The organism is Achromobacter sp. EB05, from assembly GCF_044232075.1.
GTDB lineage: Bacteria > Pseudomonadota > Gammaproteobacteria > Burkholderiales > Burkholderiaceae_B > Achromobacter > Achromobacter dolens.
In genome coordinates this window covers 4,253,301-4,368,340 of record NZ_CP155917.1, presented here as the reverse complement: position 1 = coordinate 4,368,340, position 115,040 = coordinate 4,253,301, and the positions used below count along the sequence as shown (strand labels likewise).

General features: G+C 68.5%; 96 protein-coding genes and 1 pseudogene (2 of these 97 cut by a window edge). 58 read left to right on the top strand and 39 right to left on the bottom strand.

The window, feature by feature from the left end; genetic code table 11:
- From AAID08_RS19765 to AAID08_RS19720, 10 genes and pseudogenes are all read right to left on the bottom strand, one after another.
- Positions 1-303: the 5' portion of a glycosyltransferase gene (locus AAID08_RS19765; protein ID WP_395756814.1), read on the bottom strand. 828 nt of this gene lie to the left of the window's left edge; only the first 303 of its 1,131 coding nucleotides appear in the window; it begins with the start codon at positions 301-303; its stop codon lies off the left edge, out of view.
- Complete coding sequence (locus tag AAID08_RS19760) at positions 296-1,588, bottom strand: O-antigen ligase family protein (protein ID WP_054503059.1); 1,293 nt, start codon at positions 1,586-1,588, stop codon at positions 296-298. The genes AAID08_RS19765 and AAID08_RS19760 overlap by 8 nt, the downstream gene beginning before the upstream one ends.
- Before the next feature lie 23 nt (positions 1,589-1,611).
- Complete coding sequence (locus AAID08_RS19755; RefSeq protein WP_054503058.1) at positions 1,612-2,514, bottom strand: glycosyltransferase family 2 protein; 903 nt, start codon at positions 2,512-2,514, stop codon at positions 1,612-1,614.
- A 20-nt stretch (positions 2,515-2,534) separates the two neighbouring features.
- Complete coding sequence (locus AAID08_RS19750; RefSeq protein ID WP_054503057.1) at positions 2,535-3,851, bottom strand: lipopolysaccharide biosynthesis protein; 1,317 nt, start codon at positions 3,849-3,851, stop codon at positions 2,535-2,537.
- Between the two features lie 30 nt (positions 3,852-3,881).
- Complete coding sequence (locus tag AAID08_RS19745; protein WP_054503056.1) at positions 3,882-4,835, bottom strand: GDP-L-fucose synthase; 954 nt, start codon at positions 4,833-4,835, stop codon at positions 3,882-3,884.
- A gap of 6 nt (positions 4,836-4,841) precedes the next feature.
- Complete coding sequence (gene gmd, locus AAID08_RS19740) at positions 4,842-5,951, bottom strand: GDP-mannose 4,6-dehydratase (protein ID WP_054503055.1); 1,110 nt, start codon at positions 5,949-5,951, stop codon at positions 4,842-4,844.
- Between the two features lie 10 nt (positions 5,952-5,961).
- A complete protein-coding gene (locus tag AAID08_RS19735; protein WP_395756813.1) occupies positions 5,962-6,369 on the bottom strand; it encodes a VanZ family protein in 408 nt (135 codons plus the stop codon).
- Positions 6,362-7,792 (bottom strand): mannose-1-phosphate guanylyltransferase/mannose-6-phosphate isomerase, encoded by a 1,431-nt coding sequence (locus tag AAID08_RS19730; RefSeq protein WP_395756812.1) that lies wholly within the window; start codon positions 7,790-7,792, stop codon positions 6,362-6,364. The genes AAID08_RS19735 and AAID08_RS19730 overlap by 8 nt, the downstream gene beginning before the upstream one ends.
- Before the next feature lie 11 nt (positions 7,793-7,803).
- Positions 7,804-8,250: pseudogene (locus AAID08_RS19725) on the bottom strand (GDP-mannose mannosyl hydrolase); the annotation flags it as partial.
- A 73-nt stretch (positions 8,251-8,323) separates the two neighbouring features.
- The gene (locus tag AAID08_RS19720) at positions 8,324-9,733 is read right to left on the bottom strand and encodes an undecaprenyl-phosphate glucose phosphotransferase (protein WP_395756811.1); all 1,410 of its coding nucleotides are present in this window, start codon (positions 9,731-9,733) and stop codon (positions 8,324-8,326) included.
- 250 nt (positions 9,734-9,983) lie between these two features.
- Between AAID08_RS19720 and AAID08_RS19715 the strand changes: the two genes are divergently transcribed.
- The 7 genes from AAID08_RS19715 (at position 9,984) to AAID08_RS19685 (ending at position 19,619) form a co-directional block, all read left to right on the top strand.
- Positions 9,984-11,120 (top strand): polysaccharide biosynthesis/export family protein, encoded by a 1,137-nt coding sequence (locus AAID08_RS19715; protein ID WP_054503051.1) that lies wholly within the window; start codon positions 9,984-9,986, stop codon positions 11,118-11,120.
- Between the two features lie 14 nt (positions 11,121-11,134).
- Positions 11,135-13,396: a GNVR domain-containing protein gene (locus tag AAID08_RS19710; protein ID WP_054503050.1), complete on the top strand. Its 2,262-nt coding sequence runs from the start codon at positions 11,135-11,137 to the stop codon at positions 13,394-13,396.
- 18 nt (positions 13,397-13,414) lie between these two features.
- Positions 13,415-14,818 (top strand): phosphomannomutase/phosphoglucomutase, encoded by a 1,404-nt coding sequence (locus AAID08_RS19705; protein WP_054503049.1) that lies wholly within the window; start codon positions 13,415-13,417, stop codon positions 14,816-14,818.
- Positions 14,819-14,831: 13 nt separating this feature from the next.
- On the top strand, positions 14,832-16,505 hold the full coding sequence (gene pgi / locus AAID08_RS19700) for a glucose-6-phosphate isomerase (protein WP_395756810.1): 1,674 nt from the start codon (positions 14,832-14,834) through the stop codon (positions 16,503-16,505).
- A 13-nt stretch (positions 16,506-16,518) separates the two neighbouring features.
- Positions 16,519-17,571 carry a UDP-glucose 4-epimerase GalE gene (gene galE / locus AAID08_RS19695; RefSeq protein WP_054503294.1) on the top strand — a complete coding sequence of 351 codons (1,053 nt, stop codon included), beginning with the start codon at positions 16,519-16,521 and terminating at the stop codon, positions 17,569-17,571.
- A gap of 181 nt (positions 17,572-17,752) precedes the next feature.
- Complete coding sequence (gene epsC, locus AAID08_RS19690; protein ID WP_054445629.1) at positions 17,753-18,700, top strand: serine O-acetyltransferase EpsC; 948 nt, start codon at positions 17,753-17,755, stop codon at positions 18,698-18,700.
- A gap of 91 nt (positions 18,701-18,791) precedes the next feature.
- On the top strand, positions 18,792-19,619 hold the full coding sequence (locus AAID08_RS19685; RefSeq protein WP_116791885.1) for an NAD-dependent protein deacetylase: 828 nt from the start codon (positions 18,792-18,794) through the stop codon (positions 19,617-19,619).
- Positions 19,620-19,811: 192 nt separating this feature from the next.
- On the opposite strand, the gene AAID08_RS19680 is transcribed toward AAID08_RS19685, so the two are convergent.
- From AAID08_RS19680 to gabT, 3 genes are all read right to left on the bottom strand, one after another.
- The gene (locus tag AAID08_RS19680; RefSeq protein ID WP_064524273.1) at positions 19,812-20,666 is read right to left on the bottom strand and encodes an inositol monophosphatase family protein; all 855 of its coding nucleotides are present in this window, start codon (positions 20,664-20,666) and stop codon (positions 19,812-19,814) included.
- Between the two features lie 194 nt (positions 20,667-20,860).
- On the bottom strand, positions 20,861-22,333 hold the full coding sequence (locus AAID08_RS19675) for an NAD-dependent succinate-semialdehyde dehydrogenase (RefSeq protein ID WP_054503045.1): 1,473 nt from the start codon (positions 22,331-22,333) through the stop codon (positions 20,861-20,863).
- Positions 22,334-22,480: 147 nt separating this feature from the next.
- Positions 22,481-23,743 carry a 4-aminobutyrate--2-oxoglutarate transaminase gene (gene gabT, locus AAID08_RS19670; protein ID WP_054503044.1) on the bottom strand — a complete coding sequence of 421 codons (1,263 nt, stop codon included), beginning with the start codon at positions 23,741-23,743 and terminating at the stop codon, positions 22,481-22,483.
- Positions 23,744-23,838: 95 nt separating this feature from the next.
- On the opposite strand from gabT, the gene AAID08_RS19665 reads away from it, so the two are divergent.
- The gene (locus AAID08_RS19665) at positions 23,839-25,368 is read left to right on the top strand and encodes a PLP-dependent aminotransferase family protein (RefSeq protein ID WP_395756809.1); all 1,530 of its coding nucleotides are present in this window, start codon (positions 23,839-23,841) and stop codon (positions 25,366-25,368) included.
- A gap of 123 nt (positions 25,369-25,491) precedes the next feature.
- Here the strand turns inward: AAID08_RS19665 and AAID08_RS19660 are convergent, their stop codons facing one another.
- A complete protein-coding gene (locus AAID08_RS19660; RefSeq protein WP_395756808.1) occupies positions 25,492-26,403 on the bottom strand; it encodes a DUF72 domain-containing protein in 912 nt (303 codons plus the stop codon).
- A gap of 110 nt (positions 26,404-26,513) precedes the next feature.
- On the opposite strand from AAID08_RS19660, the gene AAID08_RS19655 reads away from it, so the two are divergent.
- From AAID08_RS19655 to AAID08_RS19625, 7 genes are all read left to right on the top strand, one after another.
- On the top strand, positions 26,514-28,604 hold the full coding sequence (locus tag AAID08_RS19655; protein ID WP_116791883.1) for an ATP-dependent helicase: 2,091 nt from the start codon (positions 26,514-26,516) through the stop codon (positions 28,602-28,604).
- 124 nt (positions 28,605-28,728) lie between these two features.
- Positions 28,729-29,739 (top strand): magnesium and cobalt transport protein CorA, encoded by a 1,011-nt coding sequence (locus tag AAID08_RS19650; RefSeq protein WP_054503041.1) that lies wholly within the window; start codon positions 28,729-28,731, stop codon positions 29,737-29,739.
- A 103-nt stretch (positions 29,740-29,842) separates the two neighbouring features.
- Positions 29,843-30,511 (top strand): thermonuclease family protein, encoded by a 669-nt coding sequence (locus AAID08_RS19645; protein WP_336235278.1) that lies wholly within the window; start codon positions 29,843-29,845, stop codon positions 30,509-30,511.
- A gap of 151 nt (positions 30,512-30,662) precedes the next feature.
- A complete protein-coding gene (locus tag AAID08_RS19640; RefSeq protein ID WP_144654727.1) occupies positions 30,663-32,900 on the top strand; it encodes an ABC transporter substrate-binding protein in 2,238 nt (745 codons plus the stop codon).
- On the top strand, positions 32,897-33,874 hold the full coding sequence (locus tag AAID08_RS19635) for an ABC transporter permease (protein WP_054503038.1): 978 nt from the start codon (positions 32,897-32,899) through the stop codon (positions 33,872-33,874). The genes AAID08_RS19640 and AAID08_RS19635 overlap by 4 nt, the downstream gene beginning before the upstream one ends.
- 5 nt (positions 33,875-33,879) lie before the next feature.
- Entirely contained in the window at positions 33,880-35,388 is a 1,509-nt protein-coding gene (locus tag AAID08_RS19630; protein ID WP_175189906.1) for an ABC transporter permease, read from the top strand.
- Positions 35,385-37,079 (top strand): ABC transporter ATP-binding protein, encoded by a 1,695-nt coding sequence (locus AAID08_RS19625; protein ID WP_175143237.1) that lies wholly within the window; start codon positions 35,385-35,387, stop codon positions 37,077-37,079. Before AAID08_RS19630 ends, AAID08_RS19625 begins: the two co-directional genes overlap by 4 nt.
- A gap of 57 nt (positions 37,080-37,136) precedes the next feature.
- On the opposite strand, the gene AAID08_RS19620 is transcribed toward AAID08_RS19625, so the two are convergent.
- From AAID08_RS19620 to AAID08_RS19610, 3 genes are all read right to left on the bottom strand, one after another.
- Positions 37,137-37,676, bottom strand: coding sequence for a MarR family winged helix-turn-helix transcriptional regulator (locus AAID08_RS19620; protein WP_054503036.1), 540 nt, complete (start codon positions 37,674-37,676; stop codon positions 37,137-37,139).
- Positions 37,677-37,704: 28 nt separating this feature from the next.
- Positions 37,705-39,318: a collagen-like triple helix repeat-containing protein gene (locus AAID08_RS19615; protein ID WP_064524285.1), complete on the bottom strand. Its 1,614-nt coding sequence runs from the start codon at positions 39,316-39,318 to the stop codon at positions 37,705-37,707.
- A 359-nt stretch (positions 39,319-39,677) separates the two neighbouring features.
- On the bottom strand, positions 39,678-41,387 hold the full coding sequence (locus tag AAID08_RS19610) for a ShlB/FhaC/HecB family hemolysin secretion/activation protein (protein WP_064524287.1): 1,710 nt from the start codon (positions 41,385-41,387) through the stop codon (positions 39,678-39,680).
- Positions 41,388-41,880: 493 nt separating this feature from the next.
- Here AAID08_RS19610 and AAID08_RS19605 point away from each other — a divergent pair, with 493 nt between their 5' ends.
- The 17 genes from AAID08_RS19605 to AAID08_RS19525 all read left to right on the top strand — a co-directional run bounded on the left by AAID08_RS19605 (position 41,881) and on the right by AAID08_RS19525 (position 58,170).
- Positions 41,881-42,711: an MHYT domain-containing protein gene (locus tag AAID08_RS19605; protein WP_175143236.1), complete on the top strand. Its 831-nt coding sequence runs from the start codon at positions 41,881-41,883 to the stop codon at positions 42,709-42,711.
- A 145-nt stretch (positions 42,712-42,856) separates the two neighbouring features.
- Positions 42,857-43,033, top strand: a complete 177-nt coding sequence (locus AAID08_RS19600; protein ID WP_006390266.1) for a Flp family type IVb pilin — start codon at positions 42,857-42,859, stop codon at positions 43,031-43,033.
- A gap of 233 nt (positions 43,034-43,266) precedes the next feature.
- Positions 43,267-43,773 carry a prepilin peptidase gene (locus AAID08_RS19595; protein WP_054503292.1) on the top strand — a complete coding sequence of 169 codons (507 nt, stop codon included), beginning with the start codon at positions 43,267-43,269 and terminating at the stop codon, positions 43,771-43,773.
- Complete coding sequence (locus AAID08_RS19590) at positions 43,740-44,180, top strand: TadE/TadG family type IV pilus assembly protein (protein ID WP_054503032.1); 441 nt, start codon at positions 43,740-43,742, stop codon at positions 44,178-44,180. Before AAID08_RS19595 ends, AAID08_RS19590 begins: the two co-directional genes overlap by 34 nt.
- A 1-nt stretch (position 44,181) precedes the next feature.
- Positions 44,182-44,673: a TadE/TadG family type IV pilus assembly protein gene (locus AAID08_RS19585; protein ID WP_064524292.1), complete on the top strand. Its 492-nt coding sequence runs from the start codon at positions 44,182-44,184 to the stop codon at positions 44,671-44,673.
- Positions 44,670-45,629 carry a Flp pilus assembly protein CpaB gene (gene cpaB, locus AAID08_RS19580; RefSeq protein ID WP_054503030.1) on the top strand — a complete coding sequence of 320 codons (960 nt, stop codon included), beginning with the start codon at positions 44,670-44,672 and terminating at the stop codon, positions 45,627-45,629. The genes AAID08_RS19585 and cpaB overlap by 4 nt, the downstream gene beginning before the upstream one ends.
- 67 nt (positions 45,630-45,696) lie before the next feature.
- Positions 45,697-47,079, top strand: coding sequence for a pilus assembly protein N-terminal domain-containing protein (locus AAID08_RS19575; protein WP_144654730.1), 1,383 nt, complete (start codon positions 45,697-45,699; stop codon positions 47,077-47,079).
- Complete coding sequence (locus tag AAID08_RS19570) at positions 47,076-48,416, top strand: MinD/ParA family protein (RefSeq protein ID WP_054503028.1); 1,341 nt, start codon at positions 47,076-47,078, stop codon at positions 48,414-48,416. The genes AAID08_RS19575 and AAID08_RS19570 overlap by 4 nt, the downstream gene beginning before the upstream one ends.
- Positions 48,417-48,437: 21 nt before the next feature.
- On the top strand, positions 48,438-49,793 hold the full coding sequence (locus tag AAID08_RS19565; RefSeq protein WP_175143233.1) for a CpaF family protein: 1,356 nt from the start codon (positions 48,438-48,440) through the stop codon (positions 49,791-49,793).
- Positions 49,793-50,722: a type II secretion system F family protein gene (locus AAID08_RS19560; RefSeq protein WP_144654731.1), complete on the top strand. Its 930-nt coding sequence runs from the start codon at positions 49,793-49,795 to the stop codon at positions 50,720-50,722. Before AAID08_RS19565 ends, AAID08_RS19560 begins: the two co-directional genes overlap by 1 nt.
- Positions 50,723-50,733: 11 nt before the next feature.
- Positions 50,734-51,729 carry a type II secretion system F family protein gene (locus AAID08_RS19555; protein WP_054503025.1) on the top strand — a complete coding sequence of 332 codons (996 nt, stop codon included), beginning with the start codon at positions 50,734-50,736 and terminating at the stop codon, positions 51,727-51,729.
- Between the two features lie 11 nt (positions 51,730-51,740).
- Entirely contained in the window at positions 51,741-52,613 is an 873-nt protein-coding gene (locus tag AAID08_RS19550) for a tetratricopeptide repeat protein (protein WP_082401947.1), read from the top strand.
- Between the two features lie 14 nt (positions 52,614-52,627).
- The gene (locus AAID08_RS19545; protein ID WP_054503023.1) at positions 52,628-53,074 is read left to right on the top strand and encodes a DUF3613 domain-containing protein; all 447 of its coding nucleotides are present in this window, start codon (positions 52,628-52,630) and stop codon (positions 53,072-53,074) included.
- Between the two features lie 59 nt (positions 53,075-53,133).
- Positions 53,134-55,245, top strand: a complete 2,112-nt coding sequence (locus AAID08_RS19540; protein ID WP_240317297.1) for a pilus assembly protein TadG-related protein — start codon at positions 53,134-53,136, stop codon at positions 55,243-55,245.
- Between the two features lie 49 nt (positions 55,246-55,294).
- The gene (locus AAID08_RS19535; RefSeq protein ID WP_054503291.1) at positions 55,295-56,701 is read left to right on the top strand and encodes a sigma 54-interacting transcriptional regulator; all 1,407 of its coding nucleotides are present in this window, start codon (positions 55,295-55,297) and stop codon (positions 56,699-56,701) included.
- Between the two features lie 114 nt (positions 56,702-56,815).
- Positions 56,816-57,523 carry a DUF2968 domain-containing protein gene (locus tag AAID08_RS19530; protein ID WP_054503021.1) on the top strand — a complete coding sequence of 236 codons (708 nt, stop codon included), beginning with the start codon at positions 56,816-56,818 and terminating at the stop codon, positions 57,521-57,523.
- A gap of 188 nt (positions 57,524-57,711) precedes the next feature.
- Positions 57,712-58,170 carry a DUF1178 family protein gene (locus tag AAID08_RS19525; protein WP_144654734.1) on the top strand — a complete coding sequence of 153 codons (459 nt, stop codon included), beginning with the start codon at positions 57,712-57,714 and terminating at the stop codon, positions 58,168-58,170.
- Between the two features lie 95 nt (positions 58,171-58,265).
- On the opposite strand, the gene efp is transcribed toward AAID08_RS19525, so the two are convergent.
- The 3 genes from efp to AAID08_RS19510 form a co-directional block, all read right to left on the bottom strand.
- Positions 58,266-58,826: an elongation factor P gene (gene efp / locus AAID08_RS19520; RefSeq protein ID WP_006220534.1), complete on the bottom strand. Its 561-nt coding sequence runs from the start codon at positions 58,824-58,826 to the stop codon at positions 58,266-58,268.
- Between the two features lie 218 nt (positions 58,827-59,044).
- Entirely contained in the window at positions 59,045-60,157 is a 1,113-nt protein-coding gene (earP, locus tag AAID08_RS19515; protein ID WP_054503019.1) for an elongation factor P maturation arginine rhamnosyltransferase EarP, read from the bottom strand.
- 8 nt (positions 60,158-60,165) lie between these two features.
- A complete protein-coding gene (locus tag AAID08_RS19510; RefSeq protein ID WP_054503018.1) occupies positions 60,166-61,368 on the bottom strand; it encodes a DUF2863 family protein in 1,203 nt (400 codons plus the stop codon).
- A gap of 248 nt (positions 61,369-61,616) precedes the next feature.
- Between AAID08_RS19510 and AAID08_RS19505 the strand changes: the two genes are divergently transcribed.
- Together AAID08_RS19505 and AAID08_RS19500 are read left to right on the top strand one after the other, a co-directional pair.
- Positions 61,617-62,390 carry a class III extradiol ring-cleavage dioxygenase gene (locus tag AAID08_RS19505; RefSeq protein WP_081330473.1) on the top strand — a complete coding sequence of 258 codons (774 nt, stop codon included), beginning with the start codon at positions 61,617-61,619 and terminating at the stop codon, positions 62,388-62,390.
- Between the two features lie 168 nt (positions 62,391-62,558).
- Positions 62,559-63,509 carry an OmpA family protein gene (locus AAID08_RS19500; protein ID WP_231132912.1) on the top strand — a complete coding sequence of 317 codons (951 nt, stop codon included), beginning with the start codon at positions 62,559-62,561 and terminating at the stop codon, positions 63,507-63,509.
- A gap of 103 nt (positions 63,510-63,612) precedes the next feature.
- Here the strand turns inward: AAID08_RS19500 and acnA are convergent, their stop codons facing one another.
- Positions 63,613-66,318 (bottom strand): aconitate hydratase AcnA, encoded by a 2,706-nt coding sequence (gene acnA, locus AAID08_RS19495; protein WP_064524307.1) that lies wholly within the window; start codon positions 66,316-66,318, stop codon positions 63,613-63,615.
- 392 nt (positions 66,319-66,710) lie between these two features.
- Positions 66,711-67,619: a LysR substrate-binding domain-containing protein gene (locus tag AAID08_RS19490; protein ID WP_116791868.1), complete on the bottom strand. Its 909-nt coding sequence runs from the start codon at positions 67,617-67,619 to the stop codon at positions 66,711-66,713.
- A gap of 118 nt (positions 67,620-67,737) precedes the next feature.
- Here AAID08_RS19490 and AAID08_RS19485 point away from each other — a divergent pair, with 118 nt between their 5' ends.
- Positions 67,738-68,709: a pirin family protein gene (locus AAID08_RS19485; RefSeq protein WP_175189392.1), complete on the top strand. Its 972-nt coding sequence runs from the start codon at positions 67,738-67,740 to the stop codon at positions 68,707-68,709.
- 289 nt (positions 68,710-68,998) lie between these two features.
- Entirely contained in the window at positions 68,999-71,200 is a 2,202-nt protein-coding gene (locus AAID08_RS19480; protein ID WP_054503012.1) for a TonB-dependent siderophore receptor, read from the top strand.
- A 61-nt stretch (positions 71,201-71,261) separates the two neighbouring features.
- Here AAID08_RS19480 and AAID08_RS19475 read toward each other — a convergent pair whose 3' ends face one another.
- The 6 genes from AAID08_RS19475 to AAID08_RS19450 all read right to left on the bottom strand — a co-directional run bounded on the left by AAID08_RS19475 (position 71,262) and on the right by AAID08_RS19450 (position 77,709).
- Positions 71,262-72,029, bottom strand: coding sequence for an SDR family NAD(P)-dependent oxidoreductase (locus AAID08_RS19475; RefSeq protein WP_049073021.1), 768 nt, complete (start codon positions 72,027-72,029; stop codon positions 71,262-71,264).
- Entirely contained in the window at positions 72,026-73,021 is a 996-nt protein-coding gene (locus AAID08_RS19470) for an NAD(P)H-quinone oxidoreductase (RefSeq protein WP_395756807.1), read from the bottom strand. Before AAID08_RS19470 ends, AAID08_RS19475 begins: the two co-directional genes overlap by 4 nt.
- A 19-nt stretch (positions 73,022-73,040) precedes the next feature.
- Positions 73,041-73,745 carry an ABC transporter ATP-binding protein gene (locus tag AAID08_RS19465; RefSeq protein ID WP_049073023.1) on the bottom strand — a complete coding sequence of 235 codons (705 nt, stop codon included), beginning with the start codon at positions 73,743-73,745 and terminating at the stop codon, positions 73,041-73,043.
- Positions 73,738-75,519, bottom strand: coding sequence for an ATP-binding cassette domain-containing protein (locus AAID08_RS19460; protein WP_144654738.1), 1,782 nt, complete (start codon positions 75,517-75,519; stop codon positions 73,738-73,740). The genes AAID08_RS19465 and AAID08_RS19460 overlap by 8 nt, the downstream gene beginning before the upstream one ends.
- A 22-nt stretch (positions 75,520-75,541) precedes the next feature.
- Positions 75,542-76,408 (bottom strand): branched-chain amino acid ABC transporter permease, encoded by an 867-nt coding sequence (locus AAID08_RS19455; protein ID WP_006387153.1) that lies wholly within the window; start codon positions 76,406-76,408, stop codon positions 75,542-75,544.
- Positions 76,409-76,557: 149 nt separating this feature from the next.
- Entirely contained in the window at positions 76,558-77,709 is a 1,152-nt protein-coding gene (locus AAID08_RS19450; protein ID WP_374700852.1) for an ABC transporter substrate-binding protein, read from the bottom strand.
- Positions 77,710-78,089: 380 nt separating this feature from the next.
- Between AAID08_RS19450 and AAID08_RS19445 the strand changes: the two genes are divergently transcribed.
- From AAID08_RS19445 to AAID08_RS19435, 3 genes are read left to right on the top strand one after another with little or no spacing between them, the layout of a single operon-like run.
- A complete protein-coding gene (locus AAID08_RS19445) occupies positions 78,090-78,872 on the top strand; it encodes an SDR family oxidoreductase (RefSeq protein WP_026383327.1) in 783 nt (260 codons plus the stop codon).
- Entirely contained in the window at positions 78,872-79,834 is a 963-nt protein-coding gene (locus AAID08_RS19440; RefSeq protein ID WP_047991388.1) for a 3-hydroxyacyl-CoA dehydrogenase, read from the top strand. The genes AAID08_RS19445 and AAID08_RS19440 overlap by 1 nt, the downstream gene beginning before the upstream one ends.
- Positions 79,827-80,762, top strand: coding sequence for a 3-keto-5-aminohexanoate cleavage protein (locus AAID08_RS19435; RefSeq protein ID WP_054417316.1), 936 nt, complete (start codon positions 79,827-79,829; stop codon positions 80,760-80,762). The genes AAID08_RS19440 and AAID08_RS19435 overlap by 8 nt, the downstream gene beginning before the upstream one ends.
- 138 nt (positions 80,763-80,900) lie before the next feature.
- Here the strand turns inward: AAID08_RS19435 and AAID08_RS19430 are convergent, their stop codons facing one another.
- Positions 80,901-81,968, bottom strand: coding sequence for a glycerol dehydrogenase (locus AAID08_RS19430; RefSeq protein ID WP_175166644.1), 1,068 nt, complete (start codon positions 81,966-81,968; stop codon positions 80,901-80,903).
- 9 nt (positions 81,969-81,977) lie between these two features.
- Positions 81,978-82,682 carry a GntR family transcriptional regulator gene (locus AAID08_RS19425; protein WP_006387160.1) on the bottom strand — a complete coding sequence of 235 codons (705 nt, stop codon included), beginning with the start codon at positions 82,680-82,682 and terminating at the stop codon, positions 81,978-81,980.
- 177 nt (positions 82,683-82,859) lie between these two features.
- Between AAID08_RS19425 and AAID08_RS19420 the strand changes: the two genes are divergently transcribed.
- The 7 genes from AAID08_RS19420 to AAID08_RS19390 all read left to right on the top strand — a co-directional run bounded on the left by AAID08_RS19420 (position 82,860) and on the right by AAID08_RS19390 (position 89,942).
- A complete protein-coding gene (locus AAID08_RS19420) occupies positions 82,860-83,675 on the top strand; it encodes a transketolase (RefSeq protein WP_372413858.1) in 816 nt (271 codons plus the stop codon).
- A complete protein-coding gene (locus AAID08_RS19415) occupies positions 83,676-84,662 on the top strand; it encodes a transketolase family protein (protein WP_049073030.1) in 987 nt (328 codons plus the stop codon).
- A 56-nt stretch (positions 84,663-84,718) separates the two neighbouring features.
- Positions 84,719-85,528, top strand: coding sequence for a shikimate dehydrogenase (locus AAID08_RS19410; protein WP_116791863.1), 810 nt, complete (start codon positions 84,719-84,721; stop codon positions 85,526-85,528).
- Between the two features lie 18 nt (positions 85,529-85,546).
- Positions 85,547-87,145, top strand: a complete 1,599-nt coding sequence (locus tag AAID08_RS19405; RefSeq protein ID WP_395756806.1) for a GMC family oxidoreductase — start codon at positions 85,547-85,549, stop codon at positions 87,143-87,145.
- Between the two features lie 257 nt (positions 87,146-87,402).
- Complete coding sequence (locus AAID08_RS19400) at positions 87,403-88,173, top strand: SDR family oxidoreductase (protein ID WP_064524321.1); 771 nt, start codon at positions 87,403-87,405, stop codon at positions 88,171-88,173.
- Positions 88,174-88,210: 37 nt separating this feature from the next.
- The gene (locus AAID08_RS19395) at positions 88,211-89,065 is read left to right on the top strand and encodes a fumarylacetoacetate hydrolase family protein (protein WP_395756805.1); all 855 of its coding nucleotides are present in this window, start codon (positions 88,211-88,213) and stop codon (positions 89,063-89,065) included.
- Between the two features lie 28 nt (positions 89,066-89,093).
- Positions 89,094-89,942, top strand: a complete 849-nt coding sequence (locus tag AAID08_RS19390) for an IclR family transcriptional regulator (RefSeq protein WP_175143223.1) — start codon at positions 89,094-89,096, stop codon at positions 89,940-89,942.
- A 12-nt stretch (positions 89,943-89,954) separates the two neighbouring features.
- On the opposite strand, the gene AAID08_RS19385 is transcribed toward AAID08_RS19390, so the two are convergent.
- The 3 genes from AAID08_RS19385 to AAID08_RS19375 are packed head-to-tail and all read right to left on the bottom strand — an operon-like array spanning position 89,955 to position 93,855.
- Positions 89,955-91,457, bottom strand: coding sequence for a fumarate hydratase (locus tag AAID08_RS19385; protein WP_395756804.1), 1,503 nt, complete (start codon positions 91,455-91,457; stop codon positions 89,955-89,957).
- Positions 91,458-91,469: 12 nt separating this feature from the next.
- Positions 91,470-92,450, bottom strand: a complete 981-nt coding sequence (locus AAID08_RS19380) for a Bug family tripartite tricarboxylate transporter substrate binding protein (RefSeq protein WP_395756803.1) — start codon at positions 92,448-92,450, stop codon at positions 91,470-91,472.
- 49 nt (positions 92,451-92,499) lie between these two features.
- Complete coding sequence (locus tag AAID08_RS19375; RefSeq protein ID WP_336235290.1) at positions 92,500-93,855, bottom strand: adenylosuccinate lyase family protein; 1,356 nt, start codon at positions 93,853-93,855, stop codon at positions 92,500-92,502.
- 94 nt (positions 93,856-93,949) lie between these two features.
- Between AAID08_RS19375 and AAID08_RS19370 the strand changes: the two genes are divergently transcribed.
- Positions 93,950-94,702, top strand: coding sequence for a GntR family transcriptional regulator (locus tag AAID08_RS19370; protein WP_240317294.1), 753 nt, complete (start codon positions 93,950-93,952; stop codon positions 94,700-94,702).
- A gap of 26 nt (positions 94,703-94,728) precedes the next feature.
- On the opposite strand, the gene AAID08_RS19365 is transcribed toward AAID08_RS19370, so the two are convergent.
- The 3 genes from AAID08_RS19365 to AAID08_RS19355 form a co-directional block, all read right to left on the bottom strand.
- Positions 94,729-95,865 (bottom strand): AAA family ATPase, encoded by a 1,137-nt coding sequence (locus AAID08_RS19365; protein WP_395756802.1) that lies wholly within the window; start codon positions 95,863-95,865, stop codon positions 94,729-94,731.
- Positions 95,862-96,731: an RNA ligase family protein gene (locus AAID08_RS19360; protein ID WP_372413721.1), complete on the bottom strand. Its 870-nt coding sequence runs from the start codon at positions 96,729-96,731 to the stop codon at positions 95,862-95,864. Before AAID08_RS19360 ends, AAID08_RS19365 begins: the two co-directional genes overlap by 4 nt.
- A 401-nt stretch (positions 96,732-97,132) precedes the next feature.
- Positions 97,133-98,176, bottom strand: a complete 1,044-nt coding sequence (locus AAID08_RS19355; protein ID WP_064524326.1) for an alpha/beta hydrolase — start codon at positions 98,174-98,176, stop codon at positions 97,133-97,135.
- Positions 98,177-98,367: 191 nt separating this feature from the next.
- Here AAID08_RS19355 and AAID08_RS19350 point away from each other — a divergent pair, with 191 nt between their 5' ends.
- Entirely contained in the window at positions 98,368-99,567 is a 1,200-nt protein-coding gene (locus AAID08_RS19350) for a serine hydrolase (RefSeq protein WP_081273434.1), read from the top strand.
- A gap of 18 nt (positions 99,568-99,585) precedes the next feature.
- Here the strand turns inward: AAID08_RS19350 and AAID08_RS19345 are convergent, their stop codons facing one another.
- Complete coding sequence (locus AAID08_RS19345) at positions 99,586-101,031, bottom strand: HD domain-containing phosphohydrolase (protein WP_395756801.1); 1,446 nt, start codon at positions 101,029-101,031, stop codon at positions 99,586-99,588.
- A 157-nt stretch (positions 101,032-101,188) separates the two neighbouring features.
- Here AAID08_RS19345 and AAID08_RS19340 point away from each other — a divergent pair, with 157 nt between their 5' ends.
- On the top strand, positions 101,189-101,962 hold the full coding sequence (locus tag AAID08_RS19340) for an alpha/beta fold hydrolase (RefSeq protein WP_054417340.1): 774 nt from the start codon (positions 101,189-101,191) through the stop codon (positions 101,960-101,962).
- 76 nt (positions 101,963-102,038) lie between these two features.
- Here AAID08_RS19340 and AAID08_RS19335 read toward each other — a convergent pair whose 3' ends face one another.
- Complete coding sequence (locus AAID08_RS19335; protein WP_006385262.1) at positions 102,039-102,737, bottom strand: Crp/Fnr family transcriptional regulator; 699 nt, start codon at positions 102,735-102,737, stop codon at positions 102,039-102,041.
- A gap of 186 nt (positions 102,738-102,923) precedes the next feature.
- On the opposite strand from AAID08_RS19335, the gene AAID08_RS19330 reads away from it, so the two are divergent.
- The 8 genes from AAID08_RS19330 (at position 102,924) to AAID08_RS19295 (ending at position 112,443) form a co-directional block, all read left to right on the top strand.
- Positions 102,924-103,925: an ABC transporter substrate-binding protein gene (locus AAID08_RS19330; protein ID WP_054503290.1), complete on the top strand. Its 1,002-nt coding sequence runs from the start codon at positions 102,924-102,926 to the stop codon at positions 103,923-103,925.
- Complete coding sequence (locus AAID08_RS19325) at positions 103,909-104,979, top strand: iron ABC transporter permease (RefSeq protein WP_230846638.1); 1,071 nt, start codon at positions 103,909-103,911, stop codon at positions 104,977-104,979. Before AAID08_RS19330 ends, AAID08_RS19325 begins: the two co-directional genes overlap by 17 nt.
- Positions 104,972-105,706 (top strand): ABC transporter ATP-binding protein, encoded by a 735-nt coding sequence (locus AAID08_RS19320; protein WP_054516175.1) that lies wholly within the window; start codon positions 104,972-104,974, stop codon positions 105,704-105,706. Before AAID08_RS19325 ends, AAID08_RS19320 begins: the two co-directional genes overlap by 8 nt.
- A gap of 5 nt (positions 105,707-105,711) precedes the next feature.
- The gene (locus AAID08_RS19315; RefSeq protein ID WP_395756800.1) at positions 105,712-106,314 is read left to right on the top strand and encodes a hypothetical protein; all 603 of its coding nucleotides are present in this window, start codon (positions 105,712-105,714) and stop codon (positions 106,312-106,314) included.
- Entirely contained in the window at positions 106,311-106,961 is a 651-nt protein-coding gene (locus AAID08_RS19310; RefSeq protein ID WP_054443879.1) for a hypothetical protein, read from the top strand. Before AAID08_RS19315 ends, AAID08_RS19310 begins: the two co-directional genes overlap by 4 nt.
- 42 nt (positions 106,962-107,003) lie before the next feature.
- Positions 107,004-109,172, top strand: a complete 2,169-nt coding sequence (locus AAID08_RS19305; protein ID WP_395756799.1) for a TonB-dependent receptor — start codon at positions 107,004-107,006, stop codon at positions 109,170-109,172.
- Positions 109,173-109,272: 100 nt separating this feature from the next.
- Complete coding sequence (locus tag AAID08_RS19300) at positions 109,273-111,435, top strand: TonB-dependent receptor (protein ID WP_395756798.1); 2,163 nt, start codon at positions 109,273-109,275, stop codon at positions 111,433-111,435.
- Between the two features lie 189 nt (positions 111,436-111,624).
- Complete coding sequence (locus AAID08_RS19295) at positions 111,625-112,443, top strand: hypothetical protein (protein WP_155755502.1); 819 nt, start codon at positions 111,625-111,627, stop codon at positions 112,441-112,443.
- Between the two features lie 51 nt (positions 112,444-112,494).
- Here AAID08_RS19295 and AAID08_RS19290 read toward each other — a convergent pair whose 3' ends face one another.
- Positions 112,495-113,826 (bottom strand): MFS transporter, encoded by a 1,332-nt coding sequence (locus AAID08_RS19290; RefSeq protein ID WP_064524340.1) that lies wholly within the window; start codon positions 113,824-113,826, stop codon positions 112,495-112,497.
- A 120-nt stretch (positions 113,827-113,946) separates the two neighbouring features.
- Here AAID08_RS19290 and AAID08_RS19285 point away from each other — a divergent pair, with 120 nt between their 5' ends.
- Positions 113,947-115,040: the 5' portion of a PLP-dependent aminotransferase family protein gene (locus AAID08_RS19285; protein WP_395756797.1), read on the top strand. It continues 409 nt past the right edge of the window; the window shows 1,094 of its 1,503 coding nt (coding positions 1-1,094); it begins with the start codon at positions 113,947-113,949; its stop codon lies off the right edge, out of view.

The window sequence follows — 115,040 nt, the reverse complement described above, 5'->3', positions numbered from 1 at the left end:
CAGCACCACCAGCATATTGCACAGCAGGCCGTGCGAGCAGACGATGGCGGGCCGGTCACGGCGGATCTGCTTCAGCAGGCGCCAGAACGCCACCGGCAGCATCAGCCGCAGCGAGGTGGGCGATTCGATGACCGGCAGCGCCCGTGTCACGCGTGGATTGGCGACCGGGTACTCGCGGTTGCGCGAGCGCAGCAGGAACAGCGCGGCGTCCTGGCCCCGCTCGGGCAGGGCATCGGCGATGAAGGCAACGCATCTTCCGACGCCGCCGTGCAGGTCGGGCGCGACGAACAGGACATCAGGCATGGGGCAGTACTCGCGGTGACGCCCGGCGCATGGCGTCCGGACGGGGGCTGGGAGCCGCGGGTGCGGGCGTGGGCACGGGCATGGCCCGCGCATTGCGTATCAGCGACAGGCAGTAGCACAGCAGGAAGCCGGTGAAGGCGGTCTTGGGGGCGTACGCCAGGCCGCCCGAGAGCGAGTCGATGAAGATGTAGATCGGCGCCGTGGCGAGCAGATAGCGTCGATGCAGTTCGAGTCCGGGGTGGGCGTAGCGCCGGAACAGCGACAGCAGCAGGATCAGCAGTGGCGGCAGCATGATCATCGCCGTGCCGACGATGCCGAACTTCATCAGGTAGAAGGCCCAGGAATTGTGCGCGAACGTGCTCAGTTCGAAGCCGTTCTCGCCCATCACCCAACTGCGAAAGCCGGCGCCCTTGCCGAACACCGGGCTCTCGGCGAACGAGTCCATCTGGCCCTGCATCTCCTGGATGCGGGCGCCGTAGCTGGAGTCCTCGTCCAGGCGTTCGACGCTGAAGACGCGGTTGGTCAGCACCTCCAGGTAGCCGATGCTGGCGAACACCAGGATGCCGGCCACCGCCGCCGGCGCGAAGATCATCACCACCCGGCGGCGCACGTCGGAACCGGCCGCCAGCATCACCGCCAGCAGCACGGACACCATCAGTTGCAGGTACTGGCTGCGGTTCAGCGAGAACACCAGCGCCAGCAGCATGTACACCGTCAATGCGTAGGCCTTGGGGCCGGACACGTTGAGCGTTTTGCGAAAGTACAGCAGCGACACCACGCCGAACGGAATCGCCCAGACGCCGAGCCGCACGTTGCGCAGCGGGTTGGCGACGCTGAAGCCCTGCAACTGCTCCAGCAGCATCAGCGTGGCCACGGCCAGGCACGCCGCCACGATGTACTTTTGCAGCAGGGCGTAGGCCGCCGGGCTGTCGATGTCCTTGTAGCAAAGGAACGGCACGCTCAGGAAGTAGAAGACGATGCGCAGGTCGCGGGCGACGTCGCCGGTCTCGATGCCCGGATGATGCAGCGACACCAGCAGCAGGTAGATCACCGTCAGCACCTGCAGGCCCAGCAGCATGCCGAGCGCGCCGCGCGGCAGGGCATAGGCGGCCGGGTCCGCCAGCCGCAACGCCTTGACCACCAGGATGGCGACGAACAGCACGTCGAACGGCGACAGCTTGAAGCTGCCCACCCCGAGGATGAAGTGGTCGTCGTTCAGCGCCAGCGCGGTGAAGGCGAACAGGCCCAGCAGGTGCAACGTGGAAAGACGGCGGTGCGGATGCATGGCGGCTCCATGGCTGGGTGGGGTCAGTGCGCGGCCCAGTCGTCGCGTCCGAACAGTTTGATGGCGAGCTTTTCGACGAGGTAGGACAGATCGCCCTGGCGCGCGTGCGCCGCCACCTGCGACGCCCGGCACGACAGGCCGAACAGCTTGCCCATGCCCGGTTCGGTGCGGCGGATACGCTCGACGATCTGCTGGCGTTCCTCCAGCAGCACGTCCTGCATCAGCGCGGTCTTGGTCTCGTCATGGGCGGTGTACACGCCCATCGCGTCCGGCACGATCTGGTTGCGGCCTTCGCGCAGCAGCCGGCTCCACAGTTCCAGGTCCATGCAGTAGCGCATGCTTTCCTGCAACAGGCCGTGCTTGAGCAGGAGGTCGCGGCGGAAGATGGCCGACTGGTTCGGGATCGAGGCCTTGACCACGGTCAGCGTGCCGCGGTTGACGGGGGTGTAGTGGATCTTGCGGAAGATGTGGTTGTCGGCGTCGGCCACGAACAGGTTGCCGCTGACGATCGGCGCCCGGCCCCGCGCCGCCGCCGCGCCCAGCTTGCGCAGGGCGCCCGGGTAGTACAGGTCGTCGGAGTTCTGCCAGCCGACATAGTCGCCGGTGGCGCGCTCGAAGCCCTTGTTGATGGCGTGCGACTGGCCGCGGTCGGGCGCGCTTTCCCAGTGGGTCAGGTAGCGCTCGTACTTGCGGATGATGTCGACGCTGCCGTCGGTCGAGCCGCCGTCGATGATGATGTACTCCAGCCGCGGATAGCCCTGGTTGAGCACCGACACGATGGTGCGTTCCAGGAAGCGGGCCTGGTTGAACGAGGGGGTCACGATGGTCAGCTTGGGCAACAGGCCGCCGGCGATCGGCGCGGGCGGGCGCAGCTCGCTCACGAAATCGATCAGTTCACGCGAGTACTCGTTGTGACGCTTGCGCATATAAGACCTCAGCATGTTCACTACCGGGTGGCCGCAGGCATTGCGCCCGGGTAGTCGGGCCGGGATTGACGGATGGCGAGCGCCACGCCGGCCAGCGTGATCGCCGCGTAGGCCATGCGGCCCCAGGCGGCGGCGTGTTCGCCCGCCGCGTGCACCAGGACGGCCATGACGCACAGCATGGCCAGGCCGCCCAGGCCGTTCAGAATGGCGACTGCGCGCGAGTTGCCCAGCCCGAGCAGGGAAAAATGCGCGGCCGCGTTCAGCGACAGCAGCCCGGAGGCGGCGATCAGCAGGCGGAAGGTGCCCAGGTGGCCCTCGGCCACCGCCTGGCCCAGCAGCAGGTCCAGCAGCGGCGCGCTGACCGCCAGCACCGCCACGGTGGCGCCGGCCGACAGCAGCAGGTTCCACCGCATCAGGCGGCGGATTTCCTCTTCGGCGGCGCCGGGATGGGGCGGCGCCGCGGCCAGCCGGCTGACGCGCGGCATGGCCTTCTGGAAAATCGCCACCGAAGCGGTGTGGATCATCTGGCCGACCTGCACGCCGACCGTGTAGATGGCCAGCGCGGCCGGGCCCATCAGGCTGCCCACCAGCACCCGGTCGACCGAGCCGAACGCCAGGGCGCTGAGGCTGTTGAGCCAGGACCAGCGCGAGAACTTGAACGCCGCCAGCATCGCGCCGCGGTCTCGCACCGGGCGCACCAGCGCATGGCCGTAGCGGCGCGCGAACACGCGCATCTTGACCGAGCCGGCCAGCAGCAGGCCGACCGCCTGGGCCAGGCCGGTCCAGGTGGGCGAAGCGGTCAGCCAGGCGGCGGCGCAGGCCAGCGCCATGGTGCCGCTGCGGCTGAAGACTTCGCACAGGGCGGTGGCGCGGAAATCCTCGCGGCCCTTGAGGCAGCCGGACATCAACTGGTCGTATTGCTGCGTCAGGTAGACCGCCAGCGCCGGCATGGCCAGCAGCGTCACCGCGACCCCGCCGAAGGTGGCGGCGGGCCAGCCCAGCCAGACCACGCCCCACAGCAACGCCGCGGCCGCCGTCACCACGCCGAGCGCGCAGCCGATCAGCGACATGGCGACGCCTGCCGCGCGGTAGGCGCCGCCCGGCTCGTGCAGGCGTTCGGACACCAGCTTGGTGGCGGTCACGGCGGCGCCCAGGTTGGCGGCGTTGCCGAAGCCGGCCAGCGCGATGATCATCGAGTACTGGCCAAATCCCACCGTGCCCAACTGGCGGAACAGGATGGGCAGCGCCACCAGCGCCGCGACCGGGCCGATGCCGTATTCCACCAGCCCCCAGAACGAGGCATTGCCGGCGACGTGCTGCCTGATGAGTCGGATCATCGGTGGGCCTGTGCTCGGTTGGCGTGGCGCTCAGGCCACGGGCAGCGGCGGACGCGCCTGCTCGCGCAGGAAATGGCCATAGGCCAGCGTCACGCCATGGGTAAGCGATATCTCCGGTTTCCAGCCCAGGGCGCGCACCCTGGACGAGTCCATCAGCTTGCGCGGGGTGCCGTCGGGCTTGCTGGCGTCGTAGACGATGTTGCCCTGGTAGCCGACCACCTGCGCCACCACCCGCGCCAGCTCGGCGATGGACAGGTCCTGGCCGGCGCCGATGTTGTACATGCCCTCGGCCGACGGCGTTTCCATCAGCATCACGCAGGCCCGCGCCAGGTCGTCCACGTACAGGAATTCGCGCAGCGGCCTGCCGCTGCCCCACAGCGTCACGCTGTCGTCGCCGGCCTCGCGGCCCTCGTGGAACTTGCGGATCAGCGCCGGCAGCACGTGGCTGCTGTGCAGGTCGTAGTTGTCGTGCGGGCCATACAGGTTGGTCGGCATGGCGCAGACGAAGTGCGCGCCATGCTCGCGCTGGTAGGCCTCGCACAGCTTCAGCCCGGCGATCTTGGCGATGGCGTAGGGCTCGTTGGTGGCTTCCAGCGGACCGGTCAGCAACGCGTCCTCGCGCAGCGGCTGCGGCGCGTCGCGCGGATAGATGCAGGACGAACCCAGGAACAGCAGCTTGCGCACGCCGGCCGCGTAGGCGGCGCGGATCACGTTGCACTGGATCATCAGGTTGCGGTAGAGGAAGTCCACCGGATGGTTCTGGTTGGCCAGGATGCCGCCGACCTTGGCGGCCGCCAGGTACACCACGTCGACCGGCGTGGTCGAAAAGAAGCGGTGCACCTGGTTCTGGTTCTCCAGGTCCAGTTCGCTGTGGCTGCGCGTGATGACCTGGCGGTAGCCGCGGCCCTGGAGCTCGCGCACCAGCGCCGCGCCCACCATGCCGCGATGGCCGGCCACGAACACGCGTTGATCCTGATGGCTCATGGCGGGCTACTCCTTGTAGGCGTAGATTTCGTAGCCGTTCTGCTCCACCAGGGCATCGCGGCGCGCGTCCTTCAGGTCGCTCTCGACCATCTCCTTGACCAGTTGGGCGAAGGTGGTGCGGGGCGACCAGCCCAGCTTCTCGCGCGCCTTGGTCGGATCGCCCAGCAGGGTCTCGACCTCGGTCGGACGGAAGTAGCGCGGGTCGACCCGCACGATGACCTGGCCGGCCTTGATGTCGTGCACCGGGCTGAACAGCACCGTGGCGGTTTCGTTCAGGCCCTCGCCTTCCCACGCCAGCAGGATGCCCAGCTCGCGCGCGGCGGTATTGATGAACTCGCGCACGCTGTACTGCATGCCGGTGGCGATGACGTAGTCCTCCGGCGTGTCCTGCTGCAGCATGAGCCACTGCATTTCGACGTAGTCGCGCGCGTGGCCCCAGTCGCGCAGCGCCGACAGGTTGCCCAGGTACAGGCATTCCTGCAGGCCCAGCACGATGCGGGCCAGGCCGCGGGTGATCTTGCGCGTCACGAAGGTCTCGCCGCGCTTGGGCGATTCGTGGTTGAACAGGATCCCGTTGCAGGCATACATGCCGTAGGCCTCGCGGTAGTTCACGCTGATCCAGTAGGCGTACAGCTTGGCGGCGGCGTAGGGGCTGCGCGGATAGAACGGCGTGGTTTCCTTCTGCGGGGTCTCCTGCACCAGGCCGTACAGCTCCGAGGTCGAGGCCTGGTAGAAGCGGGCCTTGTCCTCCAGTTTGAGGATGCGGATGGCCTCCAGCAGGCGCAGGGTGCCCAGGCCGTCGGCGTTGGCGGTGTACTCCGGTTCTTCGAACGACACGCCGACGTGGCTCTGCGCCGCCAGGTTGTAGATCTCGTCGGGCTGCACCGATTGCACGATGCGGATCAGGCTGCAGGAGTCGGTCATGTCGCCGTGGTGCAGCACGAAGTTGCGCGGCTGGTCATGCGGATCCTGGTACAGGTGGTCGATGCGCGCGGTATTGAAGAGCGACGCGCGCCGCTTGATGCCGTGGACTTCATAGCCCTTGGCCAGCAGGAACTCGGCCAGGTATGCGCCGTCCTGTCCGGTGACGCCGGTAATCAGTGCCCGTTTTGGCATGGTTTTATCCTTAAGACTTAGTCACTGCACGAAAGGAGCCGAAGGCTGCGGAACCGATGTTCAACGAGATTACTGTCGCACCCGCCGCGGAGATATCGGCCAGAAGGTCTAAGAGATCAGCCTGTCGATAGGCAAAAAAGGACTGGATGATTTCGTCCAGCGCGCCCAGCGCCGTCACGATCGCCAGCGCCGTCAGCGCGGGGCGCCGACGCACCGAGGCGTAGATCAGCGCCGTCAGAAAGGCGTAGGCCGCAAGGTGCAGGCGCTTGTCGCCGAAGGTGGCCGACATTTCCGCCGCCAGGCCTGGCAGGTTGCCCACCGTGACCAGCGCCAGGAAGAACAGCGCCGCCGCGGGCAGGCAGATCCGCGCCGCCCCCGGGCGCAAGAAGGACGAGGCCGCGCGCCGCGGATCAGACACGGCCGTACATGTCCTGGAAACGGACGATGTCGTCCTCGCCCAGATACGCCCCGGACTGCACCTCGATGATTTCCAGCGGGATCTTGCCGGGGTTCTCCAGGCTGTGGACCTCGCCCAGCGGGATGTAGGTCGATTGGTTTTCGGTCAGCAGGTATTGCTTGTCGCCGTTGTAGATGCGCGCCGTGCCTGACACCACCACCCAGTGTTCGGCGCGGTGATGGTGCATCTGCGACGAAAGTCGCGCGCCCGGCTTCACGGTGATGCGCTTGACCTGGTAGCGCGGCCCCTGGCCCACCGAGTCATACGAGCCCCAGGGCCGCTGCACCTCGCGGTGGTGGTTCATTTCACTGCGGCGCTGGCCCTTGAAAGCCTCCACCAGCCGCTTGACGTCCTGCGAGCGGGTCTTGTGCGCCACCAGCACCGCGTCGGCGGTCTCGATCACCACGATGTCGTCCAGTCCCACCGAGGCCACCAGCCGGCTGGTCGAATGGATGAGGCAGTTGCGCGAGTCCTCGACCATCACGTCGCCGCTGGTGGAGTTGCCCTCGGCCGTCTTGCGGGCGATGCCCCAGACCGCGTCCCAGGCGCCGACGTCGCTCCAGGGCGCTGCCAGCGGGATGACCACGGCGCTGTCGGTGCGTTCCATGATGGCGTAGTCCATCGAGTCGCTGGGGCAGGCCTCGAAGGCGGGGCCGTCCAACTGGAACAGGCTGTCTTCGCCATGGCCGGCGGCCACGGCCGCGCGCACCTGCTGCAGGATGCGCGGCGCCAGGCGTTCCATCTCGGCCAGGAACACCGAGGCCTGGAAGGCGAACATGCCGCTGTTCCAGTAGTAGCTGCCGGTCTCGATGAAGCGCTGCGCCACTTCGGGCGAGGGCTTCTCGACGAAGCGGCGCACGCGTCGCGCCGGCGCCAGGTCGTCCGGCTCGGCCGCCTGGATGTAGCCGTAGCCGCTCAGCGGCGCCGTGGGCGTGATGCCGAACGTCACCAGCGCGCCCTGGCGGGCGGCCTGGTAGGCCTCGGCGAAGGCGGCGGCCAGCACCGGTCCGTCCTCCAGCACGTGGTCGGACGGCATGATCAGCATGACCGGATCCTCGCCGTCGCGCATCGCCCGCAGCGTGGCGGCGGCGATGGCGGGCGCGGTGTTGCGGGCGTGCGGTTCGAGCACGATCTCGGCGTCCTGTATGCCCAGTTCCTGCGCCTGTTCGGCCGCGATGTAGCGGTGGGCGGCGTTGCAGACCAGCATCGGTTTGGGCTGGGCGCCGGCCGAGCCGAGCCGCAGCAGTGTGTTCTGCAGCAGGCTGCGGTCATCGGTCAAACGGATGAACTGCTTCGGCAGCAGCTCGCGCGACAGGGGCCACAGGCGCGAACCCGAACCGCCGCAAAGGATGACGGCCCGGTAGGGGGGATGGGGGTGGGGCATGGCGCTGACTCCTTGAAGTAGGCCTGGGTGTTCGGATGCGCGCCGGGATCGGCGGCGATGGCCGCCGGGGATTGCCAGCGGTAGCGGCGGTGCTGGCCCAGCGGCAGGTTGCCGGCATCCAGCGTCAGATCGGCCTCGTAGGCGAGGACGACGTAATGGGTGGAACGGCCGGGCTCGCCGGCGAAATTGGTGTCGTAGAAGTGTTCGTACACGCCGCGCGGCCGCCAGGCGGGGGGCGGCAGCGTCACGCCCAGTTCCTCGCGGGCGATGCGCTGCAGCGCCCGCGCCAGCGTCTCGTTCTTGCGGATGCGGCCGCCCGGCACGAACCAGGCGCCCTGGGCCGGCGGGTTGCTGCGCAGCCCGGTCAGGTAGCGGCCCTCGGCGTCGCGCAGCAGCAGGTCGATGGACACCAGCGGCAGCATCTCCACCGCGCGGCGGAAGTCGTCCTCGGCCAGCAGGCCGGGGGCCGGCGCGGCCGGGCCGGGCGAGAAACGCACGCGCGCCGGGACGATCAGGGGCCAGCCGAGCGGTTCAGTAGACATTTCGGCCCGTCCATCCAGAGACCGCCGTGCGGGCGATGATCATCAGGTCCATCCGGAACGTCCAGTGCTGGATGTAATAGATGTCGTGCTCGATGCGGTCGCTCATCTTGCGCAGCGTGTCGGTCTGGCCGCGCAGGCCGTTGACCTGGGCCCAGCCGGTGATGCCCGGCTTGACGCGGTGGCGCATCATGTAGCGCTGTACCAGGTCCTTGTAGAGTTCGTTGTGCTCCAGCGCGTGCGGACGCGGGCCGACCACGGACATGTCGCCGCGCAGCACGTTCAGGAACTGCGGCAGTTCATCCAGGCTGGTGCGGCGCAGGAAGCCGCCGATGCGGGTGATGCGGGCGTCATTGCGGGTGGCCTGGGTGACCACGCCGTGCTCCTGGTGCACGGTCATGGTGCGGAACTTGTAGACGTGGAACACCTTGCCGTCCACGCCCAGGCGCGGCTGGGTGAACAGCACCGGCCCACGCGAGGTCAGCTTCACCAGGCACGCCACCGTCAGCATCACCGGCGACAACCCCACCAGCGCGCACAGCGCGAAGGCGCGGTCGAAGGCTTCCTTGGCCAGGTCGCGCACGCCGGCGGCCGGCAGGCTGTTGAGCTGGATGGCGGGCAGGCCGAGGAACTCGCCGATGCGGTGTCCCAGCAACTGGATCGACATCACGTCGGGGATCCAGCGGATGTCCACCAGGTCGTTGCGCAGGTGGTAGAGCACCTCGCGCAATTCCTGGCCTGCCTCCATCGGCAGCACGATCCAGACTTCCCGCACATTGTGCTCGCGCACGAAGCCATGCAGCGCGTCCAGCTCGTGCAGGCGGCGCACCTGCGGCGGCAGGTTTTCGTGGGCTTCGGCATAAATGCCGGCGATCTCGTAGCCGGCCTCGCGGTAGCGTTCGACACGGCGCCACAGGTCGTGGCCGAGCGCGCCGAAGCCGACCAGCAGCACGCGCTTGCGGTCCAGGCCGCGGTCGCGCGCCGCGCCCAGGATGGTGTAGGCCGCCAGGCGCACGCCGGCCAGCGCCAGGGCGACGGAGCCGAACCAGGTCGCCGCCCACAAGCGCGATACCGCCGCGCTCTGATGCATGAGAAAACTGACCAGAATGCCCAGGGCGAACACCGTGGCCCAGGCCGCCAGGCTGCGCACCACCAGGTCGGTCAGGCGGCGGCCGCGCCAGGAGACATAGAGGCGGAAGGCCGGGAACAGCGCGATGACGCCCAGGCCGCACAGGTAGATCAGGAACAGGTGGATCTGCGGAGGATCCGCCATCGCCTCGTCCGAGAACTTCAGCTCGGTGACGGCGAGGCCGCAGATGATGACGATCGCGGCATCCAACAGCCGGTAGAGATAGCTGGATCGGTTCGACCTCGCCGACGTGTCCGTAAGGGACGGGTCCATCGCGTACTCCTTTGTTCGGGGAGTCGCCCTGCGGCCGCGCGGAAAAAAAAAACGGTGCGCCGCCGCAAAGCATGTGGCTACCGTGGAAATCTTATTGAGTGCCCGGCGCACCCGAAACCTCCAAACGATGTAGGAGAAGGCTTAGGGCATCCGTCGAATGTGCGGGGCCTGGAAAAGGGAGTGGAATGTCGCAACCCGTTACGCATCGGGCTCCTTTCCAAGCAACGAAGTCATTCACAGTGGATTCGCCATGACGACATTTTTCGGAACGTTGAGCCGAGCCATCGCAGCCATTGCGCTCGTGTCCTCGCTGGGCGCCTGCGCCCTTTCTCCCGGCATGACCTTCAATGCCAAGCACCTGGTCGATCCGCTGGATCCGAACTCGGTGGCGCAGATCAAGGAGATCACGCCCTCGCTGGTGCTGGACGACAACCGCGCGCGGCAGGCGCTGCTGGACAACGACGGCATTTCGCGGCTGGTCGACAAGGCCGAGCCCTATCGCATCGGTCCCGGGGACATCCTCTCGATCGTGGTCTGGGATCACCCCGAGCTCGTCCTTCCGACGCAAACCTACGCCATCGGCACTGGGGTGACCGAACTAGCCTTCGGGGACACCGCATCGGGCATTCCGGGGTATACGGTCTCGTCCTCTGGATACATCCAATTTCCCTATACGGGATTGCTGAAAGTGGCGGGGTTGACTGAACTGCAGGCGCGCAATCTCATAGTCAACAGTTCCGGCAAATACATTCAGGACCCGCAAATCACGGTGCGCGTGCTGGGCTACCGCAGCAAGCGGGTCTACGTCGAAGGCGAGGTGAAGACGCCAGGCACGGTGGCGATCAACGACATTCCCATGACCTTGCTGGAGGCGATCAACCGCGCGGGCGGCGTATTGCCCACGGGCGACCGCAGCAGCGTGTACGTCATCCGCGAAGGCAAGAAGACCCGCGTGAATCTGCCCGCGCTGATCGACCGTGGCCAGGACCTGAACCAGGTCATGCTGAAGTCGGGCGACATCGTCCGGGTGACTCCGAGGGATGAGAGCAAGGTGTTCGTGACGGGCGAAGTGACTACGCCGGCCACGATCGTGATGCGCGACGGCAGATTGACGTTGAACGAGGCGCTGGGCGTGGCGGGAGGGCCCAACCAGTTGACCGCGGATTCGTCGCAGGTGTTCGTGGTGCGCAGCACCGAGCAGGCAACGCCGCTGGTGTTCCACCTGAATGCCGCCTCGCCGCAGGCCTATGCGGTGGCGGAGAAGTTCGAGTTGCAACCCAAGGACGTCGTCTTCGTCGATACGGCGGCGCTGGTGCGGTGGAACCGCTTCATCAGCAATCTGTTCCCGAGTGCACAGACGGTACAGACCGTGCATTCCATCAAGTAACCCTGGAGAGCTGCATGCCGTTGCCCATCGAATCGTTCGAGCCCTCCGTCCCGGCTCGCCAGCAGGAAACCCCGCTGTCCTCGCACGTGGACGCCATCTTCTCCAACCGTTGGCTGATCATCGCCATCACCCTGATCGCACTGCTGGGGGCCGTTGCCTACGTCATGGTGACCCCCTCGGTCTATTCGGCCGACATCATCGTCCAGGTGGAGGAGGAGCTGCCGCAAGGCCAGAGTCGCAGCCTCCTGGGCGACGTCTCGGCCATCTTCGACACCAAGGCCGAAACCTCCGGCGAAATGGAAGTGCTGCGTTCGCGCATGGTGGTGGGGCCGGCCGTCGACAAGTTCATGCTCTACATCCACGCCAAGCCGCGCTACTTCCCCGTGGTGGGCGAATGGCTGGCGCAGCGCCACGAAAGCCTGCCGTATCCATCCGGGCTACCCCGCGGCGGCTACGCCTGGGGCGGCGAGTCGATCTCGATCTCGCAATTGGACGTGCCGAACGAATGGCTGGGCAAGCCTTTTCGCATCACCAACCTGGGCGAGGGCGCCTACACCCTGAACGACAAGCTCACCGGCGCCACCTTCAACGGCACGGTCGGCAAGCCCGAGCACTTCCTGCTGCCTGGCGGCGGCGCGCTGGACGTGCACGTCGACGCGCTCAACGGCCGTCCCGGGACGGAGTACACGGTGTCGCGCACCTCGCGCCTGGCGGCGATCGAGGACGTGCAGTCGCGCCTGGGCATCTTCGAGCGCGGCCGCACCTCGGGCGTGATCGGGGTGACGCTGGAAGGCAACGATCCGGTGCTGACCACGGCGGTGCTGAACCAGATCGGCCAGGAATACGTGCAGCAGAACGTCAACCGCAAGTCGGCGCAGGCCGAGAAGTCGCTGGCCTTCCTCGACCAGCAGTTGCCGCAGCTCAAGCGCGAACTGGACGCGGCCGAGACCAAGTACAACTCGCTGCGCAACAAGCGCGGCACCATCGACCTGAGCGAAGAGGCCAAGCTGATCCTGGCGCAGTCGGTGGACGCCCAGACCAAGGTGATGGAACTGCGCGCCAAGCGCCAGGAGCTGATCACCCGGTTCGCGCCGACCCATCCGAGCATCGTCGCGATCGACCGCCAGATCGCCTCGCTGACGGGCGACGTCAACCGCATCGGCGACAACATCAAGCAGTTGCCGGACCTGGAGCAGGACGTAGTGCGGCTGGTGCGCGATGTGCGCGTCAACACCGAGCTGTACACGGGTCTGCTCAACAACGCCCAGCAATTGCGCCTGATCCGCGCCGGCAAGGTCGGCAACGTGCGCATCCTGGACGCCGCCGTGCAGCCGGACAAGCCGGTGCGGCCCAAGGCCGCCATCATCATCGCCGTCGTCACGGCCATCGGCCTGATCATCGGCGTGCTGTGCGCCTTCGTGCGCAACGCGCTGTTCGGCGGCCTGTCCGAGCCGGACGATGTCGAGCGCTACACCGGCCTGCCGGTGCTGGCGGCGATTCCGCACAGCGACCTGCAGGACAAGCTGTGGCGCCGCAGCCGCCGCAAGAACGCCACGGTGCCCGCGCTGCTGGCGCAGAGCCAGGGCAACGCGCCGCCGATCGAGAGCCTGCGATCCTTCCGCAACGTGTTGCAGGCCTCGCTGCGCCAGTCGGCCAACAATATGGTCATGTTCACGGGCCCGGTGGCGGGCGTCGGCAAATCGTTCCTGTCGGCCAATTTCGCTTTCATCCAGGGCGGGGTCGGCAAGCGCGTGCTGCTGATCGACGCCGACTTCCGCAAGGGCCAGCTCAATCGCTATTTCGGCGTGCCCAAGGAAGACGGCCTGTTCGAGGTGCTGTCGGGCACGCTGCCGCTCGAACGCGTGCGCAAGCATAGCGTCTCGGAGGGGGTGGATTTCATTTCCACGGGCGCGGTCAGCTTCGATCCCTCGGAACTGCTGGCCTCGCCGATCTTCGGCCAGACGCTGCGCGAACTGGCCAGCCAGTACGACATGGTCATCCTGGACACGGCGCCGGTGCTGTCCTCGCCCGACGCCGCCGTGGTCGGCACGCATGCCGCGGCGGTCATGGTGGTGGTGCGGTCGGGCATGAACACCGTGGGCGAGATCCGCGAAACCGCCAAGCGCCTGATCCAGGCCGGCGCGCCGGTCGACGGGGTGCTGTTCAACGGACTCAAACTGATGCCCGAGCGCTTCGGGTTCCGCTCCAAGTATGGCGGATACCGCTATTCGCGAGCCGCTTATTACGGTGATTTCAAGCAGAACGGCCCCAAGTAACCTCCGCGGAGAACTGGCATGCATGGAACGTTTGGCTGGGAAACCCCGCAGATCCTGGATGCGGTCTTCAAGGCGTATGACATACGCGGCACGGTGCCCGATGAAATCGACGCGCGCTTCGCCCACAGCCTGGGCATGGCGGCCGGCGTGCGGGCGCTGGAGCTGGGCGCGCGCGCCATGGTGGTGGGGCGCGACGGGCGCCTGAGCAGCGTGGAACTGGCGGCGGCGCTGCAGGCCGGGCTGCGTTCGGCCGGCCTGCATGTGATCGACATCGGCATGGCGACCACGCCGATGGTCTATTTCGCGGCCCGCCTGATGGACACCGGCGCCGGCATCGCCGTCACCGGCAGCCACAATCCGCCGTCCCACAACGGCTTCAAGATCGTGCTGGACGGCGCTTCGCTGTATGGCGACGGCATCATCGCGCTGCGCGACGCCATGCGCCTGCCGATCGAGTCGGCCAGCGTGGCCGGCGGCCGCACGCAGATGCAGATCCAGCCCTGCTACGCGGCGCGGCTGGTGGGCGATATCCGCCTGGCGCGCCCGATGAAAATCGCCATCGACTGCGGCAACGGGGTGGCCGGCGCGGTGGCGCCGGCGCTGTTCCGCGCCCTGGGCTGCGAGGTCACCGAGCTGTTCTGCGAGGTGGACGGGGCTTTCCCCGGCCATCACCCGGACCCGGCCGATCCGCAGAACCTGCAGGACCTGATCTATTGCCTGCGCTACTCCGACTGCGAAGTCGGGCTGGCGTTCGACGGCGATGGCGACCGGCTCGGCGTGGTCACCAAGTCGGGCCAGATCATCTGGCCCGACCGCCAACTGATCCTGTTCGCCCGCGATGTGCTGGCGCGCAACCCGGGCGCCGAGATCCTTTACGACGTCAAGTGCAGCCGCCACGTGGCGCGCGCCATCACCGAGGCCGGCGGCAAGGCCACCATGTGGAAGACGGGCCATTCGCTGATCAAGGCCAAGATGCGCGAGACCGGGGCGCTGCTGGCCGGCGAGATGAGCGGCCACATTTTTTTCAAGGAGCGTTGGTACGGCTTCGACGACGGCATCTACGCCGCCGCCCGACTGCTGGAGATCCTGTCCGGCGCGCCCAATCCGTCGGCGCTGCTCGAGAGCCTGCCGCAGTCCTGCGCCACCCCCGAAATCAAGCTGGAAACCACCCAGGGCGAGCAGTTCGAGCTGGTCGAGGCGCTGCGCGCCGGCGGCCAGTTTCCGGGCGCGCTTTCCATCAATGACCTGGATGGCGTGCGGGTCGACTACGCCGACGGCTTCGGCCTGGCGCGGCCGTCCAACACCACGCCCACGGTGGTGTTGCGCTTCGAAGGAGACTCCGTGGCCGCCCTGGCCCGCATCGAGGAGGACTTCCGCAACGCGTTCCGGCGCGTTGCCCCCCATATCCGTTTACCGTTCTAAGGAGCATCACGCGATGGGTAATGCGAATTTTGCGAGAGAGGCCGAGGCCGCGGTTGAGGCCGACAGCCTCGCCGCCAGCCTGGAATGGCGCGCTTTCGCGCAGGCGGCGCACGGCGCCGCGCTGGACGCGGGCGCATTGAAGGTGATCGAGGCGGCTGGCCTGTGCGTGGACCTGACCATGCAGCGGCAATCGCCCGCGCTGGACGCCGCCGCGCAGGCGCTGTTGCGCGCCCGCGGCCTGGACGAGGCGCGGCAGGCGCTGTTCTCCGGCGGCCCGGTCAACTGGACCGAGGGCAAGCCGGCCTGGCACACCGCGCTGCGCGCCGGCCGCACCCGCGAACAGCCTGAAGGCCAGGACCGGGACTCGGTCTGCGAGTATTCGCGCATGGCCGATTTCGTGCGGCACGTCGACCAGAACGCCGACTTCGCCACCGTGCTGCACATCGGCATCGGTGGCAGTGACTGGGGGCCGCGCCTGGCGATCCAGGCCTTTGGCGGCCCGGGCCAGCGGCGCCAGATCCGTTTCGTCTCCAACATCGACGGCCACGCCTTCCATGACGCGGTGGCCGGGCTGGACCCGCGTCGCTGCCTGGTGGTGGTGTCGTCCAAATCCTTCACCACCGTCGAGACCCTGCACAACGCCCGCGCCGCCATTGCCTGGCTGCGGCAGGGCGGGGTGGCCGATCCCTCCGCGCACCTGGCGGCGGTCACCGCCAACGCGCCGGCCGCGCGCGCCCTGGGGGTGCCGGCAGGCCAGGTGTTTCGCATGTGCGACTGGGTCGGCGGACGCTATTCGGTCTGGTCGGTGGCCGGGCTGTCGATCGCGCTCACCGTCGGCGCCGACGTGCTGATCGGCATGCGCGCCGGCGCCGAGGCCATGGACCAGCATTTCCAGCAGGCGCCGCTGGGAGCCAACGCGCCGGTGCAACTGGCGCTGGCCGGCCTGGTCAACTGCAGCGTGCTGGGCCACGGCTCGCTCAACATCGCCGCCTACAGCGCGCGGCTGCTGCACCTGGTGACCTACCTGCAGCAACTCGAAATGGAGTCGCTGGGCAAGCGCGTCGGCGGCGACGGCGCCGCGGTGGACGTGCCGACCGCCCCGATCATCTGGGGCATGCCGGGCACCGACGGCCAGCACACCTTCTTCCAATGGCTGCACCAGAGCGCGCATGGCGCGCCGGTCGATTTCATCGCCAGCCTGCAGGGCCACCCGGACAGCCCCGACGCCCACCGCATGCTGCTGGCCAATTGCCTGGCGCAGCGCCAGGCGCTGTTGCGCGGCAAGGATCTGGAGCAGGCGCTGCTGGACGTGGCCCATGTCGAGGACCCCGGGCAGGCGCTGACGCTGGCGCATCACATGGTGCACCCGGGCGGCCGGCCGTCCACGCTGATCGTGCTGCGCCAGTTGGAGCCGCGCGCGCTGGGCGCATTGCTGGCGCTGTATGAACACAAAGTGTTCGTGCAGAGCGTGGTGTGGGGCGTCAATCCCTTCGACCAGTGGGGCGTGGAACTGGGCAAGCGGCTGGCCACCGGCATCGAGCGCGAGCTGGCGGTGCCGGTGTCGGCCGGCGTGGTCGACTGGGGCCACGACGCGTCCACCTCGTACTGGATCGACCGCTATCGCGGCCACGCCCAGGCGCCGCAGCCGCGCCATGCCCGCCTGCCCGGCGTGGCGGCGCATCTTTGACCGGGAGCCGGGCATGAGCGAGATGCGCGTGCTGGTCACGGGCGGCGCCGGCTACATCGGCGCCCACACCCTGGTGGCGATGCTGGCCGCCGGCCAGCGGCCGCTGGTACTGGACAACTTCAGCAACGGCAGCCCGGAGGCGGTGCGGCGGGTCGAGCGCCTGTGCGGCGCGTCGATCCCGCTGGTCGAGGGCGACATCCGCCAGACCGGGCTGGTGCAGGCGCTGCTGGCGCGCGAGGCGCGGCGCGGCGACCCGGTGCAGGCGGTGCTGCACCTGGCCGGCTGCAAGGCGGTCGGCGAATCGGTGGCCGACCCGCTCAAGTACTATGACAACAACGTGTCGGGCTCGGTGGCATTGCTGCGCGCCATGCGCGACGAGGGCGTGACGCGCCTGGTGTTCAGCTCGTCGGCCACCGTCTATGGCGAGCCGCGCTCGCTGCCGTTCACCGAGGCGCATCCGCTGGCGCCGGCCAATCCGTACGGCCGCAGCAAGCTGATGGTCGAGCAGATGCTGCGCGACCTGTGCGCGGCCGAGCCGGCGTTCGGCGCGGTGACGCTGCGCTACTTCAATCCGATCGGCGCGCATCCCAGCGGCCAGATCGGCGAGAGTCCGCGCGACGTGCCCAACAACCTGTTCCCGTACATCACGCAGGTGGCGGTGGGGCGGCAGCCGTTCCTGAACGTGTTCGGCGACGACTACGCCACCGCGGACGGCACGGGCGTGCGCGACTACCTGCATGTCATGGACCTGGCGCAGGGCCATGTGCAGGCGCTGGCCTACGCCACCGGCCACCCCGGTTTCGTGGCGGTCAACCTGGGCACCGGGCGCGGCACCAGCGTGCTGGAACTGGTGCATGCGTTCGAGCGCGTCAGTCAGCGCCGCATCCCGCTGCGCACCGGGCCGCGCCGTCCCGGCGATATCGAGCGGATGTGGGCCGACCCGGCATTGGCCGCCTCGCTGCTGGGCTGGCACAGCACGCGCGGGGTCGATGCCATGTGCGCCGACGGCTGGCGCTGGCAGCAGGGCAACCCGCGCGGTTACGAGACGGATCCGCCGGCGGCATAACCCCAACGGCGTGTCGGATGGGTTCCGCGAAGCGGGCCGAGCGGTTACAGTTGACGGAAATATTGCGAAGCAGCATCCGCGCGGCCCCGCCGTCGCGCGCGATGCACCGTCACCGAGGCACTGTCATGCTCGATTCCCTTCCGTCCGCCGGCCCGGCCGGCACCCAGCCGGGGCTGTTCCAATGAGCGGCCCGGCCTACCTTCCCACCGCCCACTGGAACCTGGACAGCATCGTCTCCGGCCTGCGCCAGGCGCGGGTGGCCTGGCGCGGCCCGCGCGGCCGCCTGCGCGAAGACGCCGGCCTGCGCGAGTTTCCGTCGCAGGAAGCCCTGCGCCAGATCATCAAGGACCTCTGTGGCGCCCTGTTCCCGATGCGGCTGGGGCCCATCGACCTGCGCGAGGAGGTCGAGGACTTCTACGTCGGCCACACCATCGGCGCGGCGCTGGACGCGCTGCTGCACCAGGTCAACCTGGAACTGCAATACGTCGGTCGCGACGATCCGGCGCTGCTGGCCGCTTCGCAGCAGCGCGCCATCGACATCGTGCGCCAGTTCGGCGCCGAGCTGCCGCGCGTGCGCGCCGCGCTCGACCTGGACGTGACCGCCGCCTACCAGGGCGACCCGGCCGCGCACAGCGTCGACGAAGTGCTGCTGTGCTATCCCGGCGTGGCCGCCATGATCCACCATCGCCTGGCCAACGTGCTGTACCGCCTGGGCGTGCCGATGCTGGCCCGCATCGTGGCCGAGATCGCCCACGCCGACACCGGCATCGACATCCATCCCGGCGCCACCATCGGCCGCAGCTTCTTCATCGACCACGGCACCGGCGTGGTGATCGGCGAGACCGCCATCATCGGCGACCGCGTGCGCCTCTATCAGATGGTCACGCTGGGCGCCAAGCGCTTCCCGCCGGGCGAGAACGGCGAACTCAAGAAAGGCCTGGCGCGCCACCCGCTGATCGAAGATGATGTGGTGATCTACGCGGGCGCCACCATCCTGGGGCGCGTCACCATCGGCAAGGGCTCGACCATCGGCGGCAACGTCTGGCTCACGCGCAGCGTGCCGCCGGGCAGCAACGTCACCCAGGCCAGCCTGGTCAGCGACATGCCGGATTGCGGCCTGGGCGGCTGAGACGGCGTCCGCGTTTCGGCTGGGCGGCCCTGGCGCCGCCCGCCTCTCGCCCGGGCGGCGCTGACGCCCGGGATTCGATACGGGAGCCTGGATGGACACACGTGTTTCGGATCTGGCCGCGCTGCGCGGCTTCGTCGACCGCCACCCGCGGCTGTTCGTGCTGACCGGGGCGGGCGTCAGCACCGATTCCGGCATCCCCGACTACCGCGACACCGACGGCGAATGGAAACGTTCCCCGCCCATGACGCTGCAGACTTTCATGGGCGGCGAATACGCGCGCGCCCGCTACTGGGCCCGCAGCATGGTGGGCTGGCGCCGCTTCGGCCAGGTGCAACCCAACGCCTCGCATCGCGCGCTGGCGCAATTGCAGCAGCGCGGCCGGGTGTCGGTCCTGGTGACGCAGAACGTCGACGGCCTGCACGAAGCCGCTGGCAGCCGCGACGTGGTCGACCTGCATGGCCGGCTCGACCAGGTGCGCTGCATGAACTGCGACTGGCGCGGCCGCCGCGATGCCTGGCAGGACACGCTGCACCAATACAACCCCGGCTGGATCGCCTTCGAGGCCGATGACGCGCCCGACGGCGACGCCGACCTGGAGGGCGTGGACTTCGCTTCGTTCAAGGTGCCGCCCTGTCCGGTCTGCGGCGGCATCGTCAAGCCCGATGTGGTGTTCTTCGGCGAGACCGTGCCGCGCGAGCGGGTCGACCGCGCCAATGCCGGCCTGATGGCGGCCGACGCGGTGCTGGTGGTGGGCTCGTCGCTGATGGTCTATTCGGGCTACCGCTTCGTCACGGCGGCCTCCCGCAACGGCATGCCGATAGCGGCCATCAACCTGGGCCGCACGCGGGCCGACAACCTGTTGACGCTCAAGATCGAGCTGCCCAGCGCGGTGGCGCTTGAGGCGCTGACGGCGGCATAAAAGCGGGACGGACAGCGGCCGGTTTTTGACCGGTTTAACCAAGTGCCCGCCCTGTAAGGATTTTTTTGCGCCGTTACAGACCTTTCCAAAGGGTTGTCCACAGATACTGTGGATAATTCCTAGGGATTACCCCGATTTTGCGAGCATGTTAGGGGCATTTCCGACCGATCCATGGTGGTCTGGCCCCGGTATTCAGCCTTCGACGTCGGCAATGGCGTCGCCCAGCAGGGCCTTGCGCGCCGCGTGCCAGCTCCCTGCGTCCGGGGCGTAAAGCAGCCCGCCGCTGCGGTGGGTGGGCTTGTAGGGCGAGCCGTCGAAGCGCGCCGCGTAGCCGCCCGCCTCGCGGTGCAGCAGCCAGCCGGCCGCGTGGTCCCAGGCGGTCAACTGGTTGTACAGCGCGACGTGGCTGTGGCCGGCCGCCAGCATGCGGTATTCGTGGGCGGCGCAGCGCAGGCTGGCCGTGCTGCCCAGGCGCGACAGGTTGCCGTTGACGGTGGTGCGCAGCGGCTCGGGCAGGGCGCCGGTCGAGATCAGGCCGTCCATGTCCTCGGGCGGCGCGGGGCTGGCCACGGCCAGCGGCGCCTGCTTGCCGTTCTCGTACTCCATCCAGGCGCCTTCGCCACGCACGGCCAGCGCGCTGTCGCGGTTGACCGGGTCGTAGATCACGCCGGCGATCACGTCGCCGCGATGGCAGGCCGCGATCATCATGCCGAACAGCGGCAGGCCGGCGACGTAGTTGCGGGTGCCGTCGATCGGGTCGATCAGGAACGCCAGTTCGGCGTCCACCAGCATGTTCAGCAGGGCCGGGTTGCGGGTCGAGGCTTCCTCGCCGATCAGCACCGCGCCCGGATGCAGCCTGGCCAGGCGCGCGGCGATCAGGCGTTCGGCGGCTTCGTCGGCATCGGTGACCAGGTCGCGCGGCGAGCTCTTGTCGCGCACGCTGCCCTCGGGCAGGTTGCGAAAACGCGGCATGACCTCCGCCTGCGCGGCTTCGGCCAGGATGCCGGCCAGCTTGCGGGTGTCGTCACGGGTAAAGGTTCTGCTCATGGTCGCTCGTCCAGGGAACGCGCAAATCTATCACGCCTGGGCGGCATTTGATCGCGATTTATAACCGCATGAACTAAAAGGGAATTTTCCACCTGTGCAGGAGTTATCTGCCAGGTTGTCCACAATTCCTGGGGATAAACGGGACCGGAGCCCCGTTTACCCCCCGGGCGGGCGCCCGGGGGAGGGTGGTGCGCTCAGGCGCCCAGGTCGACGCAGAGGTACTTGATCTCGAGGTATTCCTCGATGCCGTACTTCGAGCCTTCGCGGCCCAGGCCGGACTGCTTGACGCCGCCGAAGGGGCCGACTTCGTTGGAGATCAGGCCGGTATTGATGCCGACGATGCCGTATTCCAGCGCCTCCGACACGCGCCAGATGCGGGCGTAGTCGCGGGTGAAGAAGTAGGCGGCCAGGCCGAAGATGGTGTCGTTGGCCATGCCGATGACTTCTTCCTCGGACTCGAAGCGGAACAGCGGCGCCACCGGGCCGAAGGTTTCCTCGGTCGCGAAGCGCATCGACTGGGTCACGTCGCGCACCACGGTCGGCTCGAAGAACGTGCCGCCCAGCGCGTGCGGCTTGCCGCCGGCGATGACCTTGGCGCCGTGCGCGGTGGCGTCGGCGATGTGTTCCTGCACCTTCTCGATGGCGTTGGTATCGATCAGCGGACCTTGCGTCACGCCGTCCTCGAAGCCGTCGCCGACCTTCATGGCGTTGACCTTGGCCACCAGGCGCTTGGCGATTTCCTCGTACACGCCGGCCTGCACGTAGATGCGGTTGGCGCAGACGCAGGTCTGGCCGGCGTTGCGGTACTTCGAGGCCAGGATGCCGTCGACCGCGCGGTCCAGGTCGGCGTCGTCGAACACGATGAAGGGCGCGTTGCCGCCCAGTTCCAGCGACAGCTTCTTGATGGTGGGGGCGCATTGCTCCATCAGCGTGCGGCCGACTTCGGTCGAGCCGGTGAAGCTCAGCTTGCGCACCACCTCGCTTTCGCACAGCGCCGCGCCGATGTCGCGCGAGCTGCCGGTGATGACGTGGAACACGCCGGCCGGCACGCCGGCTTCCTCGGCCAGCACCGCCAGCGCCAGCGCGGTCAGCGGCGTCTGCTGGGCCGGCTTGACCACCATGGTGCAGCCGGCGGCCAGGGCCGGGCCGACCTTGCGGGTGATCATGGCGGCGGGGAAGTTCCACGGCGTGATGGCGGCGGTAACGCCGATCGGCTGCTTGAGCGCCAGCAGGCGCTGGCCGGCCTTGGGGCTTTGCAGCACGTCGCCGTCGATGCGCTTGGCTTCCTCGGCGAACCACTCCAGGAACGAGGCGGCGTAGGCGATTTCACCGGCGGCCTCGGTCACGGGCTTGCCCTGTTCCGAGGTCATGATGGCGGCCAGGTCCTGCTGGTTCTGCATCATCAACTGGGCCCACTTCAGCAGGATCGCGGCGCGTTCCTTGCCGGTCTTGGCGCTCCAGGCGGGCAGGGCGGCCTGGGCGCTGGCGATGGCCTGCTCGGTCTCCTTGCGGCCCAGCTTGGGCACCGACACGATGGTCTTGCCGGTGGAGGGGTTGTCCACGGGGATCGACGGGCCGTTGCCGGCGGATACCCACTTGCCGTCGATGTAGCAGGCGTCGCGCAGCAGTTCGGGGCGCGACAGGGGATGGGTCAAAGAAGAAGTCATTGCATTAGTCTCCTCAAAGGGAACGCGGCCGCCAAAGCGGACGCGGGCGCGGCGTGCATCCCCGGGCGGAATCCGCCCGGAATGCTCGCCACGCCCGCAATCGTCATGCCTGCCAGCCGAAAAACCGGATGATCGGGTTGCGCGGCCTCAGGCGGCCAGGGCTTCGGCCAGGATGGCCAGCGCGCGGTCGAACTGGGCGTCGGGAATGGTCAAGGGGTACAGGAAGCGCAGGACGTTGCCGTATACACCGCAGCTTAGCAAGATCAGGCCTTGCTCGATGGCGCGGGCCTGCACCTTCTTGACCGCCTCGGCGTCGGGCTTGCCGTTGGCGTCGTTCAGTTCCAGCGCCACCATCGAACCCAGGCCGCGCACGTCGGCGATGCCCGGCACCTTGGCGCGCAGGCCCTCGAGGTGGGCGCGCAGCTTGTCGCCCAGTTGCACCGCGCGTTCGCACAGCTTTTCCTCGGCGATCACGTCCAGCACGGCGTGGGCCGCGGCCACCGCCAGCGGGTTGCCGGCATAAGTGCCGCCCAGGCCGCCCGCCGCCGGGCCGTCCATGACGTCGGCGCGGCCGACCACGCCCGAGATCGGGAAGCCGCCGCCCAGGCTCTTGGCCATGGTGATCAGGTCGGCCTGCACCGAGTGGTGCTCCATGGCGAACAGCTTGCCGGTGCGGCCGAAGCCGGTCTGCACTTCGTCGGCGATCAGCAGGATGCCGTGCTCGTCGCAGAGCTTGCGCAGGGCCACCATCAGTTCGGGCGGGGTGATGTTGAAGCCGCCTTCGCCCTGCACCGGCTCGATGATGATCGCGGCGACGCGCTTGGGATCGATGTCGACCTTGAACAGCAGGTCCAGCGCCTTGAGCGAGTCGGCGACAGTGATCGACTGGGTGCCGTTGGGGAACGGCACGTGGTAGATGTCGCCCGGCATCGGGCCGAACGACAGCTTGTAGGGGGCGACCTTGCCGGTCAGCGCCATGCCCAGCATGGTGCGGCCGTGGAACGAGCCCGAGAAGGCGATGACGCCCGAGCGGCCGGTGGCCGAGCGCGCGATCTTGATGGCGTTTTCAACGGCTTCGACGCCGGTGGTGAAGAAGGCGGACTTCTTCAGGCCGTCGATCGGGGCCAGGCGGTTGATGCGCTCGGCCAGCGAGACGTAGCCTTCGTACGGCACGATCTGGTAGGCCGTGTGGGTGAAGTTGTCGAGCTGGGCGCTGACGGCGGCCTTGACCTTGGGATGCAGGTGGCCGGTGTTCAGCACCGCGATGCCGCCCGCGAAATCGATGTATTCCTTGCCGTTGGCGTCCCACAGCGTGGCGTTCTCGGCGCGCACGGCATAGAAGTCGCACATGACGCCGACGCCGCGCGGCGTGGCCAGGGAACGGCGGGTATTCAAATCCTGATTCTTCATCTCAGCCTCGGATGGCAAGTGGACGGTAAACCCTTACTTTAATGCTACTATGGCCCCATTGGTGGGAACCACTTTTATAAATCAGGTAGAACCAATTGCGGTCCATCGTTGGAGACTTGCTGTTGCTGCGCCTGGCCGATGCCGCGGGCGGGCCGATGAACAAGCGGCTGTACCACGGTATCCGCGAGGCCATCCTGGATGGTTCCATTGCCGCCGACTCGCGCCTGCCGGCCTCGCGCGACCTGGCGGCCGAACTCGGCATCGCGCGCAACACCGTGGTGCACGTCTACGGCCAGTTGCTGGCCGAAGGCTATACCCGCAGCCTGCAGGGCAACGGCACCTTCGTCAATGCCTCGCAGCCCGACTCCTACCTGGCCAGTGGCCGCCAGTCGCGCCGCGCGCCGGCGCCGCAGCCGCGACCGGCACTGTCGGCGCGGGGCGCGGCCATCGTCGACGGCGTGTCGGCCTCGCCCTACCAATGGGGCGCCTTCATGCCGGGGGTGCCCGACCTGACCGAATTCCCGCACAAGAAGTTCGGGCGCATCTTTTCCGCGCTCTGGCGCAATCCCACCCCTGATCTGCTCACTTATGCCTACGGCGGCGGCCTGCCGGCGCTGCGCGAGGCGCTGGCCCAGCACCTGGCGCTGACGCGCTCGATCGACTGCGACCCCGACCAGATCCTCATCACCGAAGGCTCGCACCAGGCCATCGACCTGGCCACCCGCATCCTGGGCGAAGCGGGCGAGACCGCCTGGGTCGAGGACCCGGGCTACTGGGGCGCGCGCACGGTGCTGCAGGCCAATGGATTGCGCACGGTGCACCTGCCGGTCGACGAGGAAGGCATGCGGCTGCCGGATCCGGATGCCGCGCCCGCCGTGGCGCCGCCGCGCTTCATCTTCGTGACGCCGTCGCACCAGTATCCGCTGGGGCCGGTGATGTCGCTGGCGCGGCGCCGCCAGCTGCTGGCGGTGGCGCGCCAGCATGGCAGCTGGATCATCGAGGACGACTACGACAGCGAATTCCGTTTCTCGGGCCGGCCCATTGCCTCGCTGCTGGGCCTGGAGCCGGACGCGCCCGTGATCTACATGGGCACCTTCAGCAAGACGCTGTATCCGGGCCTGCGGGTCGGCTACCTGGTGCTGCCCAAGCCGCTGACCGCGGCGTTCCAGGCGGCCCATGCCGAGCTCTACCGCGAAGGCCACCTGATGACGCACGCGGCGCTGGCCACCTTTATCGCCGAGGGCCACTACGCCGCCCACATCCGCCGCATGCGCATGCTGTATGGCCGGCGCCGCGCCATGCTGGTCAACCTGATCGAACGCCGCCTGGGGCCCGAGTGGCTGCATCGCGACGCCAGCCTGGCCGGCCTGCACCTGGTGCTGACTTTGCCGCCGCATATGGACGACCTGCGGGTGGTCGAAGTGGCCCGCCGCAAGGGCGTACTGACGCGCCCGCTGTCGCGCTACTACGTCGGCGCCGAAGGCCGCCGGCCCGGCCTGCTGCTGGGTTATGCCTGCGTGCCTGAGCACGACATCGCGCGCAAGTTCGAGGTGCTGCTGGAAAGCCTGGCCGAGGTGGCGCGCACGACGCCGGCCGCGCCGGCGGTGGCCGCGCAGCCGGCCTGACGCGGGCGGTCAAGGCTGGCCGCGCGGCACGGGCTTTGACGGCCGTTGGCGGGATGCCGGCGCCTGCCGCCTGAGCGCCGCGATCCACCGGTCCGAGCGCCACGATCACCCGGCCCGAACGCCTCAACCCGGGCGGTCCTGTCCACCGCCCAGCGCCGCCGCGAAGGCCGCGGCGTTGCGCATGCCCTGGTCCTCGAAGTTGGTGTTGAATACCGCGTGCGCCTGCCCGCTCTGGCGGGCCAGCTCCTGGAAGCGGCGCGCCAGTTCGGCCAGCTCGGCCTCGGAATATTCGTACTGGAAGCGCCCGGACGAGGCGGCGCCGTTGGCGTTCCAGGTGGCCGCGTTGCGCCCGTGCAGGCGCAGCAGTGTCAGGTCGGGGTGGGTGCAGGCCCACACCGCCGGCACACTGTTGTCGAAGCCCTGGGGCGCGTCCACCACCGTGTGGACCACGCCCAGTTCCCGTTCGAACGCCAGCGTGGCGTCCGTGGCGGCGGCTGATTCGAACCAGCCGCGGTGGCGGAATTCGACCGACAGCAGGTGTTCCGGCAGGCGTCGGACGCATTCAGCCACCAACGCCCGGCCGCGCGCGTCGCGCCGTATCCAGGGCGGGAACTGGAAGTGCACCGCGCCCAGCTTGCCGGCCATGCGCAGGGGTTCCAGCGCCAGCGTGTAGCGGCGCCAGAGCTCGTCGCGCAGGTCGTCGGGCATGGCGTGGTGGTAGATGAAGGGGTCGGGCCAGTCGGCCAGTTCGCGGCGGATGTCGGCGGGCAGCGAGGCCAGCGGCGTCTGGTGGCCGGTGAAGAGGCGGTAGGCCTTGATGTTGAAGACGAAATCGTCGGGCGTGCGCTGCGCCCATAGATAGGCGTTGTCGGGGCTGGGCAGCGCGTAGTAGCTGGAATCGACCTCGGCCAGCCCGAAGCGCGAGGCGTAGAAGCGCAGCCGCGCCTGGGCGTCGTGCGCCTCGCGCGGGTAGAAGCGGCCGCACGCCAGCAGCGTGGGATCGGTCCAGGAAGCGGTGCCGGCAAGCAGGCGCATGGGGAAAACGGCGGTAGCGGGAGCGGGGGGCGATGCGGTTATGATACCTGGATATATCCCCAGGTATCGGGCCGCGCCGACCGCGCCCGCCGCCGACAATTCCAAGCCCCATGTCCGACCAGAATTCCGCCCACCCGTCCAGCCGTCCCGATCCCCTGGCCGACCTCAACCCCGCCCAGCGCGAGGCCGCCGAATTCGGCGTCGGCGGCGCGGGCGACGACGGCCCGCTGCTGGTGATCGCCGGCGCCGGCTCGGGCAAGACCAACACCCTGGCGCACCGCGTCGCCCACCTGATCCTGAACGGCGCCGATCCGCAGCGCATGCTGCTGCTGACCTTCTCGCGCCGCGCCGCCCAGGAAATGGAGCGCCGCGTCGGCAGCGTGCTGCAGCGGGTCATGAACCTGCGCGGCACCCAGCAGGCGCCGTCGCTGCCGTGGGCCGGCACTTTCCACGCCATCGGCGCGCGCCTGCTGCGCGACTGCGCCCAGCGCATCGGCCTGTCCGAAGCCTTCACCATCCATGACCGCGGCGACGCCGAGGACCTGATGGGCATGGTGCGGCACGAGCTCGGCCTGTCCGCCACCAAGTCGCGCTTTCCGCTCAAGGGCACCTGCCTGGCGATCTACTCGCGCGTGGTCAACAGCCAGACGCCGGTGGCCGACGTGCTGCACGCCACCTTCCCGTGGTGCGCGCAATGGGAGGACGAACTCAAGAACCTGTTCCGCGCCTACGTCGCGGCCAAGCAGGACCAGCAGGTGCTCGACTACGACGACCTGCTGCTGTACTGGGCCGAGATGATGGGCGACGCGGCCATCGCCGCCGACGTCGGCGCGCGCTTCGACCACGTGCTGGTGGACGAATACCAGGACACCAACCGGCTGCAGGCCGCCATCCTGCTGGCCATGAAGCCCGACGGCCGCGGCCTGACCGTGGTGGGCGACGACGCCCAGTCGATCTATTCGTTCCGCGCCGCCACGGTGCGCAACATCCTCGACTTTCCGGCGCAGTTCCCGCGGCCGGCGCGGGTCATCACGCTGGACCGCAACTACCGCTCGACCCAGCCCATCCTGAACGCCTCCAACGCCGTCATCGGCCTGGCGGCCGAGCGCTATGCCAAGGATCTCTGGAGCGACCGGCCATCGTCGCAGTTGCCCGAGCTGGTCACCGTCAGCGACGAGGCCGGCCAGGCCCGCTGGGTGGCCGACCAGGTGCTGGCGCAGCGCGAGGGCGGCGCCACGCTCAAGTCGCAGGCGGCGCTGTTCCGCACCTCCAGCCACAGCGCGGCGCTGGAACTGGAACTGACCCGGCGCAACATTCCTTTCGTCAAGTTCGGCGGCCTGCGCTTCCTGGAGGCGGCGCACGTCAAGGACCTGCTGTCGCTGCTGCGCTGGGCCGAGAACCCGCGCGGGCGCATGGCGGGGTTCCGCGTGGCGCAACTGCTGCCCGGCATCGGCCCGGCCACCGCCGGCAAGCTGATGGACGCCATGGCGCAATCGGCCGAGCCGCTGCGCGCGCTGCGCGAGTTCAAGCCGGGCGCGGCGGCGCAGGCGGAGTGGGGCGCGTTCGCCGACACCTACGCGGCCCTGGCCGACCCCAACCTGCGCTGGCCGGCCGACGTCGACCTGGCGCTGCGCTGGTACGCCGGCCAGCTCGAACGGCTGTACGACGATGCGCGGGTGCGCAAGACCGACCTGGACCAACTGGTGCGCATCGCCGCCGGCTACCCATCGCGCGAGCGCTTCCTGACCGAGCTGACGCTGGACCCGCCCGACGCCACCAGCGACGAATCCGGCGCGCCCTCGCGCGACGAGGACTACATGATCCTGTCCACCATTCACTCGGCCAAGGGCCAGGAATGGAAGGCGGTCTACGTGCTGAACGTGGTCGACGGCTGTATCCCGTCCGACATGAGCACCGGCACCGCCGAAGAGATCGAGGAAGAAAGGCGTCTGCTGTACGTGGCCATGACGCGCGCCAAGGAACGCCTGCAACTGATCGTGCCGCAGCGCTTCTACGTGCACCAGCAGACCGGCATGGGCGACCGCCACGTCTACGGCTCGCGCACCCGCTACATCACCAACGCCATGCTGCCGCTGTTCGACCACCTGCCCAAGCTGCCCGACCTGCCGGCGCGCGAGGCCAGGGCGCCGCAGGCGCCGAGCGTGGACGTGGCCAAGCGCGTGCGCAACCTGTTCGCGTAGGGCGCGTTCGCCGGGGCTCGGACCCCGCGCGGGCGCCGCCGCGCGGCGGCGCCGGTGGGCTATCATCGGCCGATACGCTGGATATACGCTGCACCCGCAGGGCTCGCATCGCCAAAGGATGTCTATGTCTACCGAAGCAACCGCCGCCGTCGCCGCGCCGCCCCAGGGCGAAGTCGTGGCCTCCATCGCCTATGTGAATGGCCGGCGCGACCACGAGGTGCCCATCGAGGAGGTGGGCAAGCACGTCGATCCCAGGCACGGCATGGTGTGGATCGGCCTGCGCAATCCCAGCCCCGAACGGCTGGCCGACGTCGTCAACCAACTGGGCGCCTGCGACAAGAACCAGGAAGAGATGCTGGAGTCGCACCGCCGGCCCAAGATCATCGACTACGGCAACATGGTGCTGATCGTCGTCATCACCGTCGAGGTCGAGGCCGAGCGGCCCATCTTCGGCGAAACCCAGTTCCTGATCGGCGAGGGCTTTCTGGTCACGGTGCGGCGCGGCGCCACCGCCGGCCACAGCCCCTTGCGCGAACGGCTGGAGTCCTCGCCCGACCTGCTCAAGCGCGGCAGCGACTATGTCGCCTCCGAACTGCTGGACTGGCTGGTGGACCGCTACGTGGTGGCGGCCGGCAAGATCGAGTCGGTGGTCGAGGGCGCCGAGCAGAAGCTGCTGATCCGCGGCGCCAAGGACTCCGACATCCGCAGGCTGTACCGCCAGCGCCGCGACCTCCTGCGCATCCACACCGTGGTGTCGCCGCTGGCTGAGATCTGCCGCCGTCTGGCGCGGGTCGAGATGTCGGCGGTCGATGAACACGCGCGCCCGTATTTCGGCGAGGTGGCCGACCGCGTGCTGCGGGTCGATGAACTGTTCAACTCACTGCGCGAGTCGCTGGCTTTCGCGTTCGAAGCCAGCCTGATGATCGGCCAGGCGGCGCAGAACGACACCACCCGCAAGCTGGCCTCCTGGGCCGCCATCCTGGCGGTGCCCACGGCCATTGCCGGCATCTATGGCATGAACTTCAAGTTCATGCCCGAGCTGGAATCGCCGTTCGGCTATCCGGTCACGCTGGGCGTGATCGCGTCGGTCTGTTCGTTCCTGTACTGGCGTTTCCGCAAGTCGGGCTGGCTGTAGCGCGACACGCGCCGGGAGCGTGACGGCGGCGACGCACTTTGCCGCGCGGCGCGGGCGCGGCTGTGGCAAACTGCCTGCGTTTTCACCCCTGGAGCCCGGCCCCGTGCGCGGCAATTTTCCCTTTCGCGGCGGCAGCAAGCTGACCGCCCTCGTGGTCGCCTTGATCCTGGCGGCGGCGGGCGCCATCGTCAACTGGCTGCAACCATCCCGCCACGGCGGCGAGCGTCCGGCCGAACGGCCCGGCGCCAGCGCGCCGGCGGCATCCGGCAAGTCTGGCGCGGCGTCGGCCGGCGGCGTCCCCGCCGGCAGCTACACCCTGACCGGCATGATCGTCAACGTGGCCGACGGCGATACCGTGACGTTGCGCGCGCCCGACGGCCAGCGCCGCATCCGCATGGACAGCATCGACGCGCCCGAGGAGGGCCACGGCGCCGACCAGCCCGGCCAGCCCTACGCCGAGGCCGCGCGCCAGCACCTGGCCAGCCTGGTGGCCGGCAAGACCCTGACCGCCCAGTGCTACCTGAAGGACCAATATGGCCGCGACGTCTGCGCGCTGATCCTGGAAGACGGCCGCTCGGCCAACCGGCTGCAGGTCGAGGCCGGCTACGCCTGGGCCTACACCGCGCGCCAGGGCGAGTACCTGAACGACAAGGCCATGCCCGACCTGCAGCGCCAGGCCAAGGCCGCCGGCCGCGGCCTGTGGGCCGGCAAGGAGCCGATGCAGCCCTGGAAGTGGCGCTACGACTGCTGGCGCCAGCGCCAGTGCGGGTGATTGCCGCGGGCCGGCGCTGCCCGCCGGCGGGGTAATCCGTCCTGGTGTGTGCGTGAAGGCATGTCCGCAAGTTCCCTAGGGGGATGCCAGGGTACTGGGGCGGATGCACCTTTGCTATCCTCTGTCGCACTGAATAGAAGGAAAGGTTTCCATGCGTGCTTTGATGCGGCTCTGGGCGGCGGCCATGATGCTGTTGCTGGCGTTGGCGGGCTGCTCCCGGGAAGGCAGTCCCATCAACAGCCCCTATCCGGCCGGTGCCGAGGGCCAGAACACGCTGTATTCCGCCTTCGTCAAGCGCTCGCCCAAGTACCTCGACCCGGCCAGCTCTTATTCCACCGACGAAACCCCATATACCTACAACATCTATGAGACGCTGTACGGCTATCACTACCTCAAGCGGCCGTATGAACTGATCCCGCGCGCCGCGGCCTCGATCGATCCGCCGGTCTATCTCGACGCGCAAGGCCGCGAACTGCCGGCCGACGCGCCGGGCGAGCAGATCGCCCAGAGCATCTACGACATCAAGATCAAGCCCGGCATGCGTTTCGCGCCGCATCCGGCCTTCGCCCGCAAGACCGACGGCAGCTACGATTACTTCCCGATCGCGCCCGAGGAACTGGCCGACAAATACGCCATTCCCGATTTCCCGCGCACCGGCACCCGCGAACTCACCGCCGACGATTACGTATACGCCTTCCGCCGCCTGGCCAGCCCGCGCGTGGTGTCGCCGATCTATTCGCTGATGGCCGAATACGTCAGCGGCCTCAAGGAGTATGGCGACCGCCTGCGCGAGCGCGACAAGGCGCTGCGCCGCGACCTGCCGGGCGGCGCCGGCGCCTCGTGGCTGGACCTGCGCGAGGCCGACGGCTTCACCGGCGTGCAGGCGCTCGACCCGCACACGCTGCGCATCCGCGTCAACGGCAAGTACCCGCAGTTCAAGTACTGGCTGGCCATGACCTTCACCGCGCCCGTGCCCTGGGAGGCCGACCGCTTCTACAACCAGCCCGGCATGGCCGAGCACGACCTGTCGCTCAACACCTGGCCGGTCGGCACCGGTCCCTACATGCTGGCCGAGTCGCAGCAGAACCGCCGCCACGTGCTGGCGCGCAATCCCAACTTCCACGGCGAGCCCTATCCCTGCGAGGGCGAGCCGGGCGATCGCGCCGCCGGCCTGCTGGCCGATTGCGGCAAGCCCACGCCGTTCATCGACCGCGCCGTCTTCAGCGTCGAGAAGGAAGCCATTCCGCTGACCGGCAAGTTCATGCAGGGCTACTACGACCTGCCGCAGATCGAGCGCGGCGAATACGGCGTGGCCATGCTGGTGGCCGCCGGCGACAGCCAGGACAAGGCGCGCAAGTACGCCGAACACGGCATCCGCCTGCCCACCACGGTCGAGACCGCCAACTGGTACATGGGCTTCAACTGGCTCGATCCGGTGGTGGGCAAGGGCGACACGCCCGAGCAGGCCGAGAAGAACCGCAAGCTGCGCCAGGCCATCAGCATCGCCTTCGACTGGGAAGAATACGTGGCGGTGTTCGAGAACAGCCAGGCCTCGGTGGCCTACGGCCCGGTGCCGCCCGGCGTGCTGGGCTACCGCGAACCGCCCGAGGGCGTGAACCCGGTGGTCTACGACCTGGTCGATGGCAAGCCGGTGCGCAAGCCGATCGAGGTGGCGCGCAAGCTGTTGGCCGAGGCCGGCTACCCCGACGGCCGCAATGCCGTCACCGGCGCGCCGCTGGTGCTGTACTACGACTCCATGACGGGCGGCGGTTCCAACCCGCAGTTCGACTGGATGCGGCGGCAGATGGCCAAGCTCGGCGTGCAGATGGACGTGCGCTCGACCGACTACAACCGCTTCCAGGACAAGATGCGGCGCGGGTCGGCGCAGATCTTCCTGTGGGGCTGGAACGCCGACTATCCCGACGCCGAGAACTTCCTGTTCCTGCTGTACGGCCCCAACGCCAAGGCCAAGGGCGGCGGCGAAAACGCCGCCAACTACGACAGCCCCGAATACGACAAGCTGTTCGAGCAGATGAAATTCCTGGACGACGGCCCCGAAAAGGAAGCCCTGATCCAGCGCATGGTCGCCATCGTGCAGCGCGACGCGCCGTGGATGTTCGGCTACTTCCCGATGTCGGGCGGCGCCTACCAGCAGTGGGTCGGCAACGCCAAGCCCACCCAGATGGTGCGCAACACGCTGCAGTACATGAAGATCGACCCGGTCCTGCGCGAACGCAAGATCGACGAGTGGAATTCCCCCATCTGGTGGCCGGTGGGCCTGTTCGCGCTGCTGATCGCGCTGGCGATCTGGCCGTCGTACGTGGCGCTCAAGCGGCGCGAGCGGCAGACCGCCTTCGCCCAGGCTTCCCGCAAGGAGCATCAATCATGATCGGCTACGTCATCCGCCGGCTGCTGTACGGCGTGCTGATTCTGATCGGCGTGAACCTCTTCACCTTCATCCTGTTCTTCGCCGTCAACACGCCCGACGACATGGCGCGCCTGGCCATCGGCGGGCAGCGCATCAGCCAGGACGCCGTCGAGAAATGGAAGGTCGAGCACGGCTACGACAAGCCGCTGTTCTACAACGCCGGGGCCAAGGGCGCGGCGCAACTGACCGACACGGTGTTCTACCAGCGCTCGGTGCCGCTCCTGGCGATGGACTTCGGCGCGTCCGACGGCGGCCGCGACATCGGCCGCGAGATCCAGACCCGCATGGGCCCGAGCCTGGCGCTGGCGGTGCCGACCTTCTTCCTGGGGCTGTTCGCCAGCATCGTGTTTTCATTGACGCTGGTGTATTTCCGCGCCACCCGGCTGGATTTCTGGGGCGTGGTGCTGTGCGTGATATTGCTGTCGATCTCCAGCCTGTTCTACATCATCGCCGGCCAGTGGATGTTCGCCAAGCTGCTGCGGCTGGTGCCGTTCTCCGGCTTCGAGGGCGGGCTGGACATGGTCAAGTTCCTGGCCCTGCCGGTGCTGGTGGCGATCGTCTCGCGGCTGGGCCCCGAGGCGCGCTTCTACCGCACCCTGTTCCTGGAGGAAATCGGCAAGGACTACGTGCGCACCGCCCGCGCCAAGGGGCTGGCCGAGCGCGTGGTGCTGCTGCGCCACGTGCTGCGCAATGCCATGCTGCCGATCCTGACCAGCACCGTCGCCGCCTTGCCGCTGCTGTTCATGGGCAGCCTGATCGCCGAGTCGTTCTTCGGCATCCCGGGCCTGGGCAGCTACACCATCGACGCCATCAACGCGCAGGATTTCTCCATCGTGCGCGCCATGGTGTTCCTGGGGGCGTCGCTGTACATCGTGGGGCTGATCCTGGCCGACATTTCCTACACGCTGGCTGACCCCCGCGTCCGATTCGAGTAGCCGCCATGCCCAAGTTCGTATTCCTCTGGACCGACATCGCGCTGTGGCTGATGGTGCTGGGCGCGCTGGCCTATGCCTGGCACGTGCGGCGCAGCCCGAACCTGCGCGCGACCTGGGCGCGGGTGGCGCGCGACACGCCGGCGATGTGCTCGGCCGTGGTGCTGGCGGCGTTCGCCCTGGTCGGCCTGCTCGATTCCGTCCACTACCGGCCGCAGTTGCCGCCCGCGCCGGGCGCGGCGGCCGACGCCGCCCCGGTCTACGCGCCGGCGGTCAAGTCGGCGCTGGACGGCCTGCTGGGCGGCAGCGTGCTGACCCAGCCCGAGAAGACCTATTCCAGCCCGCTGGCGGTGCGCCAGTTCACCAAGGAGACCCTGCTGGTCGACGACAAGCCAGTGCGCGACTTCCCGCGGCTGCGGGCGGCCGGCACGCACCTGGCTGACCCCGACCGCGACCACCTGGGCGACGTCTATTACCGGCTGGGCCTGGGTCTGGCGGCGGGGCTGGCCGTGGCGCTGATCGGCGCCGGTCTGCTGTTCGCCTGCCTGGCGCGGCGTGGCGGCGCGTCCGCGGCGGCCGAGGCCCTATTGGGCGGGCGCGCCGAGGTGCCGTGGCGCGCCATGGCCATCACCTTCACCCTGCTGTGCCTGGTGGCGGGGGCGCTGGCCGGGCTGTCCAGCGGCTACCACGCCCTGGGCACCGACCGCATCGGCAACGACGTGCTGTGGCAGGCGCTCAAGAGCATCCGCACCGCGCTCGTCATCGGCAGCCTGACCACGCTCGCCATGCTGCCTCCGGCCATCATCTTCGGCATCGCGGCCGGCTATTTCAAGGGCAGGGTGGACGACGCCATCCAGTATCTCTACACCACCATCACCTCGATCCCGGGCGTGCTGCTGGTGGCCGCCTGCGCCCTGATGATGCAGGTCTATATCGACAACCACGCCGACCTGTTCGACACCTCGGCGGCGCGCGCCGACCTGCGCCTGTTCCTGTTGTGCATGATCCTCGGCTTCACCGGCTGGGCCGGCCTGTGCCGCCTGCTGCGCGCCGAGACCCTCAAGCTGCGCGAGCTGGAATACGTGCAGGCCGCGCGCGCCTTCGGCGTATCGCACTGGCGCATCATGACGCGCCACCTGCTGCCCAACGTCGCACACCTGGTGCTGATCACCGTGGTGCTGGAATTCTCCGGGCTGGTGCTGTACGAGGCGGTGCTGTCGTACCTGGGCATCGGCGTCGATCCCAGCATGAATTCGTTCGGCTCGATGATCGATGGCGCTCGCCTCGAAATGTCGCGCGACCCCATGATCTGGTGGAACCTGATGACCGCGTTTCTCTTCATGCTGGCGCTGGTGCTGGCCGCCAACCTGTTCGCCGATGCCGTGCGCGACGCCTTCGATCCGCGCACCCGCCGCTACAAGCCGGGCCGCGTGCCCGGCATGGGCTGGTTCGGCCGCCGTCCGGGCGCCGCGCTGGCGGCCGATGCCCGCGCGGCCAAGCCGGGAGACACGCCATGAGCCAGGATCTCCGCCAGGACTCGCCCTTGCTGGCCGTGCAGGGCCTGGACGTGGACATTGCCGGCGACAGCGGCATTACACACGCGGTCAAGCGCCTGCAACTGGCGATTTCGCAGCGCGAGACCTTCGCCCTGGTGGGCGAGTCCGGCTGCGGCAAGAGCATGACCGCGCTGGCGCTGCTGCGCCTGCTGCCGGATGCCGGGCGCATCGTCGGCGGCCAGATCGACCTGGATGGCGAAGACCTCAACCGCCTGCCCGAAAGCGCCATGCGCGGCGTGCGCGGCGGCCGCATCGGCATCATCTTCCAGGAACCGTCCACCAGCCTGAACCCGGTCATGCGGGTCGGCGACCAGATCATCGAGACGCTGGTGGCGCACACGCCGCTGCGCGGCGCCGCGGCGCGCGCCCGCGCCATCGACTGGCTGCGGCGGGTCGGCATTCCCGAGCCCGAGCGGCGTGTGGACGATTACCCGTTCCAGTTCTCCGGCGGCCAGAAGCAGCGCGTCATGATCGCCATCGCGCTGGCGGCGGAACCCTTGCTGCTGATCGCCGACGAACCCACCACCGCGCTCGACGTCACGGTGCAGGCGCAGGTGCTGGACCTGCTGGCCGACATCCAGCGCGAGATCGGCATGGCGGTGCTGCTCATCACCCATGACCTGGCGGTGGTGCGCAACGTCGCCCACCACGTGGCCCTGATGCGCGGCGGCGAGATCGTCGAAAGCGCCAGCGCCGAGGAATTCTTCCGCGCGCCCAAGCACCCGTACGCGCGTCAGTTGTTCGACGCCATTCCCACTTTCGAGAAGCGCGGCGCGCCGCTGAGCGAGGCCGGCCGCGCCGCCCGGGGCGCGGAAGGCGCTAGGCGCCGGCCGCGCGAGCCCGGCGTGGTGCTGGACGTGCAGGACCTGAAGGTGCACTACCCGGTGCGCAAGGGCCCCCTGCGGCGGGTGGCGGCGTGGGTCAAGGCCGTCGACGGCGTGACCTTCAGCCTGCGCGCGGGCGAAACCCTGGCGCTGTTGGGCGAATCCGGTTGCGGCAAGACCACCACCGGCAAGGCGCTGCTGCGCCTGATCGACGGCGCCCGCATTTCGGGGCGCGCCATGCTGCAGGGGCAGGATCTGCTGACCGCCGACCGGGCCCGGCTGCAGCGCCTGCGGCAGGACATCCAGATCGTGTTCCAGGATCCGTACGCCTCGCTCGACCCGCGCATGCGGGTCGGCGACATTCTCGACGAGGGCCTGGAATCGCTGCGCCGCGGCATGGGCGCGCAGGAGCGCCGCGACCGCGCCGTCCGGCTGGTCGAGCGCGTCGGCCTGCCGGCCAACACGCTGGCGCGCTATCCGCACGAGTTCTCGGGCGGCCAGCGCCAGCGCATCGCCATTGCGCGCGCGTTGGCGGTCGAGCCCAAGGTGCTGATCTGCGACGAGCCGACCTCGGCGCTGGACGTATCGGTGCAGGCGCAGATCCTGGACCTGCTGCGCGAGTTGCAGGACGAGCTCGGCATCGCCTACCTGTTCATCACGCACAACTTCGGCGTGGTCGAGTACCTGGCGGATCGCATCGCGGTGATGGACGGCGGCCGCATCGTCGAACTGGGCGAGGCCGACGCGGTGCTGCACGCGCCGCGCCAGGACATGACGCGCCGGCTGCTCGACGCGGTGCCGCGGCTGCAATTCGGCGCGCCCCAATGAAAACCGCGCCCCGATCCTGTGGCGGATCGGGGCGCGGCATGCGCGGGTCAAAGCGCCTCAGTCGTGGGCGTTGCGGGTCTCGAGCCAGACCAGGGTGTCGTGCCTCAGGGCGCGCACGCATTGCGCCAGGAAAGCATGCACCACTTCCAGTTCGCCGGCGTTGTAGCGCCGGGCCATCAACACCACCGCCTCGGCCACCCACTGGCGTTCCTGGGCCAGTTGCTGGCACTGCTCCTCCACCGGCCGGATCACGATCATGCGGCGATCCAGCGGATGGCGGCCCCGCTGGACATAGCCTGCCGCTTCCAGGCGGTTGATCAGGGCGGTGGCGCCGCCGGAGCTGATGCCCATCAACTGGGCCAGTTGGCCGGTGGGCAGGGCATCGAACTCCATCACCAGCTCCAGCGCTTTCAGATCCGCCAGGGGGATACCCATTTTCTCCGCCAGGGCCGATTGGCAGGCCGCGTTGTACACGGCGAACTGTCGGCCCAGCATCAGGGCGATGTCGTCAAGCATTCCGGGACGCAGATCGTTGTTGCGGGATTCAGGCATCACGGTCACATGCTCGTGGTGAACGAAGGTTTCTTGTTGCAGCATGGCGTCGCTCCCTCACGGATCCGGTTGATCACTTCTTGGCCGTCAGGCCGCCGAGCAGCCCGCCCAGCAGACCGCCGTTGTTGCCGCCGGTGCTCGCGCTGCCGCTGACGCCGGCCGTCACCCCGCCCAGCAAGCCGCCCAGCAGACCGCCGTTGTTGGCCGAACCCGAGGCGCCCGCGCCCGCTCCGGCACTGGCGCCGGCCGAGGCGCTGCCGCCAGTCAGGCCGCCGAGCAAGCCGCCCAGCAGGCCGCCGTTGGCGCCAGCGGCGCCGCCAGCCGTGCCGCCCGCGCCAGCGGTCACCCCGCCGGTCACGCCGCCGAGCAGCCCGCCCAGCAAGCCGCCGTTGGCCGCGCCGCCCGTGGCGCCGCCCAGGTTGCCCGTCACGCCGCCCAGCAGGCCGGTCACCGGGGCCAGCAGGCCGCCGTTGCCGCCAGCCGCGCCGCCGGTCACGCCGCCCAGGATCCCGGTGATCGGGCTGAGCAGGCCGCCGTTGTTGCCGCCGACCGCGCCGCCCAGGCCCAGGCCGCCGGTCAGGGAGGCGACCGCGCCGGTGGCATTGGCCAGCGTGTTGCCGAGCGGGTTGGTGTTGCCCGGCGTGGCGTTCAACAGTCCGCCCGCGCTGCTGACGGCGCCGCCCAGGCCTTGCAGCACGCCGTTCAGGCCGGCCACGTTGCCGCCAGGCAGTTGCGTGCCCAGATTGCTGACCGTGCCGCCCAGCGTGTTGAGCAGGCCGGCGACCGGCGCGCCCAGGTTGGTGGTGGCGCCGACTTGCTGCGTCAGGCCGACCACCGTGCCCGCCAGGGGGCTGGCCGTCGGGTCGAGCGCCTTGCCGATGCCGCCGAGGGCCGGCTGCAGGCCGAGCGGCAGCACGTTGTCGACGGTCTTGCCGACATTACCCAGCGCGGGTTCGAGCAGCGGTTTGGAGGGACCGCCCAGCACGCCGCCGGTAACGCCGCCGACCAATTGGTTGACGGGGTTCAGCAGGCCGCCGGAGCCGGACAGGCCCGCGGTCAGCGCGCCCACCGCGTTGGTGGCATTGCCCAGCACCGTGGTCAACGGCTGCGGATTCTTGGGATCGGCATTGAGCAGGCCGCCCGTGCTGGCGACCGTCTTGCCCAGGCCTTCCACCAGGCCGCCGACGCCGGCGCTCAGGCCTCCCGGCAGGCCGGTGCCCTTGACCGTGGTGCCCAGGCCTTCGACCAGGCCGCCCACTTGTTTGACGGTGCCGTCGACAGGCTTTCCCAGGCCGGTGGCGGCGCCAACCTCTTGGGTCAGGCCGACGACCGTGTCGGCGACCGGCTTGATGGTGGGGTCGAGCGCCTGGCCGACACCGCCCAGGGTGGTGCCCAGATTCAAGGGCAGGGTATTGTCAACCGCATTGCCGGTATTACCCAGCGTGGTTTGCAGCAAACCGGTGGTGACCGGGTTGTTGGGATTATTGGGTTCGTTCGGACCGCCGGGATTGCCGGGATTGCCCGGACCGCCAGGGTTGCTGGGATTATCCGTGCCAGGCAGGCTGGCAGAACTCTTGTGGCTACCACCACCGCCGCCGCAAGCGGCCAGCGCGCTCATCAGAGCGGCCGCCATAACGGTGGAGGTCAGAATACGATGTACGCGCTGCGTGTCAATCTTGGCATTCATGGCGAGCTCCTGTGGGGGAAGTGTCAGGCGTCGAAACTGCCCGATACATCCCTACATGCATAAACCATGCCAATATTTTTCAAACACGCTTTCGGTATGCGTTCAGGTCGTTTTTAGCTTGTTAAAAATCCTTTTAAATCAATAGCTTATATTTAAAATAGAGGGTTTGTACCAATATTGGGAATCCCCCATATTTACGATCACGCGCCACCTGCGAATGTTACGTCCGGGGCCTGTCTGGGCCGTTACGTTACGGGCTGCGTTACGTAACGTGGTGTATGGAACAGGCAAAAAAAAGCGCCTGTCGAAACAGGCGCGGCGCCTTGGCGGACTCGCGGCGCGGCCGCCGGCAGGCCGTGCTAGAACGCGTCGTAATACAACGAGTAGTTGGCGTTGAAGCGCACGTCGCGGCCATTGTTTATGGTGGCCGAGCCGATTGGCTTGGCCACGTTGAAATCAAACAGGTAGTACTTGTCATCGGTAAAGCGCAGCCCCAGCGCCACCGACGACAGGTGCCGCTGGTTGAGCTGTTGCAGGCTCGAATTGTTGTACCAGGTGCGGGCATAGTCGATCAGCGCATAAGGCTGCACGTTGGACAGGTACTGCCAGCCAATGCCGAATTGGCGATTAACTTCGGCGGAAACACCCACGCCCTTGTCGCCGCTTTGCTCGCCTTGCGGATAACCCATCGCATACCGCCAACTGCCGTAAGACACCTGTTCCGACGAGGGCAGGATATTGCTCGAGTACTGGGCGGCGCCCGACAGGGTCAGGCCGAATCGCGCCGGCAGCGCGAAGGTCTGCTTGGCATTGAGGTTGTAGCGGGTGAAGTCCAGGTCCAGGATCGGCACCGCCGAATAGCCGTAGTTGGTGTTGATCTCTTTCTTCGCCCCGGCGCCGGTGAAGCCCCTGGCCACGGCCAGCGTCACGTCGGTGGTCTTGGATTCGGACACCTGGATATAGCGCATCTCGAGGTTGGCGGCCCGCACCTGGGCGTCCTGCTGCAGCCAGCGGTCGGAGTTCTTGGCCTCGTAGCGGTCCTTCGAGTTGGCCGCGTAGACGCCGAGCGTGCCGGTCAGCGAGCGCGTATTGTTCAGCAGGAACGGATAGCTGACGCCGATGCCGATGCGGTCGTTCTTGACCCGGCGGTTGAAGCCCAGGTATTCGATCGCCTCGTCCTTGGGACGCGCGTCGTAGTGGTAGCCGTCGATCTTGACCGCCAGCCCGTCGTTGCCCAACGGCACGCGGACCTCGCCGGAAATGTATTTGACGTCGTCGGTGTTGAACGGCACCGACGCCGTCAGCTTGACCTGTTCGCCCAGCGGCGTGAGGCTGTTGGTGGCCATGTTCACCAGGGGCTGCATGCCGGTGCCCAGGTCCGCCACCCCGCCTGTCAGGCTGACCGGCTGGCGCGAGGCCGCCAGCACCAGTTCGGTGGCGCCGTCGGCGCGTCGTGGCAGGTCGAGCGACGGCGTGAACTTCACCCCCGGCACCGTGCGCATCAGGTTCAGCACGCGTTCCAGCGTGGCCTGCCTGAGCGGCTTCTCCTCCTTCAGCGGCTCGGCCAGCGATTCCAGGCGGTCCTGGGCATTGCCGATATCGCCCTCGATGCGCACCGTGCCGATATAGCCTTCGACCACGGTCACCACCACCAGCCCGTTGGCGAAGGTCTGGTTCTGCACCAGCGCGAACGACAGCGGATAGCCGCGGTCGCGGTACAACTGGGTGATCTTGTCGACCTGCTGCACCAGTTCGCCCAGGCTGATCTCCTTGCCGGACAGCGGCGCCAGCAGGGCGGAGACTTCCTCGAACGGCATGGCGTGCACGCCGGTGACGTCGAAATGCCGGGGCACGATGCGCTGCGCGAGCCTGGCCTGCAGGGCCAGTTGTTCGGGAGTGGGGGCCTGGACCACCGGCGGCGGCTGGGTGGCGCTGGGCGGGCGTTCGATCTGCGGCAGCGCGTCCACGGGGTTGCCGCGTAGCGGGCCGTCGGCGCGTGCCGTGCCGACGGTGGCGAGGGTGCAGATAAGGGCGAGGGAAAGCGGACCTGCGGGAAGCGTGCGTCTCATGCCTGGTTGTCTCTCTTTGCCGCTGGCACCGTTTAAACAGAACATCCGTATTAAGGGTCCGGATAAAGGCTTGAATATATGGGGCCGCTATATAAGTAAAACCGGTGGCGCGCCGCTCAGGCGGTATGTTGCCAGCGCGCCGGGGCAATGACAAATTATTTCATTGTGACTGGCCGGAAACGTGGATATAACAACAGGACGACATACAAGGCAATCTTTCCATGGCCCGATTCCGGGTTTTCCGGGATATTTGAAAATGACCGTGGCTAATTTCCGGGTATTCGTTACAAGTAAGCTGCCATGCCGCGACGAATACTGGTATAAACCCTGATGTGTATTAATTGTTAATAGATAAGACTATATAAACGTATCAAAACACATCGGGTTTACCGGCTCTCGGGAGTCCACAGATGGACCAGGATGACCCCAACAAAATCGTCGCAAGTCGGCCCGCCACGAGCGTCTGCCGACCGTCGGCTCACAGGGGCGGCGCATGAACCCGGGCGATATCGTTCCCCTCTCATTCAATAGCGGCCTGGTGGCGCTGTCGTTCCTGATCGCGGCGCTCGGCTCCTATGTGGCGCTGCTGGCGGCGGTGGGCATCCGCGCCGAAATGCAGGACGGCGAGATCCGCATCGGTTACATCATCATCGGCGCCCTGGCGATGGGCGGAGTGGGCATCTGGAGCATGCATTTCATCGGCATGCAGGCACAGGACCTGCCATTCGCGGTGGGCTACCAGATCGGTTTGACCGTGCTCAGTTTCCTGGTGGCGGCGGGTTTTTCCGGCTGGGCCTTCTGGTATGTGGGCCGCGACCGCTTCACATTTATGCGCTGCGTGGTGGGCGGCCTGGCCGCCGGCCTCGGCGTCGCGGCCATGCATTATGTGGGCATCAGCGCCATGCGCATGCCCGCGGTGTTTATCTGGAATCTGCCGATGGTTGTTTTATCGGTGCTCATAGCGGTATTTGCCGCGTCAGCCGCGTTGTGGCTCGCTTTCAATACGCAGAATGAGTTCCAACGCGTCGGAGCGGCCATTTTGATGGCGATTGCGGTGTGCGGCATGCATTACACGGGAGCGGCGGCCGGCACGGTGGTCTGCACCGCCCCGCGCGATTTTTCCAGCATGCAGATTGGCGGGGTGATGCTGCCGTACGTCGCGTTCGCGCTGTCGTTCGTCATGTTGCTGGTGATGCGTTGGCATTTGCAACGCGCTTCGCGCCGTTTCCGCGCGCGACTGGCGCAACGCATCGACTCGATCATTGAATCGGCCCCCGTGGTCGATCCGGGCAGGACTCCCGGCTCGACATTGGGACCGGGTTGAGGGCCCGTCGGTAGCGACGGACCTGGCGGTACCCCGGAGACGCGAAGGTGTGGAACACGCCAGCGCGCCGACAGCACCGGGCTTAGGGGGCCACGCCGTCCCTGCGGCATGGCTCGATTATCAAGCGAGACCTGAGGAGCTCGACATGAAAGCGAAACTTGCGCAGTTCTGGAACGATGAAGAAGGTATTACCGCCCTGGAATACGGGCTGATCGCGGGCACCATCGCGGTGGCGCTGGTAGCCGCCTTGGCGACATTCACGGGCGCGCTCAGCGGCCTGTTCACGTCGCTGCAGGCCAAGCTCGCCAACGCGTCCAAGTGAGGCCGAAGACCCCGGTCGTCCCAGTGAGCCTGGCCAGGGCCAGGCGGCGCCGGACGGCCGGGTCTGACGCCCCGCCGGGCATGGAGCTGATGTTGACGACACTTCCCGCGCAGCGAATTCGGGCGGTTGCGGATTGACGGCGTTGCGCGCATCGGCTCCCACGTACTGCGCGCCCATGCATTGCCAGATTGAACCCGAAACCGTCAGAAGGTCCTGCCTTGTATCCAGGGGAAGTGCTGTGGTGGCTGTTGTTCGCATGCTGGAATCTGGTGTTGATATACACCGATCTGCGCTATCGCCGCGTACCCAACACGCTTATCGTCGCGGGCTTCGCGGGGCAGGCGCTGTGGCTGCTCGCGGCTTGGCTCGCGCCAGCCTGGGGCTATCCACCGCGTTGGGCCGGCTGGCCCATGGCATTGGCCGGATTCGCGCTGGCCTTGCCATTCTTCCCGCTCTGGCTCAAGCGTCTGATGGGCGCGGGCGACGTCAAGGCGATCGCCGTGCTGGGGCTGCTGACGGGCTTCGCGCCGCTCGTCATGACGCTGGTGGTCGCGAGCCTGCTGGCCGGGCTGCACGCCTTGCTCTACCTGTTTCTTTCCCGAAGCTGGGCCTTGCCGCTTCGGGCTCGCCAGATCCCCTACGGGACGTACCTGGGCGCGGCCGCGCTCAGCGTGGTGTTTATTCCCTTGAATTCGGACTGGTATTCGTGGTGTTTTTCCTGGTGTTCTACGCGATCCTGACGTACGCCCTGGTGTTCACCGCGCAGCACTCGGTCACCCTGGCGGCGCAGGACGGCGCCCGCAAGGTCCTGCAATGGCAGCCGGGCGCCACCTCGCTGACCGTGCGCGCCAATGCCGGCCGCGACACGGCGCTGGACCGTTCGAGCTGGATCACCACCATGTCCTCGGCCGCGGTGGCGGTGGCGGTGTGCGGCGCCAGCGGCACGCTCAGCAGCACCGCCGGGGGCGCCTGCAGCGGCCAGCCGCTCAGCGCCGACCAGATCGAGGTGACGGTCAGCTATCCGTACGGCGCCAATCCGCTGATTCCGAATTTCCCGTTCCTGGCGCAGGCGTTGATGCCGCCGTCGAGCGTGCTGTCGGCCCGCGCCACGGTCCACCTGGGCAACGGCCTGGATGGGAGCAACTGACATGGACGCGCGCCGTGCCCCGGGCCATTGTCGCGGTCGCAAGCGCGGCCAGCGGGGCATCGCCGCGCTCGAGTTTTCGCTGATGGTGACGATGCTGCTGATGTTCGTCTGCGCCGTCGTCGGCTATGGCGTGCTGTTCTGGATGCAGCAGCAGTTGGCCTCGGCCGCCTCGGAAGGCGCGCGCGCGGCCGTCCACGCGCGCTTTGCCGGCCAGGCGGACGTGCCCGGCGCCGCCTGCGCCGCGGCGATGAGCGTGTTCGGCACGGGTTCGGCGGTGGCCTGCGCGACGACCAGCGCGCCATGCGCGTGGAGCGGTTCAGGCGGCCAGACGGCCCAGTGCAGCACGGTCGCCATGACCTTCAACGTGCAGGCCTGGCCGGTGTTGTCGACCTTCCAGGCATTCATCGCCATGTTGCCCGGGACGGACAAGAACTGGATACCGACCCGGCTGTCGTCGAAGGCCATCGTGCAAATCTCCCAAGGGACACCATGAGCAGTCTGAGCAAAATCATCGCGGGTGTGTTGCTGGCGGCGGGCCTGGTGCTGGCGTTCGTGGCGTGGCGCCTGGCCTCGGCGCCGTCGGCCCCGGCGCCGGCGCCGGCCGGTCCCGTGGCGACGGCGCCGGCCGCGCCGGCCGAACCGCCGGTCAAGCGCTATCCGGTGGTGGTGGCGGCAACGCCGATACCGGCCGGCACGCGCATCGACGGCGACAAGATGCTCAAGGTGGACCAATGGCAGGTGGCGCTGTCCGGCAGCTACAGCTCGCCCGCGCCGTTGCAGGGCGCCTATGTGCGAGTGGACGTCGCGGCCGGCGATCCGTTGTTGCCCAGCATGCTGGCGCAGGGCCTGGCGCGCCAGCTCAAGCCAGGCGAGCGGGCGTTGGCGATCGCGGTCGATGAGGTGGTGGGCGGCGGCAACCGCATTGCGCCGGGAGACCTGGTGGACGTGTTCTTCGTGCTGGAGAAGGGCGTCGAGATCCAGGGCGGACAGGCCCGGTTGCTGCAATCGCAGGTACGCGTGCTGGCGTATGGCGCGGCTTCGCTGGACGGTCCCGAGGAAAAGTCCGCGCTGCCCGGCCCGCCCGGACAGCCGGCGCGGACCGCCGTGCTGGCCGTGCCGGTCGACCAGGTCAACGAGCTGGTGCTGGCCAGCCGCTCCGGCCGCCTGCAGTTGGCGCTGCGTCCGGTCGGCGACGATGGCAAGCCCGATACCCAGTTGTTCGCCCAGCGCAGCGCCGTGCTGCCGGCGCGCGCCGACCTGACCCCCGAACAACGCGAGCAATTGCTCAGCGGCCCGAACCGCGCCTATGCCGGCGACAGCCTGGCGCAGTTGGATGCCCCGACACCGGCGGCCAGGCCGGCCCCGGCCCGCGCCGCTGGCGCTGGCGGCGGGGGCGGGCGCACCGTCGAAATCCTGCGAGGAGACAAATCCGAGCGCGTGCGCTATTGAAACGTGGCTGCGCGTGGCCTGGTGCCGCCCGCGGCTGGACCTTACCTGCCAAACCAGATCCAGCACAATGAAGAGATTCCAGCGCACCACCCTGATTTGCCTTCTGTCGGCCGCAGCGGTAATGACCTACGGCGTGGCCGGCATGGCGCAGACGGCCATCCAGTCCGACCCGGGCGCCGGCGCGCCCGCCCGCGACATCGCGGTCGCCGTGAGGGGCCAGCAGACGCTCATGCTGGAGGGCGCGCCCGCCCGCATCGCCATCGGCGATCCCGAGGTGGCCGACGTCAAGGTGCTGGCGGCCTCCGGCAAGCGGCAGGCCTCGCTGCTGCTGTACGGCAAGAAACCGGGCACCACGCAATTGCAGGTCTGGACCGGCAACAACGCGGCCCCGCAACTGTGGACGGTGCGGGTGGCGGGCAACGTGCAGCAGGTCATGGCCGGACGCGGCATGGCGGGCGGCGCCAACGTCGACGTGGCCGGCGACCGCGCGGTGGTGTCGGGCCAGGCCGACTCGCCCCTGTCGCACCAGGCCTCGGTGGCCGCGGCCGGCGCGGTGGTGGGTGACAAGAACGTGGTGGACGTGTCGACCGCCGGCACTGGCGGCGTGGTGCAGGTCGAGGTCAAGGTGGTCGAGGTGTCGCGCTCGGTCATGAAGCAGGCCGGCATCAGCTTCGCCGGCCGCAGCGGCCCGTGGGGCGGCACCAACTCGATCACGCCCGACGGCTTCCCGGCGCCGCTGGGCTTCAGCAAGAGCGCGGCCCTGGCTTCGGGCTTCTCGCTGTTCTACGACTCCAACGATTTCAGCGCGCGCCTGCGCCTGCTGCAGAACAACGGCATGGCGCGCGTGCTGGCCGAGCCGACGCTGGTGGCCCTGACCGGGCAGAGCGCCAGCTTCCTGGCCGGCGGCGAACTGCCGATCCCCGAGGCCGGCGGCCTGGGGACGACCACGGTGACGTTCAAGCCATTCGGCATCGGCCTGACGGTGACGCCGACCGTGCTGTCGCGCGAGCGCATCGCGCTGAAGGTGGCGCCCGAGGCCAGCGAGCTGGACTACAGCAATGCCATCGCGGTTTCCAGCGGCACGAATACCACCACGCTGATCCCGGCCCTGCGCACGCGCCGGGCCGACACCACGGTCGAGCTGGGCGACGGCGAGAGTTTTGTCGTCAGCGGACTGGTGTCGCGCCAGACCAAGGCGCTGGTCAACAAGGTGCCGATGCTGGGCGATCTGCCCATCATCGGGTCGTTTTTCCGTAGTGTCGATTACACCCAGGAGGATACCGAGCTGGTGATCGTGGTGACGCCGCGCCTGGTGCGGCCCATAGCACGCGGCGTGACCTTGCCGCTGCCGGGGGCCAGGCAGGAGGCGACCGACACCGCGTTCAACGCTTGGGGCTATTACCTGATGGGTCCTGCGGGTGGGCAGCAAATGCCGGGTTTTTCACGGTGAGCGATATGAAGACACATGCCAGGGAGTGGGTTGGCTTGCAGAATAGCAACCGGTTTTTATTTTGTTCCAAGGGTGACGGCGTGGCCGCGCAGCTCGGGCAGGCGCTGGGCGACATGGGCCTGCTGACCCAGGAAGTCCCGGGCGTCGAGGAACTGGGGCGGCGCCTGGCCGAAATCGAGCCGCAGGTGGTGTTCCTGGATTTCACGCTGAGCGAGGACGAACCCGGCAAGCTGTTCAAGTCCGCCGAGCTGGCGCGCCTGCTGGCGCGCATCGCGCCGGCGATTCCGCGCGTCGCGGTGGGACTGCTGAGCCAGCCGGAAGGCGCCATCGCCGCGTTGCGAGCGGGCGTCAGCGATTTCGTTGATCCGACCGTGGCGCCGCAGGAAGTCAAGGACGTGGTGCAGCGGCTACTGGACCTGCCGGCCGGCGGCGGCCGCATGGACGGCTCGCGCCGCAGTGTGCTGCTGCTGGGCGCGCGTCCGGGCGTGGGCACCAGCACGCTGGCCGTGCACCTGGCCGGCATGGTGCAGGACCGCCTCAAGCAGCAGCATGGCTCGCGCGCCGCGGCCGCGGGCGCCAAGGGCGCCAAGCCGGCGGCCGACAACGGCAGCCAGTTGCCCCTGGGCAGCCGGGTGGCGCTGATGGACCTGGGTTGGCCGGTGGGCGATTGCCAGCTTTACCTGAACATCGGCGGCGATTTCGATTTCGCCGAAGCGGCGCGCAACCTGCGGCGGCTGGACTCGACCCTGCTCAGTTCGGCCATGTCGCATACCGCCAATGGCTTGAGCGTGCTGGCGCTGCCGCGCGACCTGGGCCAGATGCGCGATGTCTCGCAATCCGATTCGCTGCTGGTGTTCGAGCGCATGCGCCAGCACTTTGGCGTGGTGGTGGCCGACTCTGGCGGCTTCTCCAACCCCGAGTTCGTGGCCGGCCTGGCGCGCGCCTCGGAGCAGAACTGGATCGTCACCGACCAGAGCGTGGGCGCGCTGGTGTCGCTGGCCGGGCTGCTGCAGGAGCTGGAGCAATTGCACGTGGACCGCCGCAGCCTGGGCCTGATCGTCAACCGCTACGACGAGCGCTACGGCATGACGGCCCAGCAGATCGCCGAGCGCTTCCAACTGGAGCTGGTCGGCACGCTGCCTGACCGCACGCTGGCGCTGATGGTGTGCACCAACCAGGGCCACCTGCTGCACGAGGAGGCCGAGCGCGACGTCTACGTGCGCGCGGTGCAGGCGCTGGCCGAGAAGCTGAGCGCCGAGGAAAACACCCCGGGCGGCCGGGCGAGCTGGCTGGCCACCTGGCTGCCCGGCGTGCACCGCCGCATGGTGGTCGAGTAACGGACGGCGGCGGAATCCCACATGATCATGACAGCGACCATAGAATTCGGCGGCGATGGCGACAAGGGGTTCGCCTCGTCCAACCGCTTCCAGGAAGTGAAGACGGCGGCCTACGAGCATCTGCTTTCCCGCATCGAGGAGCTGGGCGCGGAGTTCGGCAGGTGGGCGCGATCGGCGATCCAGGAGTTCGTCGACATCGAGGTGGCCAGCTTCGTGCGCCTGCGGCGGGTGCCGATCAACGAAGGCGAGATGCGCCAGATCGCCGAGGCCCTGACCAAGGAGCTGGCCGGCCTGGGGCCGTTGGAGGATCTGCTGGCCGACCCGGCGGTCGAGGACATCCTGATCAACGGCTACGACAACGTGTTCGTGTCGCGCCGCGGCGTGCTGGCGCGCGAGACGCTGCGCTTCACCGACAACCAGCACGTCCTGCGCATCGTGCGCCGCATCCTGGCGCCGATCGGCCGCCGGCTGGACGAGTCCAGCCCCATGGTCGACGCGCGCCTGCCCGATGGCGGCCGCCTGAACGTGGTGATCGAGCCGCTGGCGGTCGATGGCCCGATGGTGTCGATCCGCAAGTTCCGCCAGGATCCGCTCAAGCCGGCCGACCTGCTGACACTGGGCACCTTCGACGAGGAGATCTACCGGCTGCTGCATGAAGCGGTGAAGAACCGCTGCAACATCCTGGTGTCCGGCGGCACCAGCTCGGGCAAGACTTCGCTCTTGAACGCGCTGGCCTTCTTCATCCCCGAGACCGAGCGCGTGGTGACCGTGGAGGACACGGCCGAGCTGTCGCTCAACCACCCGCATGTGGTGCGGCTGGAATCGCGCCAGGGTGGCTTCGACGGCAGCGGCGCGGTCAGCATCCGCGAGTTGATCCGCAACAGCCTGCGCATGCGTCCCGACCGCGTGGTGGTGGGCGAAGTGCGGGGCGCCGAGGTCATGGACATGCTGCAGGCCATGAACACCGGCCACGAAGGCTCGATGGCCACGATCCACGCCAACTCGCCGCGCGAATGCCTGTACCGGATCGAGATGCTGGCGGGCTTCGCCGGCTTCCAGGGCAGCGAGGACAGCCTGCGGCGCCAGATCGCCAGCGCGCTCGACTTCATCGTGCAGATCGGCCGCCTGTCCAACGGCAAGCGGCGGGTGCTGTCGGTGACCGAGGTCACCGGCATGGGCGACAACGTCATCTCGACCCAGGAACTCTACCGGCACGAGACCTTCGCCACGCCGGAGGGCGAGGAAAAGGATCGCTGGAACTGGCTCGGCATCCATCCGCACACCCCCAAGCTGGCCAAGATGCGCAGCGAGCAGCGGCCGACCGACAACGCGCCGCCCGAGTCCGACGGCGGCGGCTTCTGGAGCAGGAGGCGCTGATGCTGCAGGCCGGAGTGATCGCGGGTCTGGCGCTGGTGCTGGCGCTGGCGGCGGTGCTGCTGTGGCGCCACGCCAACAGCGGCCAGCGGCGCGCCGCCAGTTCCGCCTTTCTCGAAGACCAGTTGCGGCGCGGCCGCGGCGCGCCGGTCAGCGGCAAGATGCCGTTCGCGCACGGCGCCCGCGCGCTGCGCAGCGGTTTCTCGCGTTGGGACATGCTGCTGCTGCAGGGCGGTGTGCGCCAGAGTCCCGGCTTCTACGCCAAGCTGACGCTGCCGATCGTGCTGGCGGCGCTGCTGGCCTGGGCCTTCCTGGGCTGGCTGTCGGGCCTGGTGACGCTGGTGCTGCTGACCGTGTTCGCCTATTTCCTGCTGTGGCTGCGCGCCGACCGGCGCCAGCGCCGCAGGGTGGCGCAACTGCCGGCGTTTCTGGACAACATCGTGCGCCTGGTCACTATCGGCAACAGCATGGCGTCGGCCTTCCAGACCGCCGCGGCCACCACCGACGAGCCGCTGCGCGAAGTGGTCGAGACCGCCGCCGCCCTGAGCCGCTCGGCCAAGGAACTGGACGCGGCGCTGGTGCAGGTTTCGCGCCAGTACGACATGAAGGAGCTCTACATGGTGGCGGCCGTGGTGTCGGTGGCCTTGCGCTTCGGCGGCCGCAGCGACCAGGTGCTCGAGCGCATGGCCGCGTTCATGCGCGACATCGGCCAGGCGCGCGCCGAGCTATCGGCCAGTTCGGCGGAAATCCGCCTGTCGGCCTGGATCCTGGCGCTGCTGCCGCTGGGCATCGCCGGCTTCATCATGGTGGCCAACAACGACCTGTTCATGGGTCTGTGGGTGGACCCGCTGGGCTTCAAGATGCTGATGACGGCGGTCTGCCTGCAACTGGGCGGCTCCTACATCCTGTATCGCATGGCCAAGGCCATCTGAGGACGACGCGGATGCAAGCGATCGAATCCTGGAATGTCTCAACGGTGCTGGCGGTGGCGCTGATGCTGGTGGCGGCCGCCATGCTGATCCTGGGCCTGAGCATGACGCGGCGCCTGCGCGGCCAGGATCGCAGCCGGCAGGTGGTGGAGCAGGCCCTGGCGACGCGCGAGGGCCGCGTCAAGGCGGCCGCCGCGCCGGCGGCCGAGGGCGCGCAGGGCCGGCTGGCCGCCGCCACGCGCGCGGCCGACTCGTTCGGCAAGCGCCTGAGCGAAGGACGCTTCGCCGAAGCGCTGCTGGCCGGCGAGGACCGCAAGCTGGTGGATATGGCGGGCTACGAGAACCCGGCCACGGCGCGGCTGCGCTTCATCGTCGCGCGCTTCACCCTGGCGCTGCTGCTGCCGGCGGCGGCCGTGGCGCTGGATCTGGGGCGCAGCATCGGCTCGTCGCTGGGCCTGTTCGTGGCGGCGTTCTTCGGTTTCGCCATCGGCTACATGCTGCCCAAGTGGTTCGTGCGCCGGCGCCTGTCGCGCCGTCGCAAGCAGGCCGCCAACGAACTGCCGCTGCTGATCGACCTGCTGCGGCTGCTGCAGGGCGTGGGCCTGTCGATCGACCAGAGCCTGCAGGTGCTGACCAAGGAATTCGACCAGGTGCTGCCGGTGCTGGCGTACGAGTTGCGGCTGGCGTCCGAACTGTATGTGCGCGGCCGCACCCGCGAACAATCGCTGGCGCGGCTGGCGGCGGGTTTCGACAACGACGACCTGTCAGCCATCTGCCGCCTCATCGCCCAGGTCGACCAGCACGGCGGCGCGGTGCAGGAGCCGCTGAACCGGTTTGGCGAGCGCCTGCGCGAGAAGCGGCGCCTGGAGCTGAAGGAAAAAGTGGGCAAGACCACCGTCAAGATGACGGCGGTGATGATCGTGACCCTGTTGCCGGCGCTGCTGATCGTGACCGGCGGGGCGGGGTTTGTGGCGGTATTGCGCGGTTTGTCGCGCATGGGGGGGATGTAATGGCGGGCGGTATGGAAAGCGCGCGGCGCGCATGGCGTTGGACCCTGGCGGCGGCGGCGGTTGCCGGCGCCGGGACGTTGGCGGGTTGCCAGAGCAACAATGCCGAGACCGCCTGGCAGTTGATCCAGCAACAGCAGCAGGAACAGGCGCTGGCGCGCCAGCGCGAGGACGAGGCGGAGAACCGCCGCAAGCCGGCCGAGCCGGAGATGATGCTGTCGATGATCGCCGAGTCGCAACGCCAGGAGCGCTATTTCGCCTCGCTGGCCTACATCGAGGCGTTCCAGCAGAAGTTCGGCAACGATCAACGCATCGCGGTGCTGCGCGCCGAGGCGCTGCGCCAGACCGGCCAGACGGCCTCCAGCGAACAGGCCTACCGCGCCCTGATCGGCACCGCGCAGGCGGCAGACGGCTGGCACGGGCTGGGCCTGATCGCCGGTTCGCGCGGCCAGTTCGAGCAGGCCGCCGACGACTTCGCGCGCGCCGCCAAGCTGGCGCCCATGGACCCGCGCATCCTGGGCGACCTGGGTTACGCGCGGCTGCGGGCCGGCGATCCGGCCGGCGCCCGCGTGCCGCTGGGCCAGGCGGCCGAGCTGGCGCCCGAGAGCGGCAAGGTGCTGGCCAACCTGGCCTTGCTGCTGCTGGTCGAGGGCGAGCCGGTGCGCGCCCAGAACGTGATGGACCGCGCCAAGCTCGGCGACGAGGCGCGCAGCCAGGTCCTGCGCCTGGCCGCCGAGATCCGCAGTCAGACCGCCGCGCCGAGCGGTGTGGCGCCGGCCGCCGGGGCCGACACGGCGGCGACGCGGGTGTCCCGTGGCGAAGGCATCGTCATGCCGGTCATGAGCCCCTTGATGGACCGACTGGGCAACGGCCCGATCGTGCGCTAACCAGGAATCCCGATATGTCCCGAACCGTACGCTTCGTTCCTTTTTCCCTGGCGCTGCTTGCCGCCGCGGCCACGCCCTGGGCGAGCCAGGCGCAGTCGAACGCGCCGCTGACGGGCGGCGCCATGAGCGGCGTGGCGCAGGCTTCTCCCGTGCCGCCGGCCGCGCCCGCCGCCGCGCCCGCGGCGCAGATGCCGGCGCGGCCGGTGGTGCAGCAGGTGCAGACGCCGATGCCGCAGGCGGCCGCGCAGCCGGCGCCGCAACCCGCGGCCGAGGCGCCGGAAGCGTTCGGCGACATCACCCGCGGCCTGCTGGCCGCGCAGGCCGACGGCCGCCGCGCCGGCGCCGCGCTGCCGGTGCTGGGCGCCGCGTCCACCGCCGCCTGGAACCGCTACGTCGACAGCTTCACCCGGCCGATTCCCGAGTGGTTCACCAAGCGGGTGCAGACCAACAACACGAACTAGCGCCTGTTCACACGACAAGGAGCCTCGGGCCTGTCTCGCCGAGCCACGGAGCCACGATCATGCCAGCCACTCATTCTCGTTCTGCGTTCTGCCCGCGGCAGCGCGGCAGCATGACGGTGGCCATCGTTTTCGTGGTCATCGTCGGTCTGGTGCTGCTGGGCGTGGCCCAACTGGGCTATGCCTATTACATGAAGCGCGAAATGCAGAAGGCCTCGGACCTGGCGGCGCTGTCGGCGGTGCAGGTGCTGGGCATGGGCGCGCCCGCGGACTGCGCCCGGGCGCAGGCGGCGGGGCGGGCCGCGGTGCTGGCCAACGTGCCCAACATCTTCGACAGCTTCTCGGCGGCCGACGTCACCGTCGAATGCAAGGTGTGGGACACCAGCCGCGCCGACGCCAGCGGCATGTACGTGTTCGATCCCGCCAGCGGCCAGGCGCCGAACGCGCTGCGCATCACCGTCAACAAGACCCTCACCAGCCTGATCCCCAGCTTCTCCGGCAGCACGGCGGGCGGCGCGCAGGTCCAGGTGATCTCGGTGGCCACCAGCACCCAGCCGGTGGCCGTGTTCACCGTCGGCTCGCGCCTGCTGCGCCTGCAGAAGGGCGGCCTGCTGTCGCAGTTGCTGGCCACCGTGGGCGCCACGCCGGCGCAGCTCGACATCCTGGACGCGGCCGGCCTGGCCACCGTCAACATCACGCCGTCGGGCCTGCTGGAGGCGCTGGGCCTGCCGGTGTCGGTGGCCACCGGCGTGGGCACGCCGGCGCAACTGGCCGCGCTCAACAACCTGACGCTGGGCCAGTTGCTGCAGGCCACGCTGACCGTGATGAACAAGGCCGGCGATACCGCCGGCGCCAGCCTCGGGCTGCTGTCCAACGCCATCAACGTGGTGCTGAACGTGATGCCGGTGAACCTGCCGGTCAAGCTGTTCGGCGACGGCGGCGTCCTGGACCTGAACGTGGTGGGCGGCGACATCAACTCGGCGCTGCAGGCCAACATCAACGCGCTCAATGTGCTGGAGACCGCGCTGGTCATCGCCAACGGCCAGAACCTGGTCAACCTGGGCCTGAACGTGCCGCTGCTCGGCGTGCAATCGCAGGTGCGCATCGTCGAGCCGCCCACCATCGGCGTGGGCGGGGTGGGCACGCAGGCCACCAGCGCCGGCATCCGCGTCTACCTGCGCGCCAACACCAGCAACATCCCGCTGGTGGGCCCGCTGCTGGCCAACACGCTCGGCACCAAGATCGACCTGCCTGTCATCATCGACGTGGCGCAATCGACCGGCACGGTCTCCAAGCTGTGCCAGGCGCCGCTCACCGAGTCGCAGGCCACGATCGACGTGACCTCGTCGGTCGCCAATATCTGCCTGGGGCGCTTTCCGGGCATGTCGTCGGCCGTCGACAACGTGCAGGCCAATTTCCTGTCCATCACCAATAGCTGCCAGCCCAGCTCGTTCGCATCGATCCAGCGCTACCAGGTCCTGAACGTGCTGGGCATCCTGCCGCTGACCAGCAAGGTCACGCTGCCGATCTTCAACTCGACCGCGCCCGTGTCGGTCACGCTGACCGAGCCGCCGTCGCCCAATTCCACCGCCACCGTCAATGCCACCTCGGTCAATCTTGGCGCGCTGGCCTCGAACCTGGCCGACGCCGTGGTCGGCGGCATCCTGGGCGACCTGGTCGGCACCGGCACGCCGCTGACGCCGGAACAGCGTTTGTCGCTGGCCACCACGCTGGTGGGCGGCGGCGGCAGCAATCCGGGCAAATCGATTTCGCAGGTGGTCAACGACATGCAGTGGTCCTCCACCGCGCTCAACCAGCTCGGCCAGCGCATGACCAACGGCGGCCTGACCGGGGTGCTGGGCGGCACGCTGCAGTTGGTGGGCAACCTCCTCAATTCCTTGCTGCTGGCGCCGCTGAGCGACGTGACCTGCCTGCTGGCGATCACGCCGGACGGGATCCGCCAGTGCCGCGTCAACGCGGTCTCCTCGCTGGCGCTGAGCGGCGGCAACCAGGTGGGCGGCGTGCTGTCCATCGTGGTGACGCTGCTGCAGCCGCTGCTCGGCATGCTGTCGACCCTGCTGCAGCAATTGCTGGACATGCTTGGCCTGAGTGTCGGCCAGACCGATGTATCGCTGCTGTCGGTGGACTGCGGCAAGCCCCGCCTGGTGTATTGATGATGAAGCCCATGATTTCCGCCCCTTCGTGGCCGGCCCGGTGGTCGCCATGACCCAGAAATTCTCGCGCGAAGAGTTCGACGTCTACGTCTGGGAGGGCACGTCCGACATCGCCAGCCGGGCCGAGCGCTGCCTGGCCGGCATGGATGTGTCGCTGGTGCGCGCCGACGCCGGCACCGCGTTTCCGCCGCCGCGCGACCCGTCGCGGCCCGCGGTGGCGCTGGTGTCGGTCTCGGTCATGGGCGACAACCGCTTCAGCGGCTATGACTGGTTGTCGGTGCAGGCCATGCCGGTCATCTGGGTGGCGTCCGAGGCCCGTGGCCGCGATCCGCGTTATTACCCGCCGGAATACTCCTATACGCTGCCGCTGGCCTTCACCACCGCGGATCTGCGCAAGTTGCTGTTCGAACTGCTGGGCACCCTCGACCAGTTCAATCGCGCCGCGCCGCGGCGCGAGCAGCCGCTGATCGCCGTGTCGGAGCCGATGCGGGCGCTGCTGGCCGAGGCCGACATGTTCGCCGACTGCCGCAGCAATGTGCTGATCCACGGCGAGACCGGCGTCGGCAAGGAGCGCATTGCGCGCCTGCTGCACGACCACGCCGCCTGGTCGGACGGGCCGTTCGTCGCGGTCAACTGCGGCGCCATTCCCGAAGGGCTGTTCGAGGCGCACTTCTTTGGCCACGCCAAGGGCGCCTTCACCGGCGCGGTAGGCGCGCACAAGGGCTATTTCGAGCAGGCCAGCGGCGGCACGTTGTTCCTGGATGAGATCGGCGACCTGCCGCTGTACCAGCAGGTCAAGCTGCTGCGCGTGCTGGAGCAGAGCGCCGTGACGCGGCTGGGCTCCACCGTGGAGGTGCCGGTCGATTTCCGGCTGGTGGCCGCGACCAACAAGGACCTGCGTGTGCTGGTGGGCCAGGACGAGTTCCGCGCCGACCTGTATTACCGGCTGGCGGTGATCGAGCTGCGCATTCCCAACCTGGAGCAGCGCGGCCCCGAGGAAAAGGTGGCGATCTTCCGCGCCTTGCTCGAACGGCTGGGCGCCGAGGGCGAGCCGCCCGCCTGGCTGCTGGAACGCGTGGCGCGCGCGCGATACGCCGGCAACGTGCGCGAGCTTTCCAACGTGGCCGAGCGCGTGGCGATCGTGCGGCGTCAGTTCCAGGCCTGGGACCAGGCCCGCATCGAGCGCATTTTCGATCAGTTGGCCGAGCCGCTGGGCGGGCCGGCGGCCTTGGCGACGGCGGGCGCCAATACCCAGTGCGAGCCGCCGGTATTCACCGACGCCGAACGCGCCGAGCGCGCCCGCATCCTGGCCGCGCTCGACGTCAACGGCTGGCGCCGCCAGGACACCGCCAATACCTTGGGTATCAGCCGCAAGGTGCTGTGGGAGAAGATGCGCAAGCTGCATCTGGGCGGCGGCCAGGGCGAAACCGCCGATGGCATTGTCGAGGCGTCGTGAGCGCAATAGGGAATGTCCCTGGGCGCGCGACACTATCGCCGCGTGTTATTCACGCGCGTCAGCTTCAACCGGAATAAATTGCTATAGTTCCGCAACGATTTTTTTGGGGAAGGCATGAACGTCCACTTTATCCGTGCCGCCGCTCGCATGGCGCTGTTGGGTACGGCCCTGTCCGGTCTGGCCGCGTGCGCCAGCGCGCAATCCGAGCCCCCGCGCCCGACGGTGCAGCAGGTCGAGGACAAGCAAGCCGCCTCCACCCCGGTCACCCCGCCCGCGCCAGCGCCCGCCGCGCGCCCGTCCTCGACGGTGGCCGAGCTGCAGGCATTGATCCAGAACCGCCAGGTTTCCGAACTGCGTACGACCTACAACGGCACGTACGGCGCCAGCCTGCTCTTCAAGCCGGACGATCTGACGTACTACGTGGCCCTGTTCCAGCAGAAGGACTTCTGGCGCGTGCTCAAGACCAAGTCGGACAAGCAGGCCGAGGCCACTTACCGCGCCTTCGCGGCCCAGTCGGCCGACCTGGCCGAAGTGGATATCAAGCGCATCAAGCTGCAGGCCGAATACACCCACGCCGAAAAGCTGCTGGCCAGCCGCAGCGCCGAGCTGAGCACGCTGCAGGCCGACCGCACCCTGCGCATGCAGCAGGAAGAGCAGGTCGCCGCGCGCCAGGAACAGTCGCGCCAGGAAGCCACCGCGCTCGCCGACCAGCAGAAGGACGTGCGCCAGCAACTGCGCGACCTGCAACGCCAGATCGACGCCTTGCAGGCGCAGCAGGCGCAGATCGGCCAGGCGCCCGCCACGCCCAGGCGCGGCAAGTAAGCGCCTCGCACGCCAGCAAGCGGGCCCCCGGGCCCGCTTTTCATTGGGCGGGGCCCGGCCGCTGCCGGTGTGTGGCGCAAATGCCGCCAAACCGCCCGGAATCGGCCGAAAACCCCGTTCGCGGTCCGGTATCCAGGAGTGCGCGCGCGCTTTCTTGTATTCTGGATGCCAGCCCCCATATTTCCATCATGGCTCTCAAAGTTTTCGACCTCCAGTGCGAGCACGGCCACATCTTCGAAGGCTGGTTCGGTTCGCACGAAGACTACGACGCGCAGCAGGCGCGTGGACTGGTGTCGTGCCCGGTCTGCGGCTCGGCCAGCATCACCAAGCGCCTGTCGGCGCCGCGCCTGAACGTGGCGCACCTGCACGCGCCCGCGGCGCAGCCGGCGGCGCCGGCCGGCGCCACCGACGCCGAGAAGATGTCGGCGCTGCAGGCGGTGGTGATGCGCCAGGTGCGCGCGCTGCTGCGCAATACCGAAAACGTCGGCGCGCGCTTCGCCGAGGAAGCGCGCCGTATCCACGAGGGCGACGCGGACGAGCGCCCCATCCGCGGCACCGCCACGCGCGAAGAGCGCGAGGCCCTGGCCGAGGATGGCATCGACGTCATGGCCGTGCCCGACTTCCTCGACGACGAACGCCTGCAATAGCCGCGTTCGCCGCCGCGGCGGCTTTCACGGCCGCGCAAGGCAAAAAAAAGCGCCAGACCCCGAAGGGCTGGCGCTTTTTCTTGCCTGTCGCCGGATCAGTTGTTGACGCGGCTGCGGTATTCGTTGGTGCGCGTGTCGATTTCGATCTTGTCGCCGATGGCGCAGAACAGCGGCACGTTCAGTTCGTAGCCGGTGTTGATCTTGGCGGGCTTGGTCACCTTGCCCGACGTGTCGCCACGGACGGCCGGTTCGGTGTAGGTGATTTCGCGCACGATGGTCGTGGGCAGTTCCACCGAGATGGCGCGGCCGTCGTAGAAGACCACTTCCACGGGCATCGCTTCTTCCAGGTAGTTCAGGGCGTCGCCCATGCTTTCGGCTTCGATTTCGTACTGGTTGTACTCTTCGTCCATGAAGACGTACATCGGGTCGCCGAAGTAGGAGTACGTGCACTCCTTGCGATCCAGTTGGACGACTTCGAACTTTTCGTCGGCCTTGTAGACCGATTCGCTGGCCGAGGCGGTCAAGAGGTTCTTGAACTTCAACTTGACGACGGCGGCGTTACGGCCGGACTTGTTGTATTCGGCCTTCTGGACCACGAGGGGATCCTTGCCGACCATGACCACGTTGCCGACTCGCAATTCCTGAGCGGTTTTCATCGATAAAACTCCGGGGGGAAAGGGTGCACTCGCCGTGCTTGCAGAAAGCCGCGGCGGGTGAGGGCGCCAGGCAACGGGCCAGGCCCGCCATCTTGATCTCAACGCCATCTCAAGCCCGCGGGCCCGAAAAGGCCCGCTCGCTCGACTTTCATGCACACCCCGGGAGGCGTCATAGTTGAGGCGCCGAAAAACCCGGGCGACTCAGAAAACTCTCTATTCTAGCGTTTCTTGGCCAACTCTGCGCAAAAATCGGCCAGATTTTCCGCCAGGTCGGGGCGGGCGGCCTGCGCCGCGTCCCAGTCGCGCGCCGCCTGCGTCCAGGCCCGCCAGGCGGCCGGCGCGAGGGCGGCGCCGATCGCATCCGCCGCCGCGCCGGCCTCGGGCAGGTTCCAGGCGCGGATGGCGGCGGCCGCGGTTTCCGGGGCCGGATAGCGCGCGAGCCAGGCATCCAGCTTTTCCAGGTGCACGTTCTCTTCCTGGGGGTAGATCTGCCAGACCAGCGGACGCGCCGCCCAGGCCGCGCGCACGAACGAATCCTCGCCGCGCACCAGATTCAGGTCGGCGCACCATAGCACGCGGTCGAAGTCGGGTTGCGCCACGAACGGCAGGCGCGCCACCGCCGGGCCGCCGGGCCGCGCGCAGGCCGCTTCCAGCCCGGGAGCGACGCCTTCCGGCGCCAGCAGCAGGGCGGGGCGGGCATCGGCCGCCAGCGCCTGCGCCAGGCCGTCGATTGGCGCGCTGGGGTAGCAAAACAGGGACACGGTGCGGGCGCCGTCGCGCCGTTGCGACACGAGAGGCTCGGCCACGCCCAGTCCCCGCAGGAACGCCGCCTGGGCTTCGGCATCGGCCTGGAAGGCGTCGCGCTCGGCCGTCAGGCCCGGTTCGCGCAGCAGGCCGCCGGTGGCCGGCGTGAATCCCGGGAAGAAGAAATGCTTGACCAGCCCGTCGGGGCGCTGCGACGGCAGGCCGTGGCAGCTTTCCACCCAGGCCTCGGCGCTCAGGTATTCCAGGTTGATCCAGGCGGGATGACGCTGGCGCATGCTGGCCAGGAAGGCCTCGGGAGGATCGCAGGCGAAGGCCTCGATCACCACGTCGCGGGCGGCCAGCGTCGGATCCGGCGTGTCGGTCCAGCGCACGATATCGATGTCCTGGAACGCCTGGCGCGCGGCAGTGGCATCGATGCCGGGCTGGATGCGCGCGAAGCTGGCCAGGTCGTCCACCCACAGGCGCACCTCCCAGCCGCGGCCATGCGCCAGTCGCCGCGCCAGGCGCCAGCAGACGCCGATGTCGCCGTAGTTGTCGACCACGCGGCAGAAGATGTCCGCTTGCATCGACGCGCTCAGTGGAACTTGGCGGGCGCCGCCTCGGCGTCTTCGGGCAATTCGGCGTGCACCAGTTCGCCCAGGGGATTGGGGAAGTAGGGCGCGCCGCAGTCCTCGCAATATTCCGGCGGCAGCACGCCGGGAATGCGGCGCACGTCGCTCACGCCGTATTCCTTGAGCAGCGCCGCGATCTCGTCGACCACGTCGGGCTGGCCCTCGTCGGCCGGCAGGTCTTCCTCGCGGCCGTACAGCGGCCAGACGCAGCCGTAGTAGACGTCGTTGCTGTTGCGCGCGGTGAAGCTGACGCGGTATTCGTCGACCCGGTTTTCGCCGCAGCCGGCCACCACGGCGCGCAGTTGCGAGGCCTCGAGATTGACCGCGCCCTCGAGCCAACTGATGGCGGCGCGCAGCGACAGCGGGCGCACGCGGCGGTCGGCCTCGCGGTTGCTGACGTAGTAGGCGTCGGGCAGCAGGGCTTCGAAACCGCAGCCCGGCAGCAGGCCGGCCAGCGTCGGCTGGGCCTGCGCGGCCCATTGCGCCAGGCAGGCGTCGCGGCTGGCCTCGGCCTCGCCGATCTGCTCCTGCCAGCGGAACACGGGCGCGAACTCGGGCACCGCCACGGCCGCCACGATGTAGCGCGTGTCGGCCAGCATGTTGGCGGTTTCGGCCTCGGCATTGAGCGCGGGCTTGGTGGTCTCGGCGCCGAGCGCCTGCGAGCCCAGCCGTTGCAGCCATTGCCAGGTCTCGGAGAAGGTGCGTGGCATCTGGTCCACGCTTACCAGCACCGGCATCAGCGCGCTGCGGGCCTGGCTCGACAGCACGTGGCCATGCAGTTGCGCCAGCAGGGCCTGCTGGGCGCTGGCCGGCACGGGGCCCGTGGGGATGGCGTAGCGGGTCCAGGCCACGATGGGCGCGACGATCAGCAGGATGTCGTAGCGCACGCCGTTCTTCTCGATCTTCATCGACTCGGACAGCGTTTCGGCCTGCTCGATCAGGACCTCATAGGCGCCCACGTCGCCCTGGGCGAGGTGGTCCAGCGCGGCTTCCAGCGGGGCATCCTGGCCTGCCTTGAGCAGCTTTGGAATCGCTTCGCCAAGCTGATTCTCCCAGTACACGTCTTCGACGCGGCTGCCCGAGCGGTTGAGCGACTGGGCAAGCGTGATGAGGCGGGTGGCGTCACGGGTCAAGCGGGGAGCGGATTGGCTGCGGGATCGGGCCATAACTTCGGAGGACGTCCAGTAAGTGTGTAACGACGTAGTTTAACGCCCGCCACGGCGGTGGTCGCGGCGACGCCCGGGCGCCCGCGAATCGGGCAGCACAAGGGCGCCGACGGTCACCGGACTGGACCCGGCCTTCCGCCTGGGATTGGTGCGGGTCTGGCAACAGATCGTGCCTGTTTAGGGGATTTATTGCTGATTGGAATCGACCGACAATGGACCCATCATCAAGCTTTCCTGGAGTCATCGCCATGCGCTGGCCTACGCTTTTCGTTTCCCACGGTTCCCCCATGCTGGCCGTCGAACCCGGTTCGACCGGCCCCGCGCTGGCCGCCTGGAGCCAGTCCCTGGGCCGCAAGCCGCGCGCCATTTTGGTGGTGTCGCCGCACTGGATGGGCCACGGCCTGGCCCTGTCCACCCGCGACCAGCAGGTGGCCTGGCACGATTTCGGCGGCTTTCCGCCCGAACTCTACACGCTGCAATACGCCGCGCCCGGCTCGCCCGAGCTGGCGGCGCGCACGCAGGCCCTGCTGGCCGAGGCCGGCATCGCCGCCGACCGCGATCCGCGCCGGCCGCTGGACCATGGCGCCTGGGTGCCGCTGCGCTACCTCTATCCCGAGGTCGACGTGCCGGTGGTGCAACTGTCGCTGGACATGGGCCGCGACGCCGCCGGCCAGTTGGAACTGGGCCGCGCCCTGGCGCCGCTGCGCGACGAGGACGTGCTGATCATCGGCTCGGGGTCGCTGACGCACAACCTGCGCGACGTGCGCATGCCGCAGGACGCGCCGCCGGCGCCTTACGTGCCGGCGTTCCAGGCGTGGTATGCCGAACACCTGGCCGCCAACGACGTGCCGGCGCTGCTCGACTGGCAGGCGCGCGCGCCCGGCGCGGCGCAGGCCCATCCGCACGACGACCACCTGATGCCGCTCTACGTGGCGCTGGGCGCGGGCGGCGGCCAGGCCACACGCCTGACCGACGAGATCTCGTACGGCGCGCTGGCGATGGACGCCTATGCATTCAACTGAGGCCTGTTGACGCCCCTCACCGCCGCCAACGTTTGGTTACCCCATGCGGTACCAAACCCCGCTGCGTCTATGCATAATGGCAGCCGCCCGCAATGCGGGCGTTTTCCTGTTCTGGACGCATGCCGGAGCCATCCGGCCGGGAGTGTAGAGATCGTGAATGCGCATATCGTGAAAGCCGCGAGTCTGGCCATCGTCGCCGCCACGCTGACGGCGGCTTCGTCCGCCTGGGCCGAGGACGTTGAGGGCTCCCGCGACCATCCCGCCCTGACGCGTTTCGAGGGCGCCGAGATCCGTGCCTACGAATTCAAGGACTACGACGAAGCCGTGATGCCCAACCAGCCCATCACCCGCGAAAGCGAGGCCAGGGGCCTGACGCTGGAAGGCAAGCTGACGCGCATCGCCTATCGCATCGATGGCAAGAAGTCGGCGCTGGAGGTCTATCGCAACTATCAAGGCGCGCTGCAGGCCGGCGGCTTCAAGACGCTGTTCGAATGCAAGGGCGACGAGCAGTGCGGCGGCGACTTCCAGTCGTTCGTCCTGAACAGCGGCAAGGTCAGCCAGCCGGGGCAGGGCGACGCGGCGTTCGGCGGCAAGTACTACGCGGTGCTGGCCAAGAAAGAGGCGCCCACCGGCGACATCTACGTGTTCCTGGATGTGATGGACGACACCTCCAACAACATCACGCCGGTGTTCCAGCAGGTGATCGAGACCAAGCCCATGCAGACCGGCCAGGTCAAGGTGCTGGACATGGCCGCCATGCAGAAGTCGCTGGCCGAATCGGGCCGCGTCGCGGTCTACGGCGTCTACTTCGATACCGACAAGGCCGAGGTCAAGCCCGAGTCCAAGGCCGCGCTCGACGAGATGGGCAAGCTGCTCAACGCCAACCCGAAGCTGAAGGTCTACGTGGTCGGCCACACCGACAACCAGGGCACGCTGGCCGGCAACCTGGACCTGTCGCAAAAGCGCGCCGACGCCGTGGTCAAGGCGCTGGAAGCGGGCTACAAGATCCCGGCCGCGCGCCTGTCGGCGCGGGGCGTGGCGTCGCTGGCGCCGGTGGCGGCCAACGACGCCGAGGCCGGCCGCGCCAAGAACCGCCGGGTCGAACTGGTCGCGCAATGATGGGGTGAGCCTGCCACGCGCCGCGATGGCAGGCGGCGCGCGGCCCTGAAAAAAAAGCCCCTGGAACCTCGGTTCCAGGGGCTTTGCCTTTGCGGCCCGCGCGTTACGCGGCCAGCAACTGGCGCAGCACGAAGGGCAGGATGCCGCCGTGCTGGTAGTAGTCGACCTCGATCGGGGTGTCGATGCGCAGCAGCAGCGTCACGTCCTGCTTCGAACCATCCTTGCGGGTGATCGTCAGCGTTACGTCCTGCATCGGCTTGATGCCGTTCTCCAGGCCCGAGATGTCGTAGGTTTCCTCGCCGGTGATGCCCAGCGACTGCACGCTGTCGTTGCCCTTGAACTGCAGCGGCAGCACGCCCATGCCCACCAGGTTGCTGCGGTGGATGCGCTCGAAGCTGCGCGTGATGACGGCCTTGACGCCCAGCAACTGGGTGCCCTTGGCGGCCCAGTCGCGCGACGAGCCGGTGCCGTACTCTTCGCCGCCGAACACCACGGTGGGCGTGCCGGCCGCCACGTACTTCATGGCCGCGTCGTAGATCGACATCTGTTCGCCGGTGGGCTGGAACAGGGTTTCGCCGCCTTCGAAGCGGCTGCCGTCCGGGCGCGCCGGGATCATCAGGTTCTTGATGCGCACGTTGGCGAAGGTGCCGCGCATCATGATTTCATGGTTGCCGCGGCGCGAGCCGTAGCTGTTGAAATCGGCCTTCATCACGCCGTGTTCCTTGAGCCACTTGCCCGCGGGCGAGCTTTCCTTGATGGAGCCGGCCGGCGAGATGTGGTCGGTGGTGACCGAGTCGCCGAACACGCCCAGCGCGCGGGCGTTCTTGACGGTCGGCATCGCGCCCGGCGTCATGCCGAAGCCTTCGAAGAACGGCGGCTCGGCGATGTAGGTGGAGTCGGGCCAGTTGTAGGTCTCGCCCGTGACGCCCTTGATGTTCTCCCACAGCTTGCCGGGGTTGCTCTTGACCTGGCCATAGTTGGCCTCGAAGGCCTTGGGGTCCAGCGCGTACTTGAGCAGCGCCTCGACTTCCTCGGTGGTCGGCCAGATGTCGCCCAGCCAGATATCGCCGTTCTTGCCGCGGCCGACCGGTTCGGTCATCAGGTCGCGCGTCACGGTGCCGGCCAGGGCGTAGGCCACCACCAGCGGCGGCGAGGCCAGGAAGTTGGCCTTGATGTTCGGGTGGATGCGCGCCTCGAAGTTGCGGTTGCCGGACAGCACCGCCGAGCACACCAGGTCATTGCTGGTGATGACTTCGTTCAGGTCGGGCGTCAGGTCGCCGGCGTTGCCGATGCAGGTGGTGCAGCCGTAGGCGGCCACGTCGAAGCCCAGCTTCTCCAGGTAGGGCAGCAGGCCGGTCTTGGTCAGGTATTCGGTGACCACGCGCGATCCGGGGGCCAGCGAGGTCTTGATGTGCTTGGGCACCTTCAGGCCGGCTTCGACGGCCTTCTTGGCCAGCAGGCCCGCCGCCAGCAGCACGCTGGGGTTGGAGGTGTTGGTGCAGGAGGTGATGGCGGCGATCAGGATGTCGCCGTTCTTGACCTTGGTGCCGGTGCTGGTGGTGAAGATCTGCTGCAGCTTCTCGGCCGGCTGGTTGAAGCCGTTCTCGGCGACCGGCTTGGAGAACAGGTCGATGAAGGTGCTCTTGACGTTGCCGATCTCGATGCGGTCCTGGGGGCGCTTGGGGCCGGCCAGCGACGGCGCCACGGTGGACAGGTCCAGCGTCAACAGCTTGGTGTAGTTGATGTCCTGGGCGGCGGGCACGCCGAACATGTCCTGGGCCTTGAAGTAGGCCTCGAACGCGGCGATTTCGTCTTCGGTGCGGCCGGTGCCGCGGAAGTAATCGATGGTGCGGCCGTCGACCGGGAAGAAGCCCATGGTGGCGCCATACTCGGGCGCCATGTTGCCGATGGTGGCGCGTTCGGCCACGGACAGGCTGGCCGTGCCCTCGCCACAGAACTCGACGAACTTGCCGACCACTTTTTCACGGCGCAGCATTTCGGTGATGGTCAGCACCAGGTCGGTGGCGGTGACGCCGCCGCGCAGCTTGCCCTTGAGTTCCACGCCGACCACGTCGGGCGTCAGGAAGTACACCGGCTGACCCAGCATGCCGGCCTCGGCCTCGATGCCGCCCACGCCCCAGCCGACCACGCCGATGCCGTTGATCATGGTGGTGTGGCTGTCGGTGCCCACCAGCGAATCGGGGTAGTAGATATTGTTCTTCTTGTCCTGGTGCACGCCGCGCGCCAGGTATTCCAGGTTGACCTGGTGGACGATGCCGAAGCCCGGGGGCACCACGCCGAAGGTGTCGAAGGCCTGCATGCCCCACTTCATGAACTGGTAGCGCTCCTGGTTGCGCTTGAATTCCAGCTTCATGTTCAGGTCCAGCGCATTCTTGGTGCCGAAGTAGTCGATCATGACCGAGTGGTCCACCACCAGGTCCACCGGCACCAGCGGTTCGATGCTCTTGGGGCTCTTGCCCATCTTGTCGGCCACCGAGCGCATGGCGGCGATGTCCGCCAGCAGCGGCACGCCGGTGAAGTCCTGCAGCACCACGCGCGCCACCACGAACGGGATTTCATCCTCGCGCTTGGCGTTGGCCTGCCAGTTGGCGAGCTGGCGCACGTGTTCCTCGGTCACCTTCTTGCCATCGCAATTGCGCAGCACGGATTCCAGCACGATGCGGATGGAGACCGGCAGCCGCTGCACATCCACGCCCAGCGCCTTGCCCAGCGCCGGCAGCGAATAGTACTGACAGGACTTGTTGCCGATCTTGAAATTCTTGAGTGTGTCGAGGGTGTTGTGCGGCATGATGGACTCCGTGGTTTTGCCCGCGTAAAGCCGGCATTTTCAGGCGTTTCGACGCGTTTGTCATTCCGGGCGACAGCGGCGCGGGTTCGGTCTGTGTCTTATATCTTATATAAGACTTGAAGGGCGCGTCAAAGTTCCCGCCCGCGCCGGCCTGCGGGTTGCGCGGCGGTCGCGCAAACCCCTACTGTGCGGCAGCCGCGTCGTCCCTGCAAGTCCCCTTTTTTTAACAAAGAAGTCCTACAAGCGCATGGCGGCGGGAGGCGGGGTCGTGCCGCGCGGCACGCCGCCGGTCGAGGCGGACAAGCTGCGCGAGGCAGTGGCCGCGGTGATGCGCCAGGCGGATTTCCGCGACCGCTTCCAGGCGCAAGGCCTGGTGATCCAGGCGCCGCGCCTCAGGCCAGCAAGGCCGGCATTTCCGCCGCGGCGAAATCCAGGAAACGCCGCAGGGCCAGCGGCGCGCCGCGGCGGGCGGGCATGACCGCGTAGATGCGCGCCGGGTCAGCGCGCCAGGCGGGCAGCAGTTGCGCCAGGTCGCCCCTGGCCAGGGAGCCGGCGCAGAGATAGTGGGGCAGCAGCGCCACGCCCAGGCCGGCGCGCGCCATCTCGCGCAGCGCCGCGAGGTTGCTGCTGAGGCAGCGGGGGCGGAATTCGATCGACTCGGCTTCGCCCGCGGGGCCGGTGAAATGCCAGCTTTGCGGGCTGTCCTGGGTGGCGTGGGCCAGCAGCGGCAACGCGCTCAGTTCGCGCGGATGGCGCGGCGCGGCCCGGGCCATCTCCGGAGCCGCCACCAGGATCAGCGGCACCGGCGCCAGTTCGCGCGCCACCAGCCTCGAATCCGTGAGCGAGGCGCCCTGGGCGCGGAAGGCCAGGTCATAGCCTTCGCCCACCAGGTCGATGATCTGGTCGCGGGTGTCCAGCAATACCCGCACGCCGGGGTGCTTCAGGCAGAAGCGCGACACCAATTCGCCCAGCAGGGACACGGCCAGGGCGGAGGGGGCGGTCATGCGCAGCAGGCCGCTGGGCGTGTCGCCCATCGCCGCCGCCAGGTCGAAGGCGCTGCGGGCCTCGCGCGCCATCGCCAGCGCATGCACGTAGATCTGCTCGCCCATGGGCGTGAGCGAGACGCGGCGGGTGTTGCGTTGCAGCAACCGCAGGCCCAGCCGCGTCTCCAGCTCGGCCACGCGCCGGCTGAGTTTGGAACGCTGCATATTGAGCACGCGGGCGGCGGCGGAGAAACCGCCTTTTTCCACTACCTCGGTGAAAAGCAGCAGGTCGTCGAGATGATGGATATAGGAATGCATGGGCCAGGTTGGGGAATTGTCCTGTAACGCAGGACAATTATTCCTGAAATTAGCGTCTACTGTGCCGGACGCGGAACCCATAAGCTCTGCGCCACCCAAAAATCCAGGCAGCAGCTCCTTGACCATCCGCCTCAGTCCGCCCGTGGCCAAGCCGTTCGAGCCCGCGGGCGACGCCTGTTCGTTCCGGCAATTCCGCCAACCCGATTTTCCGCGCGGCATGTCGCCGCTGGTGCTGGCGGAGCATTTCGTCATGACCGGCCCCAGCTTCGCGCCGCACCCCCACGCCGGCATGTCGGCCGTGACGCTATTGCTGGAAGACAGCCGCGGCGCCCTGCGCAGCCGCGACAGCATGGACAACGACCATGAGATCCGGGCCGGCGACCTGCATTGGACCGTGGCCGGACGCGGCGTGATCCACGATCAGCAGCCCGTGGGAGAGTCGCGCCTGAACGGGGTGCGGTTGTACGTCAACCTGCCGCAGCGGCTCAAGTCGCTGCCGCCCGAGGCCTCGTTGCTGCGCGCCTGGGAGATGCCGGTCCTGCAGGGCGACGCCGGCCGCGTGCGGGTGGTGTCGGGCCGCTACGATGGCTGGGAAGCGCCGCTGGCCACCCCCGAGCCGTTGTTGATCCTGGATGGCTGGCTGCGCCCGGGGGCGTCGCGGCTGGTGACGCTGCCGGCCGGCTGGAACGCCTGGCTATACGCGGTCCACGGCGAACTGGGAGTGCGGGCCCGCCACCAGATCACGGCGCCGGCGCGCCCGCCGGCGGATCTCGGGACGCGCCCGATGGCGCCGTTCCGGCCGCGCGGCCGGGGGGCGGTGGCGGACAGGCGCGTCCCCGATCCCGATTTCGCCATCCTGCCGCCGGGGGCGGCGCTGACGGCCACGGCGGATCGCGATGGGCTGCTGCAACTGCTGGCGGCCGGAGCGCCGGTTCATTTCCTCCTGGTGGCGGGGCGGGCCATCGACGAGCCCGTGATCCAGCGCGGGCCGTTCGTCATGGCGGACGCGCGGGCCCTGGGGCGGACCATGGCGGCCTACGAAGCCGGGGAATTCGGCCGACTGCGCGACCCGGCGGACCTGCCGGGTTGACGAGCCCCGCGGGCTGGGCGCAAGCCGGCGTCGCGGACAACCATCGGAAACTAATCGTTGTAAGCGAGCAACAAAGCTGTCGTCCATATTAAGGGACGCAATGAGAATGATTTCGTTTTATATAGAATCGACCCCGCACGATCTCAATCTCCCTTGGTGAACGGGCTCCACAAGACCGGCATGGCCGGCTTTGCGGCAGTTCGAATGGCAAGCCGTTACCCCGCGTGACCCTCATCGGGATTGTTGCGATCCCTGCTTCCTGCGAAGCGCCCGCCTACCGATTCCCGATATGAAAATACGAACTCTTGCGTGCGTGGTTGCGGCCCTGCCGTACACCGCCCTCCATGCCCAATCCGCCGCGCCCGCCGCCGACGGCTCCGTCGTCTCGATGGAGGCAATCAAGGTCGAGGCCAGCGCCGACGCTTCGGCCGGCGGCCTGGCCCAGCCCTACGCGGGCGGCCAGGTGGCCCGCGGCGGCCGCGTCGGCGTGCTGGGCACGCAGGACATCATGAGCACGCCGTTCAGCATCACCAGCTACACCAACGAGCTGATCCAGGACAAGCAGGCGCGCAGCGTCGGCGACGTGCTGCAGAACGATCCGGGCGTGCGCGTGGCGCGCGGCTTCGGCAATTTCCAGGAGTCGTACTTCATCCGCGGCTTCATCCTCAGTTCGGATGACGTGGCCTACAACGGCCTGTACAGCCTGCTGCCGCGCCAGTACATCGCCACCGAACTGTTCGAGCGCGTCGAAGTGCTGCGCGGCGCGTCGGCCTTCCTGACGGGGGCGGCGCCCAGCGGCGGCGGCATCGGCGGCGTCATCAACCTGGTGCCCAAGCGCGCGCCCAACGAGCCGCTCACCCGCTTCACCACCGGCGTGTCCAGCGGCGGCCAGTTCTCCGTGTCGACCGACATCGCGCGCCGTTTCGGGCCGGACGACAGCACCGGTATCCGCCTGAACGTCGCCAACCGCAGCGGCGACACCGGCATCGATGACGAACATTCCCGCACCAGCCTGGTGTCGTTGGGCCTGGACTGGCGCTCGGCCGACACGCGGTTGTCGGCGGATATCGGCTGGCAGGAGAACAAGCTCAAGCGCGCGCGGCCGAACATTAGTGTTGTGGGCCTGAAGGACCATGTGCCCGATGCGCCTGATGCCAGTTCCAATTACGCGCAGCCGTGGTCGTACTCCAATGAACGCGATGTCTTCGGGACGATTCGCGCAGAGCACGATTTCAGCGACAAGCTTACCGGCTGGGCCGCCTTTGGTATGCGCCGTAGCGATGAGGCGAATTCGCTGGGCAACATCAATCTGACCAATGCCTATTCGGGCGCCAGCAATTTCTATCGCTTTGACAACACCCGCAAGGACAACGTCAATACGGGTGAGTTGGGGCTGCGTGCCAAGGTTCGGACGGGACCCGTGGGGCATGAATTCGTGGTGTCGGCGTCCTTCTTCGACTTGAAAACGAAGAATGCCTACATCATGGATGCAGGGAACAAGTTTCCGACCAATATCTACGATCCACAGTCATATGACAAACCGGCTTTCAGCGCGGGAGCGTCGCGGGGCAATGATATTGACGATCCTGCTCTTCAGGCGCGTACGCGGCTCAGCAGCTATGCACTCGGCGACACGTTGTCATTCCTGGACGACAAGGTGCTGCTGACGCTGGGCATTCGCCACCAGCGCCTGTCCTCGCGCAGCTATGCCTACAACACCGGCAAGGAGCAGGGCTCCTACGACGCCAGCCACAACTCGCCGGCCGCCGGCATTGTCTTCAAGGTGGCGCCGAGCGTGTCGTTGTATGCCAACTACATCGAAGCCCTGGTGGCCGGCGGTACCGCTCCGCTTAGGGCAAATGACAAGCCCGTGCCCAACGGCGGCGAGAGCCTGCAGCCTTACGTTTCCAAGCAAAAGGAAATCGGCGTCAAGTACGACGGCGGCGGCCTGGGCGCGGGCCTGGCGCTGTTCTCCACCGACAAGCCGCGCGCGGCCTATGACGCGTCCAATCGGTTCACCGCCTCCGGCAAGGACCGCCACCAGGGCATCGAGCTGACCGTGTTCGGCGAGCCGATCGACCGCGTGCGCGTGCTGGGCGGCCTGACCTTCCTGGACGCCAAGCAGCGTTCCACCGGCAACAGCGCCATCGACGGCAACCGCGTCATCGGCGTGCCGCGCTTCCAGGCCAACCTGGGCGCGGAATGGGACATCCCCGGCGTGCAGGGCCTGGCCGTGGACGGCCGCGTGGTCTACACCGGCGCCTCCTATGCGGACGACGCCAACACCCTCAAGGTGCCCGGCTGGACCCGCTTCGACGCCGGCCTGCGCTACATGATGGACGTGGACGGCCACGTGGTGACGCTGCGCGCCCGCGTCGAGAATATCGCCAACCGCAACTACTGGTCGTCGGTGGGCGGCTACCCGGGCAACGGTTACCTGGTGCTGGGCGGCCCGCGCACCTTCTCGCTGAGCGCCAGCATGGACTTCTGAGCGCGGATGCCCGCCGCCAGGCGGGCGCCGCGCAGGCCAGGAAAGGCAACGTCCCGGCGGTCTAGGTCATCAACCAGCCGCCCGCCACGTCCAGCACCTGCCCGGTCACGAACCGCGCCTGGTCCGAGGCGAAGAACAGGCAGGCGTCGGCCACTTCCTCGGGCGTGCCGAGCCGGCGCAGCGCGGTGACCTCGGCCACGGCGTCGTTGATCTCCTTGGGCACGCTTTTCAGCAGCGGCGTGCTGATGCGCCCCGGAGCCAGGCCGTTGACGGTGACGTCGTGCTCGCCCAGTTCCGCGGCCCAGTGGCGCGTCAGGCCCAGCAGCGCCGCCTTGGTGGCGGCGTAGTGCGCGGCGACGATGTCGCAATAGGCCTTGCCCGCCACCGACGACATGTTGATCACGCGTCCCTGGCGCTGGCGCACCATGTGCGGCGTGGCCAGGTGGGTCATGTAGAACACGCTGTTCAGGTTGACCGCCACCACCTTGTCCCATTCACCCGGCGTCATCTCCCACACCTTCAGCGCGCGGCCGTCGGTCTTGGGCGAGATGCCGACGTTGTTGACCAGGATGGTGGCGGGGCCGAGGTCGCGGGTGATGCGGTCATACGCAGCCTGGCACTGGTCGAAGTGCGAGACGTCGGCGTGCACGAAGGTCACGGCATGGCCGCGCTTTTTCAGTTCCTTCTCATAGGCCTGGCCGCCCTGCGAATTGAAGTCGATCAGCCCGACCTTGCCGCCTTCGGCCAGGAAGCCCTCGACGATGGCCGAACCGATGCCGCCGACGGCGCCGGTGACGATGATGACCTGATCCTGGAAGCGCGCGCTCATGCCCGCACCTTCAACATGATCTTGCCGATGTGCCGGCTGCTTTCCATCAGCGCGTGGGCCTGGGCCGCTTCCTCCAGCGGGAACACCTGGTCGATCAGCGGCAGGCAACGCCCCTGTTCCATCAGCGGCAGCACCTTGTCGGCCAGCGCCTGGGCGATGGCGCCCTTGTCGTCGTCCGAACGCGGCCGCAGGGTGGAGCCGGTGAACGACAGCCGGCGGGTCATGATGGGCAGGGCGTCGATCTCGGCCTTGCTGCCTTCCAGGAAGGCGATCTGCACCAGCCGGCCATTCACCGCCAGCAGGCGGATGTTCTTGTTGATGTAGGCGCCGCCGACCATGTCGAGGATCACGTCCACGCCCTGGCCGCCGGTGGCCTGGCGGACCTCCGCCTCGAAGTCGGTGTCGCGGTAGATCAGCGCGTGCTGCGCGCCGGCCTTCAGGCAGGCCTCGGCCTTTTCCTGGTTGCCCACCGTGGTCCAGACCTCGGCGCCGAAGGCGCGCGCCAGCTGGATCGCGGTCAGGCCGATGCCGCTGGAGCCGCCGTGCACCAGGAACTTCTCGCCGGCCGCGAGGCGGGCGCGCTCGAACACGTTGGTCCAGACGGTGAAATAGTTTTCCGGGATGGCGGCGGCGGACAGCAGGTCCAGGCCGCGCGGCACCGGTAGGCAGTGACGCTCATCGGCCAGGCAGTACTGCGCGTAGCCGCCGCCGGGCGTCAGCGCGCAGACCCGGTCGCCAACCTGCCAGCGCGTGGCGTCGGGACCGACGGCGACGATGGTGCCCGCGACCTCCAGTCCCAGGTAGGGCGAGGCGCCGGGCGGCGGCGGATACGAGCCCGAGCGTTGCAGCACGTCGGGGCGGTTGACGCCGGCGTAGGCCACCTCGATCAGCACCTGGCGGCCGGCGGGCGCGGCCATCTCGCGTTCGGCCAGGCGCAGGCAATCGGGCGCGCCGCCGGTGCCGTGGTCGATGAATGTGCAGCGTAGAGACATGAATGCGGTCCTTCGGATTTCAGTGGCCCAGATAGGCCTTCTTGACATGGGGATCGGCCAGCAGCTCGGCGCCGGTGCCCGTGCGCACGATGGCGCCGTTCTCCAGCACGTAGCCGCGGTCGGCCAGGCGCAGCGTGCGGAACACGTTCTGCTCCACCAGCAGCACCGTGACGCCGTGGGACGTGACGTCGCGGATGATGTCGAACATCTGCTGCACCAGCAGCGGCGACAGGCCCAGCGAGGGCTCGTCGAACACTAGCAGCTTGGGATCGGCCATCATGCCGCGCGCGATCGCCACCATCTGCTGCTCGCCGCCGGACAGCGAGCCGGCGTACTGCCCCAGGCGCTCGCGCACCCGCGGGAAGATCCGCAGCACTTCCTCCAGCTTGCGCTGCACGATGGGGCGGGCGGCGCGCTTGTACGAGCCCATCAGCAGGTTGTCGCGCACCGTGAAGTGCGGGAACAACTGGCGGCCTTCGGGAATCATGGTGATCCCGGCGTCGACGATGTCGTAGGGCGTGCGGTTGGTCAGGTCGCGGCCCTCGAACTCGACCCGGCCGGCGGTGGCGGGAACCACGCCGCACAGCGTCTTCAGGGTGGTGGTCTTGCCGGCGCCGTTGGCGCCGATCAGCGTCACGATCTCGCCGGCATTGACCTCGAAGTTCAGGCCGTTGAGCACCTGGCTCTTGCCGTAGCCCGACGACAGATCCGAAACCTTAAGCATCCTGGTACTCCTTGCCCAAATAGGCCTCGATGACGGCGGGGTTCTCGACCACGTCCTTGGGGGCGCCGCTCACCAGCACCGCGCCTTCGTTCAGCACGATGATGCGGTCAGACAGCGCCATGGTGGCCTGCATCATGTGCTCGATCAGCAGCACCGACACGCCCGAATCGCGGATGCGGCGGATCATCTTGATCGACTTCTCGATGTCGGTGGGGTTCAGCCCCGCCATTACCTCGTCCAGCAGCAGGATGCGCGGCCGGATCGCCAGCGCGCGGGCGATCTCCAGCCGCTTCATGCCGCCTACCGTCAGGCTGCGGGCCTCGGTGTTCAGGTACTTGAGCAGGTCGGTTTCCTCGGCCACCTTGAGCGCGATCTGCTCGGCCTCCTCGCGGTCGGCGGTGCGGATGAAGGCGCCCAGCATGATGTTCTCCAATACCGTCAGGCCGGTGAACGGCTTGGCGATCTGGAAGGTGCGGCCCAGGCCCTGGTGCGCGAACTCGTCCGGCGTGCTGCACGAGACCCAGTTGCCCTTGGCGTCGACCATGGACACCGCGCCCTTGTCGGGCGACAGGAAGCCGGACAGCAGGTTGAACACCGTGGTCTTGCCGGCGCCGTTGGGGCCGATCATGCCCAGGATCTCGTACTGGTTCAGCGTCAGCGAGACATCGTTGGTGGCGCGCAGGCCGCCGAAGCTCTTGAACAGGTTCTCGGCCTTGAGCACCGGCTGCTCGCGCCGCGCCGCGTCGGTCGGACGGGCCGGTTCGACCAGTTGGCGCCGGGCGCGCGGCGTGCCCAGGTAGGGTAGGCGCGCCAGGGCGCGCTCGATGGCCGGACCGAAGGCGCCGGCCAGGCCGCGCGGGATGGTCAGCACCACCGCCACCAGGATCAGGCCGTAGATCAGCCCGTGCATGCCGTTGCCCACGCTGGACAGCCAGCCGCGCGCCAGCTCGGCGATTGGCAGCACCAGGAAGGTGCCGGCGATGGGGCCGGCCACCGTGCCCAGGCCGCCGATCAGCGCGAACATCGCCACCTGCACCGACAATTCCAGCGAGAAGGCCGAGCTGGGATCGACGAAGGTCAGGTAAGTGATGTGGAAGGTGCCGATCACGCTGGTCAGCATGGCCGACACCACCGCGGCGATGATCTTGACGCGCACCGTGTGGATGCCCACCGCCAGCGCCGCGTCCTCGCGCTCGCGGATGGCGATCAGGTAATGGCCGATGCGCGACTTGCGGATGTACCACGAGACCCAGGTCACCAGCAGGAACAGGCCGAAGGCGATGATCACGTAGTTGATCTTCTCGCGGAACACGATCCAGGCCCAGCCGATGTTCAGCGGCAGGCTGATGCCGCTGGAGCCGCCGGTCCAGCTTTCCTCGTGGATCACCAGCAGCCGCACCACTTCCAGGATGGCGATGGTGGCCAGCGCGAAGAACGGCCCGCGCAGCCGCAGCGTGGGATAGCTGATGATGATGGCCACGGCCGCCGAGATGGCCGCGCCCGCCAGCATGCCGAACCACGGCGAGATGCCGAAGTTCTGCGTCAGCAGGGTGGCGGTGTAGCCGCCGATGCCGTAGAACACCGCGTGGCCCAGCGACAACTGGCCGGCGTAGCCGCCGACGATGTTCCAGGCCACCGACAGCGCGGAAAAGACGAACAGCAGGACGAACAGGTTGGTCCAGAACGGCGTGCCCGTGACGACGGGCACGATGAACATGACGATCAGCAGAATCAGGCTGACGTAGGCTTTGGGGCTTCGAAAGTCGGGAAACACGTCTCGCTCCTTGTGGCTCTGATCACTCTGTGCCGACGCCGAACAGGCCGGTCGGACGCAGGACAAGGATCAAGAGGAAGATCCCGAAATAGACGACCTCTTTGAGGTCGGGGGCGATGTAGTAGCCGGCCAGCGTATCGACGATGCCGATGATCATGGACCCGGCCACCGCGCCGTACAGGCTGCCCAGGCCGCCCAGCACCACGATCACGAAGGCGGTCAGCACGAAGTACGTGCCTACTGTCGGGAACACCGGATACTGAGGCGCCAGGAGGCCCGCGGCGATGCCGACGAAGGCGGTGCCCAGGCCGAAGGCGATGGCGTAGACGTTGTTGACGTTCACCCCCATCAGCGTGGCGGCGTAGCGGTGCTGCGCCACCGCCCGCAGCGCGCGGCCCAGGTAGGTGCGGTGCATGAACAGGTGCAGCAGCACGGCCAGGCTCAGGCCGACCACGAAGGTCACCAACTGGCCGGTGACCATGGAGTAGTTGCCGACGTCCAGGGTGCTGGTGCCCAGTTGCACCGGGGCGCGGAACACGTTGGCGCCGAAGATCACCAGCGCCAGGTTCAGCAGGATGGTGGACACGCCCACCGTGGCGAAGATCTGGATGTGCTGGTCGGCGTTGAGCAGCGGCTGGATGATGCCCTTCTGCGTCAGCGCGCCCAGCGCGAACAGGATGACCGCCACCGGCACCAGGCCGATGTACGGGTGCACGCCGAACTGCGCCGCGATCAGGTAGACCGCGTACATGCCGATCATCAGGAATTCGCCATGCGCGAAGTTGACGACGCGGACCACGCCGAAGATCAGCGTCAGCCCCAGGCTGATGATGGTGTAGGCGCCGCCCAGCAACAGGCCGTTGATGACCAGTTGAATGAAGATATCCATGGTGCAACCTCTTGGAACGGGGCGCGTCCCGGCCGCGCGCCGTCGCCGGCGGGGCCGGGGCCGCGGGCCCCAGTGAAACGCCGGACGCCCCCGAGCGTCCGGTTTGCTGGCTTGCCGTGCCGGGCCTGCCCGATGGCGGCCCCGGCGTCCTATTTCTTGAAGACGGGCTTGCCCAGCGCGAGGTTGTCAGGCGCGATGGTGACCAGCTTGCCATCCTGCCACTGCATCACGTAGAAGGTCGAGGCGTTGTTCTGGCCGTCCTCGCCGAAGTCGAAGGCCCAGCCGTTGGCGGTCTGGCCGGCCGGCTTCTTGTACGCCAGCACGGCCGCGCGGATCTTGTCCTTGTCGGTGGACTTGGCGTTGGTGATGGCTTCGAAGAAGGCCTTGGCGCCGACATAGTTGGTCAGGCTGTGGCCGGACTGCGGGTCGCTCTTGTAGGTGGTCTTGTAGGCTTCCAGGAACTTGTCCAGGCCGGGCGCGCCGGCCGGATTGATGGACGCCTGCGGGAAGTCCAGGTCGAACACGCCGTTCATGTCGGCGCCCACGGCCTTGGCGGTGTCGGCCAGCGAATAGCCGCCGCCGGCGCCGATCACCACCTTGGGCTTGAAGCCGGCGGCGCGCGCCTGGCTGAAGTACAGGATGGCGTCGTTCTGGTAGGCGGTCTGCAGCACCACGTCGACCTTGGCGCCCTTCAGGCGCAGGATCAGCGAGGACAGGTCGACCGTCTTGGCCGAATAGGGCAGCACCTCGGCCACGGTGTAGCCCAGTTCCTGGGCGCGCTTTTTCTCGGTGGCGGCCACGTCGGTGCCGTAGGGGCCGTCCTCGTGGATGATGCCGATGCGCACTTCCTTCGGGTTCAGGCCCATGCCCGGCCCGATGATGTCGTGCAGCGCGTTGACCACCGACACGCCGTACAGCGCGGTGTTGGGGTTGCTGCGGAACAGGTACTTGTAGCCGCGCGTGGTGATCTTGTGGGCGGTGGCGCCCAGCTCGAAGTAGGGCACGCCGGCCAGCTCGGTCACGGGCGAGGCCGCGTACGAGATGCCCGAGGCGTAGCTGCCGAACACGCCGACCACGTTCGATGAGATCAATCGCTTGGTCTCGGACACCGCCTGGGTCGGGTCGACCGCGTCGGCCTTGATGATCTGGATCTTCTCGCCGTTGATCCCGCCGGCGGCATTGATTTCGTTGACGGCCAGCTCCAGGCCGCGATAGCTCTCCTGCCCCAGCAACGCCAGCGCGCCGCTGAACGGGAAGAGGGCGCCCACCTTGATGTCGGCCGCCGCGGTGCCGCTGGCCATGACGCCGCACAGGCCCAGCGCGATGGCGAATTGTTTGATCTTGAACACTGTCTACGCTCCTTTGTGGGTTTGGATGCGGACTGTTGTCTGAGTCGTCCGTCTGTTTTTGAATATATGATATATGCGCCGGCGGGGTGTGAGAACCTCGTCCTGGATTCTAGTGCCGGACTTGGCCGGCTGAATCGGGGATTTCCCTCAAGCCGCATGAATAAAGCGTTTGCGGGCAGTTTTCGCCTGCGTGACAGGTCAAATTCCGCTGTCCGGGCGCTGTTTCGCGGACCTTTTCATGGCTGCTTTGCTGGCAAGAAAGTTCCCCTTTGAATCATATATCCTATATGATCAAAAGGCGTTTGAGCATAAGAATCCAGGAGACAAAGAGCATGTTCGAGGAAGTGGATTTCGCCGGAAAAAAGGTACTCATCACCGCCGGCGCCGATGGACTGGGCCTGGAAATGGCGCAGGTGTTCCACCGCGCGGGGGCGTCGGTGCTGGTGTGCGACGTCAACCGCGAGCGGCTGGCCGCGCTGCCGGCCGAATTGCCCGGCGTGCGCGCGGTGCATGCCGACGTGTCGGATGAAGACAGCGTGGCCGCCCTGTTCGATGCCGTGCGCCAGCAGTTGGGCGGCCTGGACATCCTGGTCAACAACGCCGGCGTGGCCGGCCCCACGGGTTTCGTCGAGACCTTGTCCAAGGCCGACTGGGACCGCACCCTGGCGGTCAACATCACCGGCCAGTTCCTGTGCGCGCGCCAGGCCATCCCGCTGCTCAAGCAGTCGCGCGCCGGCGTCATGATCAACCTGTCGTCGGCCGCGGGCCACCTGGGCTTTGCCGGACGCTCGGTCTATTCGGCCTCGAAGTGGGCGGTGATCGGCTTCACCAAGTCGCTGGCGATCGAGCTGGGCGGCCACGGTATCCGCGTCAACGCCATCCTGCCGGGCGCGGTCGAAGGCCCGCGCATCCGCGCCGTGATCGAGGCCAAGGCCAGGACGCTGGACAAGCCGGTCGAGGAAATCGCCGCGCTCTACGAGAACCAGGCCGCGCTGGGCCGCATGGTCACGGCGCGCGACATCGCCAACATGGTGCTGTTCAACGCCAGCGAGGCCGCCCGCAGCGTCACGGGGCAGGCCATCGTGGTGGACGGCTTCACGCAGAAGCTCTACTGATGGCGGCCGATCCGCGGCGGCGCCGCGCCGCCATCATCGGCACCGGCCTGATCGGCCAGGCCTGGGCCATCGTGTTCGCGCGCCAGGGCTGGCAGGTGCGGCTGTACGACGTCGACGCCGCCATGCTGGCCGAGGCCGGCGCGCTGATCCGGCGCCAGCTCGATGCATTGCAGGCGCACGGCCTGCTGCGCGACGCGGCGGCGGCCGCCGCCCGCATCGAAGTGGCGGCCAGCCTGCCCGAGGCGCTGGCCGGCGCCCGCTACATCCAGGAGAACTCGCCCGAGCGGCGGGATCTGAAGCGCGAGCTGTTCGCGCGACTGGACGCGGCGGCCGATCCCGACGCCATCATCGGCAGTTCCACGTCCAGCATTCCCGCCAGCGAATTCACCGAAGGCCTGCCCGGCCGGGCGCGCTGCCTGGTGGCGCATCCGGTCAATCCGCCGTACCTGATCCCGGTGGTGGAGCTGTGCCCGGCGCCCTGGACCAGCGAGGCCGCCATGCAGGCGGCGCGCGACATCATGCTGGACATCGGCCAGAAGCCGGTGACGATGCGGCGCGAGATCGAGGGCTTCATCCTCAACCGCCTGCAGGGCGCGCTGCTGCACGAGGCCTTCCGCCTGGCCGCCGCCGGCATCGCCAGCGCCGAGGACATCGACACCACGGTCAAGGACGGCCTGGGCCTGCGCTGGTCGTTCATGGGGCCGTTCGAGACCATCGACCTGAACGCGCCCGGCGGCCTTGCCGACTACTGCGCGCGCTACGGCGGGCTGTACCAATCCATCGGCGCCAGCCAGCGCGAACCCGTGCCCTGGGACGGCGCGCTGGTCGAGGCCCTGGCGGCCGAGCGGCGCGGCCTGCTGCCCGCCGAAGACCTGACGGCGCGCCGCTACTGGCGCGACGAACAACTGATGCGCCTGATGCGCCACAAGCAACAGCAAGACAACGGAGACGAAAATGGCTAAGCCGAAACAGAAGGTCGTGATCACCTGCGCCGTGACGGGCGCCATCCATACCCCCAGCATGTCGCCGCACCTGCCGGTGACGGCCGACGAGATCGCCGAGGCCGCCATCGGCGCGGCCCGCGCCGGCGCCGCCGTGCTGCACCTGCACGCGCGCGACCCGGAAACCGGCAAGCCGTCGCAGGACCCGGCGCTGTTCGAGCCGTTCCTCAAGCGCATCAAGGCCGAGACCGACGCCATCATCAACATCACCACCGGCGGCAGTCCGCACATGACGGTGCAGGAACGCATGCGGCCGGCCACCACCTTCAAGCCGGAGCTGGCGTCGCTGAACATGGGCTCGATGAACTTCGGCCTGTTCCCGATGCTGGGCCGCTTCCAGGACTTCAAGCATGAGTGGGAGCGCGAGCACCTGGAGAACAGCCGTTCGCTGATCTTCCGCAACACCTACCAGGACATCGAATCGATCCTGGAGCTGGGCAACGCCAACGGCACCCGCTTCGAGTTCGAGTGCTACGACATCAGCCACCTGTACAACCTGGCGCATTTCGTCGACCGCGGCCTGGTGAAGTCGCCGCCGTTCATCCAGTCTGTGTTCGGCATCCTGGGCGGCATTGGCCCGCACCCCGAAGACCTGATGCACATGAAGCGCACCGCCGACCGCCTGTTCGGCAATGAATACGAATGGTCGATCCTGGGCGCCGGCCGCAACCAGATGCCGCTGGCCACCATCGGCGCGGCCATGGGTTCGAACGTGCGGGTGGGGCTGGAGGATTCGCTGTGGATCGGGCCGGGCCAACTGGCCGAGTCGAACCGCTCGCAGGTCGAGCGCATCCGCACCATCCTGGAGGCGCTCAACCTGGAAGTGGCCACGCCCGCCGATACCCGCGCCAAGCTGGGCCTGAAGGGCGGCGACAACGTGGCTTTCTGACGCCAGGCCGGGCAAGGGCGTGCGCGCGGCCGCCGGATTGATGCCCCCGCCGATGGCGCGGCGCGCGGCCCGCCGGATGCGGGTCGCGGCGCTCCCGGGCGCCGCCCGCGGGACGCCGCCAGCGCGAGCGGCGGGGCGTCAGGCGTGGCGGCGCAAGGCGGCGACGAGGGTCTTGATGTCCAGCGGACGATCGAAATTGGCGGCATGGCGCGCGGCCAGCGTCAGCTCGGCCGCGCGCGCCAGTTCGGCGTCGGACGGCGCGGCCGCGCCCAGCGCCGCCAGCGTGGTGGGCAGTCCCACCTGTTCGTACCACTGTGTCAGCGTGGCCAGCATGCCGTCCTGGCGCGCCTCCAGGTCGAGCTGCACCAGCAGGCCGACGGCCACCTGCAGGCCGTGCGGCGCGCTGGCCAGGCCGGCGATCTTCGGCAGCCCGCGCGTCAGGGCGTGGGCGATCGACAGGCCGCCGCTCTCGAAGCCCAGGCCGCTCATCAGGATCATGGCTTCCACCACCCGTTCGAAGGCGGGCGTGGGCTGGCCGCTGCCGGCCGCCGCCAGCGCGTCGGCGCCGTCGGCCAGCAGCGTGCGCAGGCAACCGTCGGCGATCAACTGGGCGGTCAGCGGCGGGACGCCGTCGTACATGTTGCGTCCGCCGTTGCGGGCGCATTGTTCGGCTTCGAATTTCTTGGAGATGGCGTCACCCAGGCCGGCGCGGAAGAACGCCGCGGGCGCGGTGGCGATGACGGCGGTGTCGACCAGCACGATGGTGGGGTTGAACAGCATGTGCTCGACCGCCAGGAGGTTGTGATGGGCGTCGTACAGCACGTAGTTCTTGCTGGTGGGGGCGTCGTTGGAGGCCACCGTGGGCACCGTGACCAGGTGGCAGTGCTCGGCCTTGGCCACCGCCTTGCCGGCGTCCAGCGCCTTGCCGCCGCCCACCGCGATCACCATGTCGACGCCGGCGCCCGCGGCCTGCGCGCGCAGCGCCGCGATCGATTCGGGCGTGATGTCGCCCTCGACCGGCAGGGCCGTCAGCGCCACGCCGTGGGCGCCGCACAATGCCTCGATTCTCGGGCCCAGCACGCCCTGCACGTAGCGGTCGATGACCAGGGCGGCGCGGCGGCCGAACAGGGCGGCGTATCCGCCCAGCGCGTCGAGCGCGCCGGCTCCCTGGATGTAGCGGCCGGGAGCGCCGAAAATCTTCAGCATCGAGTCTTCCTATTTGCGAGGCCCGGGCGGGCGGTAGTCGAGTTCTTTTTCGCGTTCGACCAGCCAGTCGATCATGATCTTGCCGCCCCATACCAGGTCGGCCTGGATCGCCTTGGTGGCGGCTTCGGGGTCGCGCGCTTCCAGCGCGGCCAGCACGGCCTCGTGGCGGTGTTCGTCCTGGGAGTAGTCCAGCCCGGCCGTCTTGATGTGGAACACCTTGAGGATCGGGCCGGTGATGACCCAGAACGATTCCACGGTGTTGCGCAGGATGGGCTTGTTGCTGGCTTCCAGGATGCCGAAGTGGAACTTGCGGTTCAGGTAGCTGGCGCGCTTGGGATCGGTCGAGGTGCAGGAGATGAAGTCCTTCTGCAGCGCGATCAGGTTGTCCAGTTGCTTGCGCGTGATGTTCCTGGCGGCCTCGGCCGCGCCCATGCCTTCCAGGTGGAAGCGGATCTGCTGGATCTCGCGCAGCTTTTCCGAGTTGACATAGGGCACGTAGACCGCGGTGGCGGCCTGCATTTCCAGGCCCTGTTCGCTGATGAGGCGGAAGATCGCCTCGCGCACGGGCGTGATCGAGACGCCCATTTCCTGGGCCAGCTCGCCAATGATGAGGCGCTCTCCGGGTTCGTACTGCCCGTTGATCAGGGCGTTACGGATCTCGTTGTAGACCTTGACGGAAAGGTTCTCTTTTTTTACCGGTTTAAGGCTGGGCATGACGGTCGAGGCTTGGGTTCGATGGAATGGCGGAGGCCGTGAAACGGCGCCCGGCTGAATTCTATCCCGCCCTGGCCAATTCAAGCGCGATGGGTATATTATATATCATATATTCTGATAAGCGAAGGAGACGCCATGCGCCAGGACCGGGGAGACCCAAGCGAAGACGAGGTCCGGATGCTGCGGGAAAAGGCCCGCCACATCCGGTTGGAGACCATCAGGCTGATCGAGATCGCCAAGGTCGGGCATTACAGCTCGGTCTTTTCGTGCGCCGAGATCTTTGCCGCCCTGTATTACGACGTGATGCGGCTGCGGCCGGGCGAGCCTGGCTGGCCGGATCGCGACCGCTTCCTGATGGGCAAGGGCCACGCGGCCGTGGGCCTGTTCCCGGTGCTGGCCGACCACGGTTTCATTCCGCATGAACTGCTGGACGGCTACACCCGCCTGGGCAGCCCGCTGGGCGACCATCCCGACATGACCAAGGTGCCAGGCGTCGATTTCAGTTCCGGCTCCATCGGCCATGCGCTCTCGAACGGCGCCGGCATGGCGCTGGGCGGCCGCATGAGCCAGCGCGACTTCAACGTGTTCGTGATGCTGGGCGATGGCGAGATGCAGGAAGGACAGGTGTGGGAGGCCGCGTTGTTCGCCGCGCACCACAAGCTGTCGCGCCTGGTGGCCATCATCGACCGCAACGGCTACCAGCTCGACGGCAAGGTCGACGACGTGATCGGCGTGGAATCGCTGCGCGACAAGTGGCAGGCTTTTGGCTGGGAGGTGCACGAGGTCGACGGCCATGACCTGGCGGCGCTGACCGCGTTGCTGCGGCGGCTGCGCGCGGACGAGGCGCGCGCGCGGCCGGCCTGCGTCATCGCCAAAACCATCAAGGGCAAGGGCGTTTCCTATATGGAAACCGAACCCGGCTGGCATCTGGGCTACCTGGCGCCGCAGGACGCGCAGGTCGCCATCGACGAAATCATGACCCGCGAGATCTGAATGGCACAGGCACAGACGCTTTCCCCCGATTCCTGGCAGTACCGCGCGCTGAACGCGGTGAACCCCGGGCTGTCGTATCTTTCCGACGCGCTGATCGACCTGGCGCGGGCCGGGCATCCGGTGGTGGCCGGCTCGGCCGACCTGCAGTATTCCAACGGCCTGAACCGCTTCGCCTCGGCCTATCCCGAGCGCTACGTGCAGTTCGGCATTTCCGAGCAGAACATGGTGTCGGCGGCGGCCGGGTTGGCCACCACCGGCGCGATGCCGTTCGTGGCGACCTTTGCCTCGTTCCTGGGCCTGCTGTGTTGCGAGCAGATCCGCATGGACGTGGCCTACACCAAATTGCCGGTGCGGCTGATCGGCCATCACACCGGCATCAGCCTGGGTTTCTATGGCACCTCGCACCACGCCACCGAGGACATCTCCACCATGCGCGCCATCGCCGGCCTGACCGTGGTGTCGCCGGCCGACGGGCCGCAACTGGCCGCCGCCATCAAGGCCTCGGTGGACTGGCCCGAGCCGATCTATTTCCGCATCGGCCGCGGCCGCGACCCGCAGGTGTACGAGGACGGCGCGCCGTTCGCGTTCGGCCGCGCCATCGTCCACTCAACCGGCAGCGACCTGAACATCATCGCCTGCGGCATCACGCTGCACGCGGCGCTGGAAGCGGCCGCCCGGATGCGCGAGGACGGCCTGTCGGTGGGGGTGATCGACATGCCCACCATCAAGCCGCTGGACCGCGAGGCGGTGCTGGCGGCGGCCGGCCAGGCGCGCGCGCTGCTGACGGTGGAGGAACACAATGTGATGGGCGGCCTGGGCTCCGCGGTGGCGGAGGTGCTGGCTGATGCCGGCAGCGGCACGCGGCTGCGGCGCCATGGCATCTACGACGAGTACAGCCTGATCGCGCCGCCCACCACGCTGTACGCGCATTACCAGCTCGACGGCGCCGGCATCGAGGCGGTGGCGCGCGAACTCATCGCGCGATAGGGCGTGCCAGCATTCAAGGGGGCCGGGTGCCGGCGCCCCGACAAGGAGACAGAGCAATGAAGGAAATCAGCGGCAACACCCGCCTGTTCGGCATCCTGGCCGACCCGATCTACCACGTCAAAACCCCGCAGCGCCTGAACGAGCATTTCGCGCGCATCGGCTTTGACGGCGTCTGCGTGCCGTTCCATGCGCGGCCCGACAACCTGGCCGAGGTGGTGGCCGGGCTGCGGCGGCTGGAGAACCTGGGCGGGCTGATCGTCACCATGCCGCACAAGGCGGCGATCCTGGCCCTGGCCGACGAGGCCACGCCGGTGGCGCGCAAGATCGGCGCGGCCAACGTGGTGCGGCGCGAGGCCGATGGCCGCCTGGTGGCGCACATGCTGGACGGCGAGGGCTTCGTGCGCGGCCTGCGCACGCACGGCGTGGCGCCCGAGGGCAAGCGCGCCTATCTGGCCGGCGCCGGCGGCGCGGCCAACGCCATCGGCTTCGCGCTGGTGCAGGCGGGCGTGTCGCGGCTGACCATTGCCAACCGTACGCCGGCCAAGGCCGAGGACCTGAAGGCGCGCATCCTGTCGCTGCATCCCGGGGCCGACATCACGGTCGGCACGGCCGATCCGTCCGGCCATGAGCTGGTGGTCAATGGCACCTCGCTCGGCATGAAGCCGGACGACGCGCTGCCGCTGGACGCGGCGCGGCTGACGCCCGATCAACTGGTGTGCGAGGTCATCATGCAGCCGGCCGACACGCCGCTGCTGGTGGCGGCGCGGGCGCGCGGCTGCAAGGTGCACTACGGCGCGCCGATGCTGGCCGGGCAGATCGAGCTGATGGCGGAAATGATGGGCGTGGCGCCGGCCGCGCAACGCTGAGGCGCGACGGACGAGACGATGGGCGACTACGACTTCATTATCGCGGGCGGCGGCACCGCCGGCTGCATCCTGGCCAACCGCCTGACGGCCGACGGCCGCCACCGGGTGCTGATGCTGGAAGCCGGGCACGAGGCGCGCAGCATGTGGATCTCGATCCCGGCGGGCTTTTCCAAGCTGTTGGTGAACCCGGACTACAACTGGCGCTTCGCCACAGAGCCGGAGGACAACGTCTACGGCCGCACCATCGCCGTGCCGCGCGGCAAGGGCCTGGGCGGTTCGACGCTGATCAACGGCATGATCTACGTGCGCGGCCGGCCGCAGGACTACGACGGCTGGGAGGCCGCCGGCGCCACCGGCTGGGGCGGCGGCACCGCCGAGCGGGTGTTCCGCAAGATTGAATGTTATGAGCCCGGCGGCGAGACCCGCGGCAAGGACGGCCCGATGCACGTGGAGGAAGTGGCCGAGCGCTTTCCGCTGTCCGACGCCTTCCTGCGCGCGGCGCAGGAGGACGGCCTGCCGCTCAATCCCGACTACAACGCCGGCCGCCAGGACGGGGTCGGCTACTACCAGGTGGCGCAGCACCATGGCCGTCGCTGGAGCGTGGTGGATGGTTATCTGAAGCCTGCCGCGAACCGCAAGAACCTCACGGTGGAATGCGGCGCGCACGTGACGCGGCTGTTGTTCGAAGGCAAGCGTTGCGTCGGCGTGGCCTACCGCAAGAATGGCCAGGAGTTCACCGTGCGGGCGCGGCGCGAGACGCTGCTGTGCCTGGGCGCGGTGCAGTCGCCGCAACTGCTGGAACTGTCGGGCGTGGGCAATCCCGCGCTGCTGCAATCCTTCGGCATCCCGCTGGTGCACGCGCAGCCGCGGGTGGGCGAGAACTACATCGACCACTTCGCCACGCGCATGAACTGGCGGGTCCGGAACACCGTGACGCTCAACGAGATGTCGCGCGGCTGGCGCCTGGCGCAACAGGTGGCGCGCTACTACACCCGCCGCAAGGGCATCCTGACGCTGGGCACGGGCCTGGTGCACGGCTTCGTCAAGAGCGCGCCGGACCTGCCGGCGGCCGACGTGCAGTACTTCTTCGTGCACGCCAGCTACGCCAACGCGGCTGAGCGCATCCTTGACCGCGAGCCGGGCATGACCATCGGCGTGGCGCAACTGCGGCCGGAGTCGACGGGTTCCATTCACATCAAGTCGCCCGATCCCTTGGTCGCGCCGTCGATCCGGCCCAACTTCCTGTCCGCGCAGATCGATCGCGACAGCCTGGTGGGCGGCATGCGGGTGGCGCGGCGCATCGTGCAGCAGCCGGCTCTGCAGCGCTATATCGAGCGCGAGATGAGTCCGGGGCCAGACGTGGACAGCGACGAGCAATGGCTGGACTTCGCGCGCCGCAACGGCCAGACCATCTATCACCCGATCGGCACCTGCCGCATGGGCTCGGATGGCGGCGCGGTGACCGATCCGCGCCTGCGGGTCAACGGCATCGACGGCCTGCGGGTGGTGGACGCCTCGGTGATGCCGAAGATGGTGTCGGGCAACACCCAGGCGGCGGTGATGATGGTGGCCGAGCGCGGCGCCGAGATGATCCTGGAGGATGTTGCCGCGGCGTGACGCAGTGTGGCGGCCGGTGAATCGGGCGGCATGCGCAAGCGCGGAATTTTATTGATAAAACTAATTTTCCATATTTTGGCCGCGCGCAATTTGTTTGAAAGCTCAGGAGTGGGAAGAAATATAGGGTAAATACTTAAAATCCCTGTCTTGTTGGGGCGTTGAAATTCTTCTAATGTTATTTCATTAATGAAATTGAATTTCAAGATAATGCACGCCGCTCCGGCGCCGCGCCACGTTCCCCACCGACGAGACGAGACATGACCCTACGTTTGCAAGACAAGCGCGCATTGGTGACCGCAGCCGGCAACGGCATCGGCCGCGCCAGCGCCCTGGCCATGGCGCGCGAGGGCGCCCAGGTCTGGGCCACCGATATCAACGAGGCCGCGCTGGCCGACCTGGCGAAGGAGGCGCGCGAGGCCGGCCTGGACCGATTGCGCACCCGCGTGCTGAACGTGCGCGACGGCGCCGCCGTGGCCGACTGCGCGCGCGAGACCGGCGCGGTCGACGTGCTGTTCAATTGCGCCGGCTTCGTCCACGCCGGCACCGTGCTGGACTGCGACGAGGCCGACTGGGACTTCAGCATGGACCTGAACGTCAAGGCCATGTACCGCACCATCCGCGCCTACCTGCCGCTGATGCTGGAACGCGGCGGCTCGATCATCAACATGGCCTCGGCCGCCTCCAGCGTGAAGGGCGTGCCCAACCGCTTCGTCTATGGCGCCTCCAAGGCCGCCGTGATCGGGCTGAGCAAGGCGGTGGCGGCGGACTTCGTGGCGCGCGGTATCCGCTGCAACGCGATCTGCCCCGGCACGGTCGAGTCGCCCTCGCTGCGCGAGCGCATCGCCGCGCAGGCGCGCCAGCAGGGCAGCGACGAAGCCGCGGTGCGCGCCGCCTTCGTGGCGCGCCAGCCCATCGGCCGCGTCGGCCGGGTGGAGGAGGTGGCCGCGCTGGCGGTCTACCTGGCCAGCGACGAATCGGCTTTCACTACCGGTACCATCCAGGTTATCGACGGCGGCTGGTCCAACTGAGCCGCCGCTCCGCTTTGTTCCCTTTCAAGGATTCCGCATGAAACTCGTACGCTACGGCCAGCCCGGCCAGGAAAAACCCGGCCTGATCGACGCCCAGGGCGCCTTGCGCGACCTGTCGGGCGTGGTGGCCGACATCGACACCGCCGCCATCGCCCCGGCAATGCTGGCCAGATTGGCCCAGCTCGACCCCGCCAGCCTGCCGCGCGTGGAAGGCGCGGTGCGCTACGGCTGCCCGGTCAACGGCGTTGGCAAGATCGTCTGCGTCGGCCTGAACTACGCCGACCACGCCGCCGAGTCCGGCCTGCCGGTGCCGGCCGAGCCGGTCCTGTTCCTCAAGCCCAGCTCGTCGCTGAGCGGCCCGAACGACCCGGTGATCATCCCGCGCGGCTCGGTCAAGACCGACTGGGAAGTGGAACTGGGCGTGGTCATCGGCAAGAAGGCCTCGTACGTGGAGGAAAGCGAGGCCATGGACTACGTGGCCGGCTACACCGTGGTCAACGACGTGTCCGAGCGCGAATACCAGATCGAGCGCGGCGGCCAGTGGGACAAGGGCAAGGGCTGCGACACCTTTGCGCCGGTCGGCCCGTGGCTGGTGACGCGCGACGAGATCGCCGATCCGCAGAACCTGGACATGTGGCTGGAAGTGAACGGCCACCGCTTCCAGAACGGCAGCACCCGCACCATGGTGTTCGGCGTGAAGACGCTGGTCAGCTACATCAGCCGCTTCATGTCGCTGATGCCGGGCGATATCATCAGCACCGGCACGCCGCCGGGCGTGGGCCTGGGCCAGAAGCCGCCGGTGTACCTGAAGGCGGGCGACGAGATGCGCCTGGGCATCGCCGGCCTGGGCGAACAGCGGCAGGCCCTGCGGGCCTGGAGCCGGGCCGAATAAAATCGGGTTTCACTCCAACGCCGACGCCATGACCGCTTCCAAGATTTCCCCCGCCGATTCCACGCCGATCGAGGCCGACGCCGCCGACGCGCCGGGCGCGCAACGCTACGCCGCGCCCGCCCTGGAAAAGGGGCTGGACATCCTGGAGGCGCTGGCCGCCAGCCCGGCCGGCTACACGCTGGCCGAGCTGGCGCAGAAGATCGGCCGCAGCGTCAGCGAGATCTTCCGCATGGCGGTGACGCTGCAGCGGCGCGGCTTCGTGCAGGTCGACGACAACGACCGCTACACGCTGACGCTGAAGATGTTCGAGCTGGCGCACCGCCAGCAGCCGCTGAAATCGCTGGTGAGCGTGGCGCTGCCGCTGCTGCGCGAACTGGCCAACCGCGCGCGCCAGTCGTGCCACCTGGCGGTCTACCAGGCCGGCCGGGTGGTGGTGATCGCGCAGGTCGACAGCCCCGAGCGCTGGTCGTTCGGCCTGAAGGTGGGCGTGATGATGGGCCTGACCGACACGTCCTCGGGCCACGTGTTGCTGGCATTCCGCGACGAGGTCGAGCGCACCCGCATGCTGGCCGCCCACATCAAGGTGGAAGGCGAGCTGGAGTCCGACCCGGGCGAACTGTTCCCGATCCTGGCGGACGTGCGCAAGAACGGCTGCGCCTGCATGGCCAGCCGCCAGATCCGCGGCATCACCAACGTCGCCTATCCGGTGATGGGCGTGGGCAACCAGGTCATCGCCGCCATCAACGTGCCCCACATCGAGCGCATCGACCGCAAGGAATCGCCCAGCATCGCCCAGGTGCAGGAGATCGTCGCCAACGTCGCCCAGCGGTTGTCGACGCTGATGGGGTATAGCGGTTATCTGCCGGAGCAGGCGTAGGGGAGGGCGCGCTCACGCCGCCTGGATCGGGATCACCGCATGCACCGGGCGACCGCGCGCATCAATCGCCACCGTCACCGGCATGTCGCGCACCTCGAATTCATAGATCGCCTCCATGCCCAGGTCGGCGAAGGCCACCACGCGCGCCGCGCGCACGGCCTGCGACACCAGGTAGGCCGCGCCGCCCACCGCGCTGAGGTAGGCGCCGCCGTGGGCCTGGATCGCCTGCACCGCCAGCGGTCCGCGCTCGGCCTTGCCGATGGTCACCAGCAGGCCGCTGTCGGCCAGCAGGCGCGGCATGAACTTGTCCATGCGGGCCGCGGTGGTGGGGCCGGCCGGGCCCACCGCTTCGCCGGCCACCGGATCGACCGGGCCGACGTAGTACAGCGCGCGCCCTTGCAGCGGCACCGGTAGCGGTTCGCCCCGCGCCAGCAATTCATCCATGCGCTTGTGCGCGGCGTCGCGGCCAGTCAGCAACCTGCCGGACAGCAGCAGCGTTTCGCCCGCTTGCCACGAGGCGACCTCGGCGCGCGTCAGTGAGTCCAGGTCGACCCGGCGGCCGGCGCTGTGCGGCAGGGCGTCCGGAATGCCGTCCCAGGCCGCGGGATCGGGCGGCGGCAGTACCGCCGGCCCGCTGTCGGGCATCGTGAACGTCACGAAGCGGGTGGCGGCGCAGTTGGGCAGCAGCGCCACCGGCAGCAGCGCCGCGTGCGAGGCGGCGGTGGCGACCTTGACGTCGAGCACGGTGGTGGCGCCGCCCAGGCCCTGGGCGCCGATGCGCAGCGCGTTGACGCGCTGGTGGACCTCGATCCGCAAGCGCTCGACCGGGTCTTGCGCGCCGCGCGCCAGCAGCTCGGGCATGTCGATCGGCGTGAAGAGGGCGCGCTTGGCCAGGGCCATGGCCTGTTCCGGCGAACCGCCCACGCCCAGCCCCAGCACGCCCGGCGGGCACCAGCCGGCGCCCATGCCGGGAAGTTGCGCCACCACCCAGTCGGCGACCGAGTCGCTGGGATTGAGCATGGCATAGCGCGCCTTGACGTCGCCGCCGCCGCCCTTGGCGACTACGGTCAACTCCAGTCCGTCGCCTTCCACCAGTTCCACGTGCAGCACGGCGGGCGTGTTGTCGCGGGTGTTGCGGCGCAGGCCCAGCGGGTCGCGCACCATCGATGCCCGCAGCGGATTGGCGGCACAGCCATAGGCGCGCGCCACGGCCCGGTCGGCCAGGCTTTGCAGGCTGGGAGTGGGGCCGGGGCCGTCGGCGCGGATGCGCGCGTCCATGCCGAGCCGGGCATAGACGTGCGCCACGCCGGTGTCCTGGCAGACCGGGCGCCGCGCCCGCGCGCTCATCTTGCTGTTGACCAGCAATTGCAGCAGCGCGTGGCGCGCGGCCGGCGCGGTTTCGCGGTCGTGGGCGGCCTTCAGCGCCCGCACGAAATCGGGCGGATGCGTGTGGCTGACCGCCTGCAGGGCCTGGGCGATGCTGGTCTCGATATCGGAAGCGAGCAGGACGCGCATGATGTGGCGGGCCTATTGCAGCGTGATGCCGGCCTGCTTGATGACGCCGGCCCAGCGCTTGCCTTCGTCGGCGGTGAATTGCTGGAAGGCGGCGGGCGCGTACTGGCCCTCCGGCAGCAACTGGATGCCCTGTTCCACCATCTTGCCGGTGAAGTCACTGTCGGCCAGCGCCTTCTGCCAGGCGCCGTACATCGTCTGCACCACCGCGTCCGGCGTGCCCTTTGGGGCATATAGGCCGTACCACGTGGACACCTGGAAGCCCGGCAGGGCTTGCGCGCTCATCGGCGCCACGTTGGGGAACTGCGCCATGGCGGTGGCGGAGGTCAGCCCCAGCGCGCGCACCTTGCCGCCGCGGGTCTGCGGCAGGGCGGTGTTGGTCTGGTCGAACATGGCGTCGACCTGGTTGCCCATCAGGTCGTTCAGCGCCGGGCCGGCGCCCTTGTAGGCGATGGGCGTGATGTCCATGCCGGCCTGGCTGGCGAACATGGCGGCCACCAGGTGCGAGGTCGAGCCGACCCCGGCATTGCTGAAGTTGAGCTTGCCCGGATGCTGCTTGCCGAAGGCGATCAGTTCGGTCACCGACTTGTAGGGCGAGCTTTCGCCCACCAGCAGCACCAGCGGCGTGTCGGGGAAGCGGAACACCGCCTGGAAGTCCCTGGTCGGGTCGTATGGCAGCCGTTGGTACAGCGACGGCGCGGCCGCCATGTAGCCGATGTGGCCCACCAGGAAGGTGTAGCCGTCGGGCGTCGACTTGGCCGCCTTGGCCGCGCCGATGGTGCCGCCCGCGCCGCCCACGTTCTCGATCAGGATGGTCTGCTTGAGTTCCTGCGCGACGCGGTTGGCGATGTTGCGCGCCATCGCGTCGGTGGGGCCGCCGGCCGCGAACGGCACGATCCAGGTGATGGCGCGGTTGGGGTAGGTGTCCTGCGCGTGCGCGCCCGGGGTCAGGGCGAACGCCGCCGTGGCGGTGATCGCCGCCAGCCAGTTCTTCATGGTTTGTCTCCGTGGGTGTTTTTTATCGGGGGAAAGCCGGCGCCGCGGTTCAGGCGGCGCCGGGGTTGAGATGCGCGCGCATGCGGTCCACCATCCGGGGCGCGGCCCCGAGGTAGTGGGCCGGATCGCACAGCCGTTCGATCTGGTCCGCGCCGAGCCGCTGCGCGACCCGCGCGTCCTCGCGCAGCACGTCAGCCAGCCGGCGGCGCGATGTGGCCGCCTCGCGGCAGGCGTCGTAGACCACGTCATGCGCGGTCTGGCGGCCGATGTGCGGCGCCAGGCCCATCATCACGGCCTCGGCCACGATCAGGCCGCCGGACAGATCCAGGTTGCGCGCCATGCGGGCGGTGTCCACTTCCAGTCCGCCGAGCATGAAGCGGGCCTGGCGCAGCGAGCCGGCCGTCAGCACGAAGGCCTCGGGCACGGCCGACCATTCGATGTGCCAGGGGCCGGTGGCGCGCTCGAAGTCCTGCAGCATGGCGTCCAGCGCCAGCCCGGCGTGCTGGCGCACGGTCTTGGACGCCGCCCACATCAATTCGCACGAGATCGGATTGCGCTTCTGCGGCATGGTGCTGGAGGCGCCGCGGCCCTTCACGAACGGCTCGAACGCCTCGCCCAGCTCGTTGGTCATCATCAGCATGATGTCGACCGAGATCTTGCCCAGCGAGCCGCATACCAGCGCCAGGAACTGCACCGTTTCCGCCAGGCCGTCGCGCGCCACGTGCCAGGTCACCGGCGTGGCGCCCAATCCCAGTTCGTCCATCAGGGCGCCATGCACCGCCAGGCCCTGCTCGCCGAGCGAGGCCAGCGTGCCGGCCGCGCCGCCGAATTGCCCGATCAGCACCCGCGGCCGCAACTGCGCCAGGCGTTCGCGATGGCGCCGCAGCATCAGCAGCCAGATGGCGGCCTTGTAGCCGAACGTGATCGGCAGGGCGTGCTGCAAATGGGTGCGGCCTGCCATGGGGGTGTCGCGGTATTCGCGCGCCAGGTTGTCGAGGATGGCGTCCAGCGCCGCCAGGTCGGCATCCACCAGTTCCAGCGCCTCGCGCACCTGCAGCACGGTGGCGGTGTCCATGATGTCCTGCGTGGTCGCGCCCCAATGCAGGTATTCGCCTTCCGGACCGCATTGGCGCGACAGCTGGTGCACCAGCGGCAGGATCGGATAGCCGACGATCTCGGTTTCCTCGCGCAGCAGCGTCATGTCGAGGGCGGCGGCGTCGGCGCGGGCCTCGATGGCGCGGGCGGCCTCGGCCGGGATCACGCCCAGCCGGCCCTGCACCCGCGCCAGCGCGACTTCGGTTTCCACATAGCGTCGCACGGTGGCGGCATCGTCGAACACGGCCCGCATCGCGGCGGTGCCGAACATATCTTTGAAGAGGGTGGATTCGAGAACCGAGACTGGCATAAATGTACGCTCTTAAAAAGTTGTACGTACATTTAAGCAGGGCCTTCGGCGGGCGTCAATGCCGGGGAATACCCGCGCCCGGGCAGCAGATAGAATGGAGCCTGTCGCAAACACCCCCGGTTCCATGTCCATCTCGCTGTACACCCGCATCTCCGAAGAACTGGCACGACGGATCGCCGGCGGCGTGTATGCCGTGGGGGCCGTGCTGCCGTCCGAGAACGCCCTGGCCGAAGAGTTCGACGCCAGTCGTCACACCCTGCGGGCGGCGTTGCGCCAGTTGCAGGACCTGGGGTTGATCGCGCGTCGGCGCGGCAGCGGCACCGTGGTCACGGCGGCCCGGCCCAAGGCCGGTTTCAGCCAGTCGCTGCGGTCGCTGGAAGACTTGGTGCAATTGGCCGCGCGCACGCCGCGCACCATCCTGCAGGTGCAGGAGATCGTGGCCGACCTGGAACTGGCCGCGCGCCTGGGCGTCGGGCCGGGCACGCGCTGGCTGCGTTTTGTCTCGACCCGAGGCACGCCGGCGCAGCCGCCGGTGGTGTGGACCGAGCTGTATGTGGACGCCCACTACAAGGGCGTGCGCAAGCTGGCGCGCCAGCATCCCGACCGGCTGGTGTCGGAACTGATCGAGGAACACTACGGCCGCCGCATCGCCTCGGTCGAGCAGACCATCTCGGCCTGCGCCATGCCGGCGGCGGTGGCCGGCGAATTGCAGGTGGCGCCGGAGTCGCCCGGCTTGCTGATCCTGCGCCACTACAAGGACCAGGCCGGGCAGATCGTGGAAGCGTCGTGCTCGTACCATCCTGCCGGACGCTACGAGTTTTCGACGACGCTGATCCGCGAGCACTGAGCCGGTTGGTCCCCGCGCCGCCGCGCCTACACCGCGTACACCACCCGGTGCGCTTCCGTCGGCAGCGGCAGGTCCCAGCGGTGCAGCATGCCCAGCAAGGTCTTGTTCGGCAGCGACGTGTCGCGCCGGGCGTTGCGCCGCAGCAGTTCGGCGCGCGGCTGCTCCAGGTACACCAGCTCGACCTCGGCGTGGTAGGCGTACAGCAGGTCCAGCGTTTTCTTGCGCATCAACTGGCTGAGGTTGGTGGCGTTCCAGACGAACGGGCGGCGCGCGCGCAGCAAGGCCTTGGCCCGGTCGATCGCCAGGTGCGCCACCTTGCCTTCGTTCTTGCCGTGCGCCAGGCCGAGCGCCTCGCGCGCGTCGTCGAACGACACGACCGGCAGGTCGGGGTGATGCGCCGCCACCCAACTGTTCTTGCCGCTGGCTGGCAGGCCCGACATGACGATGACACGCGAGCCGGGCTCCTGGAACAGGGCGTAGTCCGGATGCACGTCGGCGCCGCGAAAGTAGCTGACGGCGGTGTGCGCGTCGGCGAAGCGCCGCGGCTGGCCGTAGCAGTCTTCCTCGCGCGCGGCCTCGCGGAACAGCGCGATGTTGTCCAGCACCTGCTGCTGGTCGCGGCAGATGCGGCCGCGCATGTCGGCCTCGGCCAGCATCGCCAGCAGCGGAATGCTCAGTTGCCACGACAGCTCGCGCACGATGAATTCCACCGATTTGCCGCGGCGCGAACCGGACAGGGCGAAGAACGGCACCTGGTGCACGGCGATCAGGCGGCAGATGGCCTCGCGCACGGCGAAGGGCACGCCGGCGTCCCACAGCGCGATGCGCGCGTCGATCGCGCCCCGGGCGGAATGGCCGGGTTGCGAAATCGCGCCGTTGGCCGGGTCGATCACCGTGGTGGCGTGCTTGGCGATGTCGTGCAGCAGCGCCGCCAGGAACACGATCTCCTGGTCGGCGCGGCTGGCGGCCTGGTAATCGGGCAGCGCCAGCAGGGCCTCGATCACCATGCGGGTGTGGGTCCAGACGTCGCCCTCGCCGTGGTAGCGCGGGTCCTGCGGCGTGGTCTTGGCCAGCTCCAGCGCCGGAAAGGCCGCCAGGCAGGCGGCGAAGTCCGGCGCCTGGCCGGCGGCGGGCGCCAGGGCCCGCAATTGTTCGTAGTTCATGATGCCTCCTTGTCGCCGCGCAGCGTGTCCCAATCGACCCGCGGACGCGGGGCGTACAGGTCGACGCCGGGCGCGAGCTGGTTGGGGACGTAGGGCTGCTCGGAATGGTGCTTGTCGGCGGCCAGGATGGCCTGGATGAAGTCGGCGCGCACCCATTTGTATCGGCCCAGCGTCCTGCCGTCGGCCTCCACCTTGATGTACAGGCCTTCCGACAGGTCCGACTTGTCGCATTGCCGCCAGGCCAGCGCCAGGTCCAGGCCCTCGCGCCGCACGGTGGCCTCGAACGCGTCGCGCCACCGCGCCGTCTTGGCCAGCGAGGGCCGCAGCAGGGCCTTCAGGTCGGCCAGGCGCGCGGGCGCCAGGCCGTCGTACAGGACAGGCACCGACAGCACCGGGCCGCCGGCCAGCAGTTCGCGCCGCGCCTCGGTGGACAGGAAGGCGCCGGTGCGGCGGTCGAGCACGTCGAACTCGAAGAAGTGGTGCGGCAGCGCGTCGTAGAACACCGAGTGCTTTTTCGATAGCGTTTCGCCGTACATCACGTAGCGGTCTTCCAGCCGTTGCAGCAGCCAGCCTGCGTGGGCCTGGGCCCAGGCCTTGATGAAGTTGAATTGGCGTTCGCGTCCGCCGCCCACCAGGTAGTGGCCGCGCGATTGCAGCAGCAGGTCGCCCGCGGGGCTGAAACTGATGCCGGTGTTGGCGCCATCGAGTTTCTCTTCCACGACCAGGCGCAGGCCGCGCAGGTCGCGGTAAGGCACGTGGTCGTGGCCGTGGTCGCCCTCCTGCAGCCGCGAGCCTTCCAGGTGCGGGGTGCGGGGATAGCGGAACAGTTCAAGGGATTGCGCGCAGGCGCGGAAATCCGGCGTCATGGGTCTTCTCCAGGAAAAGTGGGGAAGCCGACGACGCGGTCTTGCGGGGAAGGGAAGCGAGGGGGGATGTGTTGCGCGTTCCGGAACCGCGCCTGCCGCGGGTCGCGCTCAAGACCGGGAAGGTCGAGCCGCGTGAATGGACAGGCTGACCGCGATTACCGGAAGGTAGTCGTCGGCGTTTAGGCGAATTGACGAATGGCAGACACGTTGGCACCCGGAAGAAAAGGGGTTGTTGAAAAGCAAGGGCGCATCCTAAGGCAACGATGATGAGGCTGTCAACGCCGCGTCCGCCGGTTGTTGTCCGGCGGACACGCGGGGTTGCGTCCGGCACGGGGGCGCGCCGGGCGGTATCGCGGTATCACGGCGCTATCACATTCAAATCACGATAGTGATTTTGAAATTCACAGCCGCGTCACCTGCAGCACCGCGTCGGCGAAGGCCTCGGGCGCTTCCTGCGGCAGGTTGTGGCCGATGCCGCCGGTCACGTCGATGTGACGGTACTTGCCGCTGAACTGGCCGGCATAGGCGGCGGGCGCGGGGTGCGGCGCGCCGTTGGCGTCGCTTTCCAGCGTGATGGTGGGCACCGCGATCTTCGGCGCCACGGCCAGGCGCCGCTCCAGGTCGTCGTAGCGCGCCTCGCCCTGCGCCAGCCCGAGGCGCCAGCGGTAGTTGTGGATGACGATGGCGACGTGGTCGGGGTTGGCGAAGGCGCGGGCGCTGCGCGCGTAGGTGGCGTCGTCGAAGCGCCATTGCGGCGAGGCCAGTTGCCAGATCAGTTTGTTGAAGGCGTCGACGTTGGCGGCGTAGCCGGCCGCGCCGCGTTCGGTGGCGAAGTAGAACTGGTACCACCACTGGAACTCGGCCTGCGGCGGCAGCGGCTTGCGGTTGCCTTCCTGGCTGCCGATCAGGTAGCCGCTGACCGACACCAGCGCCTGGCAGCGTTCGGGCCAGAGCGCGGCCATGATGTTGGCGGTGCGCGCGCCCCAGTCGAAGCCGGCGATGACGGCCTTGCCGATCTTCAGGGCGTCCATCAGGGCGATGATGTCGACCGCCACCACCGCCTGTTCGCCGTTGCGCGCGGTATCGGCCGATAGGAAGCGGGTCGAGCCGTAGCCGCGCAGGTACGGCACGATGACGCGGTAGCCGGCGGCGGTCAGGCGCGGTGCCACGTCGATGAAGCTGTGGATGTCGTAGGGCCAGCCGTGCAGCAGGATGGCGACCGGGCCGTTGGCCGGGCCGGCGTCGACGTAGCCGATGTCCAGGTCGCCGGCGCGGATCTGGCGGATGGCGCTGAAGCTGGCCGTGCCGGTGGCGCGAGGGGCGACTGGCGCGGCGCCCTGGGCGCGCACGCTGGCGCCCAGGCCCAGGTTCAGGAGGCTGGCGCCGGCCAGGGCCGAGGTGGTGCCGAGCAGGCGGCGGCGTCGGGTGTCGATGGGGTCGGGCATGGCGGGTCTCCGGGAAAGGGAAGTGACAGGGTGTGGCGCCGTTGTAGCCAGCCTGGCGAGGCGGGGGGTGTCGCAATGTACGGCGCGGGCGGGCGGATACATTGCGACTTGAATCTCCTTGTCCGCGCCGCCGGCGTCGTGCGCGGATGACGAGCGCGCGATGCCTGTTGTGCATTCGGCGCGGACTTGGCATGATCCGCGCCATGGCAATGGACCCGACCTCCCGCATCACGCGCCCGCGCGCCCGCCGCGCGGGCCGCGCCGCCGTGCGGCTGGCCCTGGGGTTGGCCGCGCTGACGGCCGCCGCCTATGCGGCCACGGCCGTGATGGAGATCCCGCCGCCGCACACGCTGTGGCGGCTGGAGGCGTCGGCGCCGTCGCGCCGCGGCGACCTGTTGCCGGCGCGGGTCGTGCCGGCCTCGGCCACGCCGTCCGTGCTGGCGGCCAGCGCCTGGCCGCCGCCCGCCACGGTGCCGTGGAAAGGCGCCGAAATTCCGTTCGAGCGGTTCCTGCAAAGCACCGCCACCAACGCGCTGGTGGTGCTGCGCGACGGCCAATTGGAGTACGAGTGGTACCGGCCAGGCGTGCGCGCCAGCGACCCGCAGTCGTCATGGTCGATGGCCAAGTCGGTGGTGTCGCTGCTGGTGGGCCAGGCGATCGCGCGCGGCGAGCTGCGCGAGGACGATCGCCTGACCGCGCTGCTGCCCGAGCTGGCGGGCGCCGGCGATTACGACCGCGTCACGCTCGGGCATCTGCTGGACATGGCCTCGGGCATCGACGTGTCGGAGAACTACCGGGCCTACTGGCCCTTCACCGGCGCTGCGCGCATGTATCTGACGCGCGATCTGGCCGGGTTTGTGCACGACCACCGGCGCATGCATTTCACGCCGGGCAGCGCGGGCGACTACCGCAGCGTCGACACCCAGCTACTGGGCATGGCGCTGACGCGGGTGACCGGCAAGCCGCTGGCCGACCTGCTCGCCGAACGGCTGTGGGGGCCGATGGGCGCGGAGTCCGCCGCCACCTGGAACCTGGACCGGCCCGGCGGCATCGAGAAGGCGTTCTGCTGCCTGAACGCCACGGCGCGCGACTTCGCGCGGGTCGGGCAGCGCGTGCTTGAGTCCGGGCAGGGCGCAGGCCTGGTCCCGGCCGCCTGGGTGGCGCGCATCGCGCGTCCCGCCCCGCATCCGGTCGACGGCTGGGGCTACGCCGCGCAATGGTGGCAACTGGAGCCCACGGGCGGGCCGGACTTCGCGGCCGTCGGCATCCATGGCCAGTACCTGTACGTGCATCCCGGCCGCCGCGTGGTGATCGTCAAGCTCAGCGACTATGGCGAGAACCAGGACGAGCGCGAGACCTATCGGGCGCTGCGGGCGATCGCCGATCGTTGATGCGGCGCGCGGCCCTGGCTACAGCAGGCCCGAGGTCAGCGCCTTGAGCGTGGCGGCCGCGCGGGTCGAGCATTCCAGCTTGCGGAACACGCTTTCGACGTGGGTGCGCACCGTGCTGGGGCTGATGTTCAGCGCGCGCGCCGCTTCCTTGTTGCTGGCCCCCAGGCTGATCTGCCGCAGCACTTCCAGTTCGCGCTGCGACAGCGGCGAGACGGCGCGGCGCGGGGCGGCGGTTTCGCCGCCCGCCGCGGCGATGGCGGCCTCGGCCACGTCGGCATCGTAGCGGCCGGCGGCGGCCTCCTGGCGCAGTTGCCGCGCCGCGTCCGCCAGCGCAAGCGCGGGACGCCAGGGGCGGTCCTCGAGCAGCGCCTGCAAGGTCACGCAGGCGGCCAGCACGCGTTGCGGCAGGCCCAATGCCGCGCCCGCCGCGCCGCGGAAATAGCCGCTGCCATCCAGCCGTTCGTAGGCATACGAGGCCAGTTCGGCGGCCTCGCTCAGGCCCTTGATCTGGCGCGCCGCGCGCGCGGTCCAGTAGGGCATCAGGCGCACCTGCTCCCACTGGTCCGGCGACAGCTTGCCGGCGGTGTTCCACAGGCGGTTCGGCAGCGCGGCGCGGCCGATGCCGTGGACCAGCGCGGCGGCCTGCAATTGCGCCTGCGTCGCCGCGTCCAGGTCGAGCCGCGCGGCGGTGGCCACCGCCAGCCCCGCCACCCGGCGCGAATAGCCGGCCAGCCAGGGCAGCTTGAGTTCGGCCACGTCGGCCAGCAGCGTCAGCGCGGCCGGCGCGCCGGGGCGGCCGCCGGCCAGGTTCCAGTCGGCGCCGTCGGGCGGATCGGCGTCGATCCGGTCGAGCCAGGCCGGGCCGTGGCGCGCGGTCAGCGCGGCGATGTCGGCGGGATACTTGGCGCCGGCCTGCTGGCGCAGGAAGTCCAGCGCGCTGTCGCGGCTATGGGCGCGGCTGAGAATCTCCAGGTCGCTGGCGGCGTTGACGATGAACGCCAGCGGCGAGACGGCGCCGCCGTCCAGCGCCTGGGGCATGCCCTTGCCATCGTGGCGCTCGAAGGCGTGGCGCAGACCGGTCACGACCGCGTCGGGCATGCCCAGGCTGACGGCGACGTCGCCGGAGATCTCGCAATGGATCAGCGCCAGCGGCACGATCAGCGACTGCGTGCGCGCGTCCAGCGGGGGCAGGGTCTGCGCCATCATGGCCTCGCGCGAGGCGATGTCGTCGCCCAGCAGCTCGGCGAAGCCGCCGGCGTTGGCGGTGCAGCCTGACCAGCGCAGCAGCGCCACCGCGCGGGCGTGGTCCTGGCCGGCCGCATCCAGGCCGTGCGCGGCGGCCAGCAGGCCCGCCAGGCAGGCGGTGCGGCGCGAATGGTCGGTGGCGCGGCCCATGCTGAGGTCGCCGATGAAGGCCATGGCCAGCACGGCGTCGGTCAGTTCTATGGCGCTATCGGCGATCATGGGGGCAGGCGGAGCGATGAACGGGGGCGGCAGGAGAGGGCGGGAAGGCGAGAACCGGCGCATCGGTCAATCATCCGATACCGCGCGACGGGCGGGAAAACGACACTGGCGTCAAGCAAGCGCCACGTCGGCGCTGGACCCCGAAAAAGGAACCGTCATGAAGCGCCATATTATCGCAGCCTCCCTCCTGGTAGCCGGCCTGTTCGCCGCGCCCGTCTCGCAATCGTTCGCCGCCGAGCCGGCCGCCGCGCGGCCGTCCGTCGTCATTGTGCACGGCGCCTTCGCCGATGGCTCGGACTGGGCCAAGGTGGTCGCCCTGCTGCAGGCCAAGGGCGTGCAGGTGCAGGCGGTGCAGAACCCGCTGGAATCGCTGGCCGGCGACGTGGCCGCGGCCAACCGCGCCATCGACAACCAGCCCGGCAAGGTGGTGCTGGTCGGCCATTCGTGGGGCGGCACGGTGATCACCGAGGCCGGCAACCATCCCAAGGTCGCCAGCCTGGTCTACGTGGCCGCGTTCGCGCCCGACGCCGGCCAGTCGGTGGCGACGCTGACCGAGGGCACGCCCAAGGCGCCGGGTTCGGACAGCATCGGCGCCGACAGCCACGGCTGGCTGAGCCTGTCGCCCGCCGGCCTGGCGCGCGATTTCGCGCAGGATGTGCCGGCCGCGCAGGCCCGGGTGATGGCGGCCACGCAGGGCCCGATCAAGGCCAGTGCCTTTGGCGAAGCGGTGTCGACCGCCGCGTGGAAGACCAAGCCGTCGTGGTTCGTCGTCAGCAACCACGACCGCATGATCCTGCCGGCGCTGCAACACCAGATGGCCAAGCGCATCGGCGCCAAGGTCACCGACCTGCAGACCAGCCACGTGCCGCAGCAATCGCAGCCGGACGCCGTGGCGCGGGTGATCCTGGACGCGGTTGCCAGCGTGAAGTGAGGGCTGTGACCGCCCGGCGACATGACGCCGGGCGGTCATGCATGAACGCCGCGTGTCCGTCGGGACACGCGGCGTTTCAGCATCCGGACGCCAGTTGTTCGAGCGCCGCGAGCCGCAGGACGTAGAGCGTGCCAGAGCGGCTGGCGATGATGCCTTCGCGGCGCCACTTGGAGAAGATGCGGCTGAGGGTCTCTGCCCGCATGCCGAGCTTGACGGCGATCTGCGAGTGGCTGAGCGGCAGGGTCAATGGCTGGCCGGCCTGAGGCTTGCCGGCGCGCAGCACGTATTCGGCCAGGCGTTCCTGCGCCGAACTGGATGTGAGCCAGTCGATCCGGTCGGTGTGATGCCGCACCAGCGCGGCGCCGTGGGCGGCGACGCGGCAGGCGAAGCGGCCGTCGTCGCGACATAGCTGCAGGAAGGCGCCTTGATGCAGCAGGCAACCATTGCCGTCGCGGCGGGCGCGGACATGATGCAGGTGGCGCGGCGTCGGCTCGAACATGGCCAGCACCGACAGCCAGCCGCCCGGGCCGACTTCGCCAAATACCTTGTCATCGCCATCGGCGGTGTAGCGCAGGCCCTGGACCAGCCCCTCGCACACCAGCAGGCACGCGGTTGCCGGCTGGCCTTCGGAAAACAGCGTGTCACCCGCCTCGAAGCGCAGCCAATGGGCGCGCGCCGCCAGCGCGCCGAGCGCGGCGTCGGCGATGCCCTCGAACCAGGGATGGCGTCGCAATGCGGCGAGCAGAAGCGACTGAGACGAATTGACAATAGTCATTTGATCGGCGGAGGTGGCTACCTAGAATTCGAATCGAAAATGATTCCTGTTCAAGATGCCCTCCCCGTGAAAAAATACAAGGCCAGGACCGCGCCGCAACCGCGCCGTCTTATAAGTTCTCCCATTGCCTTGAGCGCCTTGTCGGCGGCGTTGTCATGGTCGTCTGGCGCGGCGGCGCAGGGCCCCGTGCGCTTCACCGACATGCTAGGCAACCCGGTCACGCAGGCCGCGCCTTCGACGCGCGCGGTCTCGCTGCCGATGCCGGGCGGCACGCTGTTGATGTCATTGGACGGCGGCTCGTCGCGCCACCTGGCGGGCATGCATCCCGACTCCTATGCGCGCATGGCCGACCCGGTGCCGTCGCGCCTGTTCCCGCACATGGAAAGCGTGCGCTCGGACATCACCCGGTCGGGCTTCGTGCCGAACGTGGAAACCCTGCTGCAGATCCGTCCCGACATGGTGTGGCAGTGGGGTCACATGGGAGACGACCTGATCGCGCCGCTGCGCAATGCCGGCCTGCCGGTGGCCGCGCTGCTCTACGGCACCGACGTGCGCACCCGCGAATGGATCCGGCTGATGGGGCATTCGCTCGGGCGGGATGCCCAAGCCGCCCGGCTGCTGGCGTGGCGCGACGAGGTGCGCGCGCAGATCCTTCGCGTCACCGGCGGCCTGCGCGCCGACGAGCGGCCGGGCGTGCTGTACCTGTCGCGCTACCGGCCGCAATTGCGCACCTCGGGCGCGGGCAGCAGTTTCGATGACGACATCCAATTGACTGGCGGGCGCAACGTGGCCGCGGCGGTGGTCGGCACCGGCCAATCGGTCGGCATCGAGCAGATCATGGCCTGGGCGCCCGATGTGATCCTGCTGAACAACTTCGAGTCGGGCCTGACGCCCGCCATGATCTATGCCGATCCGCTGTTCGCGGATATTCCGGCCGTGCGCAGCCATCGCGTCTACATGATTCCGGCCGGCGGCTATATCTGGGATCCCCCCAGCCAGGAATCGCCGTTGTACTGGCAGTGGCTGAGCCAGTTGCTGCATCCGAAGCGATTCGACTGGCCGCTGCGCGAGCGCATCGCGCAGGCGTACGCCTGGCTGTACGGCTATGACATCGACGCGGCCGATATCGACAAGGTGCTGCGCATGCGCTTGAACCACGGAGCCGCCGGCTATGACCGCCTGCGCTGAACGGAATCCCGCGCGGGGCGACGATCGGCGGCGCGCCTGGCCCTGGTGGCTGATGATCGCCGCGGCGCCGCTGTCGGCCCTGGCCGCGTTGTGCGTGGGGCGTTATGCCTTGCCGGCCTCTCATGTAGGCGCCGCGCTGGCCGGATGGGCGCTGCCCGACGGCCTGGCATCCTGGCTGCCGGCCGTCGCCGACGCCGAGCGCCGGGTGGTATTGCTGGTGCGCCTGCCGCGGGTGCTGCTGGCGCTGCTGGCCGGCTCCAGCCTGGCGCTGTGCGGCGCGGCCTTGCAGGGCGCCTTCCGCAACCCCCTGGTCGGGCCGCAGATCCTCGGCATTTCCTCGGGCGCCGCATTCGGCGGTTGCGCCGCGATCCTGCTGTTCTCGTCGCTGTGGGCGACGTTGGGGTTCGCTTTCGCGGGCGGCCTGCTGGCGGTGGCCATCGTCTACCTGCTGGGCCGCTCGCGGGGGCGCACCACCATCCTGATGCTGGTGCTGGCGGGCGTGGTCACCAGCGCGTTCTTTTCCGCGCTGATCTCGCTGGCCACCTATTTCGCCGATCCCTACGACAGCCTGCCGGCGATCGTGTTCTGGCTGATGGGCAGCTTCGCCACGGCGTCCTACGTCAAGCTGGGGGCGGCGGTGGCGCCCATCGCGGCGGGCATGGGGCTGTTGTTCGCGCTGCGGTTCCGCATCAACGTGCTGTCGCTGGGGGACGAGCAGGCCAGCGCCATGGGGCTGGCGGTCGAGCCGCTGCGCTGGATGCTGCTGGGCTGCGCCACGCTGGTGGTGTCGGCCAGCGTGGCGGTGTCGGGCACGGTGGGCTGGGTCGGGCTGGTGGTGCCGCACATCGCGCGCATGCTGGTCGGCCCCGATCACCGCGTGCTGCTGCCCGCCAGCGCCTTGCTTGGCGGCACCTACATGGTGTGGGTCGATACCGTGGCCCGCAGCGCCACCAGCGCCGAGATTCCGCTGGGCGTGATCACCGCGCTGGTCGGCGCGCCGCTGTTCGCATGGCTGTTGCGCCGCACGCAGGGCAGGGAGGCGGGCCATGCTTGAAGTGGATCGCCTTGCCGTGCAGGCCGGCGGCCGCGTGCTGCTGTCCAACCTGACGCTGCGCGTGCCGGCCGGCGGCGTGCTGGCCGTGCTGGGGCCGAACGGCCGGGGCAAGACCACCTTGCTCAAGACGCTGCTGGGGGTGCAGCCGCCGGCCGCTGGCGCGGTGCGCCTGCGCGGCCACGCCGCCTATGTGCCGCAGCGCACCGATTCGCTGTTCGCCTACGACGTGCTGGCCATGGTGACCATGGGCCGCGTGCGGCACCTGCGCTGGTGGGCCTCGCCCGGCCCGGGCGACCGCGAGATCGCCCGCGAGTGCCTGCGCGCCGTGCGGCTGGAGCATCTGGCGGCGCGGCCGTTCCACGCGCTCAGCGGCGGCGAACAGCAGTTGGCCTGCATCGCGCGGGCCATGGCCAGCGCCAGCCCCATCATCGTCCTGGACGAGCCCAGCGCGGCGCTCGATCTGCGCAACCAGGACGTGATCCTGACGCTGCTGCGGCGGCTGGCGGGCGAGGGCATGACGGTGGTGTTCTCGACCCACCAGCCGCAGCACGCGCAGCACATCGCCGACCAGACCCTGTTGATGCATCCCGACGCCTGCGAGGCCGGGCCCACCGGACAGATGTGCACCGACGAACGCCTGAGCCGGCTGTACGGCTTGCCGGTGCGGGTGACCACCGTCACCGCCGACCGCCGCGAGGTGCCGGGCGTGATTCCTCTTTTCCATTGAATCCGATGAACACCATCGTCTATTTGAATCACTGGACCGGCGACGGTCCCGCCGCGTTGACCGGCGGCGATGCACCCGCGGCCATCGCCGAACCCCTGTATGGCCTGCACCGTCTGGAACTGGCGACGGTACGCGCTCTGCTGGTGCCGGCCAATACCGACCAGCGCTATCTGCTGTCGCAGCAGGCTCGGCTGGAGGCCTGGCTGCTGGCGGGCGGCACGATGGTGTTCAACGGCCACGTGGCCTATCCCTTCCTGCGCTGGCTGGCGCCGTTCGCGCCCGGCCCGGCGCGCGGCATCGAGGGACTGCGGCTGCACCGCGCCCAGGCGCATCCCGTGTTCGATGGCGTCGATCCGGAACACCTGACCTTCCGCCGCGGCGTGGCCGGCTTCTACGCGCGCGGCGGCAACCCGCCGCCGGCCGGCGCCAGCGTGCTGCATACGCTGGGGCCGGACGCGGTGCCGGTGGACTGGGTGCTCTCCTTGCCCGGCGGCGGCCGCCTGTTCACGCATTCCGGCAACGACATGTGGATGTATGCGGGCAGCGCGGACAGCACCCGCCGCATCGTGCCGCAACTGATCGACTGGCTGCGCGGGGAGGCGGCATGATCCACGACGCCCATTCCGTTTCGAACCGGCGCGCGCCGGTGATCGCCGCGCTGGACGCCGGCACCTACTACCACCATCGCACCTTCCACACGCCGGAACTGGCGGCGTACATCGACCGGGTGATCTACCTGCCGGAACTGGATGACGCCGCCCTGGAGGGCTGCGACGCCTTGATCGTGTCGTGCCGCATCAATCCCGAGCTGCTGGTTGCGCAGCGGGCGCGCTTGGCCCGCTTCCTGGCCGCCGGCAAGACGCTGGTGGCGATGGGCGAGACCGGCTCGCACCGCTGGCTGGATGGCGTGTGCTGGACCGATTGCGAAGTGAATTTCTGGTGGTGGAAGACGCCGGGGGCCGATCCCGGCCTGCGGCTGGCGGCGCCCGACCATTCGCTGTTCCGGTATCTGACGCTGGCCGATGTCACCTGGCACCAGCATGGCACCTATGCGCCGCCGCCGGGCGCGGTCTCGCTGGTCGACAAGGTCGGCGCCGGATCGGTGCTGTACGAGGACCGCTGCAGCACGGCGGGCCGGCTGATCGTCACCTCGCTCGATCCGATGTACCACCACGGCAGTTATTTCATGCCGGCCACCAGCCGCTTCCTGCGCGGTTTCCTGCCGTGGCTGAAAGATTCCACGCCCGCCGCCTGAGGCGGCTTCCTTCCGGCCTCCGGGCTATTGCGCTTTTTTCGTATGACTCATTCCTTCCCGTCCTCGCCCTTCGTCCGCGCCATCCTGCTGGCCGCCGCCAGCCTCGGCGCGCCCGCCATGGCCGCCGAGACCGCCGCGCAGCTTCCCGCCATTCGCGTCACGGCCGAAGACGCCGCCGTCGACGACGGCCGCCTGCGTGCCATTGGCGCCGCGCCGCCGCCGGCGACGCTCGACCATACGGTCACGCAATCGGTGTCGGTGGTGGATCGCCAGGACCTCGACCGGCTCAGCGCCATCAGCACGCTCGAACTGTTGGGCAGAATTCCGAACGCCACCATCAATCTGGGCGGCGGCATTGGCGGCACCTTGTTCCTGCGCGGCATGGACACGCTCGATATGCGGGTACCCGTGTTCATTGACGGCGATCGCTTTCGCGGCCGCAACAAATTGCAGTTCATGCTCATCAGCCCCACCGAGCTGGAAGCGGTCGAGGTGGTGCGGGGACCCGATTCGGCGCGCTTTGGCAGCGATGGGCTGGGGGGCTTGATCAACTTCGTCACCAAGCGCGCCCATGGCAACCTGGATCACGGGTTCACCGTGAATGGCGGCGAGGTGTCGACCACCTGGCAGAGCAATGGCAATGGCAGGCAGGCCAACGCGGCGCTGGAGGCGGCCGGCGATGGCTTCGACCTGCGCGTCTATGCCACCGGACGGCGCGCCGGCAACTTCCGCAGCGCCGAGGGCGCAGTGCCGAACAGTGATTTCCGCAGCGCGGGCGGCGGCATCGTGCTGGGCTACATGCCGGACGCGCGCCAACGTATCGAGATCAGCGGCCGCATGGCGCACGTCAACGAAGGCTGGGCGGGCACCGTGCCGCCCTATCCGCTGGCCAGAACGCGCAGCAATCCCCTGAACGTCAAGCAGGGAAGGCTGGCCTATCGGGGCGAGTTCGACGGCGCGATCAGCGAATTGCGCGCCAGCGTCTACGTCAACGAATTCGACACCACGCTGGTGGTGCACAACCAGGCCAACCCGGATCGCGTGCTGGACGTGCAGCGCCACGTGCCGGGGCCGCTGGCGTATGGGGGCAGCCTGGCGGCAACCCTTCCGTGGGCCAGTGTCGCCACCACGGTCGGCATGGATTTCATGCATGAAAACTGGCCCGGCCAGGAACGGCGCACACAGGTGACGCTGCGCCAACCGGACGGCGCCACCCGCATCGCTCGCGGCGACTGGGTGCCCAGCGGACCGTCCCGCTACCAGACCAATATCGGCGCCTTCCTGAGCAATGAGTGGACGATTTCGCCAAAGTGGACGCTGACCGCCGGCGGCCGCCTGGATTGGTACCGTTCCGATGTCGACCTTGACCCCTTGCCGTCGCCCGATCTGCTGCCGGCCTTCCGCGCCGCGCAGAACAACCAGCAGACCGCCACCACGGGCAGCCTGGGACTGTCGTACCGCGCCACCCAGGTGATCGAACTGCTGGGCAGCGTCGGCAATTCGTTCCGCATGCCGTGGATCTTCGACATGTTCGACGCCGGCTTCACCGGCGCCAGCTATTCCTTCCCCAACCCCCAGCTCAAACCCGAGCGCGGCACCAACGTCGATGTGGGCACCCGCCTGCATTTCGAGGATGCCAGCGTTGGCCTGACCGCGTTCCGCAGCGATTTCCGCGACTTCATCGAGAACGTCAACACCCAGTACAACGGCCTGCCCGCCACACAAAAGGCGAATGTGGGCAAGGTCCGGGTGCAGGGGGTGGAAAGCGACTGGCGCTGGCAGGTGACGCGCGCGCTCAACCTGTATGGCAGCGCCGGCTACCTGCATGCCACCAACCGCATCACCCACCGGCCGCTGCCCTCCATCGCCACGCTCAGCGGCCTGATGGGGGTGCAGTACGTCGGGCCGGATGACGCCTATGCCTTCGGCGCCGAATTGCAGTGGGCCAAGGGGCAGGGCCGTTATGACGACCGCAAGGAATACCCGGCGGCCGGCTTTGGCGTGGTCAACCTGTCCGCGCAATTGCAGTTGGACCGGCTGGGCTTGCCGAAGGTGGGCAATACCCAGGCGGTGTTCAGCATCAACAACCTGTTCGACCGCGCGTATCGCACCGCCGCCACGGCGTCGAATGTCAATTACCCCATGACGGGCCTGAACCCGTTGCTGCAGCCGGGGCGCAGCGTCAATGTGACGTTGCGGACACGGTTCTGAGCCTGTCGCGCGGGGCCCTGTTACCCCGCGCGCCGGCTTTCATCGCCGCCGCGCAAGGCGGCGTTTCTCCGGCCTTCGGGCTTTGCCTTTGCGTTCCCGTATGACTCATCCCTTTCCGCATTTGCCCCTGGTCCGCGCTTTCCTGCTCGCGGCCACCACCCTTGGCGTGCCCGCCGTGGCCGCAGAACCCGCGCAACTGCCGGCCATCCGCGTCACGGCCGGCGACGGCGCGGACGACGGCCGCCTGCACGCCATCGGCGCCGCCCCGCCGCCGGCGACGCTGGACCATGCGGTGACGCAATCGGTGTCGGTGGTCGATCGCCAGGACATCGACCGGCTCAGCCCCATCAGCACCCTGGAGCTATTGAGCCGGATTCCGAACGCCACCATCAACCACACGGGCGGCATTGCCGGCACGGTATTCCTGCGCGGCATGAACACCAATGACATGCGGGTGCCTGTCTTCATCGACGGCAATCGCTTCCGCGGCCGCAATACCCTGCAATTCATGCTGATCAGCCCGACCGAGCTGGAGCAGGTCGAGGTGGTGCGGGGGCCGGATTCGGCGCGCTTCGGCAGCGATGGGCTGGGCGGCCTGATCAACTTCGTCACCCGGCGCGCCCACGGCAATCTGGATCATGCATTCCAGTTCAATGGCGGCGAGGTGTCGGCGTCGTGGCGCAGCAACGCCAACGCGCTGCAGGCCAACGCCGCGCTCGAAGCCGCCGGCGACGGCTTCGACCTGCGCGTGTATGCCACCGGCCGGCGCGCCAGCAATTTCCGCAGCGCCACCGAAGAGGTGCCCAACAGCGGTTTTCGCGGCGCGGGCGGCGGCATCGTGCTGGGCTACATGCCCGACGCGCGCCAACGCATCGAGATCAGTGGCCGCATGGCGCACGTGAACGACGATGCCGCGGGCGCGGTGCCGCCGTATCCGCTGGCCAGCAGCCATCGAGATCCGCTGGCCGTCAAGCAGGGCAAGCTCGGCTATGCCGGTGAATTCGACGGCCTGGTCAGCGATTTGCGGGCCAGCCTGTACGTCAACGAATTCGATACCACCCTGGCCGCGCACAACGAGGTAAACCCGGCCCGGGTGGTCGACGTGCGCCGCCATGTGATCGGGCCGCTGGTCTATGGCGGCAACCTCGCCGCGACCCTTCCGTGGGCCAGCGTCGCCACCACGGTCGGCATGGATTTCATGCACGAAACCTGGCCGGGCCAGAAACTGCGCACCCGGACGACGGTGCGCCAGCCCGATGGCGCCACCACCCGGAACCGTGGCGACTGGATCCGCGGCGGACCGACCCGTTACCAGACCAACATCGGCCTGTTCCTGAGCAACGAATGGAACCCCGCGCCCAAATGGACGGTGAGCGCGGGCGGCCGCTACGACTGGTACCGTTCCGACGTTGGCCTCAGTCCGCTGCCGTCGCCCGATCTGCTGCCGGCCTTCCGCGCCGCCCGGAACAACCAGCAGACCGCCATCACCGGCAGCCTGGGGTTGTCGTACCGCGCCACCGAGGTGGTGGAACTGCTGGGCAGCGTGGGCAATTCGTTCCGCATGCCGTGGATCTTCGACATGTTCGACGCCGGCTTCACCGGAACCGGCTACACCTTTCCGAATCCCCGGCTCAAGCCCGAGCGCGGCACCAATGTGGATGTCGGCACCCGTCTGCATTTCGCCGACGCCACGGTCGGCCTGACGGCATTCCGCAGCGACTTTCGCGATTTCATCGAGAGCGTCGACACGATGTATCTGGGGCTGCCGGCGACGCAGCGCGCGAACGTGGGCAAGGCGCGCGTGCAGGGATTTGAAAGCGACTGGCGCTGGCAAGTGACGCGCGCGCTCAACCTGTATGGCAGCGCCAGCTATCTGCACGCCACCGACCTGGTCACCCATCGGCCGCTGCCTTCCATCGCCGCGCTCAGCGGCCTGATGGGCGTGCAGTATGTGGGGCCGAACGAGGCCTACGCCCTGAGCGGGGAACTGCAGTGGGCCAAGGGGCAGAACCGCTACGACGACCGCAAGGAATATCCCGCCGCGGGCTTTGGCGTGGTCAACCTGTACGCGCAGCTTCAGTTGGATAAGCTCGGGTTGCCGCGGGCCGGCAATACCCAGGCCGTGCTGGGCATCAGCAATCTGTTCAACCGCGCCTACCGTAGCGCGGCCACGGCCTCGAACGTGAATTACGCCATGACGGACCAGAATCCATTGCTGCAGCCGGGGCGCAGTTTCAACCTGACGCTGCGGACGCGGTTTTGATGTGGGTGCGTGAGCCGCGGCGCGGACCGTTCCGGGAAGTCGAATCGGGCCGCCGCCCATAGGCAAGGGGCCAGCGTCAGACCGAGTCGCCATCGGATTGTGGGAGTACGATCTCGATCCTGCTTTTCGTGCCAAGGGGCGTATCACGCGCACCGCGGCTTTCCGCCTACCCATGCGATGCAGAGAAACATGAGCACGGTTAGAAAAAAAGACGATTTTGACTGGACCCAGCCTTCTGTCCGGAAACTGTTTGAATTCCTTGAGGAACATAAGAAGTGGAATCGAGAGTTCCAGGAGCGTGAGTATGCGCGTTGCCTTGCGGGTTGCCATTCCGCTCATGATAGGCTGACCCGTTTTCTGCATTTGAATGTCAGCACGCAGTCCAGCGCGGACATGAACGATCTGCGGGGATTCTGGGAAACGCTGCACCGGGCGACTCCGGAACAGACCGCGTCGTTGAAGGCGTTCACCGCGTATCTGATGGGCCCAGGCAAAGGGCATGCCAAGAAGGGCAAGGCCCCTTTCACGGCCCGGGAAGCCGAGACGGACGATTGGGCGGCGCTTTTCCTCGCCCTGCATGCCCGCCCGGGGTGGGGCATCAAGACGACGGCGCTCTTCGTCAAGGCAGCGATCAGGCTACACGAGGGGCCGCAAGCGCTTTATTTTTGGCCCGACGCCAGCCGGGGACCTGAAAGCGCCCTGCAAAGCAAGCCTTATCTGCCTGTCGACCGCGTCATCCTGCACATATTCGAGACGCTGGGGCATCCCTGTCCGCGAGTCGAGAATATCAACAATGGCCTGAGAAACTGCTACAGGGCTGATGAGATGCTGACCTGGGACGACCTTTGGTTCTGGGGGTTTTTCACTCAGACTGGCACGGACAAAAAGCGAACGCTCGGTTGGAACTCGGGAAAATTCTGGAGCCAATTGTCGTCTTCCAAGGACGACGAAGCGCAATTGAAGGCGCTCGGCGAAACGTTTATCGGCTTGCTTACCGCTAGGTCATAGGGGGAGCGGCGCAGCACTGTGGATATCGTCCATAGCGCTGCGCCGCCGCCGCTACAGCGCGCGGCTATGCTGACCGGAGCCCAGCGCGCCGCCGCGCTGGCGGGCCGCCTCCCGCTCCGGCGTGGGCAGGTAGATCGCGCACAGCAGGTTGGCGCCGGCAATGATGGCGAACATCAGCGCCATCGGCTGCCAGGTCAGGCCGAAGGTGTGCGCCACCCACAGGCCTACCAGCGGCGTGGTGCCGCCGAAGATCGCGCCGCACAGCTGGAAGCTGAGCGAGATGCCGGTGTAGCGCATCTCCACCGGGAAGGCCAGCGGCAGGTAGGGCGCCAGCACCGCGTAGTAGGCGCCGATCAGGAAGATGGCGGTGAGGATGCCGATGGCGATGTTCTGGATGTCGCCGGTCAGGATCAGCATCATCATCGGCACGGCCCACAGCGTCGACAGCGCGGTGACCCAGATCAGGAAGCGGCGCTCGCCGACGCGGGTGGCGATGTACGAGGCGATCGGGAAGCTGATCAGCTCGACCACGCCGGCCCAGGTCACCACGTCCAGGATCTGGCTGCGCGTGATCTTCAGGTAGGTGGTGGTGTAGGTGATCATCAGGGTGGTGACGAAGTAGAACCCCGAGATGCCCAGCAGGCACAGGCCGATGCCCAGCAGCAGCGCGCGCTTGCGTTCGCGCAGCACCATGCTGATGGGAGCGGTGCTTTCCTTTTTCTTTTCCTTCAGGCGCGCTTCCAGTTCGGGACTTTCGTTGACGCCGCGGCGGATGACGAAGGCCACCAGCACCAGCACGCCGCTGATGATGAAGGGCAGGCGCCAGCCCCACGACAGGAAGTCCTCTTTGGGCAGGTCGGACACCAGGCGGAACACGCCGGTGGCCAGGATCAGGCCGATGGGGCTGCCGTACTGCGGCGCCGAGGCCAGGAAGGTGCGCCACTTGGGCGGCGCGTGTTCGGCCGCGATCAGCACCGCGCCGCCCCATTCGCCGCCCACCGCGATGCCCTGCACCAGCCGCAGCGCGACCAGCAGCACCACGGCGGCCAGGCCGATCGAATGGTATGACGGCAGCAGGCCGATCAGCGTGGTGGCCACGCCCATCAGCAGCAGTGTGATGACCAGGCTCTGCTTGCGGCCGACGCGGTCGCCGAGATGGCCGAACAGCACCGCGCCCACCGGCCGCGCGAAAAAGCCGATGGCGAAGGTGCCGAGCGAGGCCAGCGTGCCCATGAAGGGATCGTTGGTGGCGAAGAACACGTCGCCGAACACCAGGGCGGCCGCCGTGGCATAACAGTAGAAGTCGTACCACTCGATCATGGTGCCGAAGAAAGCGGCGGCCGCCGCCCTGACCGGCTGTCTGCGGCCATTCTGGTCTTGCATGGAATTCCCCTTGTTTGTCGCGGCTTTCCACGGTGGCGCCGCATTGGATACGGCGTTGACGATAGCAACTACTGGCTATATCTTGTATAGCCACAATCCAATCAGAGATAGGTCCACTTCATGAAGGAAGTCCTGCTCGCCGACCTGCTTTCCGGCGCGCTCTCGCGCGAGTCGGCCGACCCGCTGCAAAAGCAGATCTACGACATCGTGCGGCGCGGGGTGCTGGACCACACGCTGGTGGCGGGGCAGCGCCTGCCGTCGTCGCGTGTGCTGGCGCAGGAGTTGGGCATCTCGCGCATCACGGTGACGCTGGCGTACGAACGCCTGATCGCCGAGAACTACCTGAGCGCGCGCGGCGGCAGCGGCACCTTCGTAGAGAAGACCGTGGACCGGCCGCTGCTGCCGCCGGCCTCGCCCGAACACGTGCAACGCCACGTGCCGGGCCTGTCCACGCGCGGCGAAGGCATCGCCGGCGGCGCGGCGGGGCTGGGCCAGCACACCGGCGCGTTCGTGCCGGGCGTGGCCGACGCCAGCCTGTTTCCGTTCCATCTGTGGCGCCGGCTGGTGTCGCGCCACCTGGGCAAGTCGAACCTGGCGCTGTCGGGCTACGCCAAGGACGGCGCGGGTTTCCTGCCGCTGCGCGAGGCCATCGCCAGCTATCTGCGGCTGGCGCGGGCCGTGGTGTGCGAGCCGGAGCAGGTCATCGTCACGGCGGGCACGCACCAGTCGGTTGATCTGTGCGCCCGTATGCTGACCGAGTGGGGCGACGCCGCGCTGGTGGAAAGCCCCTGCCACTGGGCCTTTCCGCCGGTGCTGGCGGCGGCCGGCGTGCGCGCGCATGCCGCCGTGCTCGATGATCAGGGCCTGGACCTGGCGGCCAGCAAGCTGCCGCGCCGGGCGCGGCTGTTGATCACGAGCCCGTCGCATCAGTACCCGACCGGCGTGGTGATGCCGCTGGCGCGGCGCCTGGAGCTGCTGCAGGCGGCGCGGGCGCGCGGCCTGTGGGTGCTGGAGGACGACTACGACAGCGAGTTCCGCTACGACGGCGCGCCGATCCCGTCGCTGCAGGGCCTGGACGCCGACGGCCGCGTGATCTACCTGGGCACCTTCAGCAAGACCATGTTCGCCGGCCTGCGCATGAGCTACATGGTGGTGCCGCCGCAGGTGGCCGAGTCGTTCTCGCGGGCCTGCGCCAGCATCTATCGGCCGGGACA

Excerpts from the sequence above, each read along its gene's own strand:
- AAID08_RS19760 (WP_054503059.1), bottom strand. The coding sequence starts at position 1,588 with ATGCATCCGCACCGCCGTCTTTCCACGTTGCACCTGCTGGGCCTGTTC.
- AAID08_RS19755 (WP_054503058.1), bottom strand. The coding sequence starts at position 2,514 with ATGCGCAAGCGTCACAACGAGTACTCGCGTGAACTGATCGATTTCGTG.
- AAID08_RS19750 (WP_054503057.1), bottom strand. The coding sequence starts at position 3,851 with ATGATCCGACTCATCAGGCAGCACGTCGCCGGCAATGCCTCGTTCTGG.
- AAID08_RS19745 (WP_054503056.1), bottom strand. The coding sequence starts at position 4,835 with ATGAGCCATCAGGATCAACGCGTGTTCGTGGCCGGCCATCGCGGCATG.
- gmd (WP_054503055.1), bottom strand. The coding sequence starts at position 5,951 with ATGCCAAAACGGGCACTGATTACCGGCGTCACCGGACAGGACGGCGCA.
- AAID08_RS19730 (WP_395756812.1), bottom strand. The coding sequence starts at position 7,792 with ATGCCCCACCCCCATCCCCCCTACCGGGCCGTCATCCTTTGCGGCGGT.
- AAID08_RS19720 (WP_395756811.1), bottom strand. The coding sequence starts at position 9,733 with ATGGACCCGTCCCTTACGGACACGTCGGCGAGGTCGAACCGATCCAGC.
- AAID08_RS19715 (WP_054503051.1), top strand. The coding sequence starts at position 9,984 with ATGACGACATTTTTCGGAACGTTGAGCCGAGCCATCGCAGCCATTGCG.
- AAID08_RS19710 (WP_054503050.1), top strand. The coding sequence starts at position 11,135 with ATGCCGTTGCCCATCGAATCGTTCGAGCCCTCCGTCCCGGCTCGCCAG.
- AAID08_RS19705 (WP_054503049.1), top strand. The coding sequence starts at position 13,415 with ATGCATGGAACGTTTGGCTGGGAAACCCCGCAGATCCTGGATGCGGTC.
- pgi (WP_395756810.1), top strand. The coding sequence starts at position 14,832 with ATGGGTAATGCGAATTTTGCGAGAGAGGCCGAGGCCGCGGTTGAGGCC.
- galE (WP_054503294.1), top strand. The coding sequence starts at position 16,519 with ATGAGCGAGATGCGCGTGCTGGTCACGGGCGGCGCCGGCTACATCGGC.
- epsC (WP_054445629.1), top strand. The coding sequence starts at position 17,753 with ATGAGCGGCCCGGCCTACCTTCCCACCGCCCACTGGAACCTGGACAGC.
- AAID08_RS19685 (WP_116791885.1), top strand. The coding sequence starts at position 18,792 with ATGGACACACGTGTTTCGGATCTGGCCGCGCTGCGCGGCTTCGTCGAC.
- AAID08_RS19680 (WP_064524273.1), bottom strand. The coding sequence starts at position 20,666 with ATGAGCAGAACCTTTACCCGTGACGACACCCGCAAGCTGGCCGGCATC.
- AAID08_RS19675 (WP_054503045.1), bottom strand. The coding sequence starts at position 22,333 with ATGACTTCTTCTTTGACCCATCCCCTGTCGCGCCCCGAACTGCTGCGC.
- gabT (WP_054503044.1), bottom strand. The coding sequence starts at position 23,743 with ATGAAGAATCAGGATTTGAATACCCGCCGTTCCCTGGCCACGCCGCGC.
- AAID08_RS19660 (WP_395756808.1), bottom strand. The coding sequence starts at position 26,403 with ATGCGCCTGCTTGCCGGCACCGCTTCCTGGACCGATCCCACGCTGCTG.
- AAID08_RS19655 (WP_116791883.1), top strand. The coding sequence starts at position 26,514 with ATGTCCGACCAGAATTCCGCCCACCCGTCCAGCCGTCCCGATCCCCTG.
- AAID08_RS19650 (WP_054503041.1), top strand. The coding sequence starts at position 28,729 with ATGTCTACCGAAGCAACCGCCGCCGTCGCCGCGCCGCCCCAGGGCGAA.
- AAID08_RS19640 (WP_144654727.1), top strand. The coding sequence starts at position 30,663 with ATGCGTGCTTTGATGCGGCTCTGGGCGGCGGCCATGATGCTGTTGCTG.
- AAID08_RS19635 (WP_054503038.1), top strand. The coding sequence starts at position 32,897 with ATGATCGGCTACGTCATCCGCCGGCTGCTGTACGGCGTGCTGATTCTG.
- AAID08_RS19630 (WP_175189906.1), top strand. The coding sequence starts at position 33,880 with ATGCCCAAGTTCGTATTCCTCTGGACCGACATCGCGCTGTGGCTGATG.
- AAID08_RS19625 (WP_175143237.1), top strand. The coding sequence starts at position 35,385 with ATGAGCCAGGATCTCCGCCAGGACTCGCCCTTGCTGGCCGTGCAGGGC.
- AAID08_RS19620 (WP_054503036.1), bottom strand. The coding sequence starts at position 37,676 with ATGCTGCAACAAGAAACCTTCGTTCACCACGAGCATGTGACCGTGATG.
- AAID08_RS19615 (WP_064524285.1), bottom strand. The coding sequence starts at position 39,318 with ATGAATGCCAAGATTGACACGCAGCGCGTACATCGTATTCTGACCTCC.
- AAID08_RS19610 (WP_064524287.1), bottom strand. The coding sequence starts at position 41,387 with ATGAGACGCACGCTTCCCGCAGGTCCGCTTTCCCTCGCCCTTATCTGC.
- AAID08_RS19605 (WP_175143236.1), top strand. The coding sequence starts at position 41,881 with ATGAACCCGGGCGATATCGTTCCCCTCTCATTCAATAGCGGCCTGGTG.
- AAID08_RS19600 (WP_006390266.1), top strand. The coding sequence starts at position 42,857 with ATGAAAGCGAAACTTGCGCAGTTCTGGAACGATGAAGAAGGTATTACC.
- AAID08_RS19585 (WP_064524292.1), top strand. The coding sequence starts at position 44,182 with ATGGACGCGCGCCGTGCCCCGGGCCATTGTCGCGGTCGCAAGCGCGGC.
- cpaB (WP_054503030.1), top strand. The coding sequence starts at position 44,670 with ATGAGCAGTCTGAGCAAAATCATCGCGGGTGTGTTGCTGGCGGCGGGC.
- AAID08_RS19575 (WP_144654730.1), top strand. The coding sequence starts at position 45,697 with ATGAAGAGATTCCAGCGCACCACCCTGATTTGCCTTCTGTCGGCCGCA.
- AAID08_RS19565 (WP_175143233.1), top strand. The coding sequence starts at position 48,438 with ATGATCATGACAGCGACCATAGAATTCGGCGGCGATGGCGACAAGGGG.
- AAID08_RS19560 (WP_144654731.1), top strand. The coding sequence starts at position 49,793 with ATGCTGCAGGCCGGAGTGATCGCGGGTCTGGCGCTGGTGCTGGCGCTG.
- AAID08_RS19555 (WP_054503025.1), top strand. The coding sequence starts at position 50,734 with ATGCAAGCGATCGAATCCTGGAATGTCTCAACGGTGCTGGCGGTGGCG.
- AAID08_RS19550 (WP_082401947.1), top strand. The coding sequence starts at position 51,741 with ATGGAAAGCGCGCGGCGCGCATGGCGTTGGACCCTGGCGGCGGCGGCG.
- AAID08_RS19545 (WP_054503023.1), top strand. The coding sequence starts at position 52,628 with ATGTCCCGAACCGTACGCTTCGTTCCTTTTTCCCTGGCGCTGCTTGCC.
- AAID08_RS19540 (WP_240317297.1), top strand. The coding sequence starts at position 53,134 with ATGCCAGCCACTCATTCTCGTTCTGCGTTCTGCCCGCGGCAGCGCGGC.
- AAID08_RS19535 (WP_054503291.1), top strand. The coding sequence starts at position 55,295 with ATGACCCAGAAATTCTCGCGCGAAGAGTTCGACGTCTACGTCTGGGAG.
- AAID08_RS19530 (WP_054503021.1), top strand. The coding sequence starts at position 56,816 with ATGAACGTCCACTTTATCCGTGCCGCCGCTCGCATGGCGCTGTTGGGT.
- AAID08_RS19525 (WP_144654734.1), top strand. The coding sequence starts at position 57,712 with ATGGCTCTCAAAGTTTTCGACCTCCAGTGCGAGCACGGCCACATCTTC.
- efp (WP_006220534.1), bottom strand. The coding sequence starts at position 58,826 with ATGAAAACCGCTCAGGAATTGCGAGTCGGCAACGTGGTCATGGTCGGC.
- earP (WP_054503019.1), bottom strand. The coding sequence starts at position 60,157 with ATGCAAGCGGACATCTTCTGCCGCGTGGTCGACAACTACGGCGACATC.
- AAID08_RS19510 (WP_054503018.1), bottom strand. The coding sequence starts at position 61,368 with ATGGCCCGATCCCGCAGCCAATCCGCTCCCCGCTTGACCCGTGACGCC.
- AAID08_RS19505 (WP_081330473.1), top strand. The coding sequence starts at position 61,617 with ATGCGCTGGCCTACGCTTTTCGTTTCCCACGGTTCCCCCATGCTGGCC.
- acnA (WP_064524307.1), bottom strand. The coding sequence starts at position 66,318 with ATGCCGCACAACACCCTCGACACACTCAAGAATTTCAAGATCGGCAAC.
- AAID08_RS19490 (WP_116791868.1), bottom strand. The coding sequence starts at position 67,619 with ATGCATTCCTATATCCATCATCTCGACGACCTGCTGCTTTTCACCGAG.
- AAID08_RS19480 (WP_054503012.1), top strand. The coding sequence starts at position 68,999 with ATGAAAATACGAACTCTTGCGTGCGTGGTTGCGGCCCTGCCGTACACC.
- AAID08_RS19475 (WP_049073021.1), bottom strand. The coding sequence starts at position 72,029 with ATGAGCGCGCGCTTCCAGGATCAGGTCATCATCGTCACCGGCGCCGTC.
- AAID08_RS19470 (WP_395756807.1), bottom strand. The coding sequence starts at position 73,021 with ATGTCTCTACGCTGCACATTCATCGACCACGGCACCGGCGGCGCGCCC.
- AAID08_RS19465 (WP_049073023.1), bottom strand. The coding sequence starts at position 73,745 with ATGCTTAAGGTTTCGGATCTGTCGTCGGGCTACGGCAAGAGCCAGGTG.
- AAID08_RS19455 (WP_006387153.1), bottom strand. The coding sequence starts at position 76,408 with ATGGATATCTTCATTCAACTGGTCATCAACGGCCTGTTGCTGGGCGGC.
- AAID08_RS19450 (WP_374700852.1), bottom strand. The coding sequence starts at position 77,709 with ATGGCCAGCGGCACCGCGGCGGCCGACATCAAGGTGGGCGCCCTCTTC.
- AAID08_RS19445 (WP_026383327.1), top strand. The coding sequence starts at position 78,090 with ATGTTCGAGGAAGTGGATTTCGCCGGAAAAAAGGTACTCATCACCGCC.
- AAID08_RS19440 (WP_047991388.1), top strand. The coding sequence starts at position 78,872 with ATGGCGGCCGATCCGCGGCGGCGCCGCGCCGCCATCATCGGCACCGGC.
- AAID08_RS19435 (WP_054417316.1), top strand. The coding sequence starts at position 79,827 with ATGGCTAAGCCGAAACAGAAGGTCGTGATCACCTGCGCCGTGACGGGC.
- AAID08_RS19430 (WP_175166644.1), bottom strand. The coding sequence starts at position 81,968 with ATGCTGAAGATTTTCGGCGCTCCCGGCCGCTACATCCAGGGAGCCGGC.
- AAID08_RS19425 (WP_006387160.1), bottom strand. The coding sequence starts at position 82,682 with ATGCCCAGCCTTAAACCGGTAAAAAAAGAGAACCTTTCCGTCAAGGTC.
- AAID08_RS19420 (WP_372413858.1), top strand. The coding sequence starts at position 82,860 with ATGCTGCGGGAAAAGGCCCGCCACATCCGGTTGGAGACCATCAGGCTG.
- AAID08_RS19415 (WP_049073030.1), top strand. The coding sequence starts at position 83,676 with ATGGCACAGGCACAGACGCTTTCCCCCGATTCCTGGCAGTACCGCGCG.
- AAID08_RS19410 (WP_116791863.1), top strand. The coding sequence starts at position 84,719 with ATGAAGGAAATCAGCGGCAACACCCGCCTGTTCGGCATCCTGGCCGAC.
- AAID08_RS19405 (WP_395756806.1), top strand. The coding sequence starts at position 85,547 with ATGGGCGACTACGACTTCATTATCGCGGGCGGCGGCACCGCCGGCTGC.
- AAID08_RS19400 (WP_064524321.1), top strand. The coding sequence starts at position 87,403 with ATGACCCTACGTTTGCAAGACAAGCGCGCATTGGTGACCGCAGCCGGC.
- AAID08_RS19395 (WP_395756805.1), top strand. The coding sequence starts at position 88,211 with ATGAAACTCGTACGCTACGGCCAGCCCGGCCAGGAAAAACCCGGCCTG.
- AAID08_RS19390 (WP_175143223.1), top strand. The coding sequence starts at position 89,094 with ATGACCGCTTCCAAGATTTCCCCCGCCGATTCCACGCCGATCGAGGCC.
- AAID08_RS19385 (WP_395756804.1), bottom strand. The coding sequence starts at position 91,457 with ATGCGCGTCCTGCTCGCTTCCGATATCGAGACCAGCATCGCCCAGGCC.
- AAID08_RS19380 (WP_395756803.1), bottom strand. The coding sequence starts at position 92,450 with ATGAAGAACTGGCTGGCGGCGATCACCGCCACGGCGGCGTTCGCCCTG.
- AAID08_RS19375 (WP_336235290.1), bottom strand. The coding sequence starts at position 93,855 with ATGCCAGTCTCGGTTCTCGAATCCACCCTCTTCAAAGATATGTTCGGC.
- AAID08_RS19370 (WP_240317294.1), top strand. The coding sequence starts at position 93,950 with ATGGAGCCTGTCGCAAACACCCCCGGTTCCATGTCCATCTCGCTGTAC.
- AAID08_RS19365 (WP_395756802.1), bottom strand. The coding sequence starts at position 95,865 with ATGAACTACGAACAATTGCGGGCCCTGGCGCCCGCCGCCGGCCAGGCG.
- AAID08_RS19360 (WP_372413721.1), bottom strand. The coding sequence starts at position 96,731 with ATGACGCCGGATTTCCGCGCCTGCGCGCAATCCCTTGAACTGTTCCGC.
- AAID08_RS19355 (WP_064524326.1), bottom strand. The coding sequence starts at position 98,176 with ATGCCCGACCCCATCGACACCCGACGCCGCCGCCTGCTCGGCACCACC.
- AAID08_RS19350 (WP_081273434.1), top strand. The coding sequence starts at position 98,368 with ATGATCCGCGCCATGGCAATGGACCCGACCTCCCGCATCACGCGCCCG.
- AAID08_RS19345 (WP_395756801.1), bottom strand. The coding sequence starts at position 101,031 with ATGATCGCCGATAGCGCCATAGAACTGACCGACGCCGTGCTGGCCATG.
- AAID08_RS19340 (WP_054417340.1), top strand. The coding sequence starts at position 101,189 with ATGAAGCGCCATATTATCGCAGCCTCCCTCCTGGTAGCCGGCCTGTTC.
- AAID08_RS19335 (WP_006385262.1), bottom strand. The coding sequence starts at position 102,737 with ATGACTATTGTCAATTCGTCTCAGTCGCTTCTGCTCGCCGCATTGCGA.
- AAID08_RS19325 (WP_230846638.1), top strand. The coding sequence starts at position 103,909 with ATGACCGCCTGCGCTGAACGGAATCCCGCGCGGGGCGACGATCGGCGG.
- AAID08_RS19320 (WP_054516175.1), top strand. The coding sequence starts at position 104,972 with ATGCTTGAAGTGGATCGCCTTGCCGTGCAGGCCGGCGGCCGCGTGCTG.
- AAID08_RS19315 (WP_395756800.1), top strand. The coding sequence starts at position 105,712 with ATGAACACCATCGTCTATTTGAATCACTGGACCGGCGACGGTCCCGCC.
- AAID08_RS19310 (WP_054443879.1), top strand. The coding sequence starts at position 106,311 with ATGATCCACGACGCCCATTCCGTTTCGAACCGGCGCGCGCCGGTGATC.
- AAID08_RS19305 (WP_395756799.1), top strand. The coding sequence starts at position 107,004 with ATGACTCATTCCTTCCCGTCCTCGCCCTTCGTCCGCGCCATCCTGCTG.
- AAID08_RS19300 (WP_395756798.1), top strand. The coding sequence starts at position 109,273 with ATGACTCATCCCTTTCCGCATTTGCCCCTGGTCCGCGCTTTCCTGCTC.
- AAID08_RS19295 (WP_155755502.1), top strand. The coding sequence starts at position 111,625 with ATGAGCACGGTTAGAAAAAAAGACGATTTTGACTGGACCCAGCCTTCT.
- AAID08_RS19290 (WP_064524340.1), bottom strand. The coding sequence starts at position 113,826 with ATGCAAGACCAGAATGGCCGCAGACAGCCGGTCAGGGCGGCGGCCGCC.